The sequence below is a fragment of the Marinactinospora endophytica genome, assembly GCF_054780875.1.
Window position 1 is genome coordinate 1 of record NZ_BAAGVM010000007.1, and the last position, 115,343, is coordinate 115,343.

At 70.8% G+C, this 115,343-nt stretch carries 89 protein-coding genes, 3 tRNA genes, 1 other RNA gene and 1 pseudogene (1 of these 94 running past the window's edge); 52 read left to right on the forward strand and 42 right to left on the reverse strand.

Going from position 1 to position 115,343, the window contains the following annotated elements:
• Positions 1 to 520: 520 nt before the first annotated feature.
• On the reverse strand, positions 521 to 1,741 hold the full coding sequence (locus ACYVHU_RS14430; protein ID WP_498948755.1) for a PucR family transcriptional regulator: 1,221 nt from the start codon (positions 1,739 to 1,741) through the stop codon (positions 521 to 523).
• 504 nt (positions 1,742 to 2,245) lie between these two features.
• On the opposite strand from ACYVHU_RS14430, the gene ACYVHU_RS14435 reads away from it, so the two are divergent.
• The 3 genes from ACYVHU_RS14435 to ACYVHU_RS14445 all read left to right on the forward strand — a co-directional run bounded on the left by ACYVHU_RS14435 (position 2,246) and on the right by ACYVHU_RS14445 (position 4,327).
• Positions 2,246 to 2,881, forward strand: a complete 636-nt coding sequence (locus ACYVHU_RS14435) for a DUF6230 family protein (protein ID WP_078762047.1) — start codon at positions 2,246 to 2,248, stop codon at positions 2,879 to 2,881.
• A 75-nt stretch (positions 2,882 to 2,956) separates the two neighbouring features.
• Complete coding sequence (locus ACYVHU_RS14440; protein WP_200813634.1) at positions 2,957 to 3,472, forward strand: DUF6114 domain-containing protein; 516 nt, start codon at positions 2,957 to 2,959, stop codon at positions 3,470 to 3,472.
• 150 nt (positions 3,473 to 3,622) lie between these two features.
• Positions 3,623 to 4,327, forward strand: coding sequence for a hypothetical protein (locus tag ACYVHU_RS14445; RefSeq protein ID WP_235000970.1), 705 nt, complete (start codon positions 3,623 to 3,625; stop codon positions 4,325 to 4,327).
• 138 nt (positions 4,328 to 4,465) lie between these two features.
• Here the strand turns inward: ACYVHU_RS14445 and ACYVHU_RS14450 are convergent, their stop codons facing one another.
• Together ACYVHU_RS14450 and ACYVHU_RS14455 are read right to left on the reverse strand one after the other, a co-directional pair.
• Positions 4,466 to 5,650 carry an aminotransferase-like domain-containing protein gene (locus ACYVHU_RS14450; protein ID WP_498948757.1) on the reverse strand — a complete coding sequence of 395 codons (1,185 nt, stop codon included), beginning with the start codon at positions 5,648 to 5,650 and terminating at the stop codon, positions 4,466 to 4,468.
• Between the two features lie 203 nt (positions 5,651 to 5,853).
• Positions 5,854 to 7,194, reverse strand: a complete 1,341-nt coding sequence (locus tag ACYVHU_RS14455) for an aminotransferase-like domain-containing protein (protein WP_498948759.1) — start codon at positions 7,192 to 7,194, stop codon at positions 5,854 to 5,856.
• 147 nt (positions 7,195 to 7,341) lie between these two features.
• Between ACYVHU_RS14455 and ACYVHU_RS14460 the strand changes: the two genes are divergently transcribed.
• Together ACYVHU_RS14460 and ACYVHU_RS14465 are read left to right on the forward strand one after the other, a co-directional pair.
• A complete protein-coding gene (locus ACYVHU_RS14460; protein ID WP_498948760.1) occupies positions 7,342 to 7,989 on the forward strand; it encodes a LysE family translocator in 648 nt (215 codons plus the stop codon).
• A 98-nt stretch (positions 7,990 to 8,087) separates the two neighbouring features.
• A complete protein-coding gene (locus ACYVHU_RS14465; RefSeq protein ID WP_078762043.1) occupies positions 8,088 to 8,693 on the forward strand; it encodes a response regulator transcription factor in 606 nt (201 codons plus the stop codon).
• Positions 8,694 to 8,702: 9 nt separating this feature from the next.
• On the opposite strand, the gene ACYVHU_RS14470 is transcribed toward ACYVHU_RS14465, so the two are convergent.
• Complete coding sequence (locus ACYVHU_RS14470; protein ID WP_498948763.1) at positions 8,703 to 10,445, reverse strand: sensor histidine kinase; 1,743 nt, start codon at positions 10,443 to 10,445, stop codon at positions 8,703 to 8,705.
• 610 nt (positions 10,446 to 11,055) lie between these two features.
• Here ACYVHU_RS14470 and ACYVHU_RS14475 point away from each other — a divergent pair.
• The gene (locus tag ACYVHU_RS14475) at positions 11,056 to 11,997 is read left to right on the forward strand and encodes a CPBP family intramembrane glutamic endopeptidase (protein WP_078762041.1); all 942 of its coding nucleotides are present in this window, start codon (positions 11,056 to 11,058) and stop codon (positions 11,995 to 11,997) included.
• Positions 11,998 to 12,765: 768 nt separating this feature from the next.
• Here the strand turns inward: ACYVHU_RS14475 and ACYVHU_RS14480 are convergent.
• A complete protein-coding gene (locus tag ACYVHU_RS14480; RefSeq protein WP_498948765.1) occupies positions 12,766 to 13,233 on the reverse strand; it encodes an NUDIX hydrolase in 468 nt (155 codons plus the stop codon).
• Between the two features lie 18 nt (positions 13,234 to 13,251).
• On the opposite strand from ACYVHU_RS14480, the gene ACYVHU_RS14485 reads away from it, so the two are divergent.
• The 7 genes from ACYVHU_RS14485 (at position 13,252) to ACYVHU_RS14515 (ending at position 18,666) form a co-directional block, all read left to right on the forward strand.
• Positions 13,252 to 14,031, forward strand: coding sequence for a GntR family transcriptional regulator (locus ACYVHU_RS14485; RefSeq protein ID WP_432937791.1), 780 nt, complete (start codon positions 13,252 to 13,254; stop codon positions 14,029 to 14,031).
• Positions 14,032 to 14,470: 439 nt separating this feature from the next.
• A complete protein-coding gene (locus ACYVHU_RS14490) occupies positions 14,471 to 14,848 on the forward strand; it encodes a hypothetical protein (RefSeq protein WP_432937788.1) in 378 nt (125 codons plus the stop codon).
• 98 nt (positions 14,849 to 14,946) lie between these two features.
• Positions 14,947 to 15,678 carry a GntR family transcriptional regulator gene (locus tag ACYVHU_RS14495; protein WP_432941586.1) on the forward strand — a complete coding sequence of 244 codons (732 nt, stop codon included), beginning with the start codon at positions 14,947 to 14,949 and terminating at the stop codon, positions 15,676 to 15,678.
• Between the two features lie 116 nt (positions 15,679 to 15,794).
• Positions 15,795 to 16,193: a plasmid replication, integration and excision activator gene (locus tag ACYVHU_RS14500; RefSeq protein ID WP_078762034.1), complete on the forward strand. Its 399-nt coding sequence runs from the start codon at positions 15,795 to 15,797 to the stop codon at positions 16,191 to 16,193.
• A 114-nt stretch (positions 16,194 to 16,307) separates the two neighbouring features.
• Positions 16,308 to 16,562, forward strand: coding sequence for a hypothetical protein (locus ACYVHU_RS14505; protein WP_078762033.1), 255 nt, complete (start codon positions 16,308 to 16,310; stop codon positions 16,560 to 16,562).
• The gene (locus ACYVHU_RS14510) at positions 16,559 to 17,995 is read left to right on the forward strand and encodes an FtsK/SpoIIIE domain-containing protein (RefSeq protein ID WP_498948857.1); all 1,437 of its coding nucleotides are present in this window, start codon (positions 16,559 to 16,561) and stop codon (positions 17,993 to 17,995) included. The genes ACYVHU_RS14505 and ACYVHU_RS14510 overlap by 4 nt, the downstream gene beginning before the upstream one ends.
• Before the next feature lie 158 nt (positions 17,996 to 18,153).
• On the forward strand, positions 18,154 to 18,666 hold the full coding sequence (locus tag ACYVHU_RS14515; protein ID WP_159457265.1) for a site-specific integrase: 513 nt from the start codon (positions 18,154 to 18,156) through the stop codon (positions 18,664 to 18,666).
• Positions 18,667 to 18,741: 75 nt separating this feature from the next.
• Here ACYVHU_RS14515 and ACYVHU_RS14520 read toward each other — a convergent pair.
• The 9 genes and pseudogenes from ACYVHU_RS14520 to dnaA form a co-directional block, all read right to left on the reverse strand.
• A tRNA-Ile gene (locus ACYVHU_RS14520) sits at positions 18,742 to 18,815 on the reverse strand.
• 182 nt (positions 18,816 to 18,997) lie between these two features.
• Positions 18,998 to 19,588: a DUF3566 domain-containing protein gene (locus ACYVHU_RS14525; protein ID WP_078762030.1), complete on the reverse strand. Its 591-nt coding sequence runs from the start codon at positions 19,586 to 19,588 to the stop codon at positions 18,998 to 19,000.
• Positions 19,589 to 19,810: 222 nt separating this feature from the next.
• Positions 19,811 to 22,378: a DNA gyrase subunit A gene (gene gyrA, locus ACYVHU_RS14530; RefSeq protein ID WP_078762029.1), complete on the reverse strand. Its 2,568-nt coding sequence runs from the start codon at positions 22,376 to 22,378 to the stop codon at positions 19,811 to 19,813.
• Between the two features lie 59 nt (positions 22,379 to 22,437).
• Complete coding sequence (gyrB, locus tag ACYVHU_RS14535; RefSeq protein ID WP_078762028.1) at positions 22,438 to 24,375, reverse strand: DNA topoisomerase (ATP-hydrolyzing) subunit B; 1,938 nt, start codon at positions 24,373 to 24,375, stop codon at positions 22,438 to 22,440.
• 390 nt (positions 24,376 to 24,765) lie between these two features.
• On the reverse strand, positions 24,766 to 25,245 hold the full coding sequence (locus ACYVHU_RS14540; RefSeq protein WP_200813638.1) for a DciA family protein: 480 nt from the start codon (positions 25,243 to 25,245) through the stop codon (positions 24,766 to 24,768).
• 16 nt (positions 25,246 to 25,261) lie between these two features.
• Positions 25,262 to 26,395, reverse strand: a complete 1,134-nt coding sequence (recF, locus tag ACYVHU_RS14545; protein WP_078762026.1) for a DNA replication/repair protein RecF — start codon at positions 26,393 to 26,395, stop codon at positions 25,262 to 25,264.
• Between the two features lie 143 nt (positions 26,396 to 26,538).
• A pseudogene (gene gnd / locus ACYVHU_RS14550) lies at positions 26,539 to 27,435 on the reverse strand (phosphogluconate dehydrogenase (NAD(+)-dependent, decarboxylating)); the annotation flags it as partial.
• Positions 27,436 to 27,480: 45 nt separating this feature from the next.
• Entirely contained in the window at positions 27,481 to 28,620 is a 1,140-nt protein-coding gene (gene dnaN / locus ACYVHU_RS14555) for a DNA polymerase III subunit beta (RefSeq protein WP_078762024.1), read from the reverse strand.
• Between the two features lie 771 nt (positions 28,621 to 29,391).
• Entirely contained in the window at positions 29,392 to 31,461 is a 2,070-nt protein-coding gene (dnaA, locus tag ACYVHU_RS14560) for a chromosomal replication initiator protein DnaA (RefSeq protein ID WP_498948766.1), read from the reverse strand.
• An 857-nt stretch (positions 31,462 to 32,318) separates the two neighbouring features.
• On the opposite strand from dnaA, the gene rpmH reads away from it, so the two are divergent.
• From rpmH to ACYVHU_RS14605, 9 genes are all read left to right on the forward strand, one after another.
• Positions 32,319 to 32,462, forward strand: a complete 144-nt coding sequence (gene rpmH / locus ACYVHU_RS14565; RefSeq protein ID WP_078762022.1) for a 50S ribosomal protein L34 — start codon at positions 32,319 to 32,321, stop codon at positions 32,460 to 32,462.
• Positions 32,463 to 32,543: 81 nt separating this feature from the next.
• Positions 32,544 to 33,044, forward strand: a complete 501-nt coding sequence (rnpA, locus tag ACYVHU_RS14570) for a ribonuclease P protein component (protein WP_078762021.1) — start codon at positions 32,544 to 32,546, stop codon at positions 33,042 to 33,044.
• The gene (gene yidD / locus ACYVHU_RS14575) at positions 33,041 to 33,358 is read left to right on the forward strand and encodes a membrane protein insertion efficiency factor YidD (RefSeq protein ID WP_078762020.1); all 318 of its coding nucleotides are present in this window, start codon (positions 33,041 to 33,043) and stop codon (positions 33,356 to 33,358) included. The genes rnpA and yidD overlap by 4 nt, the downstream gene beginning before the upstream one ends.
• A gap of 29 nt (positions 33,359 to 33,387) precedes the next feature.
• Positions 33,388 to 34,320 carry a membrane protein insertase YidC gene (gene yidC / locus ACYVHU_RS14580; RefSeq protein ID WP_498948767.1) on the forward strand — a complete coding sequence of 311 codons (933 nt, stop codon included), beginning with the start codon at positions 33,388 to 33,390 and terminating at the stop codon, positions 34,318 to 34,320.
• Positions 34,321 to 34,475: 155 nt separating this feature from the next.
• Positions 34,476 to 34,982 carry a Jag family protein gene (locus ACYVHU_RS14585; RefSeq protein ID WP_235000980.1) on the forward strand — a complete coding sequence of 169 codons (507 nt, stop codon included), beginning with the start codon at positions 34,476 to 34,478 and terminating at the stop codon, positions 34,980 to 34,982.
• A 322-nt stretch (positions 34,983 to 35,304) separates the two neighbouring features.
• Entirely contained in the window at positions 35,305 to 35,970 is a 666-nt protein-coding gene (gene rsmG, locus ACYVHU_RS14590; RefSeq protein ID WP_235000979.1) for a 16S rRNA (guanine(527)-N(7))-methyltransferase RsmG, read from the forward strand.
• A 248-nt stretch (positions 35,971 to 36,218) separates the two neighbouring features.
• Complete coding sequence (locus ACYVHU_RS14595; protein ID WP_200813637.1) at positions 36,219 to 37,049, forward strand: ParA family protein; 831 nt, start codon at positions 36,219 to 36,221, stop codon at positions 37,047 to 37,049.
• A gap of 25 nt (positions 37,050 to 37,074) precedes the next feature.
• Positions 37,075 to 38,001, forward strand: coding sequence for a ParB/RepB/Spo0J family partition protein (locus ACYVHU_RS14600; protein ID WP_078762016.1), 927 nt, complete (start codon positions 37,075 to 37,077; stop codon positions 37,999 to 38,001).
• 231 nt (positions 38,002 to 38,232) lie between these two features.
• Positions 38,233 to 39,330, forward strand: coding sequence for a peptidoglycan recognition protein family protein (locus ACYVHU_RS14605; protein ID WP_235000968.1), 1,098 nt, complete (start codon positions 38,233 to 38,235; stop codon positions 39,328 to 39,330).
• 101 nt (positions 39,331 to 39,431) lie between these two features.
• Here ACYVHU_RS14605 and trxA read toward each other — a convergent pair whose 3' ends face one another.
• The 7 genes from trxA to ACYVHU_RS14640 all read right to left on the reverse strand — a co-directional run bounded on the left by trxA (position 39,432) and on the right by ACYVHU_RS14640 (position 48,694).
• Entirely contained in the window at positions 39,432 to 39,755 is a 324-nt protein-coding gene (trxA, locus tag ACYVHU_RS14610; RefSeq protein ID WP_078762015.1) for a thioredoxin, read from the reverse strand.
• Positions 39,756 to 39,803: 48 nt separating this feature from the next.
• Positions 39,804 to 40,736 (reverse strand): thioredoxin-disulfide reductase, encoded by a 933-nt coding sequence (gene trxB, locus ACYVHU_RS14615; protein ID WP_078762014.1) that lies wholly within the window; start codon positions 40,734 to 40,736, stop codon positions 39,804 to 39,806.
• Between the two features lie 132 nt (positions 40,737 to 40,868).
• Positions 40,869 to 41,717 (reverse strand): anti-sigma factor family protein, encoded by an 849-nt coding sequence (locus ACYVHU_RS14620; protein WP_078762013.1) that lies wholly within the window; start codon positions 41,715 to 41,717, stop codon positions 40,869 to 40,871.
• Positions 41,714 to 42,334: an RNA polymerase sigma factor SigM gene (gene sigM, locus ACYVHU_RS14625; protein ID WP_078762077.1), complete on the reverse strand. Its 621-nt coding sequence runs from the start codon at positions 42,332 to 42,334 to the stop codon at positions 41,714 to 41,716. Before sigM ends, ACYVHU_RS14620 begins: the two co-directional genes overlap by 4 nt.
• 8 nt (positions 42,335 to 42,342) lie before the next feature.
• The gene (locus ACYVHU_RS14630) at positions 42,343 to 43,896 is read right to left on the reverse strand and encodes a hypothetical protein (protein WP_078762012.1); all 1,554 of its coding nucleotides are present in this window, start codon (positions 43,894 to 43,896) and stop codon (positions 42,343 to 42,345) included.
• Positions 43,897 to 44,352: 456 nt separating this feature from the next.
• Complete coding sequence (gene murJ / locus ACYVHU_RS14635; protein ID WP_144390109.1) at positions 44,353 to 46,095, reverse strand: murein biosynthesis integral membrane protein MurJ; 1,743 nt, start codon at positions 46,093 to 46,095, stop codon at positions 44,353 to 44,355.
• 193 nt (positions 46,096 to 46,288) lie between these two features.
• A complete protein-coding gene (locus tag ACYVHU_RS14640; RefSeq protein WP_498948768.1) occupies positions 46,289 to 48,694 on the reverse strand; it encodes a DUF6049 family protein in 2,406 nt (801 codons plus the stop codon).
• A 475-nt stretch (positions 48,695 to 49,169) separates the two neighbouring features.
• Here ACYVHU_RS14640 and ACYVHU_RS14645 point away from each other — a divergent pair, with 475 nt between their 5' ends.
• A complete protein-coding gene (locus ACYVHU_RS14645; protein WP_394330052.1) occupies positions 49,170 to 50,684 on the forward strand; it encodes a CCA tRNA nucleotidyltransferase in 1,515 nt (504 codons plus the stop codon).
• A 148-nt stretch (positions 50,685 to 50,832) separates the two neighbouring features.
• On the opposite strand, the gene ACYVHU_RS14650 is transcribed toward ACYVHU_RS14645, so the two are convergent.
• The 3 genes from ACYVHU_RS14650 to ACYVHU_RS14660 all read right to left on the reverse strand — a co-directional run bounded on the left by ACYVHU_RS14650 (position 50,833) and on the right by ACYVHU_RS14660 (position 54,090).
• Positions 50,833 to 52,125, reverse strand: a complete 1,293-nt coding sequence (locus tag ACYVHU_RS14650; protein ID WP_432937748.1) for an MFS transporter — start codon at positions 52,123 to 52,125, stop codon at positions 50,833 to 50,835.
• 199 nt (positions 52,126 to 52,324) lie between these two features.
• On the reverse strand, positions 52,325 to 53,404 hold the full coding sequence (locus ACYVHU_RS14655) for an inositol-3-phosphate synthase (protein ID WP_200813632.1): 1,080 nt from the start codon (positions 53,402 to 53,404) through the stop codon (positions 52,325 to 52,327).
• A gap of 65 nt (positions 53,405 to 53,469) precedes the next feature.
• A complete protein-coding gene (locus tag ACYVHU_RS14660) occupies positions 53,470 to 54,090 on the reverse strand; it encodes a PadR family transcriptional regulator (protein ID WP_078762005.1) in 621 nt (206 codons plus the stop codon).
• A gap of 866 nt (positions 54,091 to 54,956) precedes the next feature.
• Between ACYVHU_RS14660 and ACYVHU_RS14665 the strand changes: the two genes are divergently transcribed.
• The 7 genes from ACYVHU_RS14665 to ACYVHU_RS14695 all read left to right on the forward strand — a co-directional run bounded on the left by ACYVHU_RS14665 (position 54,957) and on the right by ACYVHU_RS14695 (position 61,834).
• Positions 54,957 to 57,659 (forward strand): transglycosylase domain-containing protein, encoded by a 2,703-nt coding sequence (locus tag ACYVHU_RS14665; protein WP_235000967.1) that lies wholly within the window; start codon positions 54,957 to 54,959, stop codon positions 57,657 to 57,659.
• A 19-nt stretch (positions 57,660 to 57,678) separates the two neighbouring features.
• The gene (locus tag ACYVHU_RS14670; RefSeq protein WP_432937743.1) at positions 57,679 to 59,025 is read left to right on the forward strand and encodes a glycosyltransferase family 87 protein; all 1,347 of its coding nucleotides are present in this window, start codon (positions 57,679 to 57,681) and stop codon (positions 59,023 to 59,025) included.
• A gap of 127 nt (positions 59,026 to 59,152) precedes the next feature.
• Positions 59,153 to 59,443, forward strand: coding sequence for a 30S ribosomal protein S6 (gene rpsF / locus ACYVHU_RS14675; protein WP_498948769.1), 291 nt, complete (start codon positions 59,153 to 59,155; stop codon positions 59,441 to 59,443).
• A 61-nt stretch (positions 59,444 to 59,504) separates the two neighbouring features.
• Complete coding sequence (locus ACYVHU_RS14680; protein ID WP_078762001.1) at positions 59,505 to 60,065, forward strand: single-stranded DNA-binding protein; 561 nt, start codon at positions 59,505 to 59,507, stop codon at positions 60,063 to 60,065.
• Between the two features lie 76 nt (positions 60,066 to 60,141).
• Complete coding sequence (rpsR, locus tag ACYVHU_RS14685) at positions 60,142 to 60,378, forward strand: 30S ribosomal protein S18 (RefSeq protein WP_078762000.1); 237 nt, start codon at positions 60,142 to 60,144, stop codon at positions 60,376 to 60,378.
• 25 nt (positions 60,379 to 60,403) lie between these two features.
• A complete protein-coding gene (gene rplI / locus ACYVHU_RS14690) occupies positions 60,404 to 60,850 on the forward strand; it encodes a 50S ribosomal protein L9 (protein ID WP_432937739.1) in 447 nt (148 codons plus the stop codon).
• A 156-nt stretch (positions 60,851 to 61,006) separates the two neighbouring features.
• Positions 61,007 to 61,834: a peptidoglycan recognition protein family protein gene (locus ACYVHU_RS14695; protein WP_078761998.1), complete on the forward strand. Its 828-nt coding sequence runs from the start codon at positions 61,007 to 61,009 to the stop codon at positions 61,832 to 61,834.
• Between the two features lie 10 nt (positions 61,835 to 61,844).
• Here ACYVHU_RS14695 and ACYVHU_RS14700 read toward each other — a convergent pair whose 3' ends face one another.
• Positions 61,845 to 63,206 carry an MATE family efflux transporter gene (locus tag ACYVHU_RS14700; protein WP_078761997.1) on the reverse strand — a complete coding sequence of 454 codons (1,362 nt, stop codon included), beginning with the start codon at positions 63,204 to 63,206 and terminating at the stop codon, positions 61,845 to 61,847.
• A 326-nt stretch (positions 63,207 to 63,532) separates the two neighbouring features.
• On the opposite strand from ACYVHU_RS14700, the gene dnaB reads away from it, so the two are divergent.
• Positions 63,533 to 65,860, forward strand: coding sequence for a replicative DNA helicase (dnaB, locus tag ACYVHU_RS14705; RefSeq protein WP_078761996.1), 2,328 nt, complete (start codon positions 63,533 to 63,535; stop codon positions 65,858 to 65,860).
• 223 nt (positions 65,861 to 66,083) lie between these two features.
• Here dnaB and ACYVHU_RS14710 read toward each other — a convergent pair whose 3' ends face one another.
• From ACYVHU_RS14710 to upp, 5 genes are all read right to left on the reverse strand, one after another.
• Positions 66,084 to 66,674 carry an RDD family protein gene (locus ACYVHU_RS14710; RefSeq protein WP_078761995.1) on the reverse strand — a complete coding sequence of 197 codons (591 nt, stop codon included), beginning with the start codon at positions 66,672 to 66,674 and terminating at the stop codon, positions 66,084 to 66,086.
• A gap of 767 nt (positions 66,675 to 67,441) precedes the next feature.
• On the reverse strand, positions 67,442 to 67,948 hold the full coding sequence (locus ACYVHU_RS14715; RefSeq protein ID WP_078761993.1) for a PH domain-containing protein: 507 nt from the start codon (positions 67,946 to 67,948) through the stop codon (positions 67,442 to 67,444).
• Between the two features lie 13 nt (positions 67,949 to 67,961).
• Positions 67,962 to 68,126, reverse strand: a complete 165-nt coding sequence (locus tag ACYVHU_RS14720) for a hypothetical protein (protein ID WP_200813631.1) — start codon at positions 68,124 to 68,126, stop codon at positions 67,962 to 67,964.
• 124 nt (positions 68,127 to 68,250) lie between these two features.
• Entirely contained in the window at positions 68,251 to 68,493 is a 243-nt protein-coding gene (locus ACYVHU_RS14725) for a hypothetical protein (protein WP_078761991.1), read from the reverse strand.
• A gap of 376 nt (positions 68,494 to 68,869) precedes the next feature.
• Entirely contained in the window at positions 68,870 to 69,523 is a 654-nt protein-coding gene (gene upp, locus ACYVHU_RS14730) for a uracil phosphoribosyltransferase (RefSeq protein WP_498948770.1), read from the reverse strand.
• A 634-nt stretch (positions 69,524 to 70,157) separates the two neighbouring features.
• On the opposite strand from upp, the gene ACYVHU_RS14735 reads away from it, so the two are divergent.
• The 6 genes from ACYVHU_RS14735 (at position 70,158) to ACYVHU_RS14760 (ending at position 73,917) form a co-directional block, all read left to right on the forward strand.
• On the forward strand, positions 70,158 to 70,661 hold the full coding sequence (locus ACYVHU_RS14735) for a tRNA adenosine deaminase-associated protein (RefSeq protein ID WP_078761989.1): 504 nt from the start codon (positions 70,158 to 70,160) through the stop codon (positions 70,659 to 70,661).
• A 66-nt stretch (positions 70,662 to 70,727) separates the two neighbouring features.
• Positions 70,728 to 71,231, forward strand: a complete 504-nt coding sequence (locus tag ACYVHU_RS14740; RefSeq protein ID WP_498948771.1) for a tRNA adenosine deaminase-associated protein — start codon at positions 70,728 to 70,730, stop codon at positions 71,229 to 71,231.
• The gene (locus tag ACYVHU_RS14745) at positions 71,228 to 71,725 is read left to right on the forward strand and encodes a nucleoside deaminase (protein ID WP_498948772.1); all 498 of its coding nucleotides are present in this window, start codon (positions 71,228 to 71,230) and stop codon (positions 71,723 to 71,725) included. The genes ACYVHU_RS14740 and ACYVHU_RS14745 overlap by 4 nt, the downstream gene beginning before the upstream one ends.
• A gap of 319 nt (positions 71,726 to 72,044) precedes the next feature.
• A tRNA-Ser gene (locus ACYVHU_RS14750) sits at positions 72,045 to 72,129 on the forward strand.
• 537 nt (positions 72,130 to 72,666) lie between these two features.
• Positions 72,667 to 72,834 carry a hypothetical protein gene (locus tag ACYVHU_RS14755; RefSeq protein WP_159457264.1) on the forward strand — a complete coding sequence of 56 codons (168 nt, stop codon included), beginning with the start codon at positions 72,667 to 72,669 and terminating at the stop codon, positions 72,832 to 72,834.
• Between the two features lie 255 nt (positions 72,835 to 73,089).
• Positions 73,090 to 73,917 (forward strand): alpha/beta fold hydrolase, encoded by an 828-nt coding sequence (locus ACYVHU_RS14760; protein WP_498948773.1) that lies wholly within the window; start codon positions 73,090 to 73,092, stop codon positions 73,915 to 73,917.
• A 41-nt stretch (positions 73,918 to 73,958) separates the two neighbouring features.
• Here the strand turns inward: ACYVHU_RS14760 and ACYVHU_RS14765 are convergent, their stop codons facing one another.
• The 6 genes from ACYVHU_RS14765 to ACYVHU_RS14790 form a co-directional block, all read right to left on the reverse strand.
• On the reverse strand, positions 73,959 to 75,026 hold the full coding sequence (locus ACYVHU_RS14765; protein ID WP_498948776.1) for an aminotransferase class V-fold PLP-dependent enzyme: 1,068 nt from the start codon (positions 75,024 to 75,026) through the stop codon (positions 73,959 to 73,961).
• A gap of 294 nt (positions 75,027 to 75,320) precedes the next feature.
• Positions 75,321 to 77,378, reverse strand: coding sequence for a CocE/NonD family hydrolase (locus ACYVHU_RS14770; RefSeq protein WP_498948778.1), 2,058 nt, complete (start codon positions 77,376 to 77,378; stop codon positions 75,321 to 75,323).
• Between the two features lie 23 nt (positions 77,379 to 77,401).
• Positions 77,402 to 78,913, reverse strand: coding sequence for a peptide MFS transporter (locus ACYVHU_RS14775; RefSeq protein WP_498948779.1), 1,512 nt, complete (start codon positions 78,911 to 78,913; stop codon positions 77,402 to 77,404).
• A gap of 180 nt (positions 78,914 to 79,093) precedes the next feature.
• Entirely contained in the window at positions 79,094 to 79,624 is a 531-nt protein-coding gene (locus ACYVHU_RS14780; protein ID WP_078761981.1) for a DUF1697 domain-containing protein, read from the reverse strand.
• A gap of 39 nt (positions 79,625 to 79,663) precedes the next feature.
• Complete coding sequence (locus ACYVHU_RS14785; RefSeq protein WP_078761980.1) at positions 79,664 to 80,926, reverse strand: FAD-binding protein; 1,263 nt, start codon at positions 80,924 to 80,926, stop codon at positions 79,664 to 79,666.
• 92 nt (positions 80,927 to 81,018) lie between these two features.
• The gene (locus ACYVHU_RS14790) at positions 81,019 to 83,253 is read right to left on the reverse strand and encodes an MMPL family transporter (RefSeq protein ID WP_498948782.1); all 2,235 of its coding nucleotides are present in this window, start codon (positions 83,251 to 83,253) and stop codon (positions 81,019 to 81,021) included.
• A 237-nt stretch (positions 83,254 to 83,490) separates the two neighbouring features.
• Between ACYVHU_RS14790 and ACYVHU_RS14795 the strand changes: the two genes are divergently transcribed.
• Together ACYVHU_RS14795 and ACYVHU_RS14800 are read left to right on the forward strand one after the other, a co-directional pair.
• On the forward strand, positions 83,491 to 84,792 hold the full coding sequence (locus ACYVHU_RS14795) for a sensor histidine kinase (protein ID WP_432937711.1): 1,302 nt from the start codon (positions 83,491 to 83,493) through the stop codon (positions 84,790 to 84,792).
• Positions 84,777 to 85,499, forward strand: a complete 723-nt coding sequence (locus ACYVHU_RS14800) for a response regulator (protein ID WP_432937708.1) — start codon at positions 84,777 to 84,779, stop codon at positions 85,497 to 85,499. The genes ACYVHU_RS14795 and ACYVHU_RS14800 overlap by 16 nt, the downstream gene beginning before the upstream one ends.
• Positions 85,500 to 85,543: 44 nt before the next feature.
• Here ACYVHU_RS14800 and ACYVHU_RS14805 read toward each other — a convergent pair whose 3' ends face one another.
• Together ACYVHU_RS14805 and ACYVHU_RS14810 are read right to left on the reverse strand one after the other, a co-directional pair.
• Complete coding sequence (locus ACYVHU_RS14805; RefSeq protein WP_078761976.1) at positions 85,544 to 86,386, reverse strand: ABC transporter permease; 843 nt, start codon at positions 86,384 to 86,386, stop codon at positions 85,544 to 85,546.
• On the reverse strand, positions 86,383 to 87,354 hold the full coding sequence (locus ACYVHU_RS14810; protein WP_432937704.1) for an ATP-binding cassette domain-containing protein: 972 nt from the start codon (positions 87,352 to 87,354) through the stop codon (positions 86,383 to 86,385). The genes ACYVHU_RS14805 and ACYVHU_RS14810 overlap by 4 nt, the downstream gene beginning before the upstream one ends.
• A gap of 753 nt (positions 87,355 to 88,107) precedes the next feature.
• On the opposite strand from ACYVHU_RS14810, the gene sbnB reads away from it, so the two are divergent.
• From sbnB to ACYVHU_RS14845, 7 genes are all read left to right on the forward strand, one after another.
• Positions 88,108 to 89,190 carry a 2,3-diaminopropionate biosynthesis protein SbnB gene (sbnB, locus tag ACYVHU_RS14815; RefSeq protein ID WP_078761974.1) on the forward strand — a complete coding sequence of 361 codons (1,083 nt, stop codon included), beginning with the start codon at positions 88,108 to 88,110 and terminating at the stop codon, positions 89,188 to 89,190.
• 5 nt (positions 89,191 to 89,195) lie between these two features.
• Positions 89,196 to 90,197, forward strand: coding sequence for a 2,3-diaminopropionate biosynthesis protein SbnA (sbnA, locus tag ACYVHU_RS14820; protein WP_078761973.1), 1,002 nt, complete (start codon positions 89,196 to 89,198; stop codon positions 90,195 to 90,197).
• Positions 90,198 to 90,310: 113 nt separating this feature from the next.
• Positions 90,311 to 98,080: an amino acid adenylation domain-containing protein gene (locus tag ACYVHU_RS14825; RefSeq protein ID WP_498948785.1), complete on the forward strand. Its 7,770-nt coding sequence runs from the start codon at positions 90,311 to 90,313 to the stop codon at positions 98,078 to 98,080.
• Positions 98,077 to 106,611: a non-ribosomal peptide synthetase gene (locus ACYVHU_RS14830; RefSeq protein ID WP_498948787.1), complete on the forward strand. Its 8,535-nt coding sequence runs from the start codon at positions 98,077 to 98,079 to the stop codon at positions 106,609 to 106,611. The genes ACYVHU_RS14825 and ACYVHU_RS14830 overlap by 4 nt, the downstream gene beginning before the upstream one ends.
• Before the next feature lie 20 nt (positions 106,612 to 106,631).
• Entirely contained in the window at positions 106,632 to 106,841 is a 210-nt protein-coding gene (locus tag ACYVHU_RS14835; RefSeq protein ID WP_078761970.1) for an MbtH family protein, read from the forward strand.
• 178 nt (positions 106,842 to 107,019) lie between these two features.
• Positions 107,020 to 107,517, forward strand: a complete 498-nt coding sequence (locus ACYVHU_RS14840; protein ID WP_078761969.1) for a phosphoribosyltransferase — start codon at positions 107,020 to 107,022, stop codon at positions 107,515 to 107,517.
• Between the two features lie 81 nt (positions 107,518 to 107,598).
• The gene (locus ACYVHU_RS14845; RefSeq protein ID WP_144390107.1) at positions 107,599 to 107,796 is read left to right on the forward strand and encodes a hypothetical protein; all 198 of its coding nucleotides are present in this window, start codon (positions 107,599 to 107,601) and stop codon (positions 107,794 to 107,796) included.
• A gap of 171 nt (positions 107,797 to 107,967) precedes the next feature.
• On the opposite strand, the gene ACYVHU_RS14850 is transcribed toward ACYVHU_RS14845, so the two are convergent.
• From ACYVHU_RS14850 to ACYVHU_RS14860, 3 genes are all read right to left on the reverse strand, one after another.
• Entirely contained in the window at positions 107,968 to 108,378 is a 411-nt protein-coding gene (locus ACYVHU_RS14850; protein WP_498948789.1) for a VOC family protein, read from the reverse strand.
• Positions 108,379 to 108,784: 406 nt separating this feature from the next.
• Positions 108,785 to 108,869 (reverse strand) — tRNA-Ser (locus ACYVHU_RS14855).
• A 257-nt stretch (positions 108,870 to 109,126) separates the two neighbouring features.
• On the reverse strand, positions 109,127 to 109,372 hold the full coding sequence (locus ACYVHU_RS14860) for a hypothetical protein (RefSeq protein ID WP_078761966.1): 246 nt from the start codon (positions 109,370 to 109,372) through the stop codon (positions 109,127 to 109,129).
• 142 nt (positions 109,373 to 109,514) lie between these two features.
• Here ACYVHU_RS14860 and ffs point away from each other — a divergent pair.
• The 3 genes from ffs (at position 109,515) to ACYVHU_RS14875 (ending at position 112,253) form a co-directional block, all read left to right on the forward strand.
• Positions 109,515 to 109,610, forward strand: an RNA gene (gene ffs, locus ACYVHU_RS14865) — signal recognition particle sRNA small type.
• Between the two features lie 183 nt (positions 109,611 to 109,793).
• Positions 109,794 to 111,809 carry a DNA polymerase III subunit gamma and tau gene (locus tag ACYVHU_RS14870; protein ID WP_078761965.1) on the forward strand — a complete coding sequence of 672 codons (2,016 nt, stop codon included), beginning with the start codon at positions 109,794 to 109,796 and terminating at the stop codon, positions 111,807 to 111,809.
• 108 nt (positions 111,810 to 111,917) lie between these two features.
• Positions 111,918 to 112,253 carry a YbaB/EbfC family nucleoid-associated protein gene (locus ACYVHU_RS14875; RefSeq protein WP_078761964.1) on the forward strand — a complete coding sequence of 112 codons (336 nt, stop codon included), beginning with the start codon at positions 111,918 to 111,920 and terminating at the stop codon, positions 112,251 to 112,253.
• A 78-nt stretch (positions 112,254 to 112,331) separates the two neighbouring features.
• On the opposite strand, the gene ACYVHU_RS14880 is transcribed toward ACYVHU_RS14875, so the two are convergent.
• Positions 112,332 to 113,066: a DUF6882 domain-containing protein gene (locus ACYVHU_RS14880; protein WP_078761963.1), complete on the reverse strand. Its 735-nt coding sequence runs from the start codon at positions 113,064 to 113,066 to the stop codon at positions 112,332 to 112,334.
• 156 nt (positions 113,067 to 113,222) lie between these two features.
• Here ACYVHU_RS14880 and recR point away from each other — a divergent pair, with 156 nt between their 5' ends.
• From recR to ACYVHU_RS14895, 3 genes are all read left to right on the forward strand, one after another.
• Complete coding sequence (recR, locus tag ACYVHU_RS14885) at positions 113,223 to 113,822, forward strand: recombination mediator RecR (protein ID WP_078761962.1); 600 nt, start codon at positions 113,223 to 113,225, stop codon at positions 113,820 to 113,822.
• Between the two features lie 219 nt (positions 113,823 to 114,041).
• Positions 114,042 to 115,313: an aspartate kinase gene (locus ACYVHU_RS14890; protein WP_078761961.1), complete on the forward strand. Its 1,272-nt coding sequence runs from the start codon at positions 114,042 to 114,044 to the stop codon at positions 115,311 to 115,313.
• Positions 115,310 to 115,343, forward strand: partial view of an aspartate-semialdehyde dehydrogenase gene (locus ACYVHU_RS14895; RefSeq protein WP_078761960.1) — the beginning only. The gene runs 1,028 nt beyond the window's last position; only the first 34 of its 1,062 coding nucleotides appear in the window; the start codon lies at positions 115,310 to 115,312; its stop codon lies beyond the right edge, outside the window. The genes ACYVHU_RS14890 and ACYVHU_RS14895 overlap by 4 nt, the downstream gene beginning before the upstream one ends.

The following is a 115,343-nucleotide window of genomic DNA, read 5'->3' on the forward strand; positions in this document are numbered from 1 at the left end:
AACAACCGCATCCTCGCCTACAAGCCCGAACCCTCGTCCGACGCTCTTCCGCAGAGGCGGTGCTTCCGCTTTGTTGTGTTCCCACTTTATCAGGTGTTCCGTCCGGCGTCGAATCGGCGCTTTCCGGTGTTTCCCTGATGAAACCGGGAATCGGTTCGCGTTTTCCGGAGTGTGTCCGGGTCCCGCGTTCCGTTGTGTCTTCACTTTATCAGGGCGTTCCGACCCCGCCAAACCGGCGATTTCCGAACTTCCTGAACATCGACACGAATTGCCCACAACGAGTCATGGACATGACAATGATGCCATGACACGAAAGTGGTCACTGCCGTTTCGATGCTCGGGCACGTCCATCAGAAGATGTCCGTTACGCCCGAAGAAGACCGCCGCCCCGAGGAGGCTCAGAACCTGCCCCGTTTCAGGCGACTCGAAGAACTATAGTCAGCGTTTCGCGGAGTACCAACTCGATCAAGGGTGATCCGCGCCACCAGCTCGGAGGCGTCCCGGAACACCGTCCCGGCCCTCACCTCCCGTCCCCCTCGAGCTCACGCAACCGGCGGGCCCGCAGCACCATCTCCAGCTCGAAGCGGACCTGCGGATCCCGCAGTCGATCGCCGAAGAGCCGTTCGACGTGGTTCATCCGGTAACGGACCGTCTGTGGGTGCACGCCCAGCATCGCCGCGGTCTCCGGAGCGCCGCCTCCCCTGGTGACCAACCAGGCGAGGAGGGTCTCGGCGAGCTTCGCCGCGCGCTTCTCTGCAAGCCCCTCGAAAGGCCCGAGACTGCGTTCGCCGAGACGGGCCAGCAGGCGTTCGTCCTGGAAGAGGAGCAGGACCAGCAGGTGATCGTCACAGGAGAGCAGCCCCTCCCCGGGAAGAATGCCGCGTTCCCTCAGGTTCAGGCCCTGCTTGGCCCAGCGGAACGACAGGGACGCCTCATGGAGGTCCACCACCGGACCGATCACGGTCGGCTCCTCGCCGAGGACGTCCTCGATGGCCCGCCGGTCCTGCTCCGTCACCGGAGCCGGGACGAGGAGACACGGGTCGGGGCGGTCCGTGTCCAACAGATGGTCGGCGTCCATCCGTAACCGCCTGGTGGGGGAGACCTCGACCCCGGAACGCAGCGCGACGCAGGCGACCTGGTCGGGGAGGCGCCAGCCGGCGAGCCGCGCAGCCATCTCCATGCTCTCCCGGTCCGCCGCGGGTTCGGCGAGGAGAAGGGTGAGGAGACGGCGCCGGAAGTGTTCGCGCGCCCCCGCGGACCTGGCCTGCGCCTCGGCGTAACCGGCCAGGGACTCCGCCGCGATTCCGTCCAGGTAGGCGAAGACGGCCTCGGCGAGCAGGGCGAGGACCGCGGCCGACTGGCCGGCCCGCTCCGCGCGGCGGGCCAGGCGACGCCAGGCGATGCGGGTGCCGAGCCGGTAGGCGCTGTGGAGGGCGTCGAGGCTCCGCCCCTCGCGGAACTCGTTGCGGCCCAGCCTGCGGTAGATCCGTTCTCCGTTGACCTGGGTCTGGGAGGGACCGCGGACCAGGTCCAGGAAGTGGTGGAGGGCCCGTTCGACGCCGAGGCGGACGGTGCGCCCGTACACGTCGTTCAAAGGACGCGCGAATTCCGGTATCCCGGCGAGGATCGCCTGGACGATCTCCTCGGCGAGGACCTCCACCTCGGGTTCGAGGATGTCGGCGAGCTCGGCCGGGAGTTCCTCCCAGGGGCGGCTACTGGGCTCGGTGTCGCGAAACCGCACACGTCCTCCCGGCCTCGGGCAGTCTGACGAGTCCGTTCCGTCGCGCCCCGAACCGGCCCCTGCAACGTACGGTGACCCATCCACACTGTCAACGGTCCGCTCGCCCCTCTCGCGCGCCCGCTCACCGGAGACGGCGACACCCCGCGAACCTCCGCTCGACCGGGCGCGTCTTTGTCACCCGCGTGACAAAGCGCCCCTCAGGCGGACACGAAAGCGCCGGCGAACGGCCGCTTCCACATCGCGCCCGTACCGCTCCTCCTCCACCGTCCTCGCAGGTGGGAAGGGGAAAGGGAATGTTCCGGCGAGGGGTCTGCGAGTTTGTTCCCGCCGCCGGAAAAACAGCGTGAAACGCCCTTGAAACACCATGGCGTGCCATTACATGATTACCCCACTCACACATGGACGTGTCACAGATCACTTTCGGAAACGGAAACGATCCACCGCACTCACCGGCGCCGGGGGACGGACGAGCGCGGCGGCACGCCTCCGAGGAAGGAATCATCCATGGTCGAAGAACCCCTGGATCAGGAGGAGCAGGAGCGGGAGGGCAGCCACACCAGCTGGCGGCGCTTCGCCCTGCTGACCGCTCCCGCAGCCCTCGGCGCCGGAGCCCTGGTGTTCGCGATCGCCAACGGGGCGATCGCCGCCTCCTTCGCGGTCTCCGGACAGCAGTTCAAGATCTCGGCCGACGAGATGAACGGCGAGGGCGTCGCCATCTACGGCTCCCTTGACCAAAGCGTTCGCGGTGACGTCCACCCGGTCGCCGTCGCGGCGATCCGCGAGGCCGAGATCACCTCGCTGTGCCAATCGGTGATCACCGAGTTCCCGATCCTCGGGAAGGTCTCCCTCAAGCTCTCCGCCGGCACCGACGGCACCCCCGTCGAAGCGTCGAATCTCTTCATCGACATGACCCAGATGGCGGGCGACACCGAGTTCTCCAACCTGGAGATCGGCCGTGACGCCTCGACCCTGGACAAGGGGCCCAGCGGTGGACAGGGCGTGCAGGACCTGTTCGGCATGCAGGGCGACACCATCTCGGTGCGCGGCCTGGAGCAGACCGCGTGGGCCGCGAACGCCGGCTCCTTCCGGCTCTCCGGTCTACACCTGGCGGTGGCGCGCGGCGACGCCGAGTGCTTCTGACCCGTCCGCGCGCCACCTCCCGGCGCGCGGACGCCTCCAGCGCGGGTGATGTCGACGAGAGAGGAAGAAGAAGCGATGGCCAGGCGGTCTTCCGGGAAGCAGCGCGGCCCCTCGTCCCGGCCGGGGCCGCGACGCCGGTTCCGCGCGTGGCGGCGACGACGCCCGTTCTGGGGCGGCCTGCTGACGATGCTGGCCGGCGCGGAGATCTGCGTCCTTCCCCTGGCCCCGGTGTCCGTCATGATCGCCCAGGGCATCGCCGGCGTCCCCTCGGTGCTCATGGGGGTCTTCCTCATCGCCCTCGGCATGATCACGTGGGCGTCCCCGCAACAGCACACCATCACCGGTGTCCTCACCACCCTGATCGGGCTGGGGGCGCTGGTGATGTCGAATCTCGGTGGGTTCGTCATCGGCAGCCTCCTCGCCTTCGTCGGCGGGGGCCTGATGTTCGCCTGGCGTCCCACCGCGCGCCCCCGAAGCAGCCGGCGCGGCCGGCGCTCGGCGCGGCGCTCCCAGGACGGCGGCGGGCCTCCCGCTCCCGCCGCCCCGGGGAGCGGCCCCACGGCTGAGGAAGCCCTGGACCGCCCCCACTGACCGATCGGTGATCCCGCCCCCGGCTCGTGTGTCATGCCGGTTCCCCGGTGTGCGCATTAACCCGGTGACCCGTCCGTACGGACGTCCGCGACGGTGGCCCCGTCCACGGACCGATCGGTGCTCTTTCCCGGTAGGAAGAAGGAGATCAGCGTGCGAACCACCCGCTCTTCGACGTCCCGATCCGCCTGCCTCCCGTCCCTCCTGCTGCGCGGTGGCCTGACCGCCGTCGGCGCCGCCGCCGTCGTGGGCATGGCCGCGGCCCCCGCGCTGGCCGCGGGCTCCACCACCGTCGGTCCGGCCGGTGACTACTTCTCCGCCTCGCTCAGCAACTCCGCCACGCTGACGGTCGGCTCCGTGACCGTCACGTGCAGCGTCTCCCAGTCGGCGCCGTCGCAGCCCCTCGGCACGAACTCCGCCAACCAGGTCCCGACGGCCAACAGCAACCCGGCCGGGCCGGTCACCTCGACGATCAACGCGCCCACCTTCACCAACTGCCGGACCAACATGCCGTTGGTCAACGCGCAGGTCACCACGTCGGGAACGTGGGGGATCTCCGCGCAGCACGGTTCCCCGTCCACCGTGTCCTTCCAGATCCCGCAGGGCGGCCTGGAGGTCCAGACGAGCGGGCTCGCGTCCTGCCACGCCGTGACCGCTCCGGACGGCCCGGCGAGCGTGGCCGGCGACTGGACCAACGGGAACCCCGCCAGCACCCTGGTGTTCGCCGGCGACACGGTCCCGGTCGAGGTGACCGGCGGCTTCGGTTGCCCCACGGCGGCGACCCAGGGGTCGTTCTCCGCGACCTACCAGGTGCGCAACGTGAGCACGCCGAGCTCGCCCATCAACATCACCGCCTGATCCCGGCCCCGTCCCGAGGGCTCCGGCCTGCGCCGGGGCCCTCGTCCCAGGTCGACGGGTGGACATCTCCGCTCATCGCCGAATCGACATGTCCCCGCGTCGTCAAGGCGGCGAGTCGCCGAGTCCATCGGATCGCTCTCATCCCCGCAGGGCCCGGCCCAGGCGGTCCAGCCCCTCCTCGATCTCGGCCGGCCCGTAGGTGGTGAACGACAGGCGCAGGGTGGCACGGTCGGGGGAGTCCACGTAGAAGGGGTATCCAGGCACGAAGGCGACATCGTGCTCCAGGGCTCGATGCAGGAGCTCCCCCGTGTCGACGTCACCGGGCAGGCGCACCCAGACGAACATGCCGCCGTCGGGATCGCTCCACACGCTGCCCTCGGGCAGGGCCCGGGGGAGCGCGGCGAGCATCGCGTCACGCCGCGGCGCGTAGGCGGCGCGGATCCGCGCGACGTGGTCGTCGAGTCCCGTCTTGGCGAGGTAGGTGGCCGCCGCGGCCTGGACGACCGTCGAGGTGTGCAGGTCGGCCGCCTGCTTGGCGACGACGAGCGAACGACGCGGACCGGCGGGGGAGCGCAACCAGCCCAGGCGCATCCCCGGGGCCATGATCTTGGACAGGCTGCCGAGCAGGATCGTCCGGTCGGCCGCGGCGGGCTGCGCGGCGATGGGCGGCAGTGGTTCGCCGCGGTAGCGCAGCTCCCCGTAGGGGTCGTCCTCGACGATCCACAGACCGTGCCGGGCGGCGATCTCGGCGACGCGGCGGCGGCGCTCGCCGGGCAGCGTGCGGCCGGTGGGGTTGGAGAAGGTGGGAACGAGGTAGAGCAGGGACGGCCGCTCCCGGGCCACCGCGGCGTCGAGCGCGTCCGGGTCGATCCCGTCGGCGTCACCGGGGACCGGGACGACCCTGGCTCCGGCGAGCGTGAAGCACTGGATCGCGGCCAGGTAGGCCGGCTGTTCGACGAGGACCACGTCGCCGGGGTCGAGCAGGGCCGCGGCGACGAGGGAGAGTCCCTGTTGGGAGCCCGTGGTGACGAGGAGGTCGTCGGGGGCGGTGGGAAGGCCCGAGCCGGTGATCCGGGCGGCGAGCGCCGCGCGGAGATCGGGGTCGCCCTCGGTGGTGGAGTACTGGAGGACCTGTGCGGGCCGCGTGGTGAGCACGTGGTCGAACGCGGCGCGCAGCGCGTCGGCGTCGAACAGTTCGGGGGCGGGCAGGCCGCCGGCGAAGGAGATGACGCCGGGGCGGGCGGTGAGGGCGAGGATTTCACGGACGGGGGAGCTGCCGACGGCGCGGACGCGGGCCGAGGGCTGGGGACGGGGATCGCTCACGACAGACCACCTCACGTCGTCGACGGTGACCTCGACAGCGCCGAGGCCACCGTCGAGTCTAGACTCGCCATCCAATAAATGGACAGAAATCTCATGATTCGAGACAGCGGTGAGGGTCGCCGTAGAAGAGACCGCGCCCCCGGGGGACCGCCGGTCCCCTCCCGGCCCGCCCCCCGCACCCGGCGCGGCGGTCCGGCCCCGCCTCACCACTCGGAGACGAGCTCCTCCGGAGCGGTCCGGGCGATTCCGGCCAGCGTCGCCAGGGCGCGGGACAGCGCCTCCTCGGGCGGGGAGGCGAGCCCGATCCGAACGGCGTTGGGCGCCCGGCGCGGGTCGACCGCGAACGCCGCCGCCGGGGTCACACCGATCCCGTGCCGCGCGGCGGCGGCCACGAAGGTGTCGGCCCGCCACCCCTCGGACAGGTCCCACCAGCAGTAGTAGGAGCAGGGATCGTCCCGTACCGCGAAACCGTCGAGGCGTTCGGCGGCGATTCGATGCCTGCGGCCGACATCGCGCCGCTTGGCCTCGGCCACCGCGCGGACGACACCGTCGGTCAGCCAACGGGTCGCCGCCTCCAGGGCGAAGCGCATCGGCATTCCCCCTCCCGCGCGCAAGGCCGCGGCCACCTCCGGCACCAGGGGTTCGGGGACCGCCATGAAACCGACGCCGAGGCCGGGCGCGACGCGCTTGGAGAGACTGTCCACGAAGATCGTCCGCTCCGGGGCGAAGGACGCCAAAGGCGGGACGGTGTCGCGCAGGAAGGTCCACACGCCGTCCTCGATCGCGTTGACCCCCAGGCGGGAGAGGAGACCGGCGAGCTCGATCCGGCGCCGTTCGGTCATGGAGAGCGACAGGGGGTTGTGCAGGGTCGGTTGCAGGTAGACCGCCGACAGCGGGGCGACGCGCGCGGCCTCCTCGACCGCCTCGGGGATCATCCCCTCCTCGTCGAGCGGGATGGCGACGACGGTGACCCCGAGTCGGGCCGCGATCGCCCTGACCGCCGGATAGGTGAGCTCCTCGACGCCCAGCCGGGCTCCCGGCCGGACGAGCGCCGAGACCGCCGCGGAGACGGCCTGACGTCCGTTGGCGGCGAACAGGATCCGGGCGGGATCCGGCCGCCACCCGGGGCGGGACAGCAGGTCGGCGAAGAGCGCTCTGGCGGGCGCCGTCCCCGACGTGCCGACCGGACGCATGGCCTCGTCCAAGACGTCGGGGCGCAAGAGGGGGGAGATCCCCTCCGCGAGGAGGCCGGCCTGCCCGGGGACGACCGGATGGTTCAGCTCCAGGTCGATCTTCCCGTCGGAGGGCTCGGCCAGCGCGGGCCCGGGCCTCGGGGTGGAGGCGCGCACGAAGGTCCCCCGGCCCACCTCGCCCAGCGTCAATCCCCGCCGGGACAGCTCCGCGTAGACCCGGGCGGCGGTGGAGTTGGCGATACCGCGCTGCCGGGCGAAGGCGCGTTGCGTCGGCAACCGGTCCCCCGGCCGCAGGCGTCCCGACACGATCCGCCCGGCGATCTCGTCGGCCACCCGGCGATAGTCATCCATTCGCGTCCTCCATTCGGTAACCCGAAAGAAGAAAAACACGACATTGCACCGAGAACAATTCTTCATATTGCACTCGACAAAAGAACACGGCTAACTTCGTGTCGAGGTCGACGGCCTCGGAATCCCCCGCGGAGAAGAGGTCCGGAATTGGCCGAGCAGAGCGCGGTCGTCGGTGTCGTCTCGATCGCCCTGGGGATGGTGCTGTCCCCCGGACCCAACATGATGCACCTGGTGTCGCGCAGCGTCGGCCAGGGGCGTCGCGCGGGCCTCGTCTCGCTGGCCGGGGTGGCGGTGGGCTTCCTGGTCTACCTGGTGGGCGCCAATCTCGGTCTGGCGGTCCTGTTCACCGCGCTCCCCGAACTGCTCACCGCGATCAAGGTGGCCGGTGCCCTCTACCTGCTGTGGCTCGCCTGGACGACCATCCGGCCCGGAAGTGTATCGGTGTTCGCCGTGCGCGACGTCCCCGCGGATCCGCCGCGCCGGTTGTTCACCATGGGCCTGATGACGAATCTCCTCAATCCGAAAATCGCCATCCTGTATATCTCGATCATTCCGCAATTCATCAACCTGGAGTCGGGTGGCATCCTGGTCCAGGGACTCGTGCTGGGAGGTCTCCAGATCCTGGTGGCCGTCTCGGTGAACCTGGCCATCGTGGTGGCCGCCGGGGCGATCGCCGGGCTCGTGACCGGCCGGCCCACCTGGCTGCTGGTGCAACGGGTCGCCATGGGCGCCCTCCTGGGAGTCCTGGCGATCTCACTCGTCCTGAGCGACGTCAAGATCGCCGCGGTCGGCTGACCCATCGCCGCCGGACGGCGCCGCTCGGCTCCGGCCGCCGCGGTCCCGGGACACGGCAATACCATGACGTGTCCGTGGGCGAGGCGAGGGGACGTGGCGTGATCAGGGTTGTGCTGGCCGAGGACATGCATCTGATCCGGGGCGCGCTGGTGGCGTTGCTGGACATGGAACCCGACGTCGAGGTGGTCGCGGACGTGTCCTCGGGGGAGGCCGTCATGCCCGCCGTCCTCGAACACCGCCCCGACGTCGCCGTCCTCGACGTCCAGATGCCGGGCATCGACGGCCTCCAGGCCGCCTCGATGATCGCCGAGCAGGCCCCCGAGTGCCGTACCTTGATCCTCACCCAGAACGGACGTCCAGACGTGCTGCGCAGGGCGCTGTCCGCCAAGGCCCTGGGCTTCATGCTGAAGGACGCGCCCCCCGCCGAGCTGGCCGGCGCGATCCGGCGGGTCGCGGCCGGTGAACGGGTGATCGACCCGGACCTCGCCACCGCCACCATCGAGGCCCGCGCGAACCCGTTGACGGACAGGGAGGTGGAGGTACTGCGCCTGGCCGGCGAGGGCGACGAACCAGGCGAGATCGCCGCGCGGCTCCACCTGGCCAAGGGGACGGTGCGCAACTACCTCGGGACGATCGTCACCAAGCTCGGTGCGCGCAACCGCCTGGACGCCGTACGCATCGCGACCGAGGCCGGATGGCTGTGATGCGCCGTCTCACCCGCCCGTCCGCGCCGGAGCGGGGGCGCCGCAGCCCGTCCCCCGAGGCGCCGGGTGGGTCACGACGAGCTCGTATCCGCCATCGCCGATAGGCCCACTGGTGAGTTCACCTCCCGTCACCGCCACCCGCGCCGCGAGGTTGATGATGCCGTTGCCGCCGCCCCGGCTGGTCCGCTCGTCGCCGTAGTCGCCGGCCGGATCGGGCAGGACACCATCGTTGGCCACGCGCAGGCGGACCTGGTCGGCGGCGGAGACGACCTGGACGGTGACGACGCCGGCCCGGCTGTGCCGCAGGACGTTGGTGACCGCTTCGCGGAGCACGGTGGCCAGCAGCGCGTCGAGCCGATCGTCGAGCGGGCCGGGGTCGATGTCGAGTCGCACGTCGACGCCCGCGGCGGTGAGGATGTCGTGGGCCGAGGCGATCTCCGCGCCCAGCGAGATCTCCGAGTCGCCGTGGGGGATGGAGCGGAGGTCGGCGAGGGCCCTACGGGCCATCCGCGCGATGTCCCGGAACTCCGTGTCCGCGCGTTCGGGGGCGCGGGCGGCGAGTTCGGCCTTGACGGTGATGGCGGACAGGCCGTAGCCGAGCAGGTCGTGGACGTCGGCCGCGATGCGGCGGCGCTCCTTGGCCACGGCGATCGCCGCGAGCGCCGACCGGGCCTCGTGCACCTGGGTGACGAGCCGGGTGAGCAGCGCGAGACCGTAGAACATCATCGCGACCGACACGGTGGCGACCGTCGACACCAGGACGACGATGAGGGGGACGGACTTCGCCACGAGGACGACCACCGCCTCGCCCACGACGATGGCGGCGAACAGGGTCCACGATGCCCCGCGGCCGGGAACCGTGATCAGCGCCGACGCCGCCGCGAGACTGACCAGGCTGTGGACGAGCTCGAACTCGGGACGGAACAGGGGAACGAACGCCAACACCGTCTGGAGGGGGAGCGTCCAGACGAGGTGCCGGGGCCGCGCACCAGGACGGTGGGAGAGCACGTGGTGGATCTGTAGCCCCACGACGGACAGCACGATGGCGCACCCGACCACGGTGGACGGCTCCGGGTCGGCCAGGGTGAAGACCAGGCTGCCGACCACGTAGATGGCCAGTCCGCTGAGCGCGATGGGCAGCGCGAGACGCGGCGTCATATCGGCCTGGGGAACCGTGTCCGGCCGGGACACGGGGGCCTGCCGGACCCGCGCGGCGGCATCCCGGGTCAGCTCCAGGATCTCGGCCGGGCGCCTCTTATCGGCCAGCCCGATGACGGCCGACAGCGTCGAGCCGAGAATGCCGTCCAGGTCCCGGGAGATCCGTTCGCGTTCGTCGGCCACGGACTGGGCGGCCAGCTCCCTGCGAGCCGCGTGCAGTTCACTGCGCAGGTCGCTGAGCCGGGTGAGCCCGAAGACGACCAGTCCCATGATCAGCGTGTTCCCCGCCGCGCTCACCCCGGCGTAGAGATCGGCGCCCGACAGCAGACCGGCCGCGACGGCGACGGCGCCGAACACCGCCCAGCGGATGCGGCCCGGCACGATCAGCAGCACCGAGGCGGCCAGGAACGCCTTCGGCTCGCTCCATGGGAACAGCGCCGCCTGGGCCGCGAGCGTCCACCAGCTTCGCAACCGTCTCGTCTGCGGCAGACAGTGGACGAGCTGGAGCGCGAGGAACCCGAGTGTCGCCACGGTCGGCTGACTGAAGAACAGGGGAGTGGTCAACCCCACCAGCGTGATGATGAGGATCGTCACGGGGGCTCACCCTAGCGCTTCGACCCGTTATTTCAGCCGTTCGAACCAGGCGTCCGTTTCATGCATTCTGCACGGCCGATCAAGGTGTACGGCACTGGTCCGCGCCCCGCCCGAGCCGAGATCCTTACAGACGCGATCCGGCGGTCCACCCCATCGCGCCCCCTTCGCGCACGCGGGCGGCCGGCCGCTCTTCGGTCCGTACCCGGACGGGCTCCCGAGACCGCCGACGGAAACCGCCCCCGCCGTGCACCGTCGCGCGCGTGTCGGGGAACGCGCCCCCAGGCGAGAGAACGGAGCATCGGGTGACGACCGGACACACGTCGGACGTGGACCTCCCGGCCCCAGGCCACGACGTCACCACCCCGGCCGGCGGCGACCGGGCCACCCGCCCCCGTGGGCGGTGCGCCTCCGTGTGGTGACCGAGGTCTACGGCGAGGGAGCCGGCACCGTGACGCCCCGGTCGACCTGTCGACACGACGACCGGGGCGTCCACACCTCCACCGGAATCCATCCGCGTCCCTGCCCACCGCGGACCACCACGGCGGGGGCTCGCCCGGGCTCCCGGCGGTACCGACGCCGATTTCCCCTACTCGCAATTGAAGGACGCCCCATGACCAACCCCGTACCCCCCGGACAGGTGACCGGATGGCGCGGTCTCATCAAGCGCCGGCCGATGACGAGCTTCTTCACCCTGGCGATCGGCTTGAGCTGGATCGCCTGGATCCCCTACATCCTCTCCAACCACGGCCTGGGCCTGCTGGACTTCGAGCTCCCCGGACTGGCGTCGCAGCTCCTCCTGATGCTCCCCGGTGCCTACCTCGGCCCGATCTTCTCGGCCTTCCTCGTCACCGCCGTCGCCGACGGCCGGAAGGGGCTGCGACGTTGGACGGGGCGCCTGCTGAAGTGGCGGATGAACTGGCGCTGGTACGCGCTGGCCGTGCTGGGCGTTCCGGCGGCGCTCATCGTCTGTGCTCTCCCGTTCTCCGGCGGGGACGTCCGGGTACCGCCGCTCATGGTGCTCGCGGTCTACGTCCCCGGCCTCGTCCTGCAGTTCGTGACCACCGGCATCGCCGAGGAGCCGGGCTGGCGCGACTTCGCCCTGCCCCGGATGCAGCCCTACTTCGGGCCGCTACGCGGTACGGTCATCCTCGGTGTGATCTGGGGGATCTGGCACCTGCCGCTGTTCCTCACCGAGTGGGGCGGCTTCCCGCACGGGACGTGGGCCGACCCCATCAACTTCACCTTCTCGTGCGTCTTCATCAGCGTGGTGATGACCTGGGTCTTCAACCGGACCGGTGAGAGCCTGCCGATCGCGATCCTGTTGCACGCCAGCGTCAACAACTTCATGTCGATCGTCATGGGCTTCATGTTCCCCTCGATCGGTGCCACGCACGCCGACGGCACCAACGTCATCCTCCTCGCCTTCGGCCTGGCCTCCGCCGTGCTGCTCGTGGCGACCCGGGGCAGGCTCGGGTACAACCCGGAGGCCACGGCAGGGCCGGGGGAGCGCGGGCCGCGGGCCCAGGAGCCCGGGGCCGGCGTCCAGGCGTGAACCCACGGGGCCACCGGTCAGGGCCGGCGGTCCCGACCCCGGATCGAACACGGTCCCGGGTGGCGCTGCCGCCGGGGCGCGTTCGCGTCCAGAGCGCCGACACCGCCGGACGCCGAACGGTCATGTCGACAAGGCGATGACTGCACTTCGCTGCTGTACGCGAAAGGCCCACCGAGTCTTCGGTGGGCCTTCTCGCAGCTTATGAGGGTGGGCGTACCAGGACTTGAACCTGGGGCCTCATCCTTATCAGTTCGATCGGCCTCGACGGTGGAAGCGTCCCCACCTGGAGCGGGCGTCCGCTAACGGTCGTCTGCGTCCCCTCGTGTCCGATGGCGTTGCTGTCACCGTTGCTGTCATCTGATTCCCACTGACCTGGGCGACGTGCGGTAGGCGGCCAGCGACCACAGCGGCGGGACGTGCTCGCTCCTGCCTCAGCCCAGACTCCCCCCGACCACAGCGTTCGGCGACCGGGGTTCCGGTCCGAGGTGCTTGGCCGCGCTGAGGCCGGCAACCGAAGACAGACAGGGCCGCGCGACCGAGCGCCTCGGGATCCGAGCACGTCATCAGCCGAGTTCGTTCGAACGGCAACCGTTCGTCTTCGGGCCGCATCATGAGCCGATTAGTGTGGCCGTCGTCCGCGCTCGGGACCGGGCGGCAGCCCGCAGCCCGAGCGGCGGACAGCAAGCCGGAGCGACGGCGCGAAGCGCCGTCGCCTTGATCCCATACGGCTAGATTCGGCAGTCGATGCCGGAGGGGCGAGGTACCCAACTAACGTGCTGGTTGTAGGCGTTTGCCGTCGTGTGCGCGGACATGGGGCGCGTCGCCGTCCAAGGCGTCCAAGAGGCGGACCGAGTAGGCCTCTGTCATCCGTTCTTTCACCTCTTCGGGGGTGAGCCAGGCGACGGCGGTCGATTCCGAGGAGGGGTGTTCTTGGCCTCCGGCGGGTTGGCAGCGGAAGACTAGAGCGATGATTCCGCGGGTCATGTTCTTGTAGACGCCGGTGAGGCGGTCCACTTTCACCAGGACGCCGGTCTCCTCCTGCACCTCTCGGATGACACCGTCTTCGGGTGTCTCGCCCAGCTCCAGAACTCCGCCGGGCGGTTCCCACGTGCCGTTGTCCCGGCGACGTATGGCCAGTATCCGCCCGTCCTCGCGGATGACGGCTCCCGCCACTGACACCGAATGCAGCGGCGTTGACGGGGCGTCTCCGGTGCTGTTACCCATGTACAGGAGCATAGGAGGTACCCAAGGACTATGGCGAGCACAGTAGGGGCAAGGTCGGCGAAGCCGATGTACCTCCAGATCGCTGACGACATCGAGGAGCAGATCAAGACCGGCCATCTGGCTCCGGGCGAGGAGATTCCCAGTGAGGCTGCGCTGATGGAGCGTTACGGCGTCTCCTCGGGAACAGTCCGCAAGGCCGTCGCCGAATTGCGCACGGTTGGCCTGGTGGTGACCTACCAGGGCAAGGGCTCGTTCGTGAAGTCGCGCCCTCCGGTGACACGCAAGTCCTCGGATCGCTTCCGGCGTTCACACCGGCGGGCCGGCAAGGCCGCCTACATCGCGGAGACCGAACAGGCGGGAGTGAAGCCCACGGTCCAGGTGCTCTCGATCGGTCCGGTTCCCGTTCCGCGAGAGATCGCCGACCGCCTGGGCGTGGAGGAAGGCGCCAAGGTACTGGCCCGACGCCGCCTGTACTTCAGCGACGGAACCCCGACCGAGGAAGCGACATCGTATCTGCCGTGGGACGTGGCGCGGGACATCCCCGAACTGTTCGAGGAGAATCCGGGTGGCGGCGGTATCTATGCGCGGCTGGAGGACCACGGGCACGAGTTCGCGGAGTACATCGAGACCATTCGGGCGCGCATCGCGACCAAGCAGGAAGCGACCGCGCTGCGGTTGAGCCCCGGCTCTCCCGTCATCCACCTCACCCGCAACGCAGTGACCACGACAGGGCGCGTGGTGGAGGTCTGCGACACGATCATGGCGGCTGATCAGTTCGTGCTCGACTACCGGATTCCCGCGACGGACTAACCGTACGTTCTCTTCTCGTCTTCGCTCCAAGAGGATTGACTTGTGTACATAGGTAAGGCACTCTTGCCTACATGACTCATGTACATGAGTAAATGAGTTCGCCTCATGTTGATGAGTTGGCTTCTGAGTTTGCTGGTGTGGACGGTGCCTTCGGCCCCACGGTGAAGCGCACCACCACAGTCCCCCGAGGAGCAATTCCGTGTCTGCCTCCGCTCCGCAACAATGCCGGGCCTGCCGGGGTCGTGGCTGGAAGACCGTCCGCCCTCGAAGGCTGGTCGTCGTGCGTTCGTCCACCACACGCGAACCGGTGACGCGCGTCGTCTCCTGCTCCGTATGCCGGGGAAAGGGTGTGTGCCCGTGACGGGGGCGCCGGCCCTCCTCAGTCGTGACCGAGTACGGACCTCAAAGCCAAAGAACCGGAGTTGCCAGGGGGGTATAGATGCGTCCAGGAGAAGCCCGGGTCCGTGTCGTCGCCGAGGACTGGCGGTCGATCACCTACGAGGCGGAGTTCGTCCAGTCGAACGGCGAACGTGTGGTCAGGCGCTATCAGTGTGCCCTGCCCAAGGTCATAGCCCTGCGGCGGCTCAGGGCAACCTACATCGTGGGCTTGTGGCACGAGGTCAACGGAGCGTCGTGCAACCACGTCCGCCAGGTTGTCTCTCCGGTCCTGACTTCCGGGGACGAAGCGGCACGTGGTGATGTGGTACTGGTCGCTCGCGCCCTGGTTGAAACGGAGCGGCGCACGGTCTGCGGGGCCACTGCGGACAGCCTTCGGGTCTACGCAGTGGAACGCGCGGTGGACTGGCAAGCCCTCTGACGCTTGTCAAAGCGCCGCTCCGCGTTCGTAAGTGGATTTGAGCCGTACGGCTCAAGTAGTCTCGACCAAACGAGTAATGGACTAACTGAGTGGTCAACATGTCAGGCCTGGAGTTCACGCCTCCCAAATACGCGCAGATCGTCCGAACACTCCAAGAGCGGATCGAGGACGGCACCTACCCGGTGGGCGAGAAGCTCCCCTCCGAGGCGCGTTTGGTGCGTGAGTTCGGCGCGGGGCGGTCCACGGTCGTCCGCGCCCTTCAGATCCTCAGCATGCAGGGATGGATCGAACGCGAACACGGGCGCGGTTCGTTCGTCAAGGGCGTTCCTCACCAGGCTGTTGAACGTTCGCACGCCGGGGCGAGTGCCTTTGAAGCTCCAGAGAACTCCAAGAGCGACCGGATCGCCCGTGCGGGACGGGTGTCCGTTCCCGCGACCATCGCTGAGGCGATTGGCCTGCCCGAGAACGCTCCGGCAATCATGCGGCGGCGCCTGGTACTCGTCGACGACGAACCGAGCGAACTGGTGACGTTGTGGTTTCCCCTGGATGTGGCCGAAGGAACGGACCTGGGAGTCCCTTCTCCGATCAGCATTGGCGCACGTGAACACATCCAGCGTGTCAAGCAACTCCGCCCTTCACGGGTCTTCGAGCGACTCAGCGCGCGGCTGGCCACCGAAGAGGAGAACGAGTATCTCGGGCTCGAAAAGGGAACCCCGGTGCTCGGGATCGTCGCGCGGATAGTGGACACCTCGGGGGAGGTGCTTGCCGTCGCCGAAGTAGTTCTCCCCGGTGACCTGCATGAATTGGAGGACTCCTACTCGGCCGTGTAGGAACAGGAGAAGCCTAGCCACTTAGTCACTTGTCTGATTAAGTTGGGCCGACTACCCTGGCTCTTAACTCGATCGGACAAGTGGTCGAGTGGACGTCTTTAGAGAGGTGCTGACTGATGGCGATTCAGGGTGCGTTGCCGGTGGAGTTCGGGACGGTGTTCCCGCACGGCGCCTTCGCTCTGGGGGTGGAGGCGATCACCGATTTCGAGACCAAGCGACCGCAGCTGGACAAGGAGACCGGTCTTCCCCTGTGGGCGGTGGAGGTGATCGACGCCGACCCCGAGGCGCGCGGCAAGGCCAAGAGCGTGAAGGTCAAGGTGGCCTCCGAGGTGTGCCCCACCCTGCCGGAGGAGGTGGCGGGGCTGCCGTTCCGGCCGGTGGAGTTCGAGTCCATGTCGGTCATGCCCTACGTCGATGACAACGGGCGCCGTCCCCGGGTGGCCTACTCCCTGCGGGCACGCGGCCTCAAGGCGCCTGGCGTTCCGGCTCGCCGTGCGGCCAAGGACGCCGCCTAACCCCTCCCGGCATGAGCGGGGCGGCCTGGTGCTGCAACACCGAGCCGCCCCTTCACCCCTCTGATCTCCGTTCGGCTTCCCAACCGATGAACCACAGAAGAGGTGTGTCTCATTATGGCTGACCAGCCCTCTCCCGTATCCACCCGGGAGATCTCCGAGTTCCTCGCCCTGGTCCGCGAACGCTCCACAGACCCCACTCCGCCGACTCCAGCCGAAGACGTGGTGTTCTTCGAACGCAAGGCCGACCTGCTGTCCCGGATCGCCGCGCACTCCTTCGACCCCGAGGCGGTGGAGGTGGCGGCGATCGCCCATGCCCAGCTCGACGCCGCCCGTGCCCGCCTGGCCCGCGCGGCGGGAGGTGAGCGCTGATGTGGTCTCCTCCTCCGGCGTCTCAACAGGTGTCGGTGACCACTCCGGTCCCGGCACAGTCCTTCCGGTTCGCTACTCCGGTGCTGCCCACTCCGGCGGCGCTGATCGCGGCTCGCTGGCTGTTCCGTCTCTTGACCTTGGTGGTCAAGCTGCCGTTCCGCTTCCCCCTCGCCTGCGCTTCCCTCACCGCCTCCGTTCTGGTCTGGCACGTCTTCGGCTGGGTGGCCCTGGCCGTCGTCTGGTCGCTGGTGGACGTGGGCCTGTTGGTGTGGTGGCGGCGTCGGCCGTCGACGTTCCGCCGCTGGGTGGGCCTGCGTGTCCTGGCGACCTGGCGGTGGTGGTGGGTGTATGCGCGGCAGTGGCAACCGGTGCTCGTGGTGGCGGGGTTGGCCGAGACCTACGCCGAACGCCACTACCTTCCCCGCATTCGCAAGGTGACCTGTTCGGAGTGGGCCGACCGGGTGCGGGTGCGCCTGGTGGCGGGCACGGCTCCGGTCGACTTCGAGAACCGCGTCACCGAGCTGGCGCACGGCTTCGGCGCGGCCTCCTGCCGGGTGACGGTGCTCGGTCCCCGGGACGTGGTGCTGGAGTTCCCCCGCCACGACACCCTCGCCGAACCGATCGCCGCGCTCGACGTTCCAGCCGTCCCCGACCTCGGCGCGCTGCCCGTGGGACTCCAAGAGGACGGAACACCGTGGCGGCTGCGTCTGCACGGCACCCACGTGCTCGTGGTCGGGGTGACGGGCGCGGGGAAGGGCTCGGTGATCTGGTCGGCCATCCGCGCCATGCTCCCCGCGATGCAGGCGGGGACGGCGCAGGTCCGCGCGATCGATCCCAAGCGGATGGAGCTGTCCTATGGCCGGCGCCTGTTCGCCTCCTATGCCGACGACGGGGAATCCGCGGTGGCCCTGCTGGAACAGGCCGTGGCCGACATGCGGGAACGAGCCGAACGCTACGCGGGCAAGCAGCGCGCCCATGCCCCCTCGACCTCGGACCCCTTCGTCGTGGTGGTGCTGGACGAGGTGGCGTTTTTGACCGCCTACCACCCCGACCGCGACGTGCGGCGGCGTGCGGAGAACGCCATCGCGACCCTGACGTCCCAGGGTCGGTCGGTGGGGTTCTGCGTCCTCGCCGCGTTGCAGGACCCGCGCAAGGAGGTCATGAACCTGCGCAACCTCTTCCCCGACAAGATCGCCCTGCGCCTGGACGAAGCCTCACAGGTCGACATGGTGCTCGGGGAAGGGGCGCGGGAGCGTGGGGCCAACGCCCATCTGGTCGACCCGGACCTTCCCGGCGTGGCCTTCGTCCGCGTGGAGGGCTCGCCCATACCGGTCCGGGTGCGAGCGGCCTACGTCTGTGACGACGACATCGACGCCATGGCCGCTGGTGACTCCTCGACGGTGAAGGCGAGTGTGATGGAGGGGGCCGCCTAGATGCCGACTCCCACGGGGAAGACCACCCGAGCCGAACGGCCGGAACGAGTCAGGCCCTGGAACGCCGAGGAGGCGAAACGCTTCCTGGAGTACGCGCGTTCGCATCCGCTCCACCCGGCCTTCGTATTGATGCTCCTCTACGGGCTGCGACGGGGGAGGTGCTGGGTCTGTCCTGGGACGACGTGGACCTGGAACGCGACGTCTTGTCGATCAAGCGACAAGTCCAGCGGGTGGACGGGGCGCTGGCCCTGGTGGACGTCAAGACGCGGGCGGGCCGGCGTTCGCTCCCGCTGCTGCCCTGGGCGAGGGACGCCCTGCTGGAACAGGCCCGGTGGCAGTCCGACCACAAGCGTCGGGCGGGGGAGAGCTGGGAGGAGACCGGCCTGGTGTTCACCACCCGGACCGGCCGGGCGATCCAGCCGCGCAGCTTCTCACGCTCCTTCGAGCGCCTGGTCGCCGCGTCTCCGCTGCGGGTGATCCGGCTCCACGACCTACGCCACTCGGTGGCCTCGCTGCTCAAACAGGCGGGCGTGGCTCCCCGGGACGCGATGGAGATCCTGGGGCACAGCCGCATCTCGGTCACCATGGAGATCTATCCGCATAGCGACGAAGCGACACAGCGAGAGGGACTCGGCCGACTGGGCGACGCTCTCTTCGGGGACGGCGACTGACACCGTTGCTGTCACCACTGCTGTCAAAGGCCCCTGTCGGTGATCCGACAGGGGCCTTCTCGCAGCTTATGAGGGTGGGCGTACCAGGACTTGAACCTGGGGCCTCATCCTTATCAGGGATGCGCTCTAACCGACTGAGCTATACGCCCTCGTTCCGGAGGAACTCTACCGCATCCGGCGGACCTGGGCGAACCGTGTCCGAGGTGCGGGGGAGAGGAGGGGCGGGACTCCCGCGTCCCTCTCTACATCCCCAAGTCTAGCGCGCCCGCGGAGTGCTCAGGCCCTCACGCGAACGGGCGTAAGGGCCTGGAACGGGAGGGAAAGACCTCGATTACTCGGTCTCGCTCAGGGTCACGTCGATACCGCCGACGAGATCGGCGGCGAGGTTGTAGAGCATCGCGCCGACCGTGGACAGGGCCGTGATCAAGACGATGTTCAAGGCTCCGAGGAGGCCGGTGTAACCGAGCACCCGGGCCGCGGAGAACCAGTTCTCGGGGTTGAGGGGGAGCTCGTCACCCTCGCCCCCGTCGGTGAGGGAGTTGATGAGGTCGGTGACCGCGTCGAAGACGCCGAGGGTCGAGAGGAACGCGTAGAGGACCGCGACCGCGACGAACAGGACGATGAAGCAGACAAGCGAAATAACAAAGCTGAACTTCAACACCGATCCGGGTTCGACCCGGGTCAACGAGAGGTGGGCCTTGCGGGCGGTATTCACCGGCTTGGCGCCTGATTTGTCCTTGGTCTCCGGTACAGCCATCGTCACATCACCCTGTTCGGCGCTGTCGGCCGTCGACGAATCGGCCCCGTCGGCCGTCACGGCCGGCGGAGCAGCGTTCTCCTGCTCTTCGTGTTCTTCCCTGCTGTCGTTGTCCGCCTGGTCAGGCTCTTGGGCAGCGGATTGCCGTTGCGCGTTGTCGGACATAGCCACGTTACCGCTGGACTTTCCATGTGACGGTGGGAACCCGTGAGAGGGGCACTGGCCGCAACACTCCACGGGATGGGGTGGATTACTAGCAAAAGCGACTCTATTGGCCTTACAGCCCTCGGCGCTCTGCGTCGGCGCCTCCAGACCGGCGAAGGGCGTGGGGAAGGCAACGCCCTCCCCACGCCCGGTGACGTCGAACCGGTCTCCCGGTGAACGGTACTACTCCGCGGACCCCGCCTCGACCGCCTCGGACGCCGTCTCGGCATTGGCCTCGGCGGTTTCGTCCTCCTCCATCGACTCGGCGTTGCGAGCGAGGGCGACGATGTGGTTGCCGTTGGCGAGGTTCATCAGGCGGACGCCCATCGTGGCCCGTCCGGACTGCTTGATCTCGGCGCAACGGGTGCGGATGACCCCGCCCGCCGAGGTGATCGCGAAGATCTCGTCCTCCTCGGGCGAGACCATGAGGGCGCCGACGAGCCGGCCCCGGGCCTCGACGATCTTGGCGGTCAGGACCCCCTTGCCGCCCCGGTTCTGAAGCGGGTACTGGTCGGCCGGGGTGCGCTTGGCGTAGCCCCCCTCGGTCGCCACCAGCACGTCGGTGGCGCCGTCGCCGTCCCGGATGACGTCCATGCTCAGCAGGTAGTCCCCGTCGAGGAACCGCATGCCGATGACACCGCTGGTGGCGCGTCCCATCGGGCGCAGCGAGTCGTCCGACGCCGAGAACCGGATCGCCTGGGCGTTGCTGCTGATGAGCAGGAGGTCGTCGGTCGGGAAGACCAGCCGGGCCGCGATCAGCTCGTCGTTCTCGCGCAGGTTGATCGCGATGATGCCGGCCGAGCGTGTGGAGTCGAAGTCCTCCAGACGCGACTTCTTGACCAGCCCGTCCCGGGTGGCGAGGACCAGGTAGGGCGCGGCGTCGTAGTCGCGCAACGCCATGACCTGGGCGATCTCCTCGTCCGGCTGGAAGGGCACGAGGTTGGCGACGTGCTGGCCGCGCGCGTCCCTGGCCGCCTCGGGAAGCTCGTAGGCCTTCGTCCGGTACACCCGGCCCTTGTTCGTGAAGAACAGGATCCAGTTGTGCGTGGTCGTCACGAAGAAGTGCTGGACGATGTCGTCCTGCTTGAGCTGGGCACCGCGCACGCCCTTGCCGCCGCGCTTCTGCGCCCGGTAGTTGTCGAGCCGGGTGCGCTTGGCATACCCGCCGCGGGAGATCGTGACGGCGATCTCCTCCTCGGCGATGAAGTCCTCCATGCGCATGTCGCCCTCGAAGGGGACGATCTGCGTGCGACGCTCGTCACCGTACTTCTCGACGATCTCGGCGAGCTCGGTGCGGACGATGCTGCGCTGCCGGTCGGGGGAGGACAGGATGTCGTTGTAGTCGGAGATCTGCGCCATCAGCTCGTCGTACTCGTCGGTGAGCTGACGCCGTTCCAGGGCGGCGAGCTTGCGCAGCTGCATGTCGAGGATCGCGCGGGCCTGCACGTCGTCGATCTGCAGCAGGCTTATCAGGCCGTTCTTGGCCGCGTCGGCGGAGGGGCTCTGCCGGATCAGGGCGATGACCTCGTCGATGCGGTCGATGGCCTTGAGCAGCGCGCGCAGGATGTGGGCGCGCTCCTCGGCCTTGCGCAGCAGGTAGCGGGTGCGTCGGACGATGACCTCGACCTGGTGGGCGACCCAGGTGCGGACGAACTGGTCGAGGCGCAGCGTACGCGGCACGCCGTCGACGAGGGCCAGCATGTTGGCGCCGAACGTCTCCTGCAGCTGCGTGTGCTTGTACAGGTTGTTCAGCACGACCTTGGCCACGGCGTCGCGCTTGAGGACGATGACCAGGCGCTGGCCGGTGCGGCCACTGGTCTCGTCCTTGACGTCGGCGATGCCGGTGATCTTGCCGTCCTTGACGAGCTCGGCGATCTTCAGGGCGAGGTTGTCCGTGTTGACCTGGTAGGGCAGCTCGGTGACGACCAGGCACTGCCGTCCCCGGCTGTCCTCCTCGATCTCGACGACGGCGCGCATCGTGATGGAGCCACGGCCCGTGCGGTAGGCGTCCTCGATGCCGCGGCGGCCGACGATGAGCCCGTGGGTGGGGAAGTCGGGTCCCTTGATGCGGGCGATCAACCCGTCGAGGATCTCCTCGTCGGAGAGGTCCGGGTTGTCGAGGAACCAGTTGACACCGTCGGCCACCTCGCGCAGGTTGTGCGGCGGGATGTTCGTGGCCATGCCGACCGCGATGCCGTTGGACCCGTTGACCAGCAGGTTGGGGAAACGGGACGGCAGGACGTCGGGCTCGGCGGTCTTCCCGTCGTAGTTGGGCGAGAAGTCGACAGTCTCCTTGTCGATATCCCGCACCATCTCCATGGCGAGGTTCTCGAGCTTGCACTCGGTGTAGCGCATGGCCGCGGCGGGGTCGTTGCCCCGCGAACCGAAGTTGCCGTTGCTGTCGATGAGCGGCATCCGCATGGACCACTTCTGGGCCAACCGCACGAGCGCGTCGTAGATCGAGGCGTCACCGTGCGGGTGGTAGTTCCCCATGACGTCGCCGACGACGCGGGCGCACTTGAAGTAGCCGCGGTCGGGACGGTAACCGCCGTCGTACATCGCGTAGAGGATGCGGCGGTGGACGGGCTTGAGACCGTCACGGACGTCGGGGAGGGCACGGCCGACGATGACCGACATCGCGTAGTCGAGATAGCTGCGCTGCATCTCGATCTGGATGTCGACCGGCTCGACCCGGTCGTGCCGGTTCTCGGTTTCTTCCTCGGGGACTTCCGGGGTGTTCGCATCCGTCACTGGATGTCGATCCTTTTCTGGTGAGTCGTTCGCGGCCGTCGAGGTGCTCCGCTCGCGGGTCAGACGTCCAGGAAGCGGACGTCGCGAGCGTTGCGCTGGATGAAGGAGCGCCGGGACTCGACGTCCTCACCCATGAGCACGCTGAACATCTCGTCGGCCTGCGCGGCGTCGTCGAGCGTCACCTGGAGGAGCACCCGGCCGGCGGGGTCCATGGTGGTCTCCCACAGTTCGACCGCGTTCATCTCGCCCAGACCCTTGAACCGCTGCACGAAGTCGCGGGGGCGAGGGTCGCGCTTGCCCGCGGCGATGCCCGCGGCGATGACCTCGTCGCGCTCCCGGTCGGTGAAGACGTAGTCGGCGTCGTTTCCGCGCTGGTCCCACTTGATCTTGTACAGCGGCGGCTGCGCCAGGTAGACGTGGCCGGCCTCGATCAGCGGCTTCATGAACCGGAACAGCAACGTGAGCAGCAGCGTGCGGATGTGCTGACCGTCGACGTCGGCGTCGGCCATCAGGATGATCTTGTGGTACCGCAGCTTCTCGATGTCGAAGTCGTCGTGCACGCCGGTGCCGAGAGCGGTGATGATCGCCTGGACTTCCTGGTTCTTCAGGATCCGGTCGATGCGCGCCTTCTCGACGTTGAGGATCTTGCCGCGGATGGGCAGGATCGCCTGGTATTCGGGGTCGCGCCCGCCCTTGGCGGAGCCACCGGCGGAGTCACCCTCGACGATGTAGAGCTCGCACTTCTCCGGCTCGGTCGACTGGCAGTCGGACAGCTTGCCGGGGAGGGAGGTGGACTCCAACAGCGTCTTGCGCCGGGTGAGGTCACGGGCCTGACGCGCCGCGATGCGCGCCCGGGCGGCCTGGCTCGCCTTGCTGACGATGTCCTTGGCCTCGCCGGGGTTGCGCTCGAACCAGTCGCGCAGATGCTCGTTGCACACCTTCTGGACGAAGGACTTGGCCTCGGTGTTGCCGAGCTTGGTCTTGGTCTGCCCCTCGAACTGGGGGTCGGCCAGCTTGACCGAGATGATCGCGGTGAGCCCCTCGCGGATGTCGTCACCCGTGAGGTTGTCCTCCTTCTCCCGCAACAGCTTCTGGTCACGCGCGTAGCGGTTGACGATCGAGGTCAGCGCGGAGCGGAAGCCCTCTTCGTGGGTGCCGCCCTCGGCCGTGTTGATCGTGTTGGCGAAGGTGTGCACCGAGGAGGTGTAGGACTGATTCCACTGCATCGCGATCTCGACCGCGATGCCGTCGCCCTCGTCCTCGAAGTCGATGACCGAGGCGTGCGCCTGCTCCTTGGTGGCGTTGATGTGACGGACGAAGTCCGTCAGACCGCCCTCGTAGTGGTAGGTCTGGACGACGGGCGAGTCGTCGACGAACTCCGGACGCTCATCGCGGATGGTGATGGACAGTCCCTTGTTGAGGAAGGCCATCTCCTGGAGCCGCCGCGACAGCGTCTCGAAGCTGTAGGTCGTGGTCTCGAAGATGTCGCCGTCGGCCCAGAAGGTGATCTGGGTGCCGGTCTCCTCGGTCTCCTCCCCCCGCGAGAGCTCGCCGGTGGGACGCGACTTGACGTAGCTCTGCCGCCACACGTACCCGTCACGCCGGATCTCCGCTTCGAGGCGGGTGGACAGCGCGTTGACGACGGAGGCGCCGACACCGTGCAGACCACCGGAGACGGCGTAGGACTTGCCGTCGAACTTGCCGCCGGCGTGCAGCGTGGTCAGGATCAGCTCGATGGCTGGCCGCTTCTCCACGGGATGGACGTCGACGGGAATACCACGGCCGTTGTCGGCGACACGGACGCCGCCGTCGGCCTGAAGGGTCACCTCGATCGCGTCGGCGTGGCCGGCGAGGGCTTCATCCACCGAGTTGTCCACCACTTCGTAGACCATGTGGTGGAGGCCCCGTTCACCGGTGGAACCGATGTACATGCCGGGGCGCTTACGTACCGCCTCGAGCCCTTCAAGAACCGTGATTGATCGAGCATCGTAGGCCAAGTGTGAACACCCTCCTGCTGGGGACACCTACCAGCCATAGGCAATTGACGAGCGAAGCGGCTCCGGCCGACGCCGGCTGTCGTACAGCCGAAGCGACCGGGCGCCACCCGTTTCCAATTCCCTGCCCCCCGCTCTCGGGGCGGGTCGTGCCGGCGGAAGCGTCCGTAGAACCATCACCTATGATACCGCGCGCATCACCGGAAAGTGGCATTCACGGCGCTGTGATGCGCCAGAGCGGGCTAACAGAGAGGGAGACGACTCCCTACACGTGGACCCCCCTCTACGGAACTCCCCGCGTGGTTCAGTGCCTTCGGCGAGGGTGTGACCCGAGTAGCGGAGGGGGCACCCGTATCACCTGCTGTTCTCTGTCTGAAATGTCGCGGCTCCGGCTCAGCGAACCCGCCAGCGCCCTCCGCCACCGCGGGGACGCCCCGGTCCCCGGACCTTGATCGAACGCACACTGCCCTGACCCAGCTCCTCGTTGAGCCGACGCAGAAGCTGGGGGGTCAACGCCCGCACCTGGGTCGCCCACGCCGGGGAGTCGGCGGCGACCACGAGCTCCCCCTCCTCGAAGGTCTCCGGGCGCACGTGTTCGGCCAGACCCGCACCGACGATCTGGTCCCACCGGCCGAAGACCCCGCCGATCGCGACCTGCTCCTGCCAACCGTGCTCGATCAACCAACTGCGGATGGCGTCACCGAACAGTTGGGGCTCGCGCCGGGCCCGCAGAGGTCCACGGCGGACCCTGCGCGGCGCCGTGGGCGCGGCCCCGCGCTCACGCGCCGCGGCGCGCGCCTGAGCCAACGCCTGGCGGGCGAGTTCGATACCGCTCGGCTGCCGCGAGGATCCCTCGGAGCCTGGCCCGTCCAGGCCCCGTGTGGCGTCGTCACTCACGTTCGACCGTTCCCCCCTGCACCCGGAACCGTCTGCCCACCAACTCGTCGGGGATGTCGCCCGGCACCGCCGCGCTCACCAGTACCTGCTCGGCGGTGCGCACGTGTTCGGCCAACCGCCGCCGGCGCTCCGCGTCGAGTTCGGCGAAGACGTCGTCGAGGATGAGCACGGGGTCGTCACCGTCGGCGCGCAACAGCTCGAACCCGGCCAACCGCAGCGCCAGCGCGTAGGACCAGGACTCGCCCTGGCTCGCGTACCCCTTGGCCGGAAGCTCGTCGAGCCTCAGGTACAGATCGTCACGGTGGGGGCCGACCAGGCTGACACCGCGCTGGAGCTCCTGGGGGCGCGCCTGGACGAGCGCGTCACGCAGCAGGCCGGCGAGCCGGTCACGGTCGGCCGGTACCTCGGTCCCCTCCGGCCACGCCGAACCGCGGTAGTGCAGAACCGGAAGTCCGCCGGAGGAGGCCAGTTCGCCGTAGGCCTTGGCGACGAGCGGTTGCAGTTCGGCGACGAGACCGATCCGGGCGGCCAGCAGTTCGGCTCCGGCCGTGGCCAGATGGTCGTCCCAGACGTCCAGGGTGGACAGATCAGGCTCGGCGCGCTGTTTGAAGAACCGGGCCGACGCCGACTTGAGCAGGGCGTTGCGCTGTTTGAGGACCCGGTCGTAGTCGGAACGGACACCCGCGTAGCGGGGGGCGCGCGCGATCAGCAGCTCGTCGAGGAAGCGGCGCCGCTCGCCGGGGTCTCCCTTGACCAGGGCCAGGTCCTCGGGGGCGAAGAGGACCGTGCGCAACAGACCGAGGATGTCGCGCGGGCGGGTGGCGGAGGAACGGTTCAGACGCGCCCGGTTGGCCTTTCCCGGGTTGATCTCCAGTTCCACCAGGGCCGTGCGGCCGTCCTTGACGAGCTCGGCGCGGACGATCGCCCGTTCGGCTCCCTGCCGGACCAGGGGGGCGTCGGTGGCGACCCGATGGCTGCCGAGCGTGGCGACATAGCCGATGGCCTCGACCAGGTTGGTCTTGCCCTGGCCGTTGGGGCCGATGAACGTGCTGATCCCCGGTTCCAGGACGACGTGCGCCGACGCGTAGGAACGGTAATCGGCCAGTTGCAGCTGCGATACGTACATCTGGCCTCTCCTTTGTACGCGGGGCGGGTCGTATGGGACGCGGAAGAGATCCGGACCCTCGCGGGCGCGCCGTGAGGGTCCGGGGGTGTCACGTCGTTTCACGTGAAACCTACAGCGAGGCTCCAACGTGGACTTTTGAAAGGCTACGCCTGGTCTTCGGTGGCCCGGGTGACCGCGTGTCCGCCGAACTGGTTGCGCAGCGCCGCGATGACCTTCATCGCGGGGCTGTCCTCCTGTCGTGAGGCGAACCGGGCGAACAGGGCGGCCGTGATGACCGGCGCCGGAACCGCGTGGTCGACCGCGGCCTGAACCGTCCAGCGTCCCTCGCCGGAGTCCTGGGCGTAGCCGCGCAGGCCGGCGAGCTCGGGGTCCTCCTCCAGCGCGCGCACCAGGAGGTCGAGCAGCCAGGAACGGACCACGGTGCCCTCGCGCCAGCTGTCGAACGTGCCCGGCACGTCGTCGACGATGTCGGAGGCGGCCATGAGCTCGTACCCCTCGGCGAAGGCCTGCATCATGCCGTACTCGATGCCGTTGTGGACCATCTTGACGAAGTGCCCCGCACCGACCCCACCGGCGTGGACGTACCCGCCGCCGGAGTCGGGGGTCAGGGCGTCGAAGATGGGCTTGGCCCGCTCGATGTCCTCGGGCGCGCCACCGACCATGATGCCGTAGCCGTTCTGACGTCCCCAGACACCACCGCTGACGCCGGCGTCCACGTAGTGGATGCCGAGTTCCTTGAGCTCGTCGGCGCGCTTGCGGTCATCGACGTAGTGCGAGTTCCCGCCCTCGATGATGAGGTCGCCGGCCTCCAGGAGCCCGGAGAGTTCCCGAATGGTGGCGGCGGTGGGCTCGCCGGCCGGAACCATCAGCCAGACGATCCGCGGCGCTTCCAGGCGCTGGACGAGCTCGGCGAGGCTGTCGACGTCACGCACCTCGGGGTTGTAGTCGAACCCGATGACGTCGTGGCCCTTCTCTCTGAGCCGTGTCGCCATGTTGCCGCCCATTTTGCCCAGGCCGATGAGACCCAGTTGCATGCTCTTGCTCCCCCTATGTTCGACCTGTGGATATGTGGACGAGTCGACTCGTCACCCGGACAGCCGCACCGGCATGATCAGGTACCGGTAGTCGGACGCCCCGCCGTCGTCGGCGGGCTTGCCGGTGATGATGGCCGGCTTCGTCGATGTCGTGAACTGCAGACGGGCGATGTCGGAGTCGATGGCGTTGAGACCGTCCAGCAGGAACGCGGAGTTGAACGCGATCTGGATGTCATCGCCCTCGAGACCGGCCTCCAGGACCTCGACCGCCTGGGCCTCGTCACCGGTCCCGGCCTCGAGCACCAGCCTGCCGTCGGCGAACGCGAGCCGCAGCGGGGTGTTGCGCTCGGCCACCAGGGACACGCGCTTGACCGCCTCGACGAACTCGGCCTTCTGCACCTCGGCGACGGAGTTGAAGGAGTCCGGCAGCAGCGCCCGGTACTTGGGGAAGTCCCCCTCGAGCAGGCGGGTGGTCGTACGCCGTCCCCCACCGGAGAAGCCGATCATGCCCTCGCCGCTCTCGGCCGCCGACAGGGCGATCGAGACCTCGGCGCCGGAGGTCAGCGACTTGGCGGTGTCGGCGAGCGTCTTGGCCGGGACCAGGGCCACCGCGGAGAGTTCCGGGTCCTGCGGCTTCCAGGTGAGCTCGCGCACCGCGAGGCGGTAGCGGTCGGTGGAGGCGAGGGTCACCTTGTCGCCCTCGATCTCGATGCGCACACCCGTGAGCATGGGAAGCGTGTCGTCACGGCCGGCGGCCACCGCCACCTGGCTCACCGCGGCGGCGAAGACGTCGCTGCCGACCGTTCCGGTCATCTCGGGCATGGCCGGGAGGGTCGGGTAGTCCTCGACCGGCAGGGTGAGAAGGGTGAACTTCGCGCTCCCGCAGGAGACGACCACCTTGGCCCCGTCGGTGCTGATCTCCACCGTCTGTGGAGGAAGGTTGCGGGTGATCTCGGCCAGAAGTCGGCCCGAGACGAGCGTGGTACCCGGCTCCTCGACGTCGATGTCGACGGCGACCTGCGCGGAGACCTCATAGTCGAAGCTGGACAGCCGCAACCGTTGCCGCCCGTCGTGCTCCCCCGCGTCCAGCAGCATCCCGGCAAGGACGGGGACGGAAGGCCGGACCGGCAGCGTACGAGCGGTCCAGGCGACTGCGTCGGCGAGTACGTCGCGTTCGACCCGGAACTTCACTATCCGACTCTCTTTCCTCGAAAAACCACGAACCCGATGTGCGGCCGGCCCGCGTCCCCGCGGGGTGGCCCGCTGTCCACGGTCTGTGGACCTGCGCGGTCCGGGCGGTCCGGATGGAGGTGCCGCCGGCGCGTTACAGGGGGCGAGTTCACACGGTACCCGGATTCGCATCCAGCCGCTGCCCACCACACCTCATTGGGACCCACTCCACCACGGGCGGGGAGGAGGCCGGCGATCGAGGTGCGGGCGAGAGGTCCTCTCCTCGGTGCGCTGGCTCGGACGGGATGCGGGGTGGTCCGTCGGGCAGCGGAGCGGATGTCCACAGAATCGGGCCGAAGCTGTTTTCCAAGCCTCGAGAGTTCTTAAAGAGGCGTAGTAGTAATAGGTCCTGTGGATAGTGTGGATAAGCATCGTATCCGCAGGTCAACCCGTGTTTTTCTGTCCACTGCCCCTGTGGGTGGAGCATGGGGAAAACGTGGCCGGCTGTGGATCGGGCGAGAGCCTCCACAGTCTGTCCACGGGTTATCCACCCCTTGTCCACGGGTTATCCACGGATTCCCCACAGCCGGGTGACCACGGCGCTGGAAACCACCCCGGCTTCACCCACAGGAAATCCCCAGGTTGCCCACAGCGCAACCCAGGTTATCCGCAGGGTTGTCCACGGGTTATCCACAGGTCTGTGCATGGTAAAAGCGCCCACGGGGCGGGGATGGCGAGGGACGGCACACACCGCGCCCCTCACCCTGGACGGGCGAGGGGCGCGAAACGGGGTCAGATGTTGCGCGACTGCTGTTTGATCCGGTTGGTCAACTCGGTCACCTGGTTGTAGATCGAGCGGCGCTCCGCCATCAACGAGCGGATCTTGCGGTCGGCGTGCATGACCGTGGTGTGGTCACGGCCTCCGAACTGCTGGCCGATCTTGGGAAGGGAGAGATCGGTGAGCTCACGGCACAGATACATCGCGATCTGACGGGCCGTGACCAGCACGCGCGAGCGCGACGTCCCGCACAGGTCCTCGGTGGTCAGGCCGAAGTACGACGCGGTCTGCGCCATGATCGCCGACGCGGTGATCTCGGGCCCCTCGTCGTCGGGGATGAGGTCCTTGAGGACGATCCCCGTGAGGTGCAGGTCGACCGACTGGCGGTTGAGGCTGGCGAAGGCGGTGACCCGGATCAGCGCGCCCTCCAGCTCCCGGATGTTCGTCGAGATCTTGCTCGCGATGAACTCCAGCACCTCGGGAGGTGCGGCCAGCCCTTCCTGGGCCGCCTTCTTGCGCAGGATCGCGATCCGGGTCTCCAGCTCCGGGGGCTGGACGTCGGTGATCAGCCCCCATTCGAAGCGGTTGCGCAACCGGTCCTCCAGGGTGACCAGCTGCTTGGGCGGCCGGTCGCTGGAGATGACGATCTGCTTGTTGGAGTTGTGCAGCGTATTGAAGGTGTGGAAGAACTCCTCCTGCGTCTGCTCCTTGTTCTCCAGGAACTGGATGTCGTCGACGAGGAGGACGTCGATGTCGCGGTAGCGCCGCCGGAAACCGTCGGCCTTGCCGTCGCGGATGGAGTTGATGAACTCGTTGGTGAACTCCTCCGAGCTCACGTAGCGGACCCGCGCCCCGTCGTAGAGCCGCTGGGTGTAGTGGCCGATGGCGTGCAGGAGGTGGGTCTTGCCCAGACCGGAGCCACCGTAGATGAACAACGGGTTGTAGGCCTTGGCCGGGGCCTCGGCGACGGCCACCGCGGCGGCGTGCGCGAAGCGGTTGCTCGAACCGATGACGAAGGTGTCGAAGGTGTACTTCGGGTTGAGGCGGGCCGGCTCGGCCGAGGTGTGGGGCTGGTTGCCCCCCTCGTCCGGGGCGAGGGACGCCGACGCCGATCCGCCGGGGGGCGCGTCCCCTCCCGGTCGGGGGGCGTCGGAACGGTCGTCGAACGACGGGTGCTGTTCCCGGCCGGCCGGCCCCGACCGCCCCGGGCGACGGTCGTCGTCCCACGCGGGGGTCTCCCACCGGTTGGGGGCGTCCCACCGTGAGGTGTCCTCCCAGGAGCGGTAGTGGGTGTCGTCGGGCCGGGCCTGTTCGCGCGGGGCGCGGTAGCTCTCGGCGAAATAGCCGCCGAGGTCGGCGGGGTGCGGCGAGGGGGGTTCTTCGCGTGTGGCGAGCAGGTCCTCACCACGCGGACCGGGCCCCTGGTAACCGCCGTAGCCTCCGGGACCGTGCTCCTGCCGGGGCTCGGGCCGGCCGTCGCGGGAGTGCGCGGGCTCGCCGGCGTGCGGTGCCCGGCCTCGCGGGCCGCGATGGCCGTACGCCTGCTCATCGGGGGCGGGCTGCCCGAACTGGCCATTGGGGAACGCCTCGGTGGCGGCCGGTGCGGCCGGTCCGTCCTCGGGCGTGATCATCGGCTGCTGCCAGGCGTGCTGTTCGTCGCGCCCGAGGCGGTCGTCGGACTCCCAACGCGGAGGGTGGTCGGTGTGCCGTCCATGCCTGGGGGCGCCGCCCGGGTGGTCGCGTCCCGGCGTGCGAGGACCGTGGTCGGACACCTGAGGGGGCGAAGGATAGGAGGTCGGTGTCATCGGCGCGGGCTGGACGGCGGTGGGATCGACCGTCACCGCCACCCGGATCTCGCGCCCGAGCTGGGCGGACAGGGCCTGGCTGATCGCGGGCCGCAGCCGTGTCTCGAGGATCTCCTTGGCGAACTCGTTCGGAGCGGCCAGCAGCGCCGTGTCCTCGATCAGGCCCAGGGGCCTGGTCTGCGGCAGCCAGGCACGCTGTTGCGGAGGCAGGGTGCTGTTGTCCAAGGTCTCCAGCACGCTGGTCCACACCATTGCGAGGTTGACCTGTGCCTCAGACACGGTGACCTGCCATGGTTCGCCCCCTTCTCGCGGTTCTGTCGATGAGGACGGGCGTTCGCCCGTCCACTGTGTTCCGGCCGCGTGCGGCGGTCGCGCGTTGTCGTGGTCCGCTCCCTCCAGCGCGGACCTGTCCGTCCACCGTCGAGGACCGGCGTCCCATTGTCTCGGTCGTCGGAGCGGTCGCGGTCACGACAGGGCTTGGACGGCCGGGAACGGCGGCGTATACACGAACGGTGTTCTGTGGGTAACCGAAGGTTTTCTGTGGACTCTGATGTGTACGCTCGGTCAGCTCGGCTGTGTCTCCGTGAACCTGGGCTCCTTCGTCCTTCCACAGCTTTCAGGCTTCATCCACATGTTGTGCACCATGTTGTACACAGCCTCGCAGAACCGTGCCGGCCTAGCTGACTTATCCACAAAGCCCAGCTGGAGGGGGTTCTGAACAGGGTGTGGATAAGAGGTGGCCGGGCGACAGTAACCGCCGTGTGGGCCGCTGTTCAACTCGAACGTCATCCACAGCTTAGGCGGCCTTGTGGGAAGCCCGCAGCCTGTGGACAACGTGTTTTCCACAGACCGTAGGGTTGGTGGAAAACCTCGTGGCACCGACCCTGGCTGGGAGGACGCCGATTTGACCGCGGCTCGGTCGGGCCGTATGTTCTTTATGCTTAAGTCGCTATCTGTCTGTGCACCGACGATCCGCACGCCGTCATGTCGGCCGCGATCGGCGCACGGCGGTGGCCGCGACCCGAGCGGGCGATGTTCCAGCCGAGCGTCCCCGCGACAACAGAGCAGGAACGACAAGCCCGGCAAGACGCGGGGTCGCCCCCGAGTACTTCCTTGAACGCCCCTGGAGCCCAGCAGTGAGCAAGCGTACGTACCAGCCGAACAACCGGCGTCGCGCGAAGACCCACGGTTTCCGGTTGCGCATGCGCACCCGTGCGGGGCGCGCGATCATCGCGGCGCGCCGGCGCAAGGGGCGCGCGCGGCTGTCCGTGAGCCAGTAGTCACCGCGCCTCGATCGTCACAACGGACCGGTCTGCCCGTTTCGGCAGCCGGTCCGCTTGTTGTGTGCAAGGACTGAACCGATGTTGTCCCCTCGGAACCGCATGCGGCGCAGCGCCGAGTTCGGCCTCGTCATGCGCAGGGGACGCCGAACCGGGCGCGACTCCCTGATCGTCGCCTATCTCCCGCCCCGTCCGGCGGAGGAGGGGACCCCGGCGCCAGCCGAGGAGCCCCGAGTGGGGTTCGTCGTGAGCAAGGCGGTCGGCGGAGCCGTCGTCCGCAAGCAGGTCCAGCGCCGACTGCGGCACCTGGTACGGGAGCGGCTCTCCCTTCTCCCGCCAGGTAGCCTGATGGTGATAAGGGCGAAACCCACGGCCGCCGACCAGACCTATCACACGCTGGGCGAGCAGCTCGACGACGCCCTCAGATCCGTGACCCGCCCTCGTGGTCCGGCCAAGCGCCGCCGGGGACGTGCCGCGGGCACACCCGAAGACACCCCGGTCGGCGGATCTCCGCAGAGCGGGGGCGAGGACACGGTCCGGGAGACCGCGCAGCGGCCTTCCGGAGAGCGGGCGACTTCATGACACACGATGGACCGAACCCCGTGGCGCGGCTGCTCATCCTGCCCATCCGCGGATACCAGCGCTTCATCAGTCCGCTGTTCCCACCGGTCTGCCGTTTCTACCCCTCATGTAGTGCCTACGCCGTCGAGGCGTTACAGGTACACGGGGCGTTCCGAGGACTATGGCTGGCCGCCAGGAGGATTGGGCGTTGCCATCCGTTCAACCCGGGGGGAATCGATCCGGTCCCACCCCGCACGGGCGACTCCGCCCGGAAGGCAACCGAACCGGGTCCGGGAACCGGCGGTGACACCGCTCCCGGCCCATCGGGCCTGTGAAGCTGGACTGAAGACAAGGGAGTTATCCGGTGCTCGACCCGCTGTATCAAGCCGTCGGCTGGGTGTTGATCCAGATCCATTCGGGTCTGACATTCCTCGGACTGGACCCTGACAGCGGCTGGGCTTGGGGTCTGGCCATTGTCCTCTTGACGTGTCTCATGCGTCTGATCCTGGTCCCGCTGTTCGTGAAGCAGATGCACACGCAGCGCAAGATGCAGGACATCCAGCCGAAGCTGCTGAAGGTTCGCGAGAAGTACAAGAACGACAAGCAGCGCCAGCAGCAAGAGATGATGAAGCTCTACCAGGAGAGCGGCACCAACCCCATCATGGGCTGCCTCCCGCTGCTGCTGCAGATGCCGGTCTTCTTCGCGCTGTTCAGCGTGCTGCGTAGTGTCGCGCAGGGAAACGCCCAGTACGGTTTCACCCAGGAACTGGTGCACAGCGCCCAGGGCGCCCTGATCTTCCACGCGCCGCTCGCCGCGCAGTTCACCAGCTCCGCCGCCGAGCTGGAGCAGTACGGTGCCAACCCCGTCATGGCGAAGGTCATCATCGCCCTGGCCTGCGTGATCATGGGCACCACGACCTTCCTCACCATGCGGCAGAGCATGAAGCGCAGCGCTGCTCAAATGGCGGCCATGCCGGACAACCCCATGGTCCAGTCGCAGAAGATCATGCTCTACCTGGCGCCGGCGTTCGGTCTGTTCGGTCTGGGCATGCCGATCGGTGTTCTGCTGTACTGGGTCACCTCCAACATCTGGACCATGATCCAGCAGCACTTCCTCTACCGGAAGCACCCGGCCCCCGGGTCCCCCGAGGCCGAGGCCAAGAGCCGGAAGAGTCGGTCCGTGAAGGGCGAGGAGAAGCAGCCGGAGCCGGTCGAACAGCCTAAGATCGAGCGTAAGCAACCGAAGAAGCAGCCGCGGTCGAAGCGGGGCGGCGGGAATCCGCAGAATCGGCATTAGGTCCACTCTGATCACGGGAAGTGACCCCCGCAGGGGTGGGTGCGCAGGCATCAGCCCTTGACGCGCACGACCGGCAGGATCGCGAAATAAGGAGACACCTCGCTGTGACCAACAGCAACACCGATGACGTGGAGGAGACCGGCGCCGGCGTCGCCGTGGCGGACGCTTCGGAGCGGGAGGAAGCAGCGGATCCCGAAATCGATATCGAGGCGCTGGAGAACGAGGGCGACATCGCGGCGGACTACATCGAAGGTCTGCTCGACATCGCTGACTTCGACGGCGACATCGACATGGACGTGGAAGGGGACCGGGCGCTGGTCTCCGTCGTCGGTGCCACGCTCGACGAACTCATCGGCGATAAGGGCGAGGTCTTGGAAGCGCTTCAGGAGCTGACGCGCCTGGCGGTCCATCGCGCGACAGGGTCCCGCAGCCGGCTCATGCTTGATATCGGTGGATTCCGTGAAGGGCGTCGCAGGGCGCTCAGCCGGATCGGCGCCGAGGTGGCCGAGACGGTCAAGAAGACGGGCGAGGCCAAGCCACTCGAACCGATGACCCCCTTCGAGCGCAAGGTGGTGCACGACGCGATCGCCGCCGCCGGCCTGCGTAGCGAATCGGAGGGCGAGGAGCCGTACCGCTACGTGGTGGTGTATCCGGCTGACTGACCGGCTCCATCGGTTTCACGTGAAACGAGCAGCGCCCCTCACGCATAGGATCGTGAGGGGCGCTTTATTGTGTGATTTTTCGAGCGGAGCCCTGCCGCCTCGACGGGACGAGGCTGGGCGCGATCGACATCTCCGCTCAGGGACGTGTCGACCTGTTGACTTGTGGATGCAAAGGCCAAGGTGGTAACTGATGACCTCTTCTCGGGATTTCGCGTCGCGAGCTCTCGGGCCGGTCCAGCGCCGCCGGGAACCCGAGAACGCGGACCTCTCTTCTCGTGAGAGTCCAGAAGAGCTGGGGGGTCCGAGCGAACAGGCGATCGAGCTGTTCGGGGACACCTTGCCTGTGGCGCGGCGTTACGCGGAACTGCTCGCGGACGCCGGCGTGCAACGTGGGCTCATCGGCCCGCGCGAAGTCCCCCGCTTGTGGGAGCGGCATCTCATGAACTGTGCCGTGGTCGAGGAGCTCCTCCCGGACGGGGCCGAGGTCGTCGACATCGGGTCGGGAGCCGGATTGCCGGGACTCGTTCTCGCGATCCTGCGACCTGACCTCTCGGTCACCTTGCTTGAACCTCTTCTTCGCCGGACGGTCTTCCTTCAGGAGAGCGTCGACCTTCTCGGGCTCTCGAACGTCACCGTGCGACGAGGGCGCGCGGAAGAGGTGAAGAAGGAGGTGCGTGCCGACTTCGTCACGGCGCGCGCAGTCGCCCCGCTCCCCAAGCTCGCCAAGTGGGCGCTCCCGCTTCTCCGGACGGGAGGAAGTCTGCTGGCGTTGAAGGGGGAGCAAGCAGAAGCTGAACTCGAAGAGGCGCGCGCAGATTTGTCACGCCAGCGTCCTTGCGTCGCAGATGTGATTCGAGTGGGGCGCGGTAAAGTCGATCCCGCTACCACGGTCGTTCGCGTCACGGTCACCACCGAGAGCGACCCGGCTGCCCCGTCCAGAGGCCAACGTGCATCGCGCGGCAGGAAGAAGCGCGGACGGAAGAGGTGAACTCATTCGTGCCCCAGAACCCGACCGATGGCGCCTACGTTTCACGTGAAACCGGCCCGGCCCCCGCAGTGGAATTCTCCCTACGAGCTACCTCTGACCCCTACGTTTCACGTGAAACATCTCAGTGGCAGGGAGATGCGGCCGTCTCGGAGGGGGTTTCACGTGAAACCGATGTCGACATAGCGCCTTCGTCCTCCGACTACGGCGTCGAGTTCGATACGCCCATCGCCCGCGCCGCCCGTGCCGCGATGACGGTACGTGGACACGGAGAGGAGGTGTGGCCCCGCCCCGAGCGGTGCCGCGTCATCAGCGTCGCCAACCAGAAGGGGGGCGTCGGCAAGACCACGACAACCGTGAACATCGCCGCCTCTCTTGCCATGCATGGCAACCGTGTCATGGTCGTCGACCTCGATCCGCAGGGAAACGCCTCCACCGCGCTGGGGATGGAGCGAACGCCCGAATCCCGCTCCGTGTACCACTGCCTCGTCGAGGACGAGGATCTGCGTTCCCTTGCGCGGCCTGTGGAACAGATCCCCAACCTCTGGTGTGTTCCGGCTACCATCGATCTTGCCGGCGCCGAGATCGAACTCGTCTCCCTGGTGGCCCGCGAATCCCGGCTCAAGCGAGCGTTCGCCGCTTACGACGAGAGCGAACTCGACTACATCCTCATCGACTGCCCTCCCTCCTTGGGCCTTCTCACCGTCAACGCGATGGTCGCCTGCGAAGAGGTCCTCATTCCGATCCAGTGCGAGTACTACGCGCTAGAGGGACTGGGGCAGCTCCTGCGCAACGTCGAGCTCGTCAAGTCGCACCTCAATCCGGCGCTCGCGGTCTCGACCATCGTCTTGACGATGTATGACGGCCGCACGCGCCTGGCTTCTCAGGTGGCTGACGAAGTCCGCTCTCACTTCGGAGATCTCGTACTCAAGACACTGGTACCGCGTAGTGTTCGGGTCTCCGAGGCGCCGAGCTATGGGCAGTCGGTCATGACCTACGATCCCGGATCCACCGGAGCCGTGGCCTACATGCAGGCGGCCAGGGAGATCGCGTTCCGCGCGAATGCGGTGGTCGGACATTGATGACAGCACGTGAAGGGAGTCGGTGGTGAGCCAGCAGCGGCGCGGTCTGGGTAAGGGACTGGGCGCGCTCATCCCGCAGGGACCAGTTGCCACGGCGGCTGGAAACGGAACGCCGGGGGCCGGGGCCGTTCCCGAAACGGTCGGTGGCGCCTATCTCGAAGAGGTTCCGCTCAAGGCGATCAGTCCGAACCCGCGCCAGCCACGTCAGCATTTCGACGAGGACGCCCTCGCCGAACTGAAGGCGTCGATCAGCGAGGTGGGTCTCCTCCAGCCGGTGGTCGTCCGCAAGATCGACGACGGCCAGTACGAGCTGATCATGGGAGAGCGGCGGTGGCGGGCGAGCAAGGAGGCCGGTCTCGACCGGATTCCGGCGATCGTGCGCCAGACCTCCGACGATGATCTGCTGCGCGACGCCCTGCTGGAGAACCTCCATCGCCAGCAGCTGAACCCCTTGGAAGAGGCGGCCGCCTATCAGCAGCTCCTGGACGACTTCGGTACCACCCACGATGAGCTCGCACGACGGATCGGCCGTTCTCGCCCCCACATCACCAACACGCTGAGACTGCTCAACCTCCCACCCGCCGTGCAACGACGGGTCGCTGCCGGGGTGATCAGCGCTGGACACGCGAGGGCGCTCCTCTCAGCCGAAGGACCCGAGCTTCAGGACCGTCTGGCCCAGCGCATCGTCGCCGAAGGGCTCTCGGTCCGGGCCCTGGAGGAGATCATCGCGCTGGGCGTGGACGACGATGCGCGCCCCGAGCGTCGCAAGCCGGTCCGCGCACCGGTTTCTCCGCAGGTCGAGGAGTTGGCAAATCGACTTTCCGACGTCTTCGACACCCGGGTGAAGGTCAACATGGGACGGAACAAGGGCAAGATCGTCGTGGAGTTCGCGACGATGGAAGACCTCGAACGCATCATCGAGACCATGGCCCCGACCGTTCGACAGGGCTGACCGGCTCAGGTCGACACGACCGCGAATCGACACGTCGATGTGTCCCCCTCGGCACATCGCCCCTCTCCAGAGGCCGGTGCGGCGCCGAAACCGCACCGGCCTCTCGCGTTATCTCCCACCGCTATGACGTGAGTCTCCCTAGACTCCTGGCGGGTACCGGGTTCTCACTGTCCGTGTGGGGAACAGCCCGGGCCCTGGACCAGGTTCCCTCCCCCCTTTGGAGATTTCCCCATGGTGAAGCGTCGGCAGTTCATGGCCGCAGCGGCGGTGGCGCTCGCGGCCGTCCCCGCGTTGCCGCGTCCCCGTGCCGCGGTGGCCGCAGGAGAGCCGACCTCCTTTCCTCACACGCTCGTGGAACGGACGTCGGGTACCGGACTGATACGTCCGGGCATGCATTTCGATCACGTCGCGTTCCAGAGCGACGGAGTGCTCCCCGAGGGGGTACAGATCAGGTTCGTCGGGGTGGAGGAAGACGGGGAGTGGCACCGTGTGCGCTTCGCCGAGCACGCGAGGGACGGTGAGGAAGGGACGCCGGTCGCCCTGCTTGCGGTTCCCGAGGGGAGTGAGGGGTACGAACTCCGCGGTGGCGGAGAGGGGCTGGCGGCCATCACGATGAACACCAGGGACGGGCAACGGATGCGTACGTCACGAGAGACCGGTGGGACGCTAGAGGTCCCGTCCGCTCTGAAAGGGCTGAGCCTGCCGCCAGTTCACTACGTCACGCGGGCCGGCTGGGGAGCGGACGAGTCGCTGCGCTTCGACGGAGCGGGAAATGAGCTGTGGCCGGCGGAGTTCTCTCCGGCCCAGACGATCACCGTCCACCACACCGCTCTCGCGGTCAACGGTGATCCCGCCGCGGCGGTACGAGCCGTCTACCATCTGCACGCCGTCGAACAGGCGTGGGGGGATATCGGCTACCACTTGCTCATCGGCCCGGACGGCACGATCTATGAGGGGCGCTACTCGGGAGAAGACCAGGTTCCCGTCTTCGCGGGCCTTCCCGTGGGGACGGGGGCGGAGGTCGTGACGGCCGGACACGTAGGCGGTTACAACTCCGGGAACATCGGCGTCTGTCTTCTCGGTGACTTCACGGGTGAGATGCCCACCCAGGCGGCTCAGGACAGCCTGGTGCGGGTGCTGGCACTCCTGTGCCTCGTCACGGGGGTGGATCCGCGGGCCCGTATCGAGTACGTCAACCCGGTGAACGGGCAGGCGATCACCGTGCACGGGGTCTCGCGCCACCGAGACTGGCTTACCACGGAGTGCCCGGGCAACATGTTCGCCGCTACCTTCGACGCGATCCGTGAACGAGTGGCCCGGCTGCTCTGACAGCGAGCGACCCGCCGCCCGGCGGTGTTTCACGTGAAACACGGCCTTGAGAACAGACATGGGCCCCGGGTTCTCCCGGGGCCCATGTCTCATGAGAAGCCTTAGATGTACTCCTCAAGGTCCTTCAGCAGCAGAGACTTCGGCTTGGCACCCATGATCTGCTTGACCACCTGGCCGTCCTTGAACAGGTTCATGGTCGGGATCTGCATGATGCCGTACTCGCGCGTGACGTTCGGCTGCTTGTCGATGTTCAGCTTGACGATCGAGATCTTGTCACCGTGCTCCTCAGCGATCTGCTCCAGGATCGGGGCGACCTGGCGGCAGGGACCGCACCATTCGGCCCAGAAGTCGACCAGGACGGGCTTGTCGCTCTTGAGCACGTCGACGTCGAAACTGGCGTCGGTGACTTCCTTGAGCTTGGACACGGGAAACTCCTCACACAGACGGGAAAAGGGGTGGAAGGGGTCGGGAGGTCAGCCGGCCTGGTCGGCGAGGTAGTGCTCGGCGTCCATGGCGGCGGAGCAGCCGGTGCCCGCGGCCGTGATGGCCTGACGGTACCTGTGGTCCACAACGTCACCACAGGCGAAGACACCGGGGATGTTGGTGTGCGTCGTGGGCGAGGCGACCGCGATGTAGCCTTCATCGTCGAGGTCGAGCTGCCCCTTGAAAAGCTCGACGCGCGGGTCGTGACCGACGGCGATGAAGAGGCCCGTGATGTCGAGCGTGCTCTCCTCACCGGTCTCGCGGTTACGCAGGCGGATCGAGGAGACCTTGTCGTCTCCCAGAACCTCGGTCACCTCGCTGTTCCACACGAAGCGGATCTTCTCGTTGGCGAAGGCGCGCTCGGCCATGATCTTGCTGGCCCGGAGCTCATCACGGCGGTGGATGATGGTCACCGAGCGGGCGAAGCGGGTGAGGAAGGTGGCCTCCTCCATGGCGGTGTCACCACCGCCCACGACCGCGATGTCCTGGTCGCGGAAGAAGAAGCCGTCACAGGTGGCGCACCAGGAGGTGCCGCGGCCGGAGTAGCGGTCCTCGCCGGGGATGCCGAGCTTGCGGTGCTGGGAGCCGGTGGCGACGATGACGGCGCGCGCGTAGTAGGACCGGTCGCCGACCTTCACGACCTTGGGGGTGGCGGTCAGGTCCACCTCGGTGACGTCCTCGGGAACCAGCTCGGCACCGAAGCGCTCGGCCTGCTTCCGCATGTTGTCCATGAGGTCGGGGCCCATGATCCCGTCGGGGAACCCGGGGAAGTTCTCGACCTCGGTGGTGTTCATCAGCGCGCCACCTGCGGTGATCGACCCCTCGAAGACGAGGGGGTTCAACTCGGCGCGTGCCGCGTAGACGGCGGCTGTGTATCCCGCGGGCCCGGACCCGATGATGATCACGTTACGGACGTCGCTCACGCTACTAGGCCCCTTAAAACTCGTACGCACGCTCGTTGGAGAGAAGTCGTTCTCTACCAACAGATGGTAGGCGCAGGCCATTCCCGGGCCCGCCCAGATCGAGCGTGACCTGGGACGAGTGATGTGGCGGGGCTATGGCGCGGGGACGGAGGCCTCGGCCAGGACCGCGGATCCGGCGTCGCCGGCGGCCCCACAGGAGGGCGAGACGACACGCAGCCCGTAGCCGCCCGACTCCCGCTGGTCCACCATCACCCAGGCGGTGTCACCCTCGTACTCGGCGATGTCGACGAGGGCCGGACGGTAGGAGCCGTCGGCGCCGAGGCTCTGGAGGCACGAGGAGACCTCGGCCGGCGGTTCGGAGGTGACGGACAGGGGAGAGGTCTCCGAGCCCTCAGCGTCGATCTGAGGCGTTTCCGCGAGAGGGGAGCGTTCGATCAGCCGCGCCCCCTGCTCGGGGAGGGCGGATTCGGTGTAGTCGGTGCCGCTCGACACCACGATGGTGCGGTAGGGGAGGGCGGCCTCGGGCTCGGCGGAGTCGCCGTTGCCGAGAGTCGGCGCGCTGGCGGTGGTACCGGGCGAGGACATGATCCCGTTCACCACCGCGGCACCTCCGCCCAGAACGAAGACGCCGGCCGCGGCGGCGGCGAGGTAGGGCATCCAACGGGTGACCCCGTTGCGCCGGGGCAGCGGAAGCACGGTGGCCCCGGCATCGTCGTCCTGGGGCGCGGGAGCACCGGAATGGGACAGGGACCGTTCGCGGAACTCGGCGCGCAGCGCTTCGTCGAGACGGTCCGCCATACCGGAGGGAAGCGGTGGCACCGGCGCCTCGGCCAGGATGCGGGGTACGTCGGAGAGCGCCGCCAGTACCTCGGCGCAGTGCGCGCATTCGGCCACGTGGGACCGGGTGGAGCGTTCCTCGTCCTCGTCCAGCAGTCCTTCGGCCAGTAGTGCGAGGTCCTCCACGTCGACATGAGACGTCACGATCTCCTGCCACCTCCTCTCGGAGATGTGACGTCCTGGGACGGGCCAGGGTTCCTGAGATGGGAGAGATATGGCAGAAGTCGCGCCCGGCCGCGAGCACACCGGCTCTTCACCGTGCCCGGGGCGACCTCGAGGATCTCGGCCGCCTCGTCCACGCGATAGCCCATCATGTCCACCAGGACGAGGGCCAGGCGCTGTTCGGTCGGCAGGCGTTCGAGCGCGGAGTGCACGTCCATGGCGGCGTCACTGCGATGGGTGGGGTCGTTGGAGGACCCCTTCAGGCGTTCGTTGGAGAGCACGTCGAGGTTGGCGTCGTCGGTGGGAACGGCCGGTCGGACCATCTTGCGGCGGATGCGGTCGTGGCAGGCGTTGACGACGATGCGGTGCAACCAGGTGCTCACCATGGCCTCGCCGCGGAATCTGTGCGCGCCCCGGAACGCGGAGAGGAACGCGTCCTGGAGGGCGTCGGACGCCTCCTCGGGGTCGCCCAGCACGCGGATGGCGACGGCCCACATGCGTTCCCGGTGCCTGCGCACCAGCTCGCCGAAAGCCCGCTCGTCGCCTTGGTTATGCCTGGTCAACAACTCCCGGTCGGGGAGTTCCCGAACAGCGTCCATCGCCGTGTTCACGTGATTCCGCGCAGCTCCACCTCGTTGACGGTGCCTCGGTACTCGCCCCCGTCCGAAGGCAGCGGAGCGGTGAACCACACCACGACGTACCGGCCTTGAGCGGGGTCGTCCAGTTTAATGTTGACCTCTCCCGATGCTCCAGCCTGTTCGCTGACCGTCGTGAGCGCGGACTCCTCAGGGGCATCGCCGACACGGAGGTGAACGCTGTAGGGGCCACCTCCGAGCTGCAGGTTCGCCTCGTGGATCTCGACGGAGGCGCCCATGTCGATGATGAGGCCGACTCCAGACTTGAGGTTCCCGAAGCTCTCGCTGTTGTAGCCCTGGGTGTTCCAGGAGGTCGAGGGGTCGCCGTCGATGGCGAGGCCGGCCTTGTCGCCGTGCTCGTCGCCGTCGTCACCCTGCGGGTCGAAGCCGTCGGCGCCGGCGGGTTCGAGCACGGAGAGCTCGGGCTCTCCGGCGTTCGCCGGTTGCTCTTCGGCCGAGGTGGCCTGGCTGTTGCCCTCGTTGGGAGTGTTCATGACGCTGCCGACGGTCCAGGCGCCCACGACCACGGCGACGAAGACGAGCATCGCCACGGCGCCGATGAGCACCTTGTTGACGGTGGACGTCGAGGAACCGGAGCGGCCGTTCCCACGGGAACCGCGCGGCGGAGTCGCGAGCTGGTGGGCGGGGACCCCCAGGCGCTCGCCGCGCTCGGCGCGGCGGGGATGCTCGGCCCGCCGGGAGGGGCCGCCCTCATCGGAGGGGGCGGGACGGGAACGCGGGGCCGAGGGCGTGACCGGAAGGGGGACCAACCGGGGTACGTCGGCCAGCGCGTCGGCGATGTCCTGCGCGCTGTTGAGAGGGCCGCTACGCCCCGCCATCTGGAAGGCGGAGCGGCAGACGATGTCGTTGAGCCGGCCGGGGATGCCGGCCCGGATCTGACTCGGCTCGCAGGGGCGGCCCGAGACGAGGGGGGCCGGCCGCAGCCCGGTCTGCTCCTCGCCCGGCCAGTGCGCGGTCAGGGCCGCGTACAGCAGCCGGCCGACGCCTCGGGCGTCGGTGACCACGGGATCGGCCGAGGTGATGCCGCGCAGGGCGGCGTCGACCCCGATGCCGGTGACCTTCACGGCTCCACCGGAGCTCCACATCAGCTTGTTCGGGGTCAGGCACAGGTGGTGGATGCCGGCGGACGCGGCGGCGGCCACGGCTTCGGCGGCTTCGGCGACGAGGCCGGCGGCGCGGTCGGGTTCCAGGGGACCCTGCGAGAGGAGCTCGGTCAGCGACTGGCCGGACACCCACTCCTCGACAACGTAGGCGGTGGGGCCGCTGTCATCGGCGTCGAAGACCTGGGTCACACGGGCGTCGGCGATGCGGCTGGCCGCTCTGGCGGCGCGCACAACCTCGCTCGTCCTGGGGAAGCCGTCGGTGAACGTCCAGACGGCGACCAGCCGGGCGAGGGTCTCGTCGGTCGCCTTCCACAGCGCGGCACCGCGGGTTTCGTTGACCAGTTCTTCGAGTCGGTAGCGACCCGCGAGCCGCGCTCCAGGTTCGATCATGAAAGTGCTCATGCCGGGAGTGACGGGCGCGACGGCCGGACATCGGGGGCCACGGCGGCGTGGGCCACCGGGATCTGAGGGACCTCGATGTGTGGGGCCATGTCGGCTGTCCCCAACCTCCCTTCGGGCAGCTCGGAGAAACGGGGGCGTTGCGGCAGGGATATGCCGTTCCATGCTAGGACGCTTGAGCGCCCTTCTCGGAGGACAGGCGGTCTCGACTCCGTGAACACGGTCCTTCCGGCGTCGCTCACCCATCGTGACGCGTTCCCGGTGATCAGCGCCGTAGCGGGCCGCTCGGGCACCCTACCGGGAAAGTTGTGACTTCTGTCACCGGAGCGGGTTTCGGGTTGAGAACACCGGGGAAAAGAGCCGAGCCGAGACCGCCGTCACGGTCATGACAAGGGGGCGGCGGCGCGCCCACGGACGTGAGTCGCGCCGCCGCCCCCTCGCGGTCCGCGGCCGCAGTGGTCAGCCGCGCCGCCCCACCTTGGAGCGCACGAGCTCGACGACCGAGTCGAGCTCCCGGATCCGCAGCAGCTTGGCGAAGGCGAGGAAGAGGAGGCCGCCGACCAGGCACCCGACGACCGGCGCGCCGATGTTGGTGACCAGCCCCTCCCCGAAGCGGTCGGTGAAGAACCACAGGACGCCGGCTCCAGCGGCCACGCAGGGCACCGAGGCCAGGTACAGCCGCAGCAGCGAGCCGAGGATGCGCCGCCCGTCCAGTCCGCCCAACCTGCGGCTGAGCACCGCGCCGCCGATGAGCAGGCCGGTGAGGTAGGAGACCATGAAACCGCCCGCGACCCCGACGACCACCTGGCTCGGTGGCAGCACCAGGTAGGCGGTGACGGCCAGCACGCCGTGCACCACCACGTTGCCCAGGCCGAGCAGGGCCGGGGTCCGGGTGTCGCTGAGGGCGTAGAAGACGCGCAGCATGAGCTGGAAGATCGTGAACGGCACCAGACCCAGCGACATGACGGCCAGGACGGTACCGATGTTCGCGGCGTCGGCGGTGGAGGTGTTACCGCGGGCGAACACCAGTACCGACACCTGCACCGCATACAGGGCGATCGCCAGGGAGAGCGGCACCAGCACCAGCGCCGAGACGCGCAGCGTCCGCGAGAACCCGCCCCGTACCTCGTCCCACCTCCGGTCCGCGGCGAAGTCGCTCATCTGCGGCAGCAGCACCGTGATCAGCGAGACCGCGATGATCGCGTAGGGGAGCTGGAAGAGCTGGTAGGCGTAGTTGTAGGCGGTGATCCCGGCACCGACCTCGGCGCCGCTCTCGACGCTCGCCACGCCCGCGCGCGACGCGATGTTGGTGGTGATGAGGAAGTTCACCTGGGTCATGCAGGTGTAGACCATCATCCAGCCGGCGGTGCGCACCGCCTCGCCCAGGCCCGAGCCGCGCAGGTCCAGCCGGGGCCGCCACCGGTAGCCCGACCGCCACAGCGATCCCACCAGGACGATGGTCTGCAGCACCATGCCGCACGCCGTGCCCGCGCCGAGCAGCAGCAACTCGGAGTCGGTGACCGTATCGGGCGTGCGGCCGGGGCCGGACACCATCAGGAAGGTGGCGCCGACCGCGATGATCACCAGGTTGTTGAGCACCGGGGCCCACACCGGGGCGCCGAACTTGTCCCGGGTGTTGAGCATGGCGCTGATGAGGCCGCTCATGCCGACGAAGAGGATCTGCACGAGCAGGTAGCGGGCGAGGATCACCGACACCTCGGCCTGGCGCGGCTCGAAACCGCTGGCGTAGGCGCGGACGAGCCACTCGGCGACGAGGATCGCCACCGTGGTCATCACCACCAGCAGGACGAGCGCGCCGGTGAACAGCCGGTCCTCGGTGGCCTTGCCGCCGTCGGCGTCCCGCTTGCGGCGCTTGACCAGCAACGGCACGATGACGCTCGCCATCAGGCCGCCGATGAGCAGGTCGTTGATGACGAACGGGATGGTGTTGGCGGCGTTGTAGGCGTCACCGAGGAGATGGGTGCCCAGGGCCGCGGCGAGCACGATCGTGCGGACGAAGCCGGTCACCCGCGACACCAACGTGCCGACGGCCATGACCGCGCTGGAGCGCATCATCCTTCCGGAGCGGGACGAGGGCGCGGGCTCGGGGCCTCCCTCGGGGGACGGGCCCGCCTGCGGGCTTGGGAGCGGGTCGGGCCCGGGCTCGGTGCTGCCGTTCGTGGTTCCGGTCGCCACCGGCATCGGCTCCTTTCGGATTCGGTGGCGTCCGCGGGGACGTCTGGTGGGGCGTTCGCCGCCTACGCCGGGTGGTGGGGTCATGCTCGGTCCGCGTTTCGGGCGCGCACCGAGGAACGGCGCGCGCGATCTGGGGTGCGACCGATCCGTGTGCGGGGCGGTCGCCTTGGCTGAGGGCGACGGGTCGTCGCCGTTGCGGTCAGGTCCGTCCGGCGACGCCGTCACCACGCTCGTCGCCAGAGGTCGCGTCCGGCCGTTGGCCGGACGGCGCACTGACATTGTGGTGCATCGCCTCGGTGGCGCCGGCCGCCGCTCCGGGGGCGGGCGCGCCGTCCTGTTCGCCCTCGCCGCTCATGCCCTCGCGGCGCTTGCGGGCCCATTTGCGCAGGGCCCGCGGGGCCAGCGCGACGATCAGCACCATGGCGCCCGCGCCGCTGATGAGGAGTGCGGTGGTGCCCAGACCGGTGACGTTGACCGGTGTGGTGGTCTCGTGCGCGCTGATGGGCTCCCCGTCGGCGTTTTGAAGACTCATGTGCAAGACGGTGCGCCCGTTGATGCGGGCGGAGATGGGCACGTAGACGGTGGTCTTACCGCCGGGGCCGATCTCCATGGACGTGGTGTAGTTGCCGATGGACAGGCGCTCGGAGTTCTCGGAGAAGATCGACAGGTGCACGGTCACGCTGTGCTCTTCGAGGTCGTTGGCGACCAGGATGCCGATCGTCCCGCTCTTGCTGGCCAGCGTCACGGGTTCGCCCGGCATGACCCTGACCTTGCCGATGGTCTCGTCGACCGAGGTGGCGAGACGGTCGAGGGCTCGCGCCGCGGCTTCGTCCTCGTCGCGCCAGGCCGCCGATTCCAGGCGCAGGATGGCGGGCCGGAACGGGTCACCGTCGTTGGTCAGGACACTGTTGAACAGCCGGACCTCGCCCCGGATGTCCTTGATCCGGTCGAGGTGGTCTCCGTCCAGCTCGGCTTGTGCGGCGTTGTCGGAGTAGACGGGACCCTCCCGCTCGGAGACGGCGCCGGGATCGGCCTGGATCTCGTCCAGGGCGACCGGTTCGAGCCAGGGCAGATCCTCGGTGGCCTCCAGGAGTCCCTGCGCGAAGACGGGGTTGGGGTCCCAGTCGTGTTCGGGGGCGACGACGACCGCCCGCCGTTCCCCACCGGGCTGTTCCGCGGCGATCATCGCGGTCTCGGCGGCGAAGCGCTGCTGGGCGAGGGCCGCCTGGCCGGGCTCCCAGGTGTCGGCGGAGATCTCCTCGCTGATGCGGCCGTCGATGGCCAGCGCGGTGCCCGCCTCCCCGTCCCCCAAGGGCAGGGAGGTGGCCGCCGTCGGTGTGTGGGCGGTCCACTCGGAGGTGGGCAGGGCGCTGTCGTCGAGGAGGAAGCGTTCGGCGCCGCGGTCGGCGAGGAAGTCGCGTGTCGCGTCGTCCATGGCGCCGCCGGCCGGCCAGGCGAGCTCGTGGTCGGCGGAACGGCCGAGGACCTGTTGCAGGGTGAGCCGGCCCAGGGTGACCGAGGACTCCGCGTCGTTCTCGAGTCCCGATCCCAGGAGCGCGGCGAGGTCGGGGTTGGCGTAGGGGGTGGCGAGCAGGGGGTCCTCGCCGATGAGGACGCGCGCCTGCTCCAGCCAGGTGGCCGCGTTCTCACTGGCCTCACGGGGGGCGACGCGCGGGGTGTCGGACTCGCCGTCCTCCAGCACCTGGTAGCCCGATTCGGCGATCCGGGAGATGTCGTCCAACAGGCTCGGGTCCACCGCCCAGGTCAGCGGGACGTCGGTGGTGGCCTCGCGGGACTCGGCGGCGCGGGGGGCCTCGGCCGCGTCGTCCTTGGCCGGCGTGCCACCGGCCTTCTCCGCGGCCGCGGTGTCCTCGTCGGCGTCGGCGGTGCCGTCGGCCGGAGGCTCCTCGACGGACTCGTCGAACCCCCCGGCCTGGCCGCCGATGGACAGGAGCCGGCCGAGCCGGCCGTCGGCGGAGAGGGAGGCGTCCAGCGTGTCGTCGAGGTAGGTGTCGTCATCGGCGCGCTGTGGCCGGTCCAGCAGCGGCCAGACCCAGGCGACCTCGACGGGTTCGACGTCGCTGCCGTCGTCATAGGGCAGGAACGTGCGCTGGACGCCCAGGCGCTCACCCGCGGCGTCGGTGGACTCGACCGCGAGGGGGTAGACGCCGAACCCGCCCAGGCCGAGCTCGGAGGTCTTCACCTTGAGCTCGTAGGGGGCGGACTCGCCCGGCGCGAGCGGCCCCTTGACGGTGAGGGAGGGGCCGAACGCCTGCGGATCGGTGGACTCGCCCGCGGAGTGGGACTCCAACTGGTCGCGGCCGGTCAAGGGGTAGGAGGAGTAGCGCAGGCGTACGGTGACGCCCTCCAACGTCTCGCCGGTGGTGTTCGTCACCTTCCCGGTGACGGTGACGGTGCTCTTCTTCCCGACCGCCCGTGGCGTGATCTCCTCGACGATCAGCGGAGCGGTGGCGGCGGAGTCGCCGGAAGCCGGGGACACGGTGCTGGCCACGGCGGCGGATGCCTCTTGGACAGGGTGGAACGCGGTCGGCACCAGTGCCACGGCCGTCGCCATGACCGCGCCTAGATGAACGATTCGACGCACGCCTCTGGAATCCCCGGGTCGGTCGACAATGGCCAGCCGGTGTGGTCACCGAGACGCGGGCCCCACTTCCGGAAGCAACGGCTGCGGCTCAAAGGCGCGGGAGCGTCGTGGTGGAACCGCCGGATGACGGGGACCGGGCCATGGGACCGGTCTTCGGCTGGACATCTCTGGGTGAATGGGCTGGGCCGCGCGTCGCGGTCGCGCAGTGGGGCGGTCGGTGGCCGACCTGGAGGGGTCACCGGCACGGGAACGCCGCGCCACACCGCCGGCCGATCGCGCCGGCCTGCTTCGACGATACCGTCTCGGGGACCGACTTCCGAAGGGTTCGCGCGGCATAACCGAGGGAAGCCGCCCTTTCCTTCGCGCCCGGACCGGGGTCCCGCCTCCTTTTCGCGTCGTTGTCCAGGTGCTATGCCGAAGCTCATAACGGGATTCGATTCGCACCTCAGGGAAAGGCCACCTAACCTCTGTCCCTGTGCCGAACACTGGAATGACTGGGGATGAGCCGTCTCCCCGCCTCGCCGACGATTCCACCGTTTCCGCTCGTGACAGAGCCGCCGACGGCGGACCGACGGACGAGCAGCGCGCCGCGCTGTCCGGGCTGCGGGAGTCCATCGACCCCGTGGTCGAGGAGCTGGGCGAGCGTTTCGCCGCCGCAGGCCACGAGCTGGCGATCGTGGGCGGTCCCGTGCGTGATGCCCTGTTGGGGCGCGCGGTCCACGACCTGGACTTGACGACCGACGCCGTTCCGCAGCGCGTCCTCGAACTCGTCGACGGGTGGGCCGACGCGGTGTGGACCGTCGGCATCGACTTCGGCACGGTCGGGCTGCGCAAGGGCGGTCACCAGCTCGAGATCACGACCTATCGCAGCGAGTCCTACCAGCCGAAGTCGCGCAAGCCCGAGGTGAGCTACGGGCGCTCGCTGGAGGAGGACCTCGTCCGGCGCGACTTCACCGTCAACGCCATGGCGGTCCGGCTGCCGCAGCAGGAGTTCGCCGACCCGTTCGGTGGACGGGCCGATCTGGCCGCTCGGATGCTGCGCACCCCGGGACGGCCGGAGGACTCCTTCAGCGACGATCCCCTGCGCATCATGCGCGCGGTGCGCTTCGCCGCCCAGCTCGGTTTCCGGCTCGCGCCCGAGGTGAAGAGGGCCGCTTCCGACATGGCCGAGCGGCTGCGGATCGTCTCGGCCGAGCGCATCCGCGACGAGCTCGTCAAACTGCTGCTCAGCCCCGACCCGCGGGTGGGCATCGAGCTGATGGTCGATCTCGGCATCGCCGACCACGTCCTTCCCGAGATCCCCCGGTTGCGTCTGGAGATCGACGAGCACCACCGGCACAAGGACGTCTACGAGCACTCGTTGACGGTCCTGGACCAGGCGATCGACCTGGAACGCCAGCGGGGGATGGAGCCCGACCTGGTGTTGCGGCTGGCGGCCCTGCTGCACGACATCGGCAAGCCGAAGACGCGCGCCTTCGAAGAGGGCGGCCGGGTGACCTTCCACCACCACGAGGTGGTGGGCGCGTCGATGACCAGGAACCGCCTCGGCGCGCTGCGGTTCCCCAAGGACGTGGTCGCCGACGTCGGCAAGCTCGTCGCGCTGCACCTGCGCTTCCACGGCTATGGCAAGGGCGAGTGGACCGACTCCGCGGTACGCCGCTACGCGCGCGACGCGGGGCCGCTGCTGGAGCGGTTGCACGTGCTCACCCGCGCCGACTGCACGACGCGCAACCGCCGCAAGGCCGCCGCGCTGGCCCGTTCCTACGACGACATCGAGCGGCGTATCGCCCGGCTCGCCGAGGAGGAGGAGCTCAACCGGATCCGTCCCGACCTCGACGGCAACGAGATCCAGGAGATCCTCGGGATCGGCCCCGGGCCGCTGGTGGGCAGGGCGTGGCAGTTCCTGCTGGAGCTGCGCCTGGAGAACGGGCCGATGGCCAAGGAGGACGCCGCGCAGCGGCTGCGGGAGTGGGGCCGCGACAACGTCTGAGGTGGTCCGCCCGGCCGTGTGGTGAGGGGCGGACGCCGTCGCGACACGCCGACACGCCGGTATGTCGACAAGGCGGCGTGTCGGCGTCGGGTCATGTCGATGAGCCGGCGGGTCGAGGCGCGGCGCCGCGGGCCGGCACGGCGCGTCCTCAGGGGAGGGCCGGTGAGGCGGGGCGCGGGCGGCGCGTCCCGGTCCACCAGGCGGCGCACATCAGCGCGTAGCACGCCGACATCGCCAGCAGCACCGGAACGGAGACCCCCGACGTGGGGATCAGGGGGGCCGCGACGGCCGCCGCCGCGACGAACGCGGCGTTGAAGAGCATGTCGTAGACGGAGAACACCCGTCCCCGGTAGGCGTCGTCGACATGGCTCTGTACCAACGTGTCGACACAGACCTTCACCCCCTGCGACACCACCCCCAGGGCGAATCCGGCGAAGGGGAACAGCGTCGCGGAGAAGGACAGCCCGAAGACCGGCAGGGACAGGCAACCTCCCGCGAGCAGGAGCGCGATCCAGGTCCCCGTGCGCATCCGCGCCGTCGCCCACGGGGTGATCACCGCGCCGACGAAGAAGCCGGCCCCCGACGCGGCGAGCGTCACCGAGAAACCGGCCAACCCGGCCACACCGCCCGAGGTGAAGGTGTTGTTGTAGAGCAGCAGCGTCATGATCGTCGAGACGCCGTAGACGAACCTGTGGCCGGCGATCGTCAGCAGCCCGTACCCGGCGGGGCGCCGTTCGGCGACGTGGCGCAGGCCGTCGGCGAGCCCCGTCACGACGCCGCCCAGCACAGAGCGCATCCGCGGGGCGGGGGCGTCCAGGTCGGGACCCAGCTCCCGGCGTCCCAGGGTGATCGAGACCAGCGCGGAGGCCGCGAAGCCCACCCCGGCCCCCAGCAGGATGAGCGCCGTGCCCAGGAGGCCGTCACCGCCGAGCAGCCGCAGGCCGGCCCCGGCGCCGGCGCCCAGGAAGCTCGCGAAGGTCCCGCACGTCGGCGTCACCGCGTTGGCCATGACCAGTCTCTCGCGCGCCACCACGTGCGGCAGCGCGGCCGACAGCGCGGCGAGGAAGAACCTGTTCAGGCTGAGCAGGAGCAGGGCTGCGGCGAGGAACGCGACCCCGTCGGAACCGGTCGCCACGAGCGCGGCGGTCACCGCGGCCAGTGCGGCCTTGCCCACGGCGGACACCAGCAGGATCTGGCGACGGGGCCAGCGGTCGATGAGGACACCGGCGAAGGGGCCCACCACCGAGAAGGGCAGCAGCAGCACGGCGAAGGCCGCCGCCACGTCCGCGGCCGAGGTGTGCTGCTCGGGGGAGAAGAACACGTATCCGGCCAGCCCGGCCTGGTAGACGCCGTCGGAGAACTGTGACACCAGCCGGGTGCCGAAGAGGCGGCGGAACCGGCCGCCGCGGAGGACTTCGCGCAGATCGCCGAGGAAGGACACGGCCCAAGGCTACGGCTCGGCCGAGGGCGTGGCGTGCCGGGCGGTTTCCGCGCCGGCGCCGCGACCTTCCGCGCGGTGTCGCGCGGGACGGGGACGGCACGGCGTCCCGATCATCCCGGGAGGGCCGCCGGGGACTGCGACGGGCGCGGGGGCGGGAACCACCCGAAGGTGGTCCCGCCCCCGCGCGGCAAGGACGGGCTCAGCGCTCGGTCTCGCCGGCGATGAACCGTTCCACCGCCGCGTGCGCCTCGCTGTCGGAGTACTGGACCGGCGGCGACTTCATGAAGTAGGAGGAGGCCGACAGGATCGGGCCGCCGATGCCGCGGTCCTTGGCGATCTTGGCGGCGCGGACGGCGTCGATGATGATGCCGGCCGAGTTGGGGGAGTCCCACACCTCCAGCTTGTACTCCAGGTTCAACGGCACGTCGCCGAACGCGCGGCCCTCCAGCCGGACGTAGGCCCACTTGCGGTCGTCCAGCCACGGCACGTGGTCCGAGGGACCGATGTGCACCGAGCCGGCCTTGAGCTCGTGCGGGATCTGGGAGGTGACCGACTGGGTCTTGGAGATCTTCTTGGACTCCAGGCGCTCGCGTTCGAGCATGTTCTTGAAGTCCATGTTGCCGCCGAAGTTGAGCTGGTAGGTGCGGTCCACGACGACGCCCCGGTCCTCGAACAGCTTCGACAGGACCCGGTGCGTGATGGTGGCGCCGACCTGTGACTTGATGTCGTCGCCCACGATCGGCACGCCGGCGTCGGTGAACTTCTTGGCCCATTCGGGGTCGGAGGCGATGAACACGGGAAGCGCGTTGACGAACGCGACCCCCGCGTCGATCGCGCACTGCGCGTAGAAGCGGTCGGCCTCCTCCGAGCCCACCGGGAGGTAGGACACCAGGACATCGGCCTTGGCCGCCTTCAGGGTGGCGACGACGTCCACCGCGTCCTCGGTGGACTCCTCGATCGTCTCGCGGTAGTAGCGTCCCAGCCCGTCGTAGGTCGGTCCGCGCTGGACGGTCACGCCGGTCGGCGGGACGTCGCAGATCTTGATGGTGTTGTTCTCGCTGGCGTTGATCGCGTCGGCGAGGTCGTGGCCGACCTTCTTGGCGTCGACGTCGAACGCCGCGACGAACTCCACGTCCCGCACGTGGTAGGGGCCGAAGCGGACGTGCATCAGGCCGGGGACCCGGGACTCGGGGTCGGCGTCCCGGTAGTAGTGGACGCCCTGGACGAGCGAGGCCGCGCAGTTGCCGACGCCCACGATGGCGACGCGTACCGAACCCATTGGCACTTGCTCCTTCTTCTTTGCTGACGGAATGCGTTCGTGCGCCGGTCCGCGGCCGGCACCGTTCACTGTGGACGTGCGGGCGGGGCGGAACCCGGTTGCCCCGGGTCGGTCCGTCCGCCGAGTGTGGCCGCGCCTTCCGGGCCGCGCCGTTCTCTGTCGATCAGGTCGTCGAGCCAGTGGACTTCGCGTTCCACCGACTCCACGCTGTGGCGGTTCAGTTCGAACAGGTAGCCGTCGCAGCGGCCGGCCACCTGGTCCAGGCGTTGGTTCGCGTGGTCCAGTTGGCGCCGGAGCCGGTCACGGCGGGCTTCGAGGATGCGTACGCGCACATCCGCGCGGGTACGCCCGAACAGCGCGAAGTGGACGCCGAAGCACTCGTCGTCGCAGGCCGCCGGTCCGACCTCGGAGAGGAGACGGTCCAGGCGGTCCCGTCCGGCTCCGGTCAGCCGGTAGACGATGCGCGATCGCCGTCCCCGCGACGGGCCGGACCCGTCGGGCGTCTGCGTGACGAGTCCCTCGTCGAGCAGTCTCCTCAGGCAGGGGTAGAGAGAGCCGTAGGAGAAGGTCCGGAGCGTCCCCAGTTCCTGGGCGAGGCGCTTGCGGAGCTCGTAACCGTGCAAGGGGGCGGCGTCGAGGAGGCCGAGGACCGCGAGTTCGAGGACGTGTGTCCTGCGCGTGCCCATCCGGCTCACCTCCCAACCTCCTCGGGACACCGGGCTCCGCCGGTGCCGTGCCAGGCACTCTCCTCTCCGAGGGAGAGAGGAGTATGCGCGTACACGTGTTTTGTGCAGAAATGACTATATCGAAGCGATATATGGGCATCCCAAGACGCCCCGGCGACACCGGCAAACGCTTTGTGTGGACTTCTGGAATTCCCCGATATGGGTACTGTGAACTGCGGGAATCCGGATAAGGAGAGACTTCGGACGATCCGAAGGCCCGGCTCCGCCTCACACGACGTACGCTGACAACCGTGTGTCATGGGGAGCCGATTGCGACGGAGGGGTTCCGCCGGCAGGTACGCTCACGCCTGGGTTGTGCTATGTGGCGCCCCCGCCCTAACGTAACGATCGCTCTCAGGGCTGACGCCCTCCCCCGGCGTCACGCTGTGCAGCGCACGGACGAGCCCCCCGGACCAGGGGAGCCGGTCTGCCGTCCAGTCCGGACGGCGCAGGAAGGAGCGATGGCGCGACCGCGCCGGGAGCATATCTACCCCGGCCACAGGCCTCCACACATGGTCGCCCCGGGCGGCGTGTGCGAGGCGGTGGGGCGCGCCGCGTAGCTTTTCGTCCCGATAGGTCACCGACAGGAGGAAGCAGCAGCCGACGTATTCGGTGGATCGGCGAGATCCCCGAGATCCCGCCCGTTTCCCGGACCGGAAACGGCGGGAGACCGCTCGCCCACATCGCTGGATCCGTTCCTGGCAGGGGGAACGAGCTGCCCCTCCCACCCCGGTCGTAAGGCCCATCGGCCGTATCACAACAAACGAGGACGCGTGAGTACCGAAAGACGACGGAGCGCTGGCGGACGCCGCCGGGCCGATGGCCCGGTGGAGAACCCGCGCGGCAACGGCGGCAGGCGTGGCCGGGACGGCTACGCCGAGGACGAGCGCGCCGCTGCCGGTCGCCGCCGGGCCAGTGATGCAGACGGTGGTTTCTGGGATGACGAGCGCGAACGACGTCCGCGCCGTTCCCGGAACGACTACGACGACGAGCGCTCGCAGCGGCGTTCCTCCGCGGCGCGCGCGGAGAACGGCCGGGAGGGAGGGCGCCGCAGGGCCTCGTCGGGATACGACGACGACCGCGCGGCACGCCGCCCCCGTGACGGCTACGAGGACGACCGTCCCTCGCGCCGCCGGGCACGCGACGACTACGACGACGACCGCCCGCCGCGCCGCCGGGCACGCGACGACTACGACGACGACCGCGGCGGCCGTCGCGCCACCAGCGGCGCACGCTCCGAGGCCGGAGGGCGCCGCCGCGCCGCCGCGCCTCCTCCGCGCGGACGGCGCCGCTCCAAGGACCACGACGAGGAGATCGACGAGCGCGGCCCGCTCAAGCGCTTCTTCGCCAAGACCTGGAAGCCGGTCCTGATCTCCTGCGGCGTCATCTTCGTCGTGTGTGTCGCGGCGTTCGGCATCGCCTACGCCCAGCTGCCCGACGCGGCGGACATGGACGCCCAGGCCAGCGTCGAGCAGGCCGCCACCTCGGTCACGTTCGCCGACGGCTCCGAGGCCACCTCCTTCGGTGAGGTCAACCGCATCCCGGTCACCCGGGAGCAGATCCCCCAGACCGTGGTCAACGGCGTGCTCGCCTCCGAGCAGCGCACCTTCTACACCGACCCGGCGATCTCGCCCACGGGCATGCTGCGCGCGGTCCTGTCCGGCGGTAGCGCCGGTGGTGGATCGACCATCACCCAGCAGATGGCGCGTAACTACTACGACGGCCTCAGCCAGGACCGCTCCTACCTGCGCAAGATCAAGGAGATCCTGATCTCGCTGAAGGTCGAGCAGTCGCTGAGCAAGGACGAGATCCTCACCCAGTACCTCAACACGATCTACTTCGGCCGTGGCGCCAGCGGCGTCCAGGCCGCCGCGCAGGCCTACTTCGACAAGAACGTCGAGGACCTCGACGCGGCCGAGGGCGCGTTCATCGGCACGATCATCCAGCAGCCCAGCAACTTCGAGAACGTCCAGCCGGGCTCGGAGATGGAGAAGATCCTCAAGGAACGCTGGCAGTACACGGTCGACGGCATGGTCGCGATGCACGAGGAGGACCCGAACCTCGGCATCAGCCAGGAGGAGGCCGACAAGCTGGAGTTCCCCGAGACCGCGCCCCTGGAGGCCGGCGACAACTACGCGGGCTACCGGGGCTACATCCAGGAGGCGGTCAAGCGGGAGCTGGAGAACCGCTACGACCTCACCGCCGAGCAGTACGCGGTCGGTGGCTACCAGGTGAAGACCTCCCTGGAGGAGGACCTGATGATCGCCGCCGAGGAGGCCGTCACCAGCACGCTCCCCAGCTTCGAGAGCATCCCCGAGGAGACCAACTTCGGCCTGGCCGCGGTCGAGCCGGCCACCGGCGAGATCAAGGCGTTCTACGGGGGAACCGACCCGCTGACCGACGCGGACAACTCGCTCATCCAGCAGGGGCAGGCCGGTTCGGCCTTCAAGCCCTACGCGCTGGCCGCGGGCCTGTCCCAGGGCATCAGCCTGGACAGCACCTTCGACGGTGACTCCCCGCAGACCTTCGCCGGCATCAGCGAGCCGATCCAAAACGACAGCGACGTCTCCTACGGCCCGGTCGACCTCGTCCAGTCGACCGCCGACTCGGTCAACACCAGCTACGTCAAGCTGGCCGAGATCGTCGGCCCCGAGGAGGTCGTCGCCACGGCGGAGCGCTCGGGCATCCCCGAGAGCCGGCGCGAGACCGTCACCGCCATCGGCTCCAACGTCGTCCTGGGCACCATGTCGGTCACGGCGCTGGACCAGGCCGCCGGCTACGCCACCTTCGCCAACAAGGGCATGCACCTGCCGCAGCACATGATCACCGAGGTCAAGGACCGCAACGGCGAGATCCTGCGCCCCAAGGACCAGGACATCATCGACGCCGGAGGCAGCCGCGCCTTCAGCGCCGAGGTCGCCGCCGACGCCACCTACGCCATGACCCAGGTGGTCGAGAACGGCGGTGGCAAGGAGGCCGCCCTGCCCGACGGCCGTCCGGTCGCCGGCAAGACCGGTACGTCCAACCAGGCGACGTCGGCCTGGTTCGTGGGGTACACCCCGCAGCTGTCCGCAGCGGTCGGCCTGCACCGCAGCGACAACCAGCCGCTGGAGATCCCCGGTCTGGGCAGCGACGTCTACGGTGGTACGACGTCGGCCAAGATCTGGAAGGCGTTCATGACCAAGGCGATGGAGGGGCAGGAGATCCAGCAGTTCCCGGGCCGGGCCAACGTCGGCAGCCCGCAGAGCTTCGTCCCGACGCCCACCCCCGAGCCGTCGGATGAGCCGGAGCCCTCCGACTCGCCCGAGCCGACCCCGAGCACCACGCAGTCGGAGTCGCCCGACCCCACCCCGTCCCACTCGGAGCCGGCGCAGCCGGGCCGGCCCGACTGCGAGGAGCAGTCGTGGCTTCCGCAGTGCCAGGAGGAGACGCCCGATCCCGAACAACCGGACGGTCCCGGTTGGGGGGACAACAACACGGGGGATCCCGGACGTCCAGAGGATCCGGACGGCAATCCGTTCGGCTGGTGACTAACAACATGGAGCACAGGTGACCTCCATCTCCGGTGAGACCGGGGACCCGGGTGCCGGCGGTGTCGCGACCGACGCCGCCGGCACCCGGCGTTTCTCCACCCGTCACGCGACCCCCTGGCCGCAGCTGGCCGGGCTGGCCCTGCTGGGCGCGGCGCTCGGATACGCGGCCAAGGCGCCGTGCAGGTTCGGCGGCGCCTGGCTCGACGGCACCCAGTACGCGGCGTCCTGCTACAGCGACGTCTTCCCGCTGTACTACCGCGACGGCCTGGACCAGGGGATCGTCCCCTACCTGGACGTCCCGGTCGAGTACCCCGTGCTCACCGGCGGCCTCATGCACCTCCTGGCGCGGTCGGTGAGCTGGCTGCCCGACCAGCTCTCGCGCGCCCTGGGCTACTTCGACGTCACCGCGCTGGTGCTGGCGTTGTGCCTGGGGGCGACGGTGATCGGGGTCGGGCACCTGGCCGGGCGCGGCGGGCTGTCCGGGGACGGGCGCGCGTTCGACCGGCGCCGCGCGCTCATCGCGGGGGCCTTCACCGCGCTCGCGCCGGCCGCGGTCCTCACCGCCTACATCAACTGGGACCTGCTCGCCGTCGCGCTGGCGACCGGCGGCCTGGTGGCCCACGCGCACCGCCGCCCCTGGCTCGCGGGGGCGCTCATCGGGCTGGCCGTCGCGGCCAAGTTCTACCCCCTGCTCTTCCTCGGCCCGATGTTCGTGCTCGTGGCGCGCGACGTGCTCCGCGGACGGGGAAGCGTCGGGGACTTCCTGCGACCGCTGGGCGGCGCCCTGATCGCCTGGACGGCCGTGAACCTCCCCGTCGCCCTGGCGGCTCCGCAGGCGTGGGCGACCTTCTTCCGGTTCAGCAGCGAGCGCGGCGCCGACTGGGGGTCCGTCTACTACGGCCTGGGCGGCTTCGGGCTCTTCGACACCGCGGATCTGGACCGCATCAACACCGTGGGAACGGGCGGACTGCTGTTGGCCTGTGTCGGCATCGCCCTGCTCGGGCTGTTCGCCCGCCGCCGCCCTCCCTTGGAACAGCTGCTGTTCCTGGTCGTCGCCGCCTTCCTCATCACCAACAAGGTGTGGTCGCCCCAGTTCGTCCTGTGGCTGGTGCCCCTCGCGGCGCTGGCGTGGCCACGGCGGTCGCGCGGGTGGCCGGCGCTCGTGGTGTTCGGGGTGTGGCAGCTCGCCGAGATCGGCTACGTCCTGGGGATCTGGCGGCACCTGATGTGGAGCATCGACCCGGCCACGGGACTGGGATTCGAGGGGTACGCGGTGCTGCTGTTCGCGCGGTTGTTCTCGCTGCTGGCCGTCGCTGTCCTGATCGTCGTGGATTGCCTGAGCGACGGCGATTCCGCGTCGTGACGACTGGTAGCCTGGGATGTCGTCCGGCTCAGAGCTCCGGCGCCCCTCCGGCGCGCCGATCCGAGCTTGTGCCCTCCTGCCATGGAGAGACCATGGCCGCAACAGTCCAGAGGAGGTAGGCACGCCTATGCGTCGCTACGAAGTCATGGTCATCCTCGACCCCAACCTCGACGAGCGCACGGTCGCCCCGTCGCTGGAGCAGTTCCTGGGTGTCGTCCGCAACGACGGTGGCTCGGTCGAGAAGGTCGACGTCTGGGGGAAGCGCCGCCTTTCCTACGACATCGCCAAGAACGCCGAGGGCATCTACGCGGTGATCGACCTCGCCGCCACGCCCGCCACGGTCAAGGAGCTGGACCGCCAGCTCAACCTCACCGAGGCCGTTCTCCGCACCAAGGTCCTGCGTCCCGAGGTGCACTGACGCCTCCGGCGCTCAGCGCCCCGCCCCGCCCGATCCGAACCTAGGAATCCGGAGCCGACCAATGGCAGGCGAAACCCAGATCACGCTCGTGGGCAATCTCGTCGACGACCCCGAGCTGCGCTTCACCCCCAGCGGGGCCGCGGTGGCGAACTTCCGTGTGGCCTCGACGCCGCGCACGTTCGACCGCCAGAGCGGTGAGTGGAGAGATGGCGAGTCCATGTTCCTCACCTGCTCGGTGTGGCGGCAGTACGCCGAGAACGTGGCCGAGAGCCTTCAGCGTGGTATGCGCGTCATCGTGCAGGGCCGTCTCAAGCAGCGGTCGTACGAGACGAAGGAAGGCGAGAAGCGCACCGTCTTCGAGGTCGAGGTCGAAGAGGTCGGCCCCGCGCTGCGCAGCGCCACCGCCAAGGTGACGAAGACGCAGCGTCAGGGCGGCCAGGGCTTCGGCGGAGGCGGCGGTGGCGGCTTCGGCGGTGGCGGGGGCTACGGCAACCAGGGTGGTGGCGGCTTCGGCGGCCAGCAGGGGGGCCGCTCCGGCCCGCCCGCCGACGACCCGTGGGCCACCGGCGGTGGCGGGGGCTTCGGCGGCGGCGGGGGTTACTCCGACGAGCCGCCGTTCTAGGCCGTCACGACCCGTTTTGATCTGTCCGAATGACCATCCCCGGGACGACCGGGGCTCTTGAACAAGGAGCACCACGATGGCAAAGCCGGCAGTGCGCAAGCCCAAGAAGAAGGTTTGCCTGTTCTGTCAGGAAAAGCTGTCCTACATCGACTACAAGGACACCAACCTGCTGCGGAAGTTCATCTCCGACCGCGGCAAGATCCGCGCCCGTCGCGTGACGGGCAACTGCACGCAGCACCAGCGTGACGTCGCCACGGCGATCAAGAACGCCCGCGAGATGGCGCTGCTGCCCTACACCAGCACCGCTCGCTAACGGGGATCCGAGGGAGGTTTAAGTCGTGAAGCTCATTTTGACCCACGAGGTCAATGGTCTCGGCGCCCCGGGCGATGTCGTCGAGGTGAAGGACGGCTACGGCCGTAACTACCTGCTGCCCCGTGGGTTCGCCATCCGCTGGACGCGTGGTGGGCAGAAGCAGATCGATTCGATCCGCCGTGCCCGCGCGGCCCGCGACATCCGCAGCCTGGACGAGGCCAAGCAGGTCGCCGGCCAGCTCGGCGCGCTGAAGGTCCGCCTGTCCCAGAACGCCGGTGACACCGGCCGTCTGTTCGGCTCGGTCACCGCGGCCGACGTCGCCGAGGCGGTCAAGAACTCCGGCGGTCCGGCGGTCGACAAGCGCCGGATCGAGATCCGCAACCCGATCAAGTCGGTCGGCGAGCACCGGGTCGAGGTCCGCCTCCACCCCGAGGTCGTCGCCACGATCGAGCTCGAGGTCGTTCCCGCCTAACGGCGCGGCTCCTCGAACCCCGGCCCCGCGAGGGGCCGGGGTTTTCCTTTGCCCGGGTTTGGCAACACGCCATGGTGCTTAAAGTGACGGTTTGATTACTTTCTGCAACATTATCGTGGCGATGGGCCTGTACCCGAACGGGAAGGATGAGGCCGAGTGTCCACTCATGAACAGAGCGCCGCCGAGGCGGGCCTGAGCAGACGGACCATGCTGCGCGGTACCGCGCTCGTCACCGGAGGGGTGTTCCTCGGAGGAGCCGCCGACCTGGGGACCGCGCGGGGCGCGTTCGCCGCCGGCGAGCCGACCGTCTACCACCGGGGCGACTGGGGGGCGCGCAGCGCCAAGCGCACCGCCCAGGTCCTCAGCAGCGGACCGGACCACATCGTCATCCACCACACCGCCACCGCGAACAGCACGGACTACTCGCGCGACCACGCCTTCGCGCTGTCCCGGTCGATTCAGCGCTACCACATGGACACCAACGGGTGGGACGACATCGGCCAGCAGCTCACGATCAGCCGCGGCGGTCACATCATGGAGGGCCGCAACAGCTCGCTGCCCGCGATCCGCAACCGTCGGCACGCGGTGGGCGCGCACACCGCGAACCACAACGCCCACACCATCGGTATCGAGAACGAGGGAACCTACACCTCGGCCACGCCGCCGGCGGCGCTCATGGACGCCCTGGTCGAGACGTGCGCGTGGTTGTGCGCGGTCTACGGGCTCAAGCCCGACAGCGCGATCGTCGGGCATCGCGACTACAACGTCACCTCGTGCCCGGGGGACAAGCTGTACGCCCTGCTACCGCAACTGCGCCGTGACGTCAGCGCGGCCCTGGCCAGGATCGAGATGCGGCTGGCGGCACCGGCCCCGCAGCCTGTCCCGGAGGAACACCTGCCCTCCTTCCCCGAGGTCCCGATGAACGAGCGGGCCGTCGCCTTCGCCCACGGACCCGCGCTGGGGCCCGCGGACCCCACCCGCTGACGGCCGAGCCTCAGGGGCGCGTGGCTCCGGTGACCAGCCACGCGCTCCCTCGCGCACGCAGCCCCAGCGTGACCCCGCGCGCCAGCATCCACACCCCGAAGGCCAGCCACAGCCACACCAGTCCCATCGTCGACCCCTCGGGGACCAGCCACAGCACGAGAACGCTGAAGGGAAGGTAGACCAGCGTCGTCCACAGGCTGGCCCACGCCAGGTAACGCTGGTCCCCGGCACCCATGAGGACGCCGTCCAGCACCATGACCACGCCACTGAGGGGCTGGAGCAGCGCCACGACCACGAGGGCCCCCGCGATCAACGCCCGGACCTCCTCGTCGGTGGTGAAGGGAACGGCCGCCCAGGGGCGGACCAGGAGCACCAGCACGGTGAAGAGCAGGCCGACCATGACGCCCCACTCGACCATCCTGCGGGTCGCGGCCCGCGCCCCCGCCGCGTCCGAGGCGCCCAGGTAACGGCCGATGATGGCCTGACCGGCGATGGCGATCGCGTCCAGCGCGAACACCAGCAGCGACCAGATCTGGAACGCCACCTGCTGGGCGGCGATCTCGCCGTCGCCCAGCCGCGCCGCGACGGCGGTCGTGGCGAGCAGGGCCACCCGCAGCGACACGGTGCGGACGAACAGCGCAGCGCCGGCCGAGGCCGACGCCTTCAGGCCGGCGGCGTCAGGGGCCAGGGAGACCCCTGACCTGCGGGCCGCGTGGGCCACGACCGCGATGTAGACGACGGCGCCGCCGCTCTGCGCGATGACGGTCGCCCAGGCCGACCCGGCGACCCCCCAGCCGAACCCCAGGACGAACGACACGCACAGCACGATGTTGGCGAGGTTGGAGCCCACGGCCACGAACAGGGGCGTCCGCGCGTTCTGGAGACCGCGCAGTACGCCGGTGCCCGCCATGATGACGAGCAGGGCGGGGGTGCTCAACAGACTGATCCGCAGATAGGTGAGCGCGTGGGGGGCGACGGTGTCGGAGGCTCCCAGGGCCTCGATCGCCCAGGGGGCCAGGGGCCAGCCGAACGCGATGACGGCCACGCCGATGAGCAGCGCGAGCCACAGCCCGTCGACACCGTTGCGGATGCCGCCGCGGATGTCTCCGGCCCCGAACCTGCGGGCCACCGCCGATGTGGTGCCGTAGGCGAGGAAGATGCACAGGTTCGCCAGGGTCATCAGGATCTGCGAGGCGATCCCGAGCCCGCCGAGTTCCGCGGTGCCGAGCCGTCCCACCACCGCGGAGTCGGTCAGCAGGAAGAGCGGCTCGGAGACGAGCGCGAAGAACGTGGGGACGGCGAGGTGGAGGATCTCGCGGTCGTGGTGGTGCCGCAGAGGCGGAGCCGGGAGCAGTGAGGACGGTCGTGGCATGGCCCTGTCACGTTACCGGACGGGTGTTCGACCGGGTTGTCCACAGTTATCCACCACTTCCGGGATCCCCTGTGGATAACCTGTGGAAAGTTGCGTGTGAACTTTCTTTCACACACAGGCGGTGAATAGTGTTTTTGCAGCTCAGATAGGGTGTGTGCGGGTGGTGGACAAGTTATCCACAGATGTTGTGCACAAGCTATCCGCAGAAACCGCGCGGTCGTCCACAGGATCTCCCCAGGCTCGTCCACAGGTCGTTTTGCGGGTGTCGTCGGAAGTGGCGACAATCCAAGTTCGAGCATGTTGAAGCACGTGCAGGGGGGACAGGCGTGAGCGACACCGAGGGCCCGCGCGAGGAGAGCGGTTTCGAACGCACGCCTCCGAACGACATCATGGCCGAGCAGTGCGTCCTGGGAGGCATGCTCCTCTCCAAGGAGGCCATCAGCCAGGTCGTCGAGATCGTCCGTTCCGCCGACTTCTACCGGCCCGCCCACCAGACGATCTACGACACCATCATCGACCTGTTCTCGCGCGGCGAGCCGGTCGACGCGGTCTCCGTCAACGCCGAGCTGACCAAGCGAGGCGAGATCACCCGCGTGGGAGGCGCCCCCTACCTGCACACCCTCACCGAGGCCGTCCCCACGGCCGCCAACGCGGGCTACTACGCCCGCATCGTCGCCGACCGGGCTGTTCTGCGCCGACTCGTCGAGGCCGGGACCCGCATCGCCCAGATCGGGTACGCGGGGGACGGAGAGGTCGACGACCTCGTCGACCGGGCCCAGGCCGAGATCTACCGGGTGGCCGAGAAGCGCACGGGCGAGGACTACCTCCCGCTCAGCGAGATCATGCCGGGAGCCCTCGACGAGATCGAGGCCATCTCGGCCCACGACGGTTCCCTCACCGGGGTTCCCACCGGGTTCACCGACTTCGACGCCCTCTCCAACGGCCTGCATCCCGGGCAGATGATCATCATCGCGGCCCGGCCCGCCGTGGGTAAGGCGCTCGCCCTGGACACCCCGTTGCCCACCCCCGACGGGTGGACCACCATGGGGCGGGTCCGCACCGGCGACCTGCTGGTCGCCGCCGACGGCACCCCGACCCGCGTCGTCGCCACCACCGAGGTCATGCACGGCCGCCCGTGCTACGAGATCACCTTCGACGACGGCACCACCGTGATCGCCGACGCCGAGCACCAGTGGCCCGTGAGCGCTCCCGACCGGCCGGTCCGGGTACGGACCACGCGTGAGCTCGCCACGTCGCTGGAGGACGGCCTGGAGGGCCGGCCCGCCATCGCCCTCGCGGCGCCGTTGGACCTTCCCGAGCGCGATCTCGCGCTGCCCCCCTACTTCCTCGGCGCCTGGCTGGGGGGCGGCCATCCCGCCATGGCGCGCATCGCCTGCCCGAACCCCGAGGTCCGGATGGGGATCGAGGCCAGCGGGCTGGTCACCAAGCCCGTGGGCGTCTCCGAGCACTGCTACGACGTCGTCCTGCCCTGGGCCGAGGCCGCCGAGACCACGGCGCGCCTCACCCGACTGGGCGTGGTGGACGAGCCCCACCTCCCGGTGGAGTACCTGCGTTCCTCCCCCGCCCAGCGGCGCTCGCTGCTGGCGGGCCTCCTCGACACGGGGGGCGCGGTCGACGAGGACGGGGCGATCCGTCTTCCGGTCGGCACGCGCCGTCTGGCCCGCGACGTCCGCGACCTCGTCCACGGCCTGGGGTACCGGACCGCGTCGCTGCCGGCGCGGAGGGGAGGACAGGGCCGGGAACACGTCGTCGTGATCCGGGCCCCCCGCGAGACGTTCCCCGTGGGGCACGGACCCGCCGCCCACCACGGCGGACCCGGGGAGGAGGCCCTCGCCCCGCGCGTCATCACCGGGATCCGGCCGGTGCCCAGCGTTCCGGTGCGCTGTGTCCAAGTGGACCATCCCGACCACCTGTACCTCGCGACCGAGGCGATGGTCCCCACCCACAACTCCACCCTGGCGTTGGACTTCGCCCGCGCCGCGGCCATCAAGCACCAGCTGACGACCGTGTTCTTCAGTCTTGAGATGGGCCGCAACGAGATCGTCATGCGCCTGCTGTCGGCCGAGGCGCGGGTACCGCTGCACACGATGCGGTCGGGGCTGATGACCGACGACGACTGGACCCGGCTGGCCCGGCGCATGGGCGAGGTGGCGAGCGCGCCCCTGTTCATCGACGACTCCCCGAACATGTCGATGATGGAGATCCGGGCCAAGTGCCGCAGGCTCAAGCAGCAGCACGACCTCAAGCTCGTCGTGGTCGACTACCTCCAGCTCATGAGCTCCAGCGGGCGGGTGGAGAGCCGCCAGCAGGAGGTCTCGGAGATGTCGCGGTCGCTGAAGCTCCTGGCCAAGGAGCTGGAGGTCCCGGTCATCGCGCTGTCCCAGCTCAACCGTGGACCCGAACAACGGACCGATAAGAAACCGCAGGTCAGCGACCTTCGAGAGTCGGGGTCCATCGAGCAGGACGCCGACATGGTCATCCTCCTGTACCGCGAGGACGTGCACGAGAAGGAGTCACCGCGTGCGGGCGAGGCCGACCTGATCGTCGCCAAGCACCGTAACGGCCCCACCGCGACGGTCACGGTGGCCTTCCAAGGGCACTACAGCCGCTTTGTCGACATGGCGCCGGGGTGATCGAGCCGCCGCGGGTGCCGCTTCCCCAGGGGCGGCTGTCGCGTCCCCGGGCGGCCTGGCTCGAAACGGCCCGTCCCGGTGCGGCCGGGTGTCCTCCCGTCCCCCGAGGCGCCGGACGGCCGCGTGCCCGGTCGCGCCCTTCGACGCCCGATGAGGCGGGAGCGGGCGTCCCCGGCCCCCGCCACGGCCGGGCGGGGGAGAGCGGGACGAGGTTCCTTCGCGGTCAGACGGCGATGACGCGTGTCTTGGCGGCCTTGTCGTGCAGGGCCTGGCGATAGGGCTCGTCCCACAACGGCCACAGGCCGTCGAGCAGCGACCCGAAGGGGACGTAGGCGAGCAGGAACTGGGTGAGGACGCGGCCGGCCGCCGCCTTCTTGGTGGGGGGCAGGCCGGTGGCCATGGCGATCACCTTGATGCCGACCATCCGCTTGCCCAGCGTCTGCCCGCTCCTCGAATAGGACAGCCAGTAGTAGGCGAAGGAGGAGAACAGCGCGGCGGCGGCGATCAGCAGGACGGACGGAACCATGATGGAGGCGATCGTGGACTCCGGCCGGCCGTCCAGGGCGACGGAGAGCGGCACCATCACGACCAGTGCTCCGGCCAGGTAGACCGTGAAGCCGATGAAGGTCGCGATGAACCCGTCGATGATGTGGGCGCCGAGCCGGACCCCCCAACTCGCGGGCTGGGGGCCGTAGGCGATGGGACCGCCGAGGTGGTGGGCGGCCGGGTAGCCGTAGCCGGGGTAGTGCGGCGGCGCGACCGGGGGGCCGTAGCCCGGTCCGTAGGGGACACCGGGCGGTGGGGGCAGGGACATGGGATTCCGGATTCTCGTCGATTCAGGTGGGTCCCCGGCATTGTGGCAGGTGGGGGATTCCAGTGGGCCGAAACCCGGGCTTTGCGGCCGCAGGGCCGTATCGGCGGGGACAAGTCGACAAGGCGCTGAGGTGACAGGTCGCTTTGGCGGCGAGACGGCGCCATGGGGCCCGTCGTAGGCCCGGGGGCGCCCCGCCCTCTGCGCGGCCGCGCGCCGGGCCCGTGTCCACCGGGGTGGTGGACGCAGACGTCGAGGGACCGTATGCGGCGCCGCGGCGGTCCGTCCGGTAGATGAGGCGCCAGGTCGCCGTGTCGATGAGTCGAGAAGGGGAGAACGCGGAAGCGGCCGTCCACCTGTGGTGGACGGCCGCTTCCGCGGTCGCGTGTCCTAGGCCCAGCGGGCTTCGGGGCGCATGCGACCGGTCGCGTCGGGTACCAGGACCCAGACGAGCGCGGGCCGTGCGGGTTCGGTCACCGTCTCCTCCATCGACCGGGGGCGGGGGAGGGAAGAGGTGACCGTCGCGCACGCACGGTTCACGGTTGCGCGACGGCGACGTCGGGTCGGAGCGGGTCGGGTGGTCAGCGAAGCCTCGGACACCTTTCGAGCCATGGCGACACCCCCTCGTTTAGCATAGTGAGGACTATAGTTAACCTTCTGTTCACCTTTAAGTCAACTTGGTTCTATCTACCTGGTATGCCAGGACGTGGAAGAGGCGCCCATCGGCCGATGGGCGCCTCTTCCACGTCCTGCTGGTGGTGTGCTGTTCCTCAGTCGCCGGGGAAGATCAGTCCGACGATCTCCAGGTAGAGCTGTTCAGGATAGGGCACGAAGTTGATCCTGCTCAGTGCCTGATCCTGACCGGCGGACTCCATGACGAACGTCCCGTAGCCGAGGAGCCGACCCATGAAGGAACGCTCGAATCGCATGTCGGTGACCTTGCCCAGGGGCATCATGTCGACCTGCCGGGTGATCAACCCGGTCGTCAGGAGCAGGCGCGCGGAGGTGATGACGAAGTAGTCGACCGACCACTCGGCCACCTTCCACACGAACCAGACGAGCAGCAGGAGCCAGACCCACCAGATGACGGCGAGTGCGGTGGGATCGCCGATGACGCTGCTCAGGACACCGGCGGCGATCAGGCCGCCGAGGACCAGGGCCACCGGGCCGATCAGGATCGCCGGATGCCGCCGCATGGTGATGACCTGCTGCTCGTGTGGCAGCAGGTAGCGGTTGACCGATGCGGGCGCCGCGTCGCCCGGAGTTACGAGCTTCATGCCGCCTCAGAACCTAAGCGGCCACGGCGTTGACGAAGCGGGACAGGGAGTCGGCCGCGGACATCAACCCACCCAGGCCCGCGTCGATCACTCCGGCGGCGGATTCGGGCTGGGTGAGCAGATAGAAAGCGACGAAGGCGATGAGCGCGTATTTCAGCCATTGTTTCAACCTCGCCATGATCAACTCCAAAGAATGCCACTGACCCACTAACCCAAGGTGATTGTTACACCGCTGTCGGGGCTCGTAAAGGCAGATCCGAGCTGACGGCGTGGCGTTCCAGGTGGGAACAGTGTGGCCCTGGTCACCGGGTGGTTTGGGACTGTCCGACTTCCGCAAATGCTGCTGCCAGAACGTGGAGATGTTGGCGCGCGATGCGTTCGACGAGGTCGGGAGTCGCCTTCCCGGTGACATCCCGCAGCCCTGACCTGGCCGCCCGGACGCAGCGGGAGACCGTCGTCTCCGGATGGACGTCGGCGAATTCGGCCCGGAGCTTATCCATGACGGGAGCGAATTCGTGCAGCGCTGCGGTGGGCGTTTCGGTCATGTCACTCCTTGGTGGGGTAGGGGTGGTTGGTGGCGCTCCGTACCTAATTATCTTCGGTGGGTAACCGTAGCAGGGAGGTGGGAAGGAGGTATGGGGAGGGTGGGGTGTACAGAAGGGGAGGTCGTGGCCGAGAGTTCGGGGCGAGGAGTGGGGCGGGAAGTTTCGGGCGTGGGATGTCTCCTGATCCGGATCGTCCGAGATCCAGGATCGCCTCTATGGGTCACAACTCCGTCTCAACGTGAATTCGGATAACACAAAATAGAGCGATGTCTCTCACGTCTCAAAAACGGCCATCCGAATACACGGTTAACTGATATCCAAAATTAGAAAGCGTCCGTCCACGGAAGCGTGGACGGACGCGGTGCGTGAAACGCGGTCAGACCGAGCCGTACAACCGGTCCCCGGCGTCCCCCAGGCCCGGGATGATGAAGCCGTGCTCGTTCAGCCGCTCGTCAACGGCGGCCGTGACCACGCGCAGCTGCGCCCGGTGCTCCCGGCCGAGGCTTTCGACCAGTTTCCGCTCGACCGCCTTCAGCCCCTCGGGTGCGGCGAGCAGGCAGATCGCGGTGACGTGGTCCGCGCCGCGGTCCACCAGCAGCTTCATCGACGCCGCCAGCGTCCCGCCGGTGGCGAGCATGGGGTCGAGGACGTAGCACTGCCGCCCCGACAGATCCTGGGGAAGGCGGTCGGCGTAGGTGGCCGGCTGGAGGGTCTCCTCGTTGCGGGCCATGCCGAGGAAACCGACCTCCGCGGTGGGCAGCAGGCGGGTCATGCCGTCGAGCATGCCCAGCCCGGCCCGCAGGATCGGGATCACCAGGGGGGTGGGCCGCGTGAGCTGCGCCCCGGTGGTCGTGGCGACCGGGGTCTCCACGGTGACCTCGGCGACCCGCACGTCACGTGTCGCCTCGTAGGCGAGCAGGGTGACCAGCTCGTCGGTCAACCGACGGAACGTCGGGGAATCGGTTCTGACGTCCCGCAGCGTCGTGAGCTTGTGCGCGACGAGCGGATGGTCGACGACGAGGGTTTCCATCTGTAAAACACACTCCGGGTGAGCTGGGCGAATGCGGCGGGGCGCCAGCGGCGAGTCTACCGACGGGGCAGGAGCGCTCCCGAGCCTGCGCGGGCTCGTCCGGCGAGGCGACGGCCACAGTCAGGGGTGGACCCGGTCCGCGAGGAGGAGACGGCACCATCCCGACGCCCCTGACGCCCCCGGCGCCCACACCGGGGACCGCTCCCCGGGGCGTGTCACCGGGCGATCCCCTATGGGCGCGGGGCCGGACCGCACGGCGCGCCGGCCTCGCGAGAGGCGAGGGGAAGCCCGGTTGCGGCCACTCTGATGGTGGGTTTCATCTATGCCCGAAACTGCCTTTTTCGGCGTTCCAGGACACAGAGGTGAAACGGGACACCCTTACTCACCAGGGGCTCCGTCCCGGAGACTCCGTGTGACGCCGACGCTCCCGTCCGGTTGACGCACGCGAACTTTATGGTCGCGTTCTGTCGAGGACGGGGCGTCCGTTCTAATAGGACGTGTGAGCGCGGACTTCTATCACGGAGACGGCCCCCTATGGGGAGACCAAGTCACGGGCGAGAGCGGCCGTTACGATGACGCTGCCTCGGACGATCTGCGATCCTGGCCGGACCAGGGACATCCGGGTGGGGTGACGATGACGGAACTCGAACACGATGACGACGGCTCCAACGACTTCGCGGCCGTCGCCTATCGAGAAGAGGAGTACTGGGACGTCGACGTGCTCCCCGTCGCGTTGACGCACGACCTCAAGGGGCTGCTGCACGCGCTGCGCCAGCAACCCAGCATCAGCGGGGCCATCGGGCTGGTCGCGGTCGGAGACGACTTCTTCATCATCGCCCGGGTGTACGGGCGCGACGACGTCAGTCTGTTCCTCTCCGACGTCACCGCCTCCGTCGACTGGCAGATCGCGCGCTCGGTGCTGGAGTACCTCGACATCGACGTCCCCGAGGACGAGGACCTCGACCAGGTGCTGCCCGCCGGCGACCTGTCGATCCTCGCCGACCTCGGCCTGGACGAGATGGAGCTGGGCGCGCTCGCCGGCGACCTCGACCTGTACCCCGACGAGGTGCTGGCCAGCATCTCCGAGCGGCTGGGGTTCCAGCAGGCGTTTCAGCGTGCTTTGGACGCGATGGGGTAGGCCGACGGCGGAACGGAAATGATCGGGGTGCCACCCCCGAACCGGAAGAGAGGACAGGAGCCCACGGTGTCGATCTTCTCAGCGGTCTTCTCCCGCTCCGCCGACGGATGGACGGGGACCGAGGTCGACCTGACCGACGTCGAGGGCATCGACGACGTCGCCGACCTGATGCGCGACATCGCGGCCGCACACGATCCCGACGCGGCCGAGGACACCATGCTCCTGTTGGCCGAGGCCGACGACGAGTGGTTCGGGATCGTGCGCGTCGACGACCGCGCCGATCCGCGCGTCTTCCTCTCCGACGCCCGCATGGTCCACGGCTATCCGATCGCCGCGCTCCTGTTGGAGGACACGGTGGCGGTGGCCGCCGGTGACGAGGAGGAGGAACGCGGCGGGCAGCGCCCCTATCCGGACCCCGGCGGCGACGCCGGTCTGCTCGTCGACCTGGGCACTCCCGAAGAGACGCTTTTGGCGCTGACCCTGCGTGAGGGGGTGCTGCCCGCCGACGCGCTGGCCACGATCGCCGACCACGCGGGCTTCGCCGACGCCCTCGACGCCCTGCGGGCATGATCCCGCCCACCGGTCCCTCCGGCTACGACGCGGCGCTGGGACTCGCCCTGGAGGAGGCGGCGCGCACCTCTGACAGCGGGGATGTCCCGGTGGGGGCGGTGGTCCTCGACCCTCAGGGCGGTGTCATCGGGACCGGACACAACGAGCGCGAGGCCAGCGGCGACCCCACCGCGCACGCCGAGGTGCTGGCGCTTCGCGCGGCGGCCCGGCACGTGGGGGAGTGGCGTCTCACAGGCTGCACGCTCGCCGTCACCCTCGAACCGTGCACGATGTGCGCGGGCGCGATCGTGCTCGCCCGGGTGGAGCGGCTGGTCTACGGGGCGCGTGACGCCAAGGCGGGCGCCGTCGGTTCGCTGTGGGACGTCGTACGCGACCGCAGGCTCAACCACCGGCCCGAGGTCGTCCCCCCCGACCTGGTCGATCCCGATGTCGCGGGGCGGTGCGCGGCGCTCCTCACCGACTTCTTCGGCCGTCGCCGCGGCAGATCCGTCTGACGACGGGCCCCGTGATGCCCCGGGCGCGGCCCGTTGGGAGAGCGGGCCTGCGAGGGAGGGACCGAAGAGCGCTCCGGGGAGCGCTCGACCGGTCCGTCGGCCGGACCGCCGGGCTCGGCCCCGGCTCCCGGGGGCGGGAGCGACGACAGCGCAAGGACCCGGCAGCGGTACCCGTCGGCGGGGCCGCGCCCCTTCTCGCCGGACGCCCCCACGAACGGTCCGCCCGTGGTCCCCGGTAACCGACACCACTCATGAGGAAGGCCGCCAGGGGCGGATGATCCGTACCGAGCATCGGGTGAACTCCGGTAGAGTTGGTCGCGGTGGAGTCGCATAGTGGCCGAGTGCGCGCGCCTCGAAAGCGCGTGAAGGGAGACCTTCCGAGGGTTCAAATCCCTCCTCCACCGCTGAGGGCCCGATCCGCCCAGCGGATCGTGTGCCACCGGAGTCGCGAGGAGCCGGTCACCCCAGTCGGGGTGGCCGGCTCCTCGCCGTTTCCGGCCGGTCGCCCCACTCCGCCCGTGTCCAACGCGCCGGGGCGATGAGCGAACAGGTGCCCGTAGCTGTCGAGTGTCATGGTCGCCGTGGTGTGGTCCCGCGCCGATCGACGCGGAGCCGGAGGCGGGGACTCGCCCCTGGACGGGCCACGGTCCACCGGGACACCTGCCACGACCGGCCGGACCGGGGACCCGCCCGGCAGGACGGTGAGCCGCGGGCCCGGGGGCGTCGGACAGGACGGGGAACGGCAGGCACCGCTCACCGCCACGACGCCGGCGGTCGACGCGGCCAACGGCTCCACGGCGAACGCGGGACACGGGGAGAAACGCCCGAGACCGTCGCCACCGTGCCGCGCGGTCCCGGTCCCGACCATCTGGTCCGATCGGCGGAGCACCGCGGGAGACACCACCCTCCCGGCCGGTGGCCGGGAGCGCACGGCGACGCCGGTGACCGTCCCGGAACTCGACGGGACGCAGGCGGAGACGCCTGTCCACGACGACGTGCCCACCGACGGGCTCGCCACGGTCCGCAGGGGGATCTTCGGCCTCGGCAGCCAGGAGGACGGTCGGTCCACCAGGCGGTACACGGACACCGTGACGGCGCGCCACGCCTGATCGGACGGCCGTCTCCCGTACCGGGGCCGGACCGGGCCATCGCCCGCGCCCGACCCCTCGATGTCTCCGGCCAGACACCCCTCCCCGAACCGCGCCGTCCTCATGGGAAGCCACGGTAAAGATCTCCGTACTCGCGCGAGGGCGACCGGTCGACGGGCCGTGGGTAGCGCCGCTGAGAACGACGGTCCGCCACGCCGACGAGGCCGGGCGGGCACGGTCGTCACTCTCGACGGAACGTACTGAGGAGACAGCGGCATGGCCTACGTCACGACCCGCGACGGCAACGAGATCTTCTACAAGGACTGGGGGTCCGGCCGTCCGGTGGTGTTCATCCACGGCTGGCCGCTCAACGCCGACGCCTGGGAGGACCAGATGAAGTGCGTGGCCGACAACGGCTACCGCGGCATCGCCCACGACCGGCGCGGGCACGGCCGGTCCAGTCAGCCCTGGGACGGCTACGACTTCGACACCTTCGCCGACGACCTCGCCGATCTGATCGGCCACCTCGACCTGCGCGACGTCACCCTCGTGGCCCACTCGATGGGCGGTGGTGAACTGGCCCGCTACATCGGGCGGCACGGGACCTCCCGGATCCGGTCGGCGGTCCTGCCGGCGGCGATCCCGCCGGTCATGATCAAGTCGGACACCAACCCCGAGGGCACACCCGAGGAGGTGTTCGAGGACATCAAGGCCGGCATCCTCAAGGAGCGGTCACAGTTCTGGAAGGACGCCTCCGAGACCTTCTTCGGCGCCAACCGTCCCGGGAACAAGGTCACCCAGGGCAACCGGGACTCCTTCTGGCTCATGGCGATGCAGGAGAGCATCCAGGCCGGCGTGAAGTGCGTGGACGCATTCGGCTGCACCGACTTCACCGATGACCTCAAGAGGTTCGACGTCCCCACCCTGGTGATCCACGGTGACGACGACCAGGTCGTGCCCATCGCGGCGGCCGGGGCGAAGTCCTCGAAGATCATCCCCGACTGCACCTACAAGGTCTACGAGGGCGGGTCCCACGGTCTGGCCAACGTCCCCGGGGACAAGGAGAAGTTCAACCGGGACCTGCTGGAGTTCCTCGGCAGGTGACCCTGCGGTCCGGGGGCCGGTCTCGGCCCCGGACCCGGACCTCAGCGGTCGGTCAACGCCTTCACCGCCCGCTCCAGATCGGTTTCGTCGTTGTAGAGGTGGAACGAGAAGCGGACCCGCCCCGCGCGGGCCGCGGCGTGGACCCCCGCATCGGCCAGGCGGTCGACGGCTCCCGGATCGGCCTCGACGGAGACGATCGCCGATCCGGCCGGCTCCAGCCCCAGGCTCGCCCGGAAACGGTCGGCCAGCGCGCGGTTGTGCGCGCCCACGGCCGCCTCCCCCAGTTCCGCGAGCAGTTCCAGCGCCGGAACGTGGCCGGCCCACGACGCCCACGCCGGGGACAGGTCGAGGCGACGGGCATCCGTCGCGAGCCGCAGTGGCAGCCCGTAGACGGACTCCCACACCTGGGCTCCCGCGAACCAGCCCGCGGCGAAGGGGACGAGCGAGGCCAGCGCCTCCTCCGTTCCGGCGAGGAAGGCCGTCCCACGCGGACCGAGCAACCACTTGTAACCGGAGCAGACCAGCAGGTCGACCCGTTCGGCGGGCAGCGGCAGCCATCCGGCCGACTGGGTGACGTCCAGCAGCAGCCGGGCCCCGTTCCCCGACGTGGCGGTGATCAGGTCCTCGACCGGGGCGATACGTCCGTCAGCGGACTGCACCGCGGACACGGCCACCAGAGAGGTGGCGGGCGTCACCTCCTCGACGATCCGTTCCAGCGGGACCGAACGCACCCGCACCCCGCGCCGCTCGGCCACGAGGAACGGGAACAGCAACGACGTGAAGTCGCCGTCGGCGACGACGACCTCGGCGCCGGAGGGCAGCGACGCCGCGACCAGACCGACGAAGTGGGACGCCTGGGGGCCGATGGCGACGCGCTGGTCGGGAACGCCGATGAGCCGGGCGAAGGCCCGCCTGCCCCGGGCCACGATCGTGTCGAAGGCGGCCGGGTCGAGCCGGCCCGCCGCGCGGTCGCGTTCCAGGGCGACCACCGCCTCCGTCGCCTCGGCGGGAGGAAGACCGTAGGTGGCGGTGTTGAGGAAGACGCCCTCGGGGGCGAAGCGGTCGCGAGCGGACCGCAGGGGCGTGGACGCCGGAGAGCTGGGGTGCATGCTCAGATGTTCGCAGGCCGCCCCTTTGTCGACAAGACGCTCTGTCGTCTCCTGGCGGCGGCCCGTCCTCGCGGGAAGCCGGGGCGGGGAGGAGACCGCGTACCGGGCGGGTGAGGGGACCACGACGGGGCGCCGCCAACGCGTGGCGGCGCCCCAACGGGCCGGAGCCGCCACGCCGCCGGGGCACACCGCCGGCCTCGGCGGATGCGGTGCGGGCGCGCGGGGCGGTCACCAGGACCGCGAGACGCGCCGGGCGGTGGGTGCCGCAGCCCCGCCCACCGCCCGGCCGCTGTTCTAGCCCGCGGTGCGGGGGATGCGCCGCTCCCAAGTGCGGTGGAAGACCGTCTCGTCGCCGTCGAGGCAGGTGACCTCGCTGGAGGCGACGAACTCCGTCGCCGTGGCGGTGATCTCCGAACGGGTCCGCACCCGCGCGTCCCAGCCGATGTCGGGCCGGTGCAGCCGGATCGACCAGTCCGACCGGGTGCGGGCGGACAGGGGGTCGTCGGAGCGGATGACGTAGGTCTCCAGCGCGTCCTCGGTGAACTCCAGCCCATCGGGGTAGATCCGGGTACCGCCGTAACGCGGATCGACCTCCAGCCGCCACTCCCCGTTGCGGACGTCCCGCACCACGCGGCGTTCGGGACGCTGCTCCGCGGCCTCGGGCGTGACCACGCCGAGCGGTTCGGCCTGCTCCGGCTCCTCGAACCGGATCGGGGCGGCCCCGGCGTCGGCCGCGGGGTCGCGCACCGGCAGGTCCAGGGCGCTCGCGCGCGGATCGACGGCGAAGCCGGCGGCGTCGGGGTGGGGCCAGATCCACGGCCAGTAGGCCGACGAGAGGGCGAGCCGGACGCGGTGCCCGGGCGGGAAGGCGTGCCCGATGCCGTTGAGGTCGAAGGAGACGTCCTCGGTCGCCCCGGGCTCCCACTCGACGGCCCGGTCCCTGCCGTGGCGGGCGAGCAGGTTGAGGACGCCCCGGGTGACCAGCGTGGACGATCCGTCGGGGGCGACGTCGAGGAGGCGGGCGATCACCTGGCCCCGGGGGGCGTCGCAGCGGATGCGCAGCCGGACGCGGGGCCGGCCCAGGATCTCCACCCGCTCCTCCAACGGCGCGGAGTCGAAGCACACCGAGCGGCCGTCCTCCTCGCGTTGGTCGGGGGGAAGGTCGGCGTCGTTGCCGAACGGGAAGAACCGTCCGGCGTCGATCCCGGTGTGCTGCGGCGAGACGACCGGGATCGTGCCGTCGGCGGTGACGGGCGCGCCCGGTGCCAGCTCGCGGCCGAGTCCAAAGGGCGTCATCGTGACCGCGGGCGACGGCCACGTGTCGTCGCCGACCCAGCGTCCGGGAAGGACCGGGTAGGTGGTGGCCGGAGGGTGCGACTCGCTGATCCAGGAGCGCAGCAGCGGTTCGGACATGACGTCGGGCCGCTCGGCCGCGTCCGCCCCCCGCTCGGCCGGCTCCTTCAACCAGCGGTCCCACCAGCGCAGCGTCTCCTGGAGGAAACCGATCGCGGGACCGGGCGGCAGCCCACGGTCGGGGTACTGATGGGACCACGGGCCGATGAGCCCGCGCACCGGCGCGTCGAGGTGCTCGACGAGCCGCAGCACCGTGTCGCGGTAGGGGTCGTGCCATCCGCCGACCGCGAGCACCGCCGCGGTGATGGCGGAGTAGTCCTCGCAGACGCTGCCGCGCCGCCAGTAGTCGTCACGGGACTGGTGGGCCAGCCAGGTGTGGCTGAACGGCTCGACCGCTTCGAGACGGTCCAGCCACATCTGCCGCCAGCGCGCGCCCACCCGGGTCGGGTCCGGCGGCCGGGAGACGAAGGCGAGCATGGTCGCCGCCCAGGCGTGCATGTCCACGGCGAGCACCGAGCCGCCCATGTAGTGGACGTCGTTGTCGTAGCGGTCGTCGGCGGAGCAGACGGTGACGATCGCCTTCAGCGGTTCGGGCGCCCGCGCGGCGATCTGGAGGCTGTTGAAGCCGCCCCAGGAGATCCCGAACATGCCGACGCGGCCGTTGCACCAGGGTTGGGCGGCCAGCCATTCGACGACGGCGACACCGTCGTCGATCTCGGTGTCGGAGTACTCGTCGCCGGGCAGGCCCTCGGAGTCGCCGTGGCCGCGCACGTCCACGCGGACGGAGGCGTAGCCGTGGCCCGCGTACCAGGGGTGGCGTTGGGCGTCGCGGGGTGCGGTCCAGTCGCCGAGCCGGTAGGGCAGGTACTCCAGCAGCGCCGGGACGGGCGTGTCGGTGACGGGACGCCAGATCCGCGCGTACAGCCGGGTGCCGTCCGGCAGCGGGATCCAGACGTCCGAGCGGGTGGTCTCGTACGGGAAGTCGGTGCGAAGGCGCATGTCAGGGACGTTCCGATCGGTCTTCAGTGGACGGGGTGCATCGTGCGGCGCAGCCAGGGGCCGGCGGCGATCATGGCGATCCCGGCGACGACGGCGACGGCGCCGGTGACACCGAAGTAGACGAGGTCGGGGACCTCGCCGTAGAAGCGGACGACCTGGGCCTGGATGCCGTTGGCCAGGGCCAGGGAGAGGAACCACAGGGCCATGGTCTGTCCGGCGAAGGCGGCGGGGGCGAGCTTGGTCGTGGCCGACATGCCCGTGGTCTGGAGGATGACGTCACCGATGCCGAGCAGGGCGAAGGAGGCGATGAGCCACCAGGCGGCCATCTCCCACTCCCCGGTCCGCCCGGCCGTCGCCGGGACCAGCACGAGGAAGGACAGGCCGCCCAGGATCACACCCGTGGCGATCTTGGCCGAGGCGTGCGGCTGGCGGCGCCCCAACGCGACCCACAGCGCGGCGATGAGCGGCCCTCCCACGACCTCCACGACGCCCAGGACGGAGCCGTACCAGGTCGAGGGGAAGTCCCAGCCGAACACGTCGGTGCGCGCGTGGTCGGAGGCGAGCAGGGTCAGCACCGAGTAGGCCTGGAACAGGATCATGTTGAAGACCACGGAGGCGGCGAACAGCACCACGTAGGGGCGCAGCCGCGCCCGTTCCGGGCGGGTCACCCGCGGGCTGCGGAACATGACCGCGAAGTAGACGACGGGGGCGACCACCGAGGCGAGGGAGACCAGGTCGACGACGCGGTCCAGGGTGAGCGCGCCGAGGGCCCCGGCGACGGCCGCGGCGACGGCCACCGCGCCCGCGCAGCCGCCGATCGTCCACAGGGCGCGGCGCAGGGCGTGGGCCGGCAGGGGGTACTCGGCGCCCTCGCGGCGGCCGGCGAGGTGGCGCCGCCCCAGGACGTATTGGACGAGGCCGAGGGTCATGCCGATCGCGGCGGCGGAGAAGCCCCAGTGGTAGCCGATCTTTTGACCGAGGAATCCGGTGACGAGCGGGCCGAGGAAGGCGCCGATGTTGATGCCCGTGTAGTAGATGGCGAAGCCGGCGTCGCGCCGTTCGTCGTCGGTGGCGTAGAGCTTGCCCACCATGGTGGAGACGTTCGGCTTGAGCAGGCCGGTGCCGGCGATGATCAGGGCGAGTCCGGCCCACGTCGCCGCGCCGGTGGGGACGGCCATCGTGTAGTGGCCGGCGGCGATGAGGATTCCGCCCCACAGGACGGAGCGGTAGGAGCCGAGGACGCGGTCGGCGAGCCAGCCGCCGGCGACCGAGACGAGGTAGACCAGGGTGCCGTAGGCGGCGGTGAGGGAGGCGGCGGTGGAGGGGGCGAGTCCGAGGCCGCCGTTGAGCACGGTGTCGGCGAAGTAGAGCACCAGGATGGCCTGCATGCCCAGGTAGGAGAAGCGTTCCCACAGTTCCAGGCCGAACAGGGACCTCAGGCCGCGCGGATGGCCGAGGAAGGAGGCGTCGGTGGGGGGTCGGGGTTCTGTTCGGCCGGTGGGTTCGTCCTCGATCGGTGGGGCGGATTCTGCCACGGGGGTTCTCCGGAGACGGTCGGGATTTTTTCCGAAGCGGCACTCATGCCCCGAACGAAACCGGCAAAACAACATGAAAGTATGAAAAAAGCCACGTAAAGCCCAATCGCCTACAGGGGTGGAGAATCCGCCCGCGGCGGGATCGCGCCGGAACCGGGAGACCGCCACAACGGGACGGGGCTACTCCTCGGCGAGAGCGAGAAGCCGCTCCGTGGTACTCCAGTTGCGAATCGTCATCGGCACCCCCAGCCGGCGTTGCACGAGCCCCGGCAGCCGGGCCCGCCCCAGGCCGGCAGGAAGGCGGAGGTAGAGCTCACGCTCGCCCACGGCCATCTCCTCGGGGGCGAAGGAGCCCGGGGCGAGGCCGGCCAGGGCCGCTTTGTCGACGGGACCACGGAGGAAGGCCACCGCGCACGTGGCCGCGGTGGCGTCCGGGAAGGGCAGGCCCGCCACGATCCCGCGCAGGTCCTCGACGGTGCGCACCATGACGTCCACGGCCAGGCCGAGCTCGGTGGCGATGCGCGCCTCGACGGCCGCGCCGACCGCCTCCCGGTCCCCCTCGGCCGCGTCGAACACGACATTGCCGCTTTGGAGCAGCGTCGAGACCCGGGTGTAGCCGAGTCGGCCGACCAGCTCCCGCAACGCGGCCATCCGCACCGTGCGGTGACCACCGACGTTGATCCCGCGCAGCACCACCGCGTACCTGGTCATGCTCCTCCTCGCGGTTGTCGCGATCGTCGGGACGCGCCGTCAGCGCGCCGGCCCCGAGGGCGCGGGGAAGTAGTGGTCGATCAGCGCGTTGCGGAACCTTCCCACCGGATCCAGCCGGTCCACCAGCCGACGGAAGTCGTCCCAGTACTCATAGGAGGCCCGCAGCCCCTCCGGGGGGAGCGCGGAGAGCTTGCCCCAGTGGGGGCGCGGATCGAACGGGGCGAGCGCCTCCTCGACCCGGGCGATGACGGAGGCCACCGCGCGAGGCTCGGGGACCCAGGTGAAATGGAAGGCGACGCTGTCCCGCCCGTGGGACGGGCTCAGCCAGCAGTCGTCGGCGGCGACGACGCGGATCTCGGCCGTCTGGATCATGGGGGAGATCTCCGCGCCGGCCTCGCGCAGCGCCTCTACCGCCGGCGCCGCCGCCGCGAGCGGGACGAAGTACTCCGACTGCAACTCGGCGCCCGCGCTGGGCATCGAGCCGGCGCGGAAGTGGGGGAGACGCTCGTCCCACGGCCCGGCCGTCCCCAACTGCTCCGTGGCGTTGCCGGCGGGCATTCCCGCGATGGGGTGCCGGGGGGCGTCGGCGGCCCGCGCTCCCGTCCAGCCCAGATCGTCCCGGGGCGCGCCGACGCGGTGTTTGACCCACAGGCGGACGGGGGCGGACCAGTCGGTGAACGCGCTGACGGCGTGGGCGGCCGTGAAGACGTCGGTGAACCGGTCGGTCAGCACGTCCCAACCGACCTCCTCATACACCCGCTGCTCGACCTCGAAGCCGGAACAGGGCCGCAGGGACAGCGCGGTGACCACCCCCAGGGCGCCCAGCGACGTCACCGCCCCGCCGAAGTCGGCGTCCCCGTGGGTCAGCACGACGGTGGAACCGTCCCAGGTCAGCAGCTCGACGGAGGTCACGAAGGAGGCCAGGGTGCCGGTCGCGTGCGCCGACCCGTGCGTCCCGGTGGCGCAGGCCCCGGCGACGGTGAAGTGCGGCGAGGAGGGGAGGTCGGGCAGGGCCAGACCGTGGCGCCGCAGGAACGCGCACAGCTCGTCCAACCGCGTCCCACCGTCGACGCGGACCGTTCCGCGGGCGGGATCGAGGTCGGCGACCCGGGGCAGCGACCGCAGCGAGACCAGGACGCCGGTGGTGTCGGCGATGCGGTTGAAGGAGTGCCCGGTGCCCAGCACGCGCACCCGGTCGTGGCCGGTGACGATCTCGCGCAGCCGGTCGAGGGAGTCGGGCTCCTCCAGCCGCCGCGCTGTGAACTCGATGTTGCCCGCCCAGTTCCTCGGTCTCGCGACCATGTGCCCAGTCCCTCCGATGCCGCCCGCTGGGAGCCTACGGTGCCGGGGCGGGGCCGGTCCACAGGCGGCCCGTAGGGACCGGCGGGGCAGGGTCAGCGGGGGGACAGCGCGTCGGCGCGGGGCCGCGCGTCGGCCGGGGACCCCTCCGCGGCGTCGGCCGGCGCGCCGTGGGAGACCCGCGGCAACCAGGCCAGCCAGCGTGGCAGGTACCAGACCCGCTCGCCGAACAGCGCCATCGCCGCGGGCAGCAGCCCGACCCTGATGACCGTGGCGTCCAAGACGACCGCGGCGGCCAGGCCCACCCCCATCTGCTTGAACTGCTGTACCGACAGCGACCCGAAGATCGCGAAGACGGCGACCATGATGACCGCGGCGGCGGTGACGGCGCCCGCCGTCGCCGAGATGCCCTCCCGCACGGCCTCGACGGTGCCGCATCCGCGCAGGCGCGCCTCGTGGATACGGGCCACGACGAAGACGTGGTAGTCCATCGACAACGCGAACAGGACCACGAAGACGAACAGGGGCAGCCAGGACTCGATCGCCCCGACCGGTTCGGCCCCGATCAGCGAGGCGCCCCAGCCGTACTGGAAGACCGCGACCATGACGCCGTAGGCGGCGCCGATGGACAGCAGGTTGAGCGCCACCGAGATGACCGCGATCGGCAGCGACCGGAACGAGGCGAGCATCAACAGGAAGGCCGTGCCCAGGACGAACAGGAACACCGGCGGGACCGCCTCGCGCAGCTCGGCGTTGAAGTCCATCGAGGCCGCCGTGGGGCCGCCGACCACGGCGCGCTCGACGCCGGCCACAGCCCCCAGCGTGTCGGGGACGGTCGTCGAACGCAGGGTCGAGATCGCCTCCTCGGCGCGTTCCACGCTCCCGGAGCCGGGGACGGGAACGTCGATGACGACGACCCCCTCGGCCGGGTGCTCGGTGACCTGGGGCGGCCCCGAGGCCGGCCCGTCCTGCGCGGCGACGACGAAATCGGTCACGGCCGCGCGCACCGGGGGCGAGGTGACGTCGTCCGCGGTGACGACGACCCTGGCCGCGGACCCCTGCCCGGGGAAGGCGTCCTCGATGAGGCGGTAGGAGACCGCCAACGCGGAGTCGGCCGGGACCTGCTCGTCCATGGGGAGCTGCTCGGTGCGCATGTGGCCCACCGGGGCGGCCAGGACCAGCAGGAACGCCGTCGTGACGAGCGCGGAGACGCCCGGACGGGACAGCGCCAGGTCGAGCAGCCGGGCGAGGACGGTCGAGGCCCGTCCGAAGCGGCGCGCGCGCCGGCGCAGCGGGACGCGGCCCCACTCGACCCGCTCGCCGAGGAGGGACAGCAGGGCGGGCAGCACCGTCACCGACCCCAGCATGGACACGAGCACGACGATGATCACGCTCATCGCGTACCCCTCCAGCTTGACCAGGCCGGACAGGAACATGCCCGACGCCGCGACGGCCACGGTCACCCCCGACACGAGGACGGAGTGGCCCGACGTCGCCGCGGCCACGCGCAGCGCCGTCCGCGCGTCGCGTCCCGCCGCCCGCTCCCGCCGCTCGCGGTGCAGGTAGAACAGGCAGTAGTCCACCCCCACGGCCAGCCCCATCGCCAGCATGACCTGCGCGGCACCGCTGTCCACGGGGAGCAGGTGGCTGAACACGGCCAGCAGGCCGACCGCCGCGAGGAAGGCGGTGAAGGCGAGCGCGACGGGCAGCAGCGCCGCCGCGAACGCGCCGAAGGCGACCAGCAGGATGCCCAGGGCGAGGGGGACCGCGGTCCACTCGGCCCGGGTGAAGTCACCGGCCATGAAGTCGTCGGCCATCTTCGTGGCGCTGGCCGCGCCGAGCTGCCCGATCTCCAGGCCGGGATGGTCGGCGGCGACCTCGTCGACGGCCCGGATCACGGGTCCGACCCGTTCGTGCGCGGTGTCGGGGTCGCCCGTGAGGGTGGCCACGACGAGGACCGAGTGTCCGTCGGCGGAGACGGCCCCGCTGTCCCGGGGGGCCACGACGTCGCGCACCGCCTCCTCGGCGGCCAGGGCGTCCACCAGGTCGTCGACCGCGCGGGAGAAGGCCGGGTCGGCCGCTGTGAGCTGGTCGTCGTGGACGATCAGCGTCTCGCCGGCGGGCTCCTCGATGCCGGCGTCGGCCAGGATCTGCGCGGCGGCCCCGGAGTCGCCCGTGCCGAGGTCGGTGTCCGTCAGTTCCTGCTGCGGCAGCCATGAGCCGACCAGCACGGCGGCGACGACGAACGCCGTCCAGCCGAGGACCGCTGTCCAGCGGTGCCGGGCACTCCACATGCCCAGCGCGGCGGCGCGATTTTCGGGGCGTCGCATTCCTGCTCCTTGGATGGACCGTTGGCCGGAGGTGGCCGATGGCATCGAGAGCCTAGAAAGCGCCGGTCAGAACCGGAATGGGGGTGGAACCCGGACCGGGGGTGTACCTGGATACACCCCCGTTTCGGGAGGAAAGCCGCTGACGCGGCGGCGACCGCCCTTCGATACTTGTAGCGATCCAACCGTTCACCGTCGGTACACGGCGGTGACAGGACCGTTCGCAGGAGAGGGGAGACGATGACCGGGGAGAACCGCACCGGCGCGCGCACGGCGCGACGGACCGCGCCGGCACCGGGTTCGGGGCTGCGCGCGGCCGGCCGGGGGCTCCTGCTCTTCTCCTCCTTCCTGTTGGGGGTCGTGCTCCTGGTGTTCCTGCTGTGCTCGATCGCGTTGATCCCCGTGGGGATCGGCCTGTTCACCACCCCCTGGGCGATCGCCGCGATCCGCTCCCACACCGGCCTACGGCGCGACCTGGCCGAACGCTGGTCGGGGCTGCGCATACCAGCCCCCTACCAGGCCGAACCGGGTTTCGGCTCCGGCGCGGCCGGCCGGATCCGCCAGGTCGCCTGGACGCTCGGGGACCGGGCCACCTGGCGCGACGCGCTGTGGCTGCTGACCGCGCCGGTGGTCGGCGGTGTGGTGACGCTGCTGCCCGCGGCGCTGCTCCTGGCGCCGGTGTGGGGGGTCGTCTACCAGTTCGTCTGGCCGTCGCTCGCCATGGCCGGGGGAGGGACCTGGTTCCTCTTCGTTCCGGTGGGCAACCAGGTCCACGCCCTCGTCGCGCTGCCCCTGACGCTGTGGACGATCCCCGTCCTGGCCCGATACGGGAGCGCGCTCGTCGACGCCGACGCCCGTTTCGCGGCCCTGCTCCTGGGCCCCGACCAGCGTGCCCGCCTCGGCCACCGGGTGGACCTGCTCCAGCGCACCCGCGAGGACGCGGTGGACACCTCCGCCGCCGAACTGCGGCGCATCGAACGCGACCTGCACGACGGCGCCCAGGCCCGCTTCGTCGCCGTGGGGATGACCCTGGACACCGCCGAGCAGCTCCTCGACCACGACGTCCAGGCGGCCCGCGCCATGCTCAAGGAGGCGCGCGCGGCCTCGGGCAAGGCGCTCTCCGAACTACGCGATCTCGTCCGGGGCATCCATCCGCCGATCCTCGCCGACCGCGGGCTGGGCGACGCCGTGCGCACGATCGCCCTGGAGAGCCCCCTGCGGGTCGAGGTGGACGTCGACCTGCCGGACGCCCGCCCTCCGGCGCCCGTCGAGGCCGCCGTGTACTTCGGGATCTGCGAGGCCCTGGCCAACGCCGCCAAGCACAGTGAGGCGCGCGGCGTCTGGATCGACGTCGGCCACGCCGACGGGGTGCTGCGGGCGGTCGTCACCGACGACGGGCGTGGCGGGGCCGACCCCGGCCGGGGCGGTGGCATCGAGGGCATCACCCGCCGGCTGGCCACGTTCGACGGGATACTCGCCCTGACCAGTCCCGAGGGCGGCCCCACGGTCGTCACGATGGAGGTCCCGTGCGCGTTGTCCTAGCCGAAGACCTCTTCCTCCTGCGCGACGGCCTGGTCCGGATGCTGGAGGCGTTCGGCTTCATGATCGTCGCCGCGGTGGAGGACGGGGCGGAGCTGGAACGCGCGCTGCTCGAACACCGGCCGGACGTGGCCATCGTCGACGTCCGCCTGCCGCCGACCTTCACCGACGAGGGGATCCGGGCGGCGCTTCGGGTACGCGAGCGCGTCCCCCGGCTGCCGATCCTGGTCCTGTCGCAATACGTCGAGCAGATCTACGCCTCGGAACTGCTGGCCGACGGCAGCGGCGCGATCGGCTACCTGCTCAAGGAGCGGGTGACCGACTCCGCCCAGTTCGTCGAGGCGGTGCGGCGGATCGCCGAGGGCGGCACGGTCATGGACCCCGAGGTGATCGCCAAGCTCCTGCGCCGCCATCGGACCGACGACCCGATCGCGGAGCTGACCCCGCGCGAACGCGAGGTGCTGTCCCTCATGGCCGAGGGGCGGTCCAACAGCGCGATCTCCAAACACCTGGTCATCACGGAACGGGCGGTGGCCAAGCACACCGCGAACATCTTCATGAAACTGGACCTGCCGGTCTCCGACGACGACAACCGGCGGGTCCGCGCCGTCCTGGCCTACCTCGACCGCGACCGCGGCGCCGATACCCCCCTGCCCCGCCCCGTGGCCCGAGGGGAACCCGCTCGCCGGACCGGAGGGAGGCGGCCGTGAGCGGACGGGGGCGGCGCCCGAGAACGGCGCCGCCCCCCTCGCCCTCAGCGGGCGGCGGCGCGGTGGTGGGCGCGGGTGCCGATCGGGACGGCCACCACCAGCACCAGCGCGACGGCCGCGAACAGCACGGGCAGGGGGTGCTCCACCGGCAGCGGGGGATCGGCCGCCACCACGCCCCCGGGCCCGCCGAGCAGGTCGCGCACCGCCGTGACCAGCGCGGTGACCGGGTTCCAGGCGGCGACCTGGGCCACTCCGGAGGGCAGCGCCTCCACGGGGATGAAGGACGTGGACAGGAACGAGAACACCACCAGGACCAGTCCCGACACGGAGTTGACGGTGTCGGGCGTGCGCAGCGCCAGGCCCAGCAGGACGCCGACCCACAGCATCGCGTACCCGAAGAGCAGCAGCAGGCCGAGCGCGGCGAGAACGTGCGCGGCGGGGGCGTCGATCCGCCAGCCGATGGCGAACCCCACGAGGGCGACCAGGACCAGGTTGACCGCGGTCACCACCAGGTCGGCCAGGGTGTGGCCGACCAGCACCGAGGAGCGCGAGATCGGCAGGGAGCGGAAGCGGTCGGTGATGCCGTTGTCCAGGTCGGCCACCACCCCCAGCGCGGTCGTCCCGATGCCGTACAGGGCGACCTGGGCGAGTACGCCGGGCATGATGAAGGCGGTGTAGTCGGGCACGGCGCCGACCGTCACGACGCCGTCGAACAGGTAGCCCAGCGCCACCGCGATCACCGCGGGGGTCAGGGTCCCGGTGACGATCTTCTCCGGGGTGCGTCCCAGGTGGGTCAGGTGCCGGCCGGCGAGGACGAACCCGTCGTGGACGGCGTGGGCGAGCCGCAGGAGCGGGCCGTCGTCGGGGATCGGGGCGGTACGGCTCATGCCTGCTCCTTCCGCGGGGCCGGGCCGGTGGACTGCGCGGTCGCGCCGGTCAACTGGAAGAAGACCTCGTCCAGCGACGGACGGCGCAGGGTGACCTCGGTGACGGCCACGCCGGCCTCGGCCAGGTCCGCGGTCACCCGGGAGATCATGGGCAGGTTCCCGGAGAGGGTGGCGGTCACCCTCCGGCCGCCCTGCTCAAGGGCCGGCTCCCCGCCCTGGCGGCGCAGGACGGCGGCGGCGGTCTCGGCGTGGCCGGGGTCGGCGAGGCGGATCTCGACCTGTTCCCGGCCCACGCTGTCCTTCAACTGGTCGGGGGTCCCCTCGGCGATGACCCGGCCGCGGTCGATGACCACGATGTGGTCCGAGAGCTGGTCGGCCTCTTCGAGGTACTGCGTGGTGAGCAGGATGGTGGTGCCCGCGGCCACCTGTTCCCGGATGGTCTGCCACAGCAGGACACGGCTGGTGGGGTCGAGTCCGGTGGTCGGCTCGTCCAGGAAGATCACCCGGGGTTCGCCGATGAGGCAGGTCGCCAGGTCGAGCCGGCGGCGCATGCCGCCCGAGTACGTGCCGACGGGACGGTCGGCCGCCTGGGTGAGCTGGAACCGTTCGAGCAGCTCCGCGGCCCGCCGCGTCGCGCCGCGCCGTCCCAGGCGCAGCAGCCGGCCCAGCAGGACGAGGTTCTGGCGCCCGGTCAGCAGCCCGTCGACGGTGGCGTACTGTCCGGTCAGCCCGATGTGGCGGCGGACGCGCCGGGCGTCGGCCACCACGTCCAGGCCGGCCACGCGGGCGGTGCCGGAATCGGGCTCGACCAAGGTGGCGAGCATGCGTACCGTGGTCGTCTTTCCGGCGCCGTTGGGGCCCAGCAGCCCGAGAACGCTGCCGGCCGGAACCCGCAAGCTGACATCGCGTACGGCGGTGTGCTCGCCGAAACGTTTGACCAGATGTTCCGCCTCGACATCATGCTCCATAGGGCGCCTTTTCTCGATGCTCAACCTCGGACGCTTCGGATTCTATGCACACGTCGAAGTCGGCGTTGCCCGGCAAAGCGGACGTGGATATGCGGACGTTTGAAAGCGCGGTTTATCGCACCGACCGGATCTTCGCCCGTGGGATGGCGCGGTGGAAAGCCGGGCGAGCCTTTTCCCGGGTGGTGCCGGTCCCGCACCGCGTCAGGCGCGTGTGCGAGTTCCGGAGTGATGGTTTCCGTGGGTGGGGAGTGTTGTTCGCGTCGGTGTCGAGGGCGGTGTGCCGACGTTCTCGTGGGGCCGTCCATGCGGGATGTGGGAGTCCGGTCCCGCCTGATCGGACGGTGGGTCTCCTCGCCGATTCCGGTGTGCGGAGGGGCCGGTCAAGGTGCCACTGGGAAGTCTGTGATGGTCTAAGTGGAATGTCGCTTAAGTCGTTGAGCGTGTCCCGCCCCTTCTGGCCGTTTCCGGACAGGAGGGATCGGGGTGCTGCCGGCAATAGGAGCGATGCGTCGATATGCGGACCACCGATGGTGGATGAATTCATATCCGGCTCTGTGTTGCTTTGTTGGCTTATGTCTTGTTTGAAGAAACTTAGTAATTTTTTACCAGATGTGTGACGCGAAGACAAATACGGAAGCGTGGCGGTGATCATTCTCCGCGGGGAGAGGCCGAGAAAGCGCATGTAGTGTCTGCCCTGCGCCGATCCGGCGCGGGGTCACCGCTGTGGTCTCTTAGTGCGCGAGGGGGATTGCCATGCCGGAACCAGAATTGATTCCTTCCTTTTCCGTGATAACCGGATCCCAGGTCGAATCCGTTCTCTCGGCCTCCGTGGAAAAGGTCGTCGGCATTGTCGAAGAGGCGTATCTGCTGCACGACGCGGGAGCGTCGAACAACCCCCCGTCGTACTTCCTCAGGTTCGCCGACCGCCCCTCGGCGCGGATCATCGCCCTTCCGGCCTCCATCGGCGGACGGTTCGGCGTCGACGGCCTGAAGTGGATATCCAGCTTCCCCGAGAACGTCGACAAGGGGATCCCGCGGGCCTCCGCCGTGCTCGTCCTCAACGACCCCGCCACCGGCTACCCCCTGGCCTGCCTGGAGAGCTCCATCATCAGCGCCGCGCGGACGGCGGCCTCCGCCGCGCTGGCCGCCGACCACCTGTCACGGCGCCGCGGACGTCCCCGGCGGGTCGGCTTCGTCGGGACCGGGCTGATCGCCCGCTACGTTCACACCTACCTGGCCGCGACCGGGTGGTCCTTCGACGAGGTGGGACTGTTCGACCTGTCCGCCGAGCACGCGCGGGGCTTCCGCGGCTACCTGCGCGGTGCCGGGGAACAGGCCGACGTCACCGTCCACGCCGACGCCGAGGCCCTCATCCGCTCCAGCGACCTCGTCGTCTTCGCCACCGTCGCCGCGACACCCCACGTCCACCGGCCCGAATGGTTCGACCACGCCCCGATCGTCCTCCACCTGTCCCTCCGCGACCTGGGCGAGGAGGTGATCCTGGCCGCCGACAACATCGTCGACGACCTCGACCACTGCCTGAAGGCGCAGACCTCCCCCCACCTGGTCGAGCAACGGACCGGCAACCGCGACTTCATCACCGGCACGCTCGCCGACATCCTGCTCGGCCGGATCGCCCCGGCCCCCGACCGGCCGTTGGTCTTCTCCCCCTTCGGCCTGGGGATCCTCGACCTGGCGGTGGGCCGTCACGTCTACGACCGGGTCACCGCCGAGGGGGAGGCCGTGGTGGTGCCGGACTTCTTCCACGACCTCGACCGGCACGGGAACGCGGGCAACCGGCCGCCCGCCACGTCCACAGCGCAGCCCCGGAGGTAGCCGCCGTGCCCGTGATCCAGACGCCCGCCGAGTTCAACGTCTCCGACCTCTACGTCGACCTGCGGCGCTGCCTCGGTGTCCCGCTCTACCTCAAGTGCGAGGGCTTCAACTTCGCGGGTTCCGTCAAGCTCAAGGCGGCCTCGGCCATGGTCCGCGACGCGGAGGAGCGCGGTCTCCTGCGACCGGGGGACACGATCGTCGAGTCCTCCTCGGGAAACCTCGGGGTCGCCCTCAGCGTCATCGCGGCCGCCCGGGGGTACCGCTTCGTCTGCGTCACCGACCCCCGGTGCAACCTGGCGACCCGCCGGCTCGTGAAGGCCCTGGGCGGTGAGGTCCGCGTCGTCGACCGCCCTCACGACGAGGGGGGTTTCCTGGCCGCCCGCATCGCCCTGGTCCGGTCGCTGGCCGACTCCGGCGAGCGGATGGTGTGGCTCAACCAGTACGCCAACCCCGGCAACTGGCGGGCGCATCACGCGACGACGGCCGAGGAGATCGCGCGTCAGTTCCCCGGGGTCGACGTCGTGTTCGTGGGGGCGGGCACCACCGGCACCCTCATGGGCTGCGCCCGCTTCTTCCGCTCCTTCCACCGTCCCGTCACCGTGGTCGGTGTGGACAGCGTGGGATCGGTGACCTTCGGCGGCCCGCCGTCCCGGCGCACCATCCCCGGGCTGGGCGCGGGGGTACGGCCGCCCCTGCTGGACGAGCGCTGGATCGACGACGTCGTCATGGTCCCCGAGGCGGAGACGCTGCGGTTCTGCCACCGGCTCGTCCGGGGCGGCTTCCTGTTCGGCGGGTCAACGGGCACGGTCGTGGCGGGCGCGGCGCGCTGGCTGGCCGAACACGATCCGCAGGACCGGATGACGGCCGTGGCCATCTCCCCCGACCTCGGCGAGAGGTACCTGGACACCGTCTACCACGACCACTGGCTGCGCGAGGTCCACCCCGGCGTCCTCGACGACGTGGTGCGCGACGGCATGCCCCGGGAAACCGGGATCCCCGCGGTGTGACCCCGGCGCGCGGGTGCTCGCGCGTCTCCCGGCACCGGCCGCCGGTGCCCGCCCCCGCCCCCGGCCGTGGTCCCACGGCCGTTCCCACGGATGAACGCATCAGGAGCCAGCACATGCACGCCCTCACCGACACGACGCTCCCGGTCGCCGCCGCCCAGGTGGAGATGTTGCGGGCGCAGCAGGCGGACCCGCGCAGTCCCGCCTGGACCATCGCCGACCACATCGACATCCGTGGAGACCTCGACGTCGGACGGCTGCGCGCCGCGGTGGCCGCCGCCCTGCGGGAGTGCGAGACCATGCGGGTCCGGTTCCGCGAGGAGGCCGGCGAGATCGTGCAGGCCGTCGTCGACCTGCCCGCCGACTGGGAGCTGCCGCTCCTCGACCTCGCCGGGGCGGCCGACCCGGCGGGGGAGGCCGACCACTGGACGCGCGCGCGCCTGGACCGGCCCTTCGACCTCACGGACGGCCCCCTCTTCGACTTCGCCCTGCTCCGGCTGGACGCGCGCAACCACCGGCTGTTCATGCGCGCCCACCACGCCGTCATGGACGGTTACGCGCGGACCCTCTTCTACGCGCGCATCACCGCGCTCCACGACGCCCTCGGCGACGCGGACGCCGACCCGGGGCCGGCGCTTCCGCCGCTGCGGCTCCTGGTCGAGGACGAGCTCGCCTACCGCGCCTCCGGCCGCATCGACACCGACCGGGAGTTCTGGACCGCGCGTTTCCCGCACCCCCCGGAGCTCACCGGATTCTCCGGCGAGGGGGGCTCCGCCGAACCGGTCGCCTCGGCCCGGGCCCACCGGCACACCCGCAGGATCGACCCGGACACCGCCGGACGCCTGCGCGAGGTCGCCCGCGCGGCCCGGACCAGCTGGTCGGTCCTGGCGATCGCGGCCGCCGGGGTCTACACCCAGCGCGTGACCGGGCTGCGCGACATCCTGTTGACGTTGCCGGTGACCGGGCGCAGCGGCCGTGACGCCCGCGCGATCCCGGGGATGCGGGCCAACTTCCTCCCCCTGCCGTTGCGGATCCGCCCGTCGATGGCGCGCGACGACCTGGTGCGGCACGTCGCGGCAGAGGTCCGCGCGAGCCTGCGCCACCAGCTCTACCGGGGCGAACGCGTCCGGCGCGACATCGGTGTCCCCGGAGACGACATCCGGCCGTTCGGCCCCACGGTCAACGTCCTGCCGCCCGGCGAGCCGATGCGGTTCGGCGCCGCGCGGGCCGTCGTCCGCAACCTGTCCACCGGGCCGGTGGAGGACGTGCAGTTCCTGTTCGAGGACCTCGACGACGGCGGGGTGGCCCTGCACGTGGACGCCAACCCCCTGCTGTACGAGCGGGCCGAGGCCGGCGCCCACGCCGACCGGCTGGCCCACCTGCTCGGGCAGCTGAGCGGGGCCGGGACGACGCTCGCCCGGCTGTCGGTCCTGCACCCGGCGGAACGCGACCACGTGCTGCGGGGCCCCGAAGGGCCCGTGACGGGAGAGGGCGGGCTGGCACACCTGCCCGACCTGCTCCGCCGGACGGCACGGGAACGCCCGGACGCGACCGCGGTCGTCGACCCGGCCGGACCCGTCGGCTACGGCGCGCTCGCCGGCGCGCTGGCCCGCGTCCGTGACCTGGTGGAGGCCAGGGGCGCCCGGGGCAGGACGGTCGCCCTGCTGATGGGACCGGGCGCGGACTACACCGCCGCCCTGCTGGGCGTCGTGGACGCGGGGGCCTGGTGGCTGCCGCTGGATCCGGACGCGCCGGTGGGGCGCAACGCCGCGGCGCTGGCCGACGCCGCCGCCGCGCTCCTGCTCACCACGGCCGACCACGCCGAAGCGGCGGCGGACCTGGCCGCGGCGGCCGCGGTGCCGGTGGCGCAGGTCGACGCGCGCCGGGGACGCCACGACGGCCCCGCCGCGTGGACCGACCGGCGCCCCCGGCCGGTGGCGGGCCTGCCCGCCTACGTCATGTTCACCTCGGGCTCCACCGGCCGGCCCAAGGGGGTGATCGTGCACCGTCCGGGGATGCACAACCACCTCCTCGCCAAGATCGAGGACCTCGGGCTCACCTCCGCCGACGTGGTCGTCCACAACGCGCCGCTGACCTTCGACGTCAGCGTCTGGCAGATCCTCGCGCCGCTGGCCGTGGGCGGCACGGTCGTCGCCGTGGACCGGGCGACCGCGGCGGACCCGGGTGAGCTGTTCGGCGTCGCCGGTCGGCGGCGCGCCACGGTGGTCGAGGTCGTGCCGTCCTTCCTCCGGGCCGCCCTCGACGCCTGGGACGCGGGGCTGGACCGTCCCGACCCGGGGGCGCTGCGGGTGCTCCTGGTGACGGGGGAACGGCTGCCCCCCGACCTGGTCCGCCGCTGGACGGAGCGGTTCCCCGGCGTCCCGGTGGTCAACGCCTACGGTCCCACCGAGTGCTCCGACGACGTCACCCACGAGGTGATCCCCCGCTGGGACGACGGGCTCGCCGAGGGCGTCCCCATCGGCTCCCCGGTGCGCAACACCCGGCTCTACGTCCTCGACGCCAACCTCAGACCGCTGCCGCCCCAGGTGGAGGGGGAGCTCTACGTCGCCGGGGCCGGGGTCGGCCTCGGCTATGTCGGCGCGCCGGGACGCACCGCGCAGACCTTCGTCGCCGACCCGTTCGGCCCGCCCGGGACGCGCATGTACCGCACCGGCGACCGGGTCCGCCGGCGCGGGGACGGGCGGCTGGACTTCCTGGGCCGGCGCGACGACCAGGTGAAGGTGCGCGGCCAGCGCGTGGAGCTCGGTGAGGTCGAGGCGGCGCTGCGCGCGTTGCCGGGAGTCGGCGACGCCGCCGTCGTCGCGCATGAGGAGGAGCCGGGCAGGTACACGCTCGTCGCCCACGTCACCGGGGCCATCGCCACCGCGGACCTCGACGACGGGCTGGCGCGGCTGCTGCCCGCGCACATGATCCCCTCGACCGTGGTGCGCCACGAGCGGCTGCCCCTCACCCCCAACGGCAAGGTGGACCGCAAGGCGCTGCCCGCGCCCACCGCCGCAGACCGGGCCCCCACGGCGACGCGCGGGCCCCGCGACGCCGTGGAGGCCCGCCTGTGCGCGCTGTTCGGCGAGGTGCTCGGCCTGCCCCCGGTCGGTATCGACGACGGGTTCTTCGAACTGGGCGGCCACTCGCTGTCGGCCGTTCGGCTGTGCGCGCGCATCCAGCAGGCCATGGGCGTACGCATCCGGGTCCGCACCGTCTTCGAGGCGCCCACCGTCGCCCGCCTGGCCCCCCGGCTGGGGGAGGGGGAGCCCGCGCTGCCGGAGCCGCGCCGGCGGCCCCGTCCCGCGCGCGTCCCCCTGTCGGCGGCCCAGCGCCGGCTGTGGGCGCTGCACCGGATGCACGGCCCCGACGCCGCCTACAACCTTCCCTACGCGGTGCGGCTCACGGGCCCGCTGGACATCGCCGCCCTGGCGGCCGCGCTGGAGGACGTCGTGGCGCGCCACGAGATCCTGCGCACCGTCTACCCCGACACCGCGGGCGTGCCCTGGCAACGGGTGCTGGGGCCCCGGGAGGCCGGGGTGCGGCTGGCGGTCCACGAGGTCGCCCCCGGTGAGGTGGACGGCCGGCTCGCCGAGGTGGCGTCGCGCCCCTTCGACCTGGAACGCGAGGCCCCGCTGCGGATGGAGCTGTTCCGCCTGGGAGCCCGGGAACACGTCCTGGTGTGCGTCGCCCACCACATCGCGGCCGACGGCTGGTCGCTCGTCCCGCTCACCCGCGACCTGTCCGACGCCTACACCGCCCGGTTGTCCGGTGCCGCGCCGGACTGGCCCGAGCCTCCCCTCCACTACGCCGACTACGCCCTGTGGCAGGAGGAGGCCCTGGGCGGCGCCCGCGAGCCCGGGCCGTTGGCCGCGGACCGGCTCGCCTACTGGAAACGGACCCTGTCGCCCACGCCGGACCGGATCCGCGGCGACCGGCCGCGGCCGGCGACGGCCACCCGCAGGGGCGCGACGGTGGAGCGCGAGGTCCCCGCCGCCACCCACCGCGGGATCGTCGCGCTGGCCAGGAGCACCGGGACGACCCCCTTCATGGTGGTGCACGCGGCCCTGACCGTGCTGCTGCACCGCGGCGGCGCCGGCACCGACGTCCAGGTGGGCACACCGGTCGCCGGACGCTCCGACGCCGCGCTCGAAGGGCTCGTCGGCTTCTTCGTCAACACCCTCGTCCTGCGCGGCGACGTCCACGGCGACCCCTCCTTCACCGAACTGCTGGACCGGCTGCGCGCGACCGACCTGGACGCCTACGCCCACCAGGACGTCCCCTACGACTGGGTGGTCGACGCCGTCACCGCCGAGCACGGCACCCGGGAGCGCGAGCTCTTCCAGGTCATGCTGGTGGTGCACAACAACGAGACCGGGCGGCTGGAGCTGCCCGGGATCGGCGTGGAACCGGTCCGGGCCCCCACCGGAGCGGCCAAGTTCGACCTCGCCTTCGAGTTCACCGAGCGGCACGGCCGCGACGGGGCCGCCGAAGGCGTCGACCTCGCCGTCGAGTACGACCGCGACGTGTTCGACCGCGCCACGGTCGAGGGGATGGCCGACCGGCTGCTGCGGGTCATCGACGCCGCGGTCGCCGATCCGAGCGCGCGCGTGTCCCGGTTCGAGCTGCTCGACGCCTCCCTCCGCCACACGGTGGTCGAGGAGTGGAACGGGACATGGGGGCGGGAGCCGTCCCTCACCCTGCCCGCGGCGTTCGAACAGCGGGTCGCGGCGTCGCCGCACGCGCCGGCGCTGCGCGACGCGCGGACGGAGCTGGACTACGCGCGGCTCGACCGCCGGGCCAACCGGCTGGCGCGCCACCTGATCGGGTCCGGTGTCGGTCCCGAGGACGTCGTGGCGACCCTGCTGCCCCGCTCGGCCGACGTCGTCGTCGCGCAACTCGCCGTGCTCAAGGCGGGCGCGGCCTACCTGCCCGTGGACCCCGACTACCCGCGCGAGCGCGTCGCCCACATGGTGGAGGACGCGCGCCCGGTCGCCGTCATCACCGACGCCGCCGGGGCCGGGCAGGTCCCCACCGGCGTGCACGTCGTGCGCCTGGACGATCCGGGCACCGCCGCGCTGGTGGACGCGCTGGACGAGCGTCCCGTCACCGACGCCGAGCGCGCCGCGCCGCTGCACCCGGACCACCCCGCCTACGTCATCTACACCTCCGGTTCCACCGGACGGCCCAAGGGGGTCGTGGTCCCGCACCACGGTGTCACCGCCCTGGCCCGGGACCAGATCGAACGCCTCGGCCTCGCCGAGGGGGTCGGCGTCGCCCAGTTCGCCGCGCTGAGCTTCGACGCCGCCGCCTGGGAGACGGTCCTGACGTTGCTGTCGGGGGCGACGCTGGTCGTGCCCTCCCCCGGGGAGCGCGCGGGGGGCGCGGAACTGGCCGCCTTCCTGCGGCGCGAACGTGTCGGCATGCTCTGCCTGCCCCCCACCGTCCTCGCCGCGCTCCCCGACGGGGTGGACCTTCCCGGGGACATGACCCTGGTGGTCGCGGGAGAGTCCTGCGCCGCCGGACTGGTGCGCAGGTGGGCCGGCGGACGGCGGATGATCAACGCCTACGGCCCGACCGAGGCGACGGTGTGCGCCTCCATGAGCGACCCCCTCGACCCGGGGGAGGGGACGCCGCCCATCGGCCGGCCGCTGGCCCGGGCCAGGGTCTACGTCCTGGACCGCTACCTGCGCCCGGTCGCCCCGGGAGAGGTCGGCGAGATCTACATCGGCGGCGACGGGGTCGCCCGAGGATACCTGCGGGCCCCGGCGGGCACCGCGGAACGGTTCGTCGCCGACCCCTTCGGGCCCGCGGGATCCCGGATGTACCGTTCGGGGGACCTCGCCCGCTGGGACGGTCGGGGCCGGCTCCACCACCTCGGCCGTTCGGACGCGCAGGTGAAGCTGCGCGGGTTCCGGATCGAGCCGGGCGAGGTCGAGTCCGCCCTGACCGCCCTGCCCGAGGTGGGGCAGGCGGCCGTCCGGGTCCGCGAGGACCGTCCCGGCGTCCGCCGCCTCGTCGCCTACGCGGTCCCCGCCGACGGCGCCCCCCTTGATACGGCCGCGGTGCGGACGCGCCTGGCCCGGCGGCTTCCCGACCACATGGTCCCCTCGGCGGTCGTGGAGCTGGCCGCCCTGCCTGTCCTGCCCAACGGGAAACTCGACACCGCGGCCCTGCCCGAGCCGCTCGTCGAGTCGGGGCGGGGCCGTGGGGCCGCGACCCCGGCCGAACGCGCCCTCGTCCGCGTCTGCGAGGAGGTCCTCGGGGTGCGGGCGGCCCCACAGGACGACTTCTTCGCGTTGGGCGGTGACAGCATTCTCGCCATCCAGGTGGCCGGGCGGCTGCGCGAGGCGGGGCACGAGCTGAGCGTCCAGGACCTGTTCCGGCACCGCACGTTGGAGGCGGTGGCCGCCGCGTGCGTCCCCGTCACCGCGCGCGAACACGACCCCGAGGGCGTGGGCGCCTTCCCCCTCACCCCCATCGGGCACTGGCTGCGCGGACTGGGCGGTCGCACGAGCGGCTTCAACCAGTCGGTGCTGGTCGACCTGCCGCGAGGAATCGGGGAGGCCGAGCTGACCGCGGCGCTCCAGGCGGTCCTGGACCACCACGACGCGCTGCGGGCCCGCCTGGTGTGCGACGGCGAATGGCGGATGGAGATCGCCGAACCCGGGACGGTCCGCGCCGGCGACCTGCTGCGCCGGACCGAACTGCCCCAGCCGCGCGAGGCCGCGCGGGCGGCCCAGGAGGCCGAGGCGGCGCGGGCCCGCGCGCGGCTGTCCCCCGAGGAGGGCGGGCTCGTGCAGGCGGTCTGGCTGGCCGCCCCCGAACCGCGTCGCGGGCGTCTCCTGCTCGTGGTCCACCACCTGGCGGTCGACGGCGTCTCCTGGCGGATCCTGCTGCCCGACCTCGCGGCGGCCTGGGAGGCGGTCGCCGCCGGGCGCGCGCCCGACCTCGCGCCGGTGCCCACGTCGCTGCGCCGTTGGGCGCTCCACCAGTCCGGCACCGCGGCGCTGGACCGCCACCGGGGAGAGGCGGCCTACTGGGAGGAGGTGGCCGCGGGGATCGAGCCGTTCTTCCCCGCGCCGCCCGGCGCCACGAGGATGGCCGACGCGCATCGCCGGCGCACGCAGACCCCTGCCGACCTGACCTCCGTCCTGCTCGACGGGGCGGCGGCCGGCCGCGGGGGCGGGCTCGGCGACGTCCTGCTGGGCGCGCTCGCCCTGACGATGACCGCGTGGGCGCGCGAACGGGGCGGCCCCGTCCCGCGCCGGGTGGCGGTCGACGTCGAGGGGCACGGGCGCCGCCCCCTCCCCGGATCCGGGCTGGACCCGGGGCGGACGGTCGGCTGGTTCACCACGCTGCACCCGGTGCTGTTGGAGGGCGGCGCCGGCGGGGTGGCGCGGGCGCGCAACGAGGAGATCCTGGCGTCGGTCCCCGAGCACGGCATCGGCTACGGGGTACTGCGCCACCTGCACCCCGACCACGCGCCCGGGCTCGCCGGCGCCCCGGCCCCCCAGATCGCCTTCAACCACCTGGGCCGCCTGCCCGGACGGTCGGGGGAGCCCTGGACCCCTCTTCTCGGGGAACTGCCCGACGACGCCTTCGCCGACCCGGACATGCCGATCCCGCACCCGTTGTCACTCGACGTGCTGGTCGAGGAGCACGCGGACGGGCCGCGCCTGACCGCGCTGTGGCGGTGGGACCCGGCGGTCGTCTCCGACACCGACGCCGACGGGATCGTCCGGACGTGGGAGGGCGTCCTCGCCGAGCTGGCCGAGGCCCCGCGCGATACCGGGGCGATCCCCGAGATCACCCAGGAAGACATCGACTCGTTCGAGGACGAGTTGCTGGACGACTTCGCCGACCAGGAGGTATCCCGGTGACACGCTCGTCGTTGAGCGACGTGCTCCCGCTCACGCCGCTCCAAGAGGGGCTGCTGTTCCTCGCCGGCTACGACACCGGCGACCTCGACGTCTACAACGTGCAGATGCTGCTGCGGGTGCGGGGCGCGGTGGACGCGCGCGCCCTGCGGGCGGCCGGCGACGCCCTGCTGGCCCGCCACGCCAACCTGCGCGCGGCCTTCCGGTTCCGCGGGGACGGACGTCCGGTGCAGTTGCTGCCCACCGCGGTGCGCATGCCGTGGCGTGAGCACGACCTCGGCGACCTGCCCGAGGAGCGGCGCGCCGCCGAGGTGGAGCGGATCGTCGACGCCGACCGCCTCGAACGCTTCGACATGGCCCGCCCGCCCCTGATGCGGCTCTCCCTCATCCGGGAGACCCCCGACTCCGCCCACATCGTGCTCACCTGCCACCACATCCTGCTGGACGGCTGGTCCATGGCCCCCCTGCTGGGCGACCTCGTCGCGCTGTACGCGGGGGCGGACGTGGCCGGACCGCCCCCGCCCTACCGCGAGTACCTGCGCCGGCTGGCCGGCCGGGACCGGCCGGCCGCGCTCGCGGCGTGGCGCGCCGACCTCGCGGGGCCGGCCGAGCCCACCAGGATCGCCCCGCAGCGCGCCACCGGCCCCGCGGCGCTGCCCAGCGACGTCGAGGTGAGCCTGGGGCGGGAGGCCACCCGCGGCCTCGCCGCGTTCGCCCGGCAGCGCGGACTGACCCTCGGCACGATCGTCCAGGGTGCGTGGGCGATCGTGCTCGGCGCCTGGACCGGACGCGACGACGTGGTGTTCGGCACCACGGTCTCGGGGCGGCCCGAGGACCTGCCCGGGGTGGAGACGATGGTCGGCCTGTTCATCAACACGGTCCCGGTCCGCGCGCGCCCGCGGCCCGGCCGCACCCCCGCCGAGCTGCTCGCCGGACTGCACGACCGCGCCGCCGACCTGCTGCCGCACCTGCACGTCGGCCTGGCCGACATCCAACGCGAGGTCGGGTCGGGGGAGCTCTTCGACACCGTCGTGGTGGTCGAGAACTACCCGCTCGACCGGGCGGGGCGGGATCTGCCCGGGGGACTGGAACTGGTGTCGGCCGCGGTCCGCGACGCCACCCACTACCCGCTGTCCCTGATCGTCGTCCCCGGCGACGACCTGCGCCTGCGGGTCTCGCACCTGCCCGACGCCGTCGCCGACGGGCCGGCCCGCGACCTCGCGGAGGCGACCGCCCGGCTGCTCACCGACCTGCCCGCCGTCGCCGACACCCCCATCGCCCGGATCGACCCGCTGCCACGGGGGCGCCGGGCGGTGCTCGCCGCCGACGGGGAGGGGCCGGCCGCGCCCGACCCCGGCCCCGGGCTCGCGGGCCTGCTCGCCGAACAGGCCCGGCTGCGTCCCGCCGCGCCCGCCGTCACCTGCGCGGGGCACACCCTCACCTACCGGGAGCTGCGCGAACGCGCCACCGCCCTGGCCGGCGAGCTCGCCGCGCGCGGTGCCGGTCCCGAGACGACGGTGGGCATCCTGCTGCCCCGCTCCACCGACCTGGTCGTCGCGCTCCTCGCCGTCGTCGCCACCGGCGCCGCCTACCTGCCCCTGGACCCGGCCCACCCGCCGGCGCGGGTCCGCGCCGTCCTGGCGGACGCGCCGCCGGCCGTCGTGGTCACCACCGACGAGCTCGGCCGTGCCCTGCTGCCGCAGGGCACGCCCACGGTGGCGCCGTCCCTCGCGGGGCCGCGGGAGGAGAGGGCGCCGCGCCCCGCCGCGGCCCTGCCCGACAACGCCGCCTACGTGCTGCACACCTCCGGGTCCACCGGGCGGCCCAAGGGGGTCGTCGTGTCCCACGCGGGCCTGCTCAACGTGCTCCTCGACATGCGCGACCGGCTCGGCGTGGTCCCCGGCGACCGCCTGCTGGCCGTCACCACCTTCGGCTTCGACATCGCCAACGTCGAACTGCTCGTCCCGCTGCTGGCCGGCGCCGAGGTGGTCGTCGCCGAACCCGACACGATCGTCGACGCGGCCCTGCTGTGCCGCGCGATCCGCGACAGCGGAGCCACCATCGTGCAGGCGACCCCGAGCCTGTGGCACGCGCTGACCGAGCACGACCCCGGCTGCGTCGCCGGCGTGCGCGTCCTCATGGGCGGCGAGGCGGTGGGGGCGGACCTGGCCGACAGGGTCGTCTCCGCTGGGGCGCGGGCCTTCAACGGGTACGGCCCCACCGAGGCGTCCATCTACGCGACGGTCGCCGAGTTCGGACCGCCCGGCTCGGGCCCGCCGCCCATCGGCCGCCCCGTCTCGGGCACCGGGGTGCGCGTCCTGGACGCCGCGCTGCGGCCGGTCCCCGACGGGGTCGCCGGCGAGCTCTACCTGGCGGGGACCGGGGTGGCGCGCGGGTACGCGGCGCGCCCCGCGCTGACCGCCGAACGTTTCGTGGCCGACCCGTTCGGCCCACCGGGCGGGCGCATGTACCGGACGGGAGACCTGGTGCGCCGCCGCCCCGACGGCCGCCTGGACTACCTGGGGCGCGCCGACCGCCAGGTCAAGATCCGCGGGTTCCGGATCGAACCGGGCGAGGTGGAGGCCGTGCTGAACCGGCACCCCGACGTGTCCCGGGCGGTGGTCACGGCCACCGCCGACCACCTGGTCGCGCACGTCGTGGCGGCCGAGGGGCGGACGGTCGACACCGACGAGCTGACCCGCCACGCCGCCGCTGCGCTGCCGCGCCACATGGTGCCCGCGGCGATCGCCGAGATCGACCGCCTCCCCCTCACCGCGAGCGGCAAGGTCGACCACGCGGCCCTGCCCGATCCGTGGCGGAGGGGCGAGACCCCACGGCCGGCCCCCGCCGCGGCCCACGATCCGCGGGTGGAGCTGTTGCGCGGCCTGTTCGCCGACGTCCTCGGCCGCCCCGGGATCGGCGCCGACGACGACTTCTTCGCCTCCGGCGGCCACTCGCTGCTGGCCACGCGCCTGGCCGCCCGGGTCCGCGCCGCGCTCGACGTCGACCTGCCGGTCCGCGCGGTGTTCGACGCGCCCACGCCCCGGCTGCTCGCCGCGCGCCTGGACGCGCCCGCCGCCCACCGCCCCCGTGTCGTCCCCCGGGGCCACGAGGGGCCGGCGCCCCTGTCGCCCGCGCAGGCGCGGCTGTGGTTCCTCGACCGGCTCCACGGGCCCGGCGCCACCTACAACCTGCCCTCGGCGGCCCTCGTCGAGGGGCCGCTGGACCCGGCGGCGCTGGAGGCGGCACTGCGCGACGTGGTCGAACGCCACCCGCAGCTGCGCACCGCCCACCACGACCACGGCCACGGGCCGCACCAGGTCACCATCCCGATGGAGGAGACGGACATCACCCTGGAGACGGCCGACGTCGCCGAACCGGAACTGGACGAGGCGCTTCACGCGGCCGCCGCCCGGCCCTTCGACCTCGCCCGGGGCCTGCTCCTGCGAGCCCGGCTGTTGCGCCTGGCCCCCGACCGGCACGTCCTGCTCCTCGTCGTCCACCACATCGCGGCGGACGGGCACGCCCTCGCCAGGGTCCACGCGGACCTCGCCGAGGCCTACCGGGCCCGCCGGGCGGGGCGGTCCCCGCGCCCGCCCGAGCCCGGCCCCGGCTACGTCGACCACGTCCTGTGGCAGCGCGACCTGTTGGGCGGGGAGCATCCCACGCCCACGCTGCAACGCCAGCTCGCCTACTGGGCCGAGGAGCTCGCCGGCCTCCCCGCCCACATCGACCTGCCCGCCGACCGCCCCCGGCCGGCGCGCCCGTCCGGCCGGGGCGGGGTGTGCGGGTTCACGGTCCCGGCGCGGCTGCATCGCAGGATCGCCGCGTACGCGCGTTCGCGTTCGTGCACCACGTTCATGGTGCTCAGGGCGGCCCTGGCCGTCCTCCTGCACAAGCACGGCGCCGGAACCGACATCCCCATCGGCGTCCCCGTCGCCGGGCGGACGGACGAGGCCGTCCAGGACGTGGTCGGCATGTTCGTCAACACGCTGGTGCTGCGCACGCGACTGGAGGGCGACCCCGACCTGGCCACCCTCCTGGAGCGCGTCCGGCGCGCCGACCTCGCCGCCCACGCCCACCAGGACTGCCCGTTCGAGAAGGTCGCGGCGCACGTCGACCCCGGCAGGTCCCGCGCGGGCGACCCCCTCTTCCAGGTGATGCTCACCCTCCACCCTGATGTGGGCGGGCCGCCCGAGCTGGCCGGCGCCCGGCTGACGGCCCTTCCGGTGACGACCCGCACCGCCAAATTCGACCTGTCCTTCGAACTGGTCGAGCGGACCGGACCCCGGGGCGAGCCCGACGGGCTGGACGGGGCGGTGGAGTACTCCGCCGACCTCTTCGACCACCCCACGGTCGAGCTGCTCGCCCGGCGGCTGGTCCACCTGCTGGAGACCCTGCTCGACGCGCCCGAGACGCCGCTGTCACGGGTGGGGATCTTGGACCGGGACGAACGGGAACGGGTCCTCGCCCTGGGACGGGGGAGCCGGCCCGACGTCGCGCACCGTCCCCTGGGCGGGATCGTCCGCGACGTCGCCGAACGCGACCCGCAACGCCCGGCGGTGGTCGATCCCGACGGCACCGCCGTGGGGTACGGGGGACTGGTCGCGCGCGCCGACACGCTGCGGGCCCGGCTCCTCGACCTCGGGGTCGCGCGGGGCGACGTCGTCGCCGTGTGCGCCGAGCGGGGATCGGGGTTCGTGGCCGCGGTGCTGGCGATCCTCGACGCCGGGGCCGCCTGGCTCCCGGTGGAGCCCACGACCCCGCCCGCCCGCGCCGCCGCGATGCTCGCCGACTGCGACGCGCGGATCCTGCTCGCCGGGTCGGGACAGCGGGGGTACGCCGACGCGCTGGCCGAACGGGCCGGCGCCGTCGCGATCACCGTCCCGGCGGACGGCGCGACGGCCGAACCCCCCTCCGCGGCCCCGCTCGCGGAACGCCCCGACGACCTGGCCTACGTGATCTTCACGTCGGGCTCCACCGGACGTCCCAAGGGGGCGATGGTCCACCGGGGCGGGATGGCCAACCACCTCCGGGCCAAGCTCGACGACCTCGGACTCGGCGAGGACGACACCGTCGTGCTCAACGCCCCGCTGTCCTTCGACATCGCGGTGTGGCAGACGCTGGCCCCCCTCGCCGCGGGCGGCCGGATCGTCGCGGTGGACGGTCCCACCGCGGCCGACCCCGGCGCCCTGTTCGGCCGCGCCGGCGCGCACGGCGCGACGATCCTCGAAGTGGTGCCGTCCCTGCTGCGCGCGACACTGGACCTGTGGGACGCGGGGGTCGCCCCGCCCGACCTGGGACGGATCCGCCGGCTCGTGGTCACCGGCGAGGCCCTGCCGCCGGACCTGTGCCGACGCTGGTTGGCGCGCTTCCCCGACATCCCCCTGGTCAACGCCTACGGTCCGACCGAGTGCTCCGACGACGTCACCCACGCGGTCCTCGACACGCCGCCGGCGCCGTCCACGGTCCGCGTCCCCATCGGCCGCGCGGTCCGCGGGACCGCCCTCTACGTCCTCGGCGACGACCTCGCCCCGGTTCCGGCGGGGGTGGCCGGCGAGCTGTACGTCGGCGGCCTCGGCGTCGGTCGTGGCTATGTCGGCGACCCGGCCCGCACCGCGGGGGTCTTCCTCGCCGACCCGTTCGGCCCGCCCGGCGCGCGCATGTACCGCACCGGCGACCGGGTGGTCATGGACGCCACCGGGACGCTGACCTTCCTGGAGCGCAGGGACCACCAGGTGAAGATCCGCGGCCACCGGATCGAACCGGGCGAGGTCGAGGCGGCCCTGCACGGGATCGACGGCGTGCACGCGGCGGTGGTCACCGCGCGCTCCCCGGCCGGCGGGATCGCCCACCTGGTCGCCCACGTCGTCACCGACCTGGAGCCCGACCACGTTCGCGACGCCCTCGCGGAGGTGCTGCCCGCCCACATGCTGCCCGCGCGCCTGGTCACCGTCGACGCGCTCCCCCTCACCCCCAACGGCAAGGTCGACCGCGCCGCCCTGCCCGACCCCGACGACACCGACGGTCCGGTCGCGGACCGGGCGCCGCGCGGCCGGGAGGAGCGGGCGCTGTGCGCGGCGTTCGCCGAGGTCCTGGGGGTCCCCGTGCCCGGGGTCGGCACCGACTTCTTCGCCCTGGGCGGTGACAGCATCCGGTCCATCCAGCTCGTCGGCGCGCTGCGCCGGCGCGGGTTCGCGCTGGCCCCCGCCGACGTCTTCGCCCACCGCACGGTCCGCGCGCTCGCCCGCCGGCTGACCGTGGCGCGCGCGGGGACGGCCGGGGACGACGGCGCCGGCACCGTCGCGGTGACGCCGATCATGCACCGGCTGCGCGCGGACGGGGGGCCGATCGAGCAGGTCAACCAGTCCGTCGTCGTCCAGGTTCCGGCCGGCGCGCGGGAGACCGACCTCGCCATGGCCCTGGACGCCCTCGTCCGCCACCACCCCATGCTGCGCGCGCGTCTGGACGTCGCCGAGGACGGGGCGTGGTCGCTGGAGGTGCCCGGCCCGGACGGGGCGCCGCGGCCCGTGCTGGAGCGCGTCGACGCCGCGGGGGCGCGCGCCGCGGACGGCGACGTGTCCGCCATCGGGGCGCACGCGCACCGGATCCGCGCGGGACTGGACCCGCGCGGCGGCGCGATGGTGCGCGCGGTGTGGTTCGACCACGGCCCCGACGAACCGGGCCGGCTCCTCCTCATGGTCCACCACCTGGCCGTGGACGCCGTCTCCTGGCACGTCCTGGTCGAGGACCTGGAGGAGGCGTGGCGGGCCGCGGCGCGCGGGGAGGACGCGCCGCGGCTCCCCGAACCGGGGACCTCCTTCCGCGCCTGGTCACGGGAGCTCCACCGGTTGGCCACGGCCCCCGAGGTCGAGGCGGAACTGCCGATGTGGGTGGGGGAGAGCGGGCCGGCCGGCGTCCTGCCGGCCGCGGAGGGGCCGGATCCGCGGCATGACACCCGCGCCACCTCCGCCTCCCTGACCGTGGAACTTCCCCCCGAGGCGACCCGCGACCTGCTGGAGCGGCTGGCCGTCGCCCCCGCCGTGGGCGTCGAGGACGTCCTGCTCGCCACCCTGGCCGGCGCGGTCGCCGCGCACGGACGGCCCGGCGGCGGCTCCGACGGGGCCGTGGTCGTCGAGGTCGAGGGGCACGGCCGCGACGCCGTCCCCGGCGCGGGGGACGTCTCGCGCACCGTCGGCTGGTTCACCACCCAGCGCCCGGTACGGGTCGCCGCCGCGGCGCCGCAGGACGGCCCGGCCCTGGCCCGGGCCGCCGCGCGCGTCGCCCGGCGCCGGGCCGAGCTCACCGGGACGGGGGTCGGGTTCGGGCTGCTGCGCCACCTCAACCCCCGCACCGCGCCGCTCCTCGCCGACGCGCCCAGGCCCCAGATCGGCTTCAACCACCTGGGCCGTCTCGGCGCGGGGGGCCGGGGCGATTGGACCGTCACCGAGGACAGCGCGGCCTTCGACGCCGACACCGCGTCCGCGACGCCGCTCGAACACGTCCTGGAGGTCTCCTCCAGGGTCGAGGAGCGTCCCGAAGGGCGGCGGCTCGTGGCCGAACTGCGCTGGGCCACCCGCCTGGTCGGCGCCGAGCGGGCGAGGGCGATCGCGGCGGAGTGGATGCGCGCCCTCGACGCGGTCCGCCCCCACCTCGGCGCCGACGCCGCGCCCGCCCGCCCCGCCACGGCGGGACCGGTCGGTGTCGCCGACGGCGCCTACGCCCCGGCCCTGCCCATCAGGAGCGGGGGGACGGCGCCGCCGGTCGTGTGCGTCCACGGCGGTGTGGGGGTCGGCTGGCCCTACGTGCGCCTCGCCGGCCACATCGACGCCGCGCATCCGGTGCTCGCCCTCCAGGCGGAGGGGATCGCCGCCCCGGCGGACCCGCCCGCCGGGATCCCCGAGATGGCGGAGCGCTACCTGGCGCGGGTCCGCCGGATGTACGGGGACGGGCCGATCCACCTCGTCGGCTGGTCGTTCGGGGCGCTGGTCGCCCACGAGATGGCGGTCCAGGCCGAACGCGAGGGCCGGGAGGTCGGCGTGCTCGCGCTGCTCGACGGCTACCCGCCCACCCCGCTGGAACGGGTTCCCGACGACCACGACATCCTCGCCGACCTGCTCGCCTACTCGGGGGCGGCGGTGGACCCCCGCTCCCTCGGCGCCGATCGGCTCACCCCCGCGCGGCTGCTGGAGGTCTTCCGCGCGGCGGGCGGACCGCTGGCCGGGCTGGACGAGGCGACCCTGGACAACCTGGTGCACGTCGTGCGCTGCCACGGCACCATCGCGGGCCGGTTCCGGCCCGGCCGGTTCGGCGGGGCGCTGCTGCACGTCACCGCGGCCCGGGGGCGCGCCCCCGGGGACCCCACGGCCGAGGCGTGGCTGCCCCACGCGGCGGGCGGCGTCGAAGGCGTCGAGGTGGACGCCGAACACGACCGCCTGCTCGACACCGGCCCGGCCGCGCGCGTGGGCCGGGCGATCGACGCCGCGCTGAGGGCGTCGCGGTCCGCGCCCGGCCGCCCGGCCGCGCGCATCTGAATCGAGGAGAGGAGACACACGTGGACAACCCGTTCGACGACCCCGAGGGCGTCTTCCTGGTGCTGGTGAACGAGGAGGGGCAGTACTGCCTGTGGCCGGAGTTCGCGGAGGTTCCCGCGGGCTGGGAGGTCGACCTGCCGGCGGGGAGCAGGCCGGCGGCGCTCGCCCACATCGAGGAGCGCTGGACCGACCTGCGCCCGCGCAGTCTCGTCCGGGCGATGGGCGGCTGAGCGCGCGACGCCCTCCACCGCGGGCCGCGCCGGGACACCCTCCCGGCGCGGCCCGCGCGTGTCCGGAGGGGGAGGGGGCGTGGCGGGGCGCCGCCCCCGATACTGGAGGGCGGTCCGGCCGGTGGGCACCGCAGGCCGCCGCCGGCCCGGACGCCGGACACGGATCGAGAGGGAAGCAATGAGCGACGAGCGCGAGAACCTGACCTACGAGCTCTTCGGCACCGCCGTGCGGGAGCTGGCGCACCGCATCGCCGATGACGGGTACGAGCCCGACATCATCCTCTCGATCGCGCGCGGCGGGCTCTTCGTCGCGGGAGGGCTGGGGTACGCGCTCGACGTCAAAAACCTGCACGTGATGAACGTCGAGTTCTACACCGGCGTCGGCCAGACCCTCGACATGCCGGTCATGCTGCCCCCGGTCCCCAATACCGTCGACCTGAGCCGCAAGAAGGTGCTCGTCGCCGACGACGTGGCCGACAGCGGCAGGACGCTCAAGCTCGTCCACGACTTCTGCGCCGAGCACGTCGCCGAGGTGCGCAGCGCGGTCATCTACGAGAAGCCGCGTTCGTTGGTCAAGTGCGAGTACGTCTGGAAGCACACCGATCGCTGGATCAACTTCCCCTGGTCGGTGCTGCCCCCCGTGGTCGACCGCGGCGGCCGGGGCCGCGACGCCTGATCGTCCCGTCCCGGCCGGGACGGGACGGGACGCGGGCGGCACTTGGGGAGGCGTCGCGAACCCCCTCCAAGCGGTACGCGGGTGACCCCGCAGGGCGGTCCACTGTCCGCTCAGGGGTCCGTACCACTGGAGGGGGTGCTCCGTGGTGGCCGCGACGCGTTCGAAATCGTGGTCACGGTGGAGCAGGGCCCCTGGAGCCCGGCGTTCGCCGCGACGAGCAGGGCGACGGCACCGGCACTGCGGTTCCGGCCCCGCGCCGACGGCTGGGCCGTCCCGTGAGCCGCGTGACCTTCTGATCCGTAGTCCGATGCGGATGATTCGACACCGGTCATGCGGGTCTCCCGGTGGTCGGGAGATGTGACGGTGCTCTGCCGCGAGCCGCTGCGGTCGCTGTACTTCTGCGCTGTACGCCGTGCCCGAGGTGTGACCGTTCGTGGGTGTCGAAGCGCTTCAGGCCTTCGGCTGGGTGAAGCGGATGTGGTTGCCGAAGGGGTCGCGCAGACCACAGTCGATCCCGTACGGACGCTCGGTGGGTTCCTCGGTGAACTCCACCCCCTTCTTGAGCAGCGTCTCGTAGGTCTTGCGGCAGTCGTCCGTGGTGAGGATGAACCAGCCGCCCAGGGCTCCCTTGGTCATCAGCTCGCGCACCTGCTCCGCCGTCTCCTCCGACATCGCCGGCGCGCCCGGCTTCTCCAGGAGGATCTGCCGATCGGGTTGACCCGGTACGCCGACGGTCAGCCAGCGCATGAACCCCATGTCGACGTCTGCGGTGATCTCCAGGCCGAGCTTGCCGACGTAGAAGTCGACGGCCTCATCCTGGTCGAGGACGTATATCTGCGATTGCGTGATGGCGGTGAACACGACATCGACACTAGCGATCAACCAGGACGAAGACTTCTCCGAAACTGCTCAGTGAACAGGACGCTGTGTCGGCCGATCGGGTATGCGGTCGGATCCACGCCATCGGGAGTACGTCTTCACCTCGCCCACCAGGGAGGCCGAACCCGAACACCGACTACCGCGAGAAGGCGATCCTCCAACAGGTCGGATTGCGGGATTCCCGTCTGCGCGACGCCCGGCACACCGCCGCGATCGTTCTCCTGATCCTGTGGGTGTCCGATCGGGCCGTCATGGCGCTCGTGGGCTGGTCGTCGGGCCTCCATGGCCGACCGGCTCGGAGAGGAGGGTGATCCCAGCCTCCAACAGGTCAACTGAGACCGCGAACGACGAAGGCCCGGAGCGTTGAACGCTCCGGGCCTTCCGCCGGCGGAGGATACGAGATTCGAACTCGTGAGGGGTTGCCCCCAACACGCTTTCCAAGCGTGCGCCCTAGGCCACTAGGCGAATCCTCCGTGGACAACTCTACATGCCGTCGAGGGGTGCCGCGAACGCTCGTGGGGCACCCCGGGGCACTCCCCGGAACAGCGTGGGGAAGGGCGCTCCGGACGGGCCGGATCCATTGGCGGGGAAGGCGTCGGGGGACCCGGCCGGGAGCGTGACCCGGCCCGCCGCGCCGGCCCCGGCGGGCGCTGGACGGGGGCGGGACTCCAGGCCGGCGGTCCGGGCGGATCCACGTGGCGCCTGAGGACGACGGCGACGGCGTCGAAGATCAGCCGGTGGTGCGGGGGCCGCCGTGGGCGGTGTCTTCGCTCACCGCCTCGAAGCGCGCGCGGTCGACAGCCGCACAGTCCACCTCTCGGGGTGCTCGGCCAGGCCGCGCGGGACCGCGCCGCGCGACGGCCGTGGTCGCGACGGCCACGTCGCCGATCCGCCGTGTGCCGTCGTCGCGGTGGCGTTCCCGGAACCGGGTGAACGTCTCCGGATCCCCGGCCACGGCGCCCTCGCCATCGGACAAGGGGCGTCTCCGTCTCGGGCGGGCGCCCCCGAAGCCGCCGTGGGAGGCCCCGTCACGCGCGACGCCGGAGATCTCCGGTCCGTCCGGACGCCGCGCTGCGCCGCGGGTTGGCGTGGCACTCCCCGATCCCTATAGACTGGGGGCAGACCCCTCGTGCGGCGTCATCTTATGAACCTCCCCAGGGCCGGAAGGCAGCAAGGATAAGTAAGCTCTGGCGGGTGCGCGGGGGGTCCTTTCGTTTTCGGGGCCGGGCTCCGCGCCGCAGGGCCACCGAGCACCGTCGTTCCCGCCTCGCCGTGACGGTCCCTGCCGGAAGTCGGCCCGAGCTGTCACGGTTACGGGGTTGAATGGGTGACGTGGAGGCGACCGGGGAATCCGCGCCCACGGGACGCCGGTCCGCGGAGGGAGCAGTGAGCGCGCCGTGAGCATCGCGCTGTATCGCAAGTACCGGCCGGCCACGTTCGGCGAGGTGCGCGGGCAGGAGCACGTCACCGAGCCGCTGCGTCAGGCGTTGAGCAACGGCCGGATCAACCACGCCTACCTGTTCAGCGGTCCGCGCGGGTGTGGCAAGACGTCGAGCGCGCGCATCCTCGCGCGTTCCCTCAACTGTGAGAAGGGGCCCACGCCCGACCCGTGCGGGGTGTGCGAGTCGTGCGTGGCGCTGGCGCCCGACGGCGGCGGCAGCATCGACGTCATCGAGATCGACGCCGCCTCCCACGGTGGTGTGGACGACGCGCGCGACCTGCGGGAACGCGCCTTCTTCGCGCCGGTGAACTCGCGCTACAAGGTCTACATCATCGACGAGGCGCACATGGTGACCCGCGAGGGTTTCAACGCGCTGCTCAAACTCGTCGAGGAGCCGCCGCCCCACCTGAAGTTCGTGTTCGCGACGACCGAGCCCGAGAAGGTCATCGGTACCATCCGCTCGCGCACCCACCACTACCCGTTCCGGCTGATCCCGCCCAGTACGCTGCGCGAGCTGATGGAGCAGATCCTCACCGAGGAGGGGGTGCCCTTCGACCCGGCGGCGTTGCCGCTGGTGGTGCGGGCCGGTGCCGGGTCGGCGCGTGACTCGCTGTCGATCCTGGACCAGCTCCTCGCCGGTTCCGACGAGCGCGGCATCACCCGTGAGGGCGCGGTGTCCCTGCTCGGCTACACCGATTCGGGACTGCTCGGCGAGATGGTCGACGCGCTCGGCGCGCGCGACGGTGCCGCCGTGTTCGGGCTGATCGACCGGATGGTCGAGGGCGGGCACGACCCGCGCCGGTTCACGGCCGACCTCCTGGAACGCGTCCGCGACCTGGTGGTGCTCGCGGCCGTGCCCGACGCGCTGGACAAGGGCCTGATCAACGTCTCCCCCGACGCCGTGGAGCAGATGCGCGAGCAGGCGTCCCGGCTGGGCGCGGCCGAGCTGACCCGCGCGGCCGAGGTGCTGAACAAGGGCCTGACCGAGATGCGCGGCGCGACGTCGCCCCGTCTGCTGCTGGAGCTGATGTGCTCCCGGATCCTCCTGCCGGGAACGGAGGGGGCCGGGGATCCGGTGGCGCTGGCGGCCCGGCTGGACCAGATGGAGCGGCGGCTGGCGGCCGGCCCGGTCGCGGCTCCGGCCCCCGCTGCGGCGCAGCGGCCCGCGCCCGTGGCATCCGAGCCGCAGCGCCCCGCGCCGCCTCCTCCCGCGCCCCCCACGCCCGTCGAAGCCCGACCGGCCGCGCCCGAACCGGCGCCCGAGACGTCCCGGCCACCGGCCGCGCCCACGGGGGGCGGCTGGGACCGTCCCGTCCCCGACCGCGCGGCGCAGCCGCCGGCGCCCGCCCCGGTGCCGCAACGTCCGGCGGCGCCCGGCGCGATCGACGTGGGAGTCCTCGGCGGTTCCTGGCCGCAGATCCTCGAAGCGGTCAAACGCCGCCGCCGCTTCACCTGGATGATCCTCACCGGCAACGACGTCCAGGTCGTGGGCGTCGAGGGCAACATCGTCCAGCTCGGTTTCGAGCGGCCCAACGACGCCAAGGGCTTCTCCAACAGCGGTAGCGACCAGGTGGTGCAGGGCGCGATCAAGGACGTGCTCGGTGTCGAGCTGCGGGTGACGGCGGTCCCGCTCAACGGCGCCGCGCCGCAGCGGCCCCGCTCCGCCCCGGCCCCCGCTCCCGCGCCGGACCCGCGGCCGGAGCCGGGCGGCTGGGACGCGCGGCCCGCGCCCCCCTCCGCCGACCGGTCGGACGCGCAGCGTCCGCCGACCGGTCCGCAGGAGCCGGTGCGCCCTGCGGCGCCGTCCCGGCCGGCATCCGCCGACCAGGGGCCGCCTCCGCCAGAGGAGCCCGACATCCCCGACCCCGAGAACGACCTGGACGCCGAGGACGCTCCTCCGCCGTCGGGTTTCTCACTGATCGAGAGCGAGCTCGGGGGGAAGATCATCGAGGAGATCGACCACACCGCGTGACGTGGCGTCATCGTGGCCGTCGTGCGCGTTCCGTGTCGGCCAAGAGCGGATACGCTCGCAGGCACGGACATCGCGTGTAAGGAGGAGCCGGTGAACCCTGGCGGCGGAATGGACATGCAGGCGCTGCTCCAGCAGGCCCAGCAGATGCAGCAGCAGCTCATGGCGGCCCAGCAGGAGCTGGAGGAGTCCAAGGTCGAGGGAACCTCGGGCGGCGGCCTGGTCACGGTGACGGTCAGTGGCCGGGGGCAGGTCGAGGACATCAGGATCGACCCCAAGGCGATCGACGCCGACGACCCGGCCGAGACCGCGCAGACGGTCGCGGATCTGGTCCTCGCGGCCATCCGGGACGCCGAGCGGGCCGTCGACGAGCTTCAGCAGCAGAAGATGGGGCCGTTGGCGCAGGGACTCGGTGGCGGTGGGATGCCGGGCCTGCCCGGTTTCTGAGCCGTTCCGGTGGCCGCGCGCTCTGGTGCGGCCACCGGTGGGCACCGCGCTGGGGGAGGGCCGTCGTCGCCGGCTCCCTCAGGCGGGGGCCGACGCGGTGCGCGGCTGGATCGAGATGCCGGAGATCCGGTCGTGCGCGTCGAACTCGACGCGAACCGCGCAGTCGGGCCGTTCCCCGACGAGAACGTCGCCCTCAGTGGAGAAGCCTCCCGCGAACCCGTGCCTGCCCAGGTAGTTCGCCGCGGTGGCCCGATGGTCGTGCGGGAAGACCCCTATGGCCTGGGTGAGCATCCTGGGCAGGGTGACGGGGTCGAAACCGGCGACGGGGACGGCCGGGTCGTTCACGAGCATGTAGAAACGCGCGCCGGTGTCGGCGGTCACGCCCGCGTAGCCGCGTCCTCCAAGGACTCCCATCGCCGTCAGGCAGAGCCGCTCGGCCGCCATCCGGGGATCGGTGAACTCCGCCAGCTCCAGCCTCGGGGTGACCAGCTCGGGGATGTCGTCGCGTTCACCGATCTCCCGCAGGGCGAGGGAGGCGGCGAGCCGGGCCGACCCCGGCGGGTGCATGTGCGGGTTGGCCCAGGCCCACAGCCAGCTCCCGTCGGTGCCGAAGGTGCCGAGGGGCGCCATGTGGACATCGACTCCCCCTTGGGTGAAGACGCTCGCCTCGACGTCGACCTGCCAGTCGCCGTCGGGCAGGTGGTCGTTGAAGTGGGGGAGCTGTTCGAGCGCCACGGCGGCGTGGGCGGCGCCCAACGCCTCCAGGCGGGGGCCGAACCACTGCCGTCCCGTCGTGGGCTGTCCGTCGGTCATGGCCCTCGTCTCCGTTCTCTCACCGGGACCGTCGCGGCCGGTTCCCGCGTCGGCTCGTGACCCTAGCGGCCGTCCCCGACAGTCCGGCGGCGCCGGTTCGCGCCGCGCGCTCGGCTCCGTATACCGTTGGGGTGACGCGAGTGAAGTGGGTAGACGATGTACGAGGGCGCTGTCCAGAACCTGATCGACGAACTCGGGCGACTGCCCGGCGTCGGTCCCAAAAGCGCGCAGCGTATCGCCTTCCACCTGCTCTCCGCCGAGACCGCTGACGTCAAACGCCTGGTGAACGCGCTCGTCGAGGTCAAGGAGCGCGTGCGGTTCTGCGCGATCTGCGGCAACGTCGCCGAGGAGACCGAGTGCCGGATCTGCCGCGACCCGCGTCGTGACGCGGCGGTCATCTGCGTGGTCGAGGAGTCCAAGGACGTCGTGGCGATCGAGCGGACCCGCGAGTTCCGGGGCCGTTACCACGTCCTGGGCGGGGCGATCAGCCCCATCGAGGGGGTCGGCCCCGACGACCTGCGCATCAAGGAGCTGATGACGCGGTTGTCCGACGGGCAGATCACGGAGTTGATCCTGGCCACGGACCCCAACCTGGAGGGCGAGGCGACGGCGACCTATCTCGCCCGCCTGGTCAAACCCATGGGCCTGAAAGTGACCCGCCTGGCCAGCGGGCTGCCGGTCGGCGGCGATCTGGAGTACGCCGACGAGGTCACGCTGGGGCGCGCCTTCGAGGGGCGCCGCAGCCTGGAGTTCTGACGGACTCCTCACATCCGTCCCGGTTCCGACGCGGTCGGCGGGACGGCGGCGTCCTATCAGTTGAACGCCCGTTTTTTCCGTAACGCGCGTATCCGGCCGTCTTCCGGGTATGCCTTGCCGCCGGTGGCCTCCCGCCGCAGGTGGCAGGGCATCGGAAGAAACCGAATCGCTACACTTCTGGTTGATTACCTTGATCCCAATTCCTCAGGAGCGCCGACCGTGGCTCTAATCGTGCAGAAGTACGGTGGGTCTTCCGTGGCTGACGCGGAAGCCATCAAGCGGGTAGCCCAACGGATCGTCGCCCAGAAAAAGGCGGGGTATGACGTTGTCGTGGTGGTCTCGGCCATGGGCGACACCACCGACGAACTCCTCGACCTCGCCCAGCGGGTCTCCCCGTTGCCCCCGGGACGCGAACTCGACATGCTCCTGACCGCGGGCGAGCGCATGTCCATGGCGCTGGTCGCGATGGCCATCGGCAACCTCGGCTACGAGGCCCGGTCGTTCACCGGGTCGCAGGCCGGCGTCATCACGACGGGGCTGCACGGTAACGCCAAGATCATCGACGTCACGCCCGGCCGCATCCGCGAGGCCCTGAGCGACGGCGCCATCTGCATCGTCGCCGGTTTCCAGGGGGTGTCCCAGGACACCAAGGACATCACCACGCTGGGGCGCGGCGGTTCCGACACCACCGCGGTCGCGCTCGCCGCTGCGCTGGAGGCCGACGCCTGCGAGATCTACAGCGACGTCGACGGCGTGTTCACCGCCGACCCCCGCATCGTGCCGACCGCTCGGCGCATCCCCAAGATCTCCTACGAGGAGATGCTGGAGATGGCCGCCTGCGGCACCAAGATCCTGCACCTGCGCTGCGTGGAGTACGCGCGCCGTTACGGTATCCCGCTGCACGTCCGCTCGTCGTTCAGTCAGAAGCCCGGTACCTGGGTCGTCTCGGAAGTTGAGGAAACCGAAGGCATGGAACAACCGATCATCTCCGGGGTCGCGCACGACCGCAGCGAGGCCAAGATCACGGTCGTCGGCGTCCCCGACCGCGTCGGTGAGGCCGCGGCGATCTTCAAGGTCCTGGCCGACGCCGAGATCAACATCGACATGATCGTGCAGAACGTCTCGGCCGCCTCCACGGGGCGTACCGACATCTCCTTCACGCTTCCGGCCTCCTCGGGCCAGACGGCGCTGTCGGCGTTGAAGAAGATCCAGGACAAGGTCGGGTTCGAGTCGCTGCGTTACGACGACCAGATCGGCAAGGTCTCGCTGGTCGGCGCGGGGATGCGCTCCTACCCGGGCGTCACCGCGCGCTTCTTCGACTCCATCGCCAGCGCCGGCATCAACATCGAGATGATCTCCACCTCGGAGATCCGCATCTCCGTCATCGTCGGCCAGGACGACGTTGACGCCGCGGTCGCCGCCGCGCACACCGAGTTCCAGCTCGACGCAGAACAGGTCGAGGCCGTCGTCTATGGAGGTACCGGCCGATGAGCACCCGTCTTCCCACCCTGGCCGTCGTCG

Bases quoted from the DNA above. Each gene is read 5' to 3' on its own strand.
- ACYVHU_RS14735 (WP_078761989.1), top strand. From the start codon at position 70,158: ATGACGGAACTCGAACACGATGACGACGGCTCCAACGACTTCGCGGCC.
- ACYVHU_RS14720 (WP_200813631.1), bottom strand. From the start codon at position 68,126: ATGGCGAGGTTGAAACAATGGCTGAAATACGCGCTCATCGCCTTCGTC.
- ACYVHU_RS14760 (WP_498948773.1), top strand. From the start codon at position 73,090: ATGGCCTACGTCACGACCCGCGACGGCAACGAGATCTTCTACAAGGAC.
- sbnB (WP_078761974.1), top strand. From the start codon at position 88,108: ATGCCGGAACCAGAATTGATTCCTTCCTTTTCCGTGATAACCGGATCC.
- upp (WP_498948770.1), bottom strand. From the start codon at position 69,523: ATGGAAACCCTCGTCGTCGACCATCCGCTCGTCGCGCACAAGCTCACG.
- ACYVHU_RS14875 (WP_078761964.1), top strand. From the start codon at position 111,918: ATGGACATGCAGGCGCTGCTCCAGCAGGCCCAGCAGATGCAGCAGCAG.
- rpsR (WP_078762000.1), top strand. From the start codon at position 60,142: ATGGCAAAGCCGGCAGTGCGCAAGCCCAAGAAGAAGGTTTGCCTGTTC.
- ACYVHU_RS14495 (WP_432941586.1), top strand. From the start codon at position 14,947: ATGTCAGGCCTGGAGTTCACGCCTCCCAAATACGCGCAGATCGTCCGA.
- ACYVHU_RS14825 (WP_498948785.1), top strand. From the start codon at position 90,311: ATGCACGCCCTCACCGACACGACGCTCCCGGTCGCCGCCGCCCAGGTG.
- ACYVHU_RS14780 (WP_078761981.1), bottom strand. From the start codon at position 79,624: ATGACCAGGTACGCGGTGGTGCTGCGCGGGATCAACGTCGGTGGTCAC.
- ACYVHU_RS14605 (WP_235000968.1), top strand. From the start codon at position 38,233: ATGGTGAAGCGTCGGCAGTTCATGGCCGCAGCGGCGGTGGCGCTCGCG.
- ACYVHU_RS14785 (WP_078761980.1), bottom strand. From the start codon at position 80,926: ATGGTCGCGAGACCGAGGAACTGGGCGGGCAACATCGAGTTCACAGCG.
- ACYVHU_RS14700 (WP_078761997.1), bottom strand. From the start codon at position 63,206: ATGCCACGACCGTCCTCACTGCTCCCGGCTCCGCCTCTGCGGCACCAC.
- ACYVHU_RS14525 (WP_078762030.1), bottom strand. From the start codon at position 19,588: ATGTCCGACAACGCGCAACGGCAATCCGCTGCCCAAGAGCCTGACCAG.
- yidD (WP_078762020.1), top strand. From the start codon at position 33,041: ATGACACACGATGGACCGAACCCCGTGGCGCGGCTGCTCATCCTGCCC.
- ACYVHU_RS14485 (WP_432937791.1), top strand. From the start codon at position 13,252: ATGGCGAGCACAGTAGGGGCAAGGTCGGCGAAGCCGATGTACCTCCAG.
- ACYVHU_RS14725 (WP_078761991.1), bottom strand. From the start codon at position 68,493: ATGACCGAAACGCCCACCGCAGCGCTGCACGAATTCGCTCCCGTCATG.
- ACYVHU_RS14655 (WP_200813632.1), bottom strand. From the start codon at position 53,404: ATGGGTTCGGTACGCGTCGCCATCGTGGGCGTCGGCAACTGCGCGGCC.
- ACYVHU_RS14480 (WP_498948765.1), bottom strand. From the start codon at position 13,233: ATGCTCCTGTACATGGGTAACAGCACCGGAGACGCCCCGTCAACGCCG.
- ACYVHU_RS14455 (WP_498948759.1), bottom strand. From the start codon at position 7,194: ATGGATGACTATCGCCGGGTGGCCGACGAGATCGCCGGGCGGATCGTG.
- ACYVHU_RS14765 (WP_498948776.1), bottom strand. From the start codon at position 75,026: ATGCACCCCAGCTCTCCGGCGTCCACGCCCCTGCGGTCCGCTCGCGAC.
- ACYVHU_RS14500 (WP_078762034.1), top strand. From the start codon at position 15,795: ATGGCGATTCAGGGTGCGTTGCCGGTGGAGTTCGGGACGGTGTTCCCG.
- recF (WP_078762026.1), bottom strand. From the start codon at position 26,395: ATGTACGTATCGCAGCTGCAACTGGCCGATTACCGTTCCTACGCGTCG.
- ACYVHU_RS14475 (WP_078762041.1), top strand. From the start codon at position 11,056: ATGACCAACCCCGTACCCCCCGGACAGGTGACCGGATGGCGCGGTCTC.
- ACYVHU_RS14435 (WP_078762047.1), top strand. From the start codon at position 2,246: ATGGTCGAAGAACCCCTGGATCAGGAGGAGCAGGAGCGGGAGGGCAGC.
- ACYVHU_RS14745 (WP_498948772.1), top strand. From the start codon at position 71,228: ATGATCCCGCCCACCGGTCCCTCCGGCTACGACGCGGCGCTGGGACTC.
- ACYVHU_RS14660 (WP_078762005.1), bottom strand. From the start codon at position 54,090: ATGGGCACGCGCAGGACACACGTCCTCGAACTCGCGGTCCTCGGCCTC.
- ACYVHU_RS14880 (WP_078761963.1), bottom strand. From the start codon at position 113,066: ATGACCGACGGACAGCCCACGACGGGACGGCAGTGGTTCGGCCCCCGC.
- ACYVHU_RS14440 (WP_200813634.1), top strand. From the start codon at position 2,957: ATGGCCAGGCGGTCTTCCGGGAAGCAGCGCGGCCCCTCGTCCCGGCCG.
- ACYVHU_RS14595 (WP_200813637.1), top strand. From the start codon at position 36,219: ATGACGGTACGTGGACACGGAGAGGAGGTGTGGCCCCGCCCCGAGCGG.
- ACYVHU_RS14770 (WP_498948778.1), bottom strand. From the start codon at position 77,378: ATGCGCCTTCGCACCGACTTCCCGTACGAGACCACCCGCTCGGACGTC.
- ACYVHU_RS14795 (WP_432937711.1), top strand. From the start codon at position 83,491: ATGACCGGGGAGAACCGCACCGGCGCGCGCACGGCGCGACGGACCGCG.
- ACYVHU_RS14630 (WP_078762012.1), bottom strand. From the start codon at position 43,896: ATGAGCACTTTCATGATCGAACCTGGAGCGCGGCTCGCGGGTCGCTAC.
- murJ (WP_144390109.1), bottom strand. From the start codon at position 46,095: ATGCCGGTGGCGACCGGAACCACGAACGGCAGCACCGAGCCCGGGCCC.
- rpsF (WP_498948769.1), top strand. From the start codon at position 59,153: ATGCGTCGCTACGAAGTCATGGTCATCCTCGACCCCAACCTCGACGAG.
- ACYVHU_RS14505 (WP_078762033.1), top strand. From the start codon at position 16,308: ATGGCTGACCAGCCCTCTCCCGTATCCACCCGGGAGATCTCCGAGTTC.
- ACYVHU_RS14790 (WP_498948782.1), bottom strand. From the start codon at position 83,253: ATGCGACGCCCCGAAAATCGCGCCGCCGCGCTGGGCATGTGGAGTGCC.
- rnpA (WP_078762021.1), top strand. From the start codon at position 32,544: ATGTTGTCCCCTCGGAACCGCATGCGGCGCAGCGCCGAGTTCGGCCTC.
- recR (WP_078761962.1), top strand. From the start codon at position 113,223: ATGTACGAGGGCGCTGTCCAGAACCTGATCGACGAACTCGGGCGACTG.
- ACYVHU_RS14680 (WP_078762001.1), top strand. From the start codon at position 59,505: ATGGCAGGCGAAACCCAGATCACGCTCGTGGGCAATCTCGTCGACGAC.
- ACYVHU_RS14490 (WP_432937788.1), top strand. From the start codon at position 14,471: ATGCGTCCAGGAGAAGCCCGGGTCCGTGTCGTCGCCGAGGACTGGCGG.
- ACYVHU_RS14840 (WP_078761969.1), top strand. From the start codon at position 107,020: ATGAGCGACGAGCGCGAGAACCTGACCTACGAGCTCTTCGGCACCGCC.
- ACYVHU_RS14710 (WP_078761995.1), bottom strand. From the start codon at position 66,674: ATGTCCCTGCCCCCACCGCCCGGTGTCCCCTACGGACCGGGCTACGGC.
- ACYVHU_RS14715 (WP_078761993.1), bottom strand. From the start codon at position 67,948: ATGAAGCTCGTAACTCCGGGCGACGCGGCGCCCGCATCGGTCAACCGC.
- sigM (WP_078762077.1), bottom strand. From the start codon at position 42,334: ATGGACGCTGTTCGGGAACTCCCCGACCGGGAGTTGTTGACCAGGCAT.
- ACYVHU_RS14805 (WP_078761976.1), bottom strand. From the start codon at position 86,386: ATGAGCCGTACCGCCCCGATCCCCGACGACGGCCCGCTCCTGCGGCTC.
- ACYVHU_RS14810 (WP_432937704.1), bottom strand. From the start codon at position 87,354: ATGGAGCATGATGTCGAGGCGGAACATCTGGTCAAACGTTTCGGCGAG.